Raw genomic sequence first — 115343 nt, forward strand, 5'->3', positions numbered from 1 at the left:
CCCATTCCGAACCCGGAAGCTAAGACCCAGCACGGCAATGGTACTGCACCCGGAAGAGTGTGGGAGAGTAGCACACCGCCGCCACAACACATTGAAAGGCCTCTGATGACACAAGTCACCAGAGGCCTTTACTTTATGTCTGCTCATACTCCCGACAAAACGGTCTCTATCAGCAAACTGTACCTCTACATCTAAGACCTCTACTGCAGCAATATCAGCACGCTTTATGGTGTGGTACAGCCAAGAAACACATGTAGGCCAGTACTACGGATATGGACTCATATTCTCATAACAGATTAGACAACAATAGTGAAACTTATGTCGGGCACTCTAATGACATTCTGACTCATCCGTTACTGTAGAAGCCGTTAACGGAGGCTTACGCCGCTGATCGGGATTAGCTCAGCAGTTGCCACGCTGCACACTAATCATTGATGTATTTATTACAGATGAAGTGCTTGGTGCATTTAATGAAAATTATCAACGAACTGTATTTTTAATATACCCTGATACCGTCTAAGAACCCTTGTGTGTCAATACATAAAACGTTGAAGCAAATAAGTAAAATGTCAGCTATTGTCCACCATATACAGGGAGGTATTAGATGGCTGACAGGATATTCGATATCCATTTGGACAAACATGTGCCGAAAGCTACCATACCGGTAGCCGAACAACGACATCTCTGGTTCCGTGAGTTCATGAAACCGTATCTGATGGTCATCATTCTGTACATTACTATGTACCTTGTTCGTAATAATTTTAAAGCGGCGCAACCTTTGATGAAACAGCAGCTGGGCATTACGACCCAGCAGTTGGGCGTAATTGGTTTTGTTTTCTCTGTTGTCTATGGGATCGGAAAAATCGTTGTGGGTTATCTGGTCACGGGCAAAGACAACAAGAAGATTGCATCTATTATGCTTTTCTGCTCGTCTATTGTGGTCATCTGCATCGGTTTCCTGTTCACCCTGAGTCATGTACCTATGGGGTGGTTGATCGTTCTATGGGCCTTGAATGGGGTCTTTCAGTGCGCCGGAGGCCCTAGTTGCGCCACAGTGATTTCTAACTGGACGACGAAGACGACATATGGCCGATATTTGGGTGTCTGGAACGCTTCTCACAATATAGGCGGTGGCTTGGCTGGAGTATTCGCCATCTGGTGTGCCCAAACTTTCTTTGGCGGAAAGGTAGCCGGGATGTTTATCATCCCGGGTGTAGTGGCGCTTCTGGTGGCAATTATGTGCTTCCTTGTCGGCAAGAACCGTCCCGAGGATCTCGGGTGGGAACCGTCAGAGAAGATCTTCGATGAGCCTGTCAAGCAGGAAGACGAAGAGTCGCATGACGATACCACTTGGCAGATTTTCCGCCGGTACCTGCTTTCCAACCCTTGGGTTTGGGTGCTTTGCGTCAGCAACGTTTTCGTCTATCTGATCCGCATCGGCATCGACAACTGGGCGCCTTTGCGCGTGACTGAGCAGCTGCATTTCAGCAATCAGGTCGGTGCACGGACCATCTTCTATTTCGAGATGGGTGCTTTGATTGGATGCCTTCTCTGGGGCGTGGTGTCTGACTTCCTGGGTGGCAGGCCCGCCCTTGTATCCACGCTTTGCGCCATCTGCCTGCCGCTCGGAATGGCAGGCTACCAGCTGGGCCGCACCCCTGTGGTCATTTATATTTCGCTGTTCTTTTTGGGTATGTTCATTTTCGGACCCCAGATGCTGATCAATATCTCCATGCTCAATCAAATTCCAAAGCGAGCAAATGTGCTGTCCGGCGGCATGGTCGGTGCATTCGCATATCTGTTCGGTGATTCCACCGCCAAGGTCCTGCTGGCTAAAATCGCAGATTCCTCGTCCGATGGGCTGACCGTGCTCGGGCATGTGCTGCATGGTTGGAACGACACTTTTATTGTGCTGTATATCGCCATTGTCTGTGCAGTTGTGCTTTTGGGTCTAGTGGCCTTGATGGAAGAGAAACGTATTAGAGGAGGTCGTCGATGAACATCACCAATTTCCGGGATCTGGGTGGCATGCGGACCATCCACGGCCGCCGGGTCCGCCAGCACAAGTTCATCCGGTCCGGGCAGCTGGTCGGCCTGGACGAGGAGACCAAGAGGGATTTGGTTAACCGTTACCGGGTGACGGAGGTCGTGGACTTCCGTAGGCCCTTCGAGATACAGGAGAGTCCTGACGACTCAATCGAAGGCATCACTTTTACCAACATCGATCTGCTGGGTATGATCGGTGCCCGTAATACCAGCTTGGACGACTTCGCCTCAATAGGTTCGGTCGATCGGGTCAATGACCATATGCTGGGCACCTACCACGATATGGTCCTGAATCCAGGCGCTCAGAAAGGTTTTGGGCGCTTCCTGCGCATCGTCGTGGGCAACACACAGGGGGCTACTCTCTTCCACTGCTTTGCCGGCAAGGACAGGACCGGGTTCGCCGCGGCCCTGGTGCTCTGGCTGCTGGAGGTGGACGACGACCAGATATTCGCGGACTATCTGAAGACCAACCAAGAAAGGGTCGCGGCCAACAATCAGCTGCTGGACCAATTCCGCGCCAAGGGCTTCGACCAGGATTCGTTGGATGCACTGGCGGTCGCGCTTTATGTCAAGAAGGAATATCTGATCTACGCCCGCCAGCTCATGATTGATGCCTATGGTGATGTCTTCGCCTATGCACATCAGGCCCTAGGGTTCGGGCCAGACCAGGTGGAGGCCCTGCGTCGCAACCTGCTTGAGTAACCGGACAAGACCAAATAGGTGCGGACAGGCAATCGGGCTTGAGTGCCAATTGTAAGGAGGGCATCGTGCATACATAAGTCTGGGACGGTGGTGATTTCGGGCCTCCCGTGTGGCTCTGGTCGGTCAATGTTGATCACCAGACGACCGGGAGGCCCGGGCCATTGTGAAGACGGCCATGAATGCGGGCGCGGGTTTCTTTCACACAGACGGATTGCCGCGTAGACTGCGATTATATGGTCAGCAAAACAGTATGGAAGCAGCTGGATCAGTCTTGGCTGACCATATCAACGCTGCAGGTGTCTGGATGATCTAGGAGGATTTTGGACACAACTTAAAAGAGATATCCATGTCCTGGAGCGGCGGCAGTTGTCTCCCTGCCCGGTCTGTTTACGCCCTTTCTTATGTCGCTGGGGTCAGAAGATGCCGTTGCCGTTACGGGACTGTACGTCTTCCAGGTTGTGCTGGATGTAGTCGTTTCGCATGAACATGTCGATATTACTGGTATCTCCCCGGCTGAAGACCTGGTCGTAGAACTCCTACACCAGGGACTTGCTCGCTGCCGTCTCAGTCTCGCTCATCATGAACCTTCGCTTTCTGCCTGTATATAGACATTCGAGATTCTTCATGAGTAGGTGTCTTTGCGCAGGCTCGTAAGCACGTATGCGGTTTCTGATGAGCGGCGGACGGCAGCAGGCGGGAAGGTTAGTCAGGCCTTGAACCGGCGCTCGTCGTTCATGGTGGCGAAGTTCAGGCCGATCAGGATGCCGCCGCCTATGTAGTTGCCCAGCATGGCCACCAGGACTACCAGGATCGCCTTCCAGGCGTTGACCCGCCCGAAGACACCCAGGATGAGGAAGAGGGCCGAATCCGCTATCGAGTGCTCGAACCCGCAGAAGGCGAAGACGAAGACGGCCACGACCATGATGATGCACTTGGTGAAGTCGTTGGAAAGCTTGCCGTTGTAGACCATAAGCATGGCGATGTTGATGCAGAAGTTGCACAGGATGCCGCGCACGAACAGGTCAGCGAAGCCCATGGGACCGCCGGAGACATAGCCGGTCTTGGTCGCCGCGGCCGCCAGCATCTGGTCCAGGGTCGGGCCGCTGACGATGGATGAGAAGCGCAGGATGACGGCCACGATCAGGGCTCCGGCCAGATTGCCCAGAAGGCAGAGGACCAGGATCCGCAGGGAGGCCAGCCAGCCCAGGCGCTTGTGATAGGCGCCTATGGTGACCACCATCATGTTGGAGGTCAGCAGTTCGGAGTTGGTGTAGTAGATCAGGACCAGGGCCCAGCCGAAGGTGGTCGCCGCCAGGACCCGGCCCGCCAGGATCAGCCCGTGGTCTGCGGGGTTCTGGCCGGCCTGGCCCATGATGACGAAGTAGGCCGTGAAGAAGATACCCACAAAGAGGCCGGCCATGGTGGCTCGTTGCATGTACTTGCCGGTCAGTGCGCCGCTCATGGTCTTCTTGCTCTCGACCACGTCCAGGACGGTGCTGATGAAGGCCCGCCCGGGGAAGAGGGGCTGCCGTTTCTGTTGATCTGTCATCTGATTGGATTGCTCATTCACGGGGTTCATTATGGCATTCCCGAGTAAAGAGGGACCGCCCCCAAGGCCCGACTGTGCGGGAATTCACTTCTTTGCCAGTGCCACCCAGTGCCGCTCAGCCTCACTCGGTGCGCAGGGCGGTGGCGGGATCCTGCTTGGCCGCCTTCCGCGAGGGGATCAGGCCGCCGATCAGGGTCAGGACCACGCTCAGAATGACCAGGGCTATCCCGCCCGAGGCGGGCAGGGCGGCGTTGACCTCAGTGGTCCCCATGAAGTGGTGCATGATGCTGTTGGCCGGAATGATCAGCAGCAGGGTGATGCCCACTCCCAGCAGGCCCGCCAGAAGTCCGATGAGGCCGGTCTCGGCGTTGAAGACGTTGGAGACGTTGCGCTTGGAGGCGCCCATGGCGCGCAGGATGCCGATCTCCTTGGTTCGCTCCAGAACCGATATGTAGGTGATGATGCCGATCATGATGGAGGAGACCACCAGCGAGACTCCGACGAAGGCTATCAGCACGTAGGTGATGACGTTGATGATGGTGGTGACCGAATTCATCATCAGGCCCACGTAGTCGGTATAGACGATCCTGTTCTTCTCCGCGGCCTTGTCGTTGTAGTGCTTGATGGAGTCACCCACGGAATTCTTGTTCTCGAAGCTGTCCGTGTAGATGCTGATGCGGGAGGGGGCGTCCCGGGAGATCAGGCCGAAGTCGCTCAGGTTGTCGGCGTAGGTGCCGGTGGAAACGTACTGGTTGTAGATGGCGACCAGAGCGTCCTGCGGAGCGGTGGCGATGTACTGGTCGAAGGCCTGGGCCGTCTGCTGCTCGGCTGAGGCCCCCGTGGGAATGCCGGCAGAACCTTGGGCTCTCGCAGCGGCTCCGGCCCGGCCCTGGGCTTCCTGCCCGGCCATGGCTGCCGAGCCCTTCATGATTTCCTGGGCCATGCTGGCTTTCTGGCTGACGCCCAGGGAGGCGATGTAGGCCTTGGCATCGTTGGCCTTGGCGGCATCGTCGGCAGGGGCGAAGGCCATCCCGTTGAGGACGCTGTGGCCCTGGTCAGCCTCCTGGTCGGTGACGATGGGGCTGGTCTTGGCCTGGTCAATCAGGTAGTCGGTCAGCTGGCGGGTATACCCGACGCCGACCTTGAGGGGCGTGGCCTTGGCCCCCTGGTTGGGGCGGACAATGCCGACGATGTGCAGCTGCAGGCCCTGGTCGGCGGCCTTGGTCATCTGGTCGGTGTTGTCGCCGATGTAGTGGTAGTGGCCGTCGGTCCCCTTGGCATACTGGTCCGCAGCGGGCACCAGGGAGAGTTTCCGGTCCATGGCCTTGGTGTATTCGATGGGCTTGGTGTCGACCTTGACCTCCTGGCCGCTGTTGAGCTTGTTCATCATGTCGGTGTACTGGCTGGAGGGGAGGATGCCCAGCTTGTAGAGGCTGGTGACGGGCATCTGGTTGTTCTTGTCCAGCACCAGGACCACCTGATCCTTGGCCTTGGGCCAGGTGCCGTTCACCACCTGGTAGTTGTCGGTCACCACCTTGCTGATGGTGGTCTTGGCATCGGCCCCCGGCATGATCTCGCCGAAGATCTCCGGGGCCTTGTTCTTCTCGGTCTTGCCGGTCAGGTAGGACATCTGCATGGACTGGATATCGCCCATGTCGCTGTCGGTGTTGGCTGTGGCCATCTGGCTGGCGGTGGAGCTGGCATCGTCCTGCCCGCCCATGGTCACCTTATCCGCAGAGACCAGCTTGCCGTCCGGATCGTGCCCGAAGACCGAGAACTTGGTGGCGTAGGAGTACTGGATGCCCACAGACCCCACGTATTGGTGGATTTCACTCTTGGGATTGTCCAAGTATTTTTTGAAGTCTGTCAGGTTGTTCTGGGTGATGCTGCTGGTCAGGCTGGAGGCCCCCTTGACGCTGGAGTCGTCCGGCTGAATGGCCTTGAGATCCTTGTGGGCCTTGGCCTCTTTCTGGGTTTCCTGGGCAGAGTCCACTATCTTGTTCAGGTCAAAGGACTGCTCCTGAATGGTGATGGGGTAGGAGGTCATGGTCTCCCGCTGTATTCTGTCGATGTAGCGGTTGACCCCGGTGGACACCGACAGGATCAGGGCGATGCCGATGATGCCGATGGACCCAGCGAAGGATGTCAGGGCAGTCCGGGCCTTCTTGGTCCGAAGATTGTTGAAGCTCAGCGACAGGGAGGTCAGTAGCCCCATTGAGGCCTTGCCGAAGGTGCGGTGGCGGGCCCGGCGGATGGGCACCTGGTCGTCGGGCAGGGGGTCGGAGTCGCTGATGACCGAGCCGTCGTGCAGCTCCACGATCCTGGTGGCGTACTGGTGGGCCAGCTCGGGGTTGTGGGTGACCATGACCACCAGCCGGTCCTGGGCCACCTCCTTGAGCAGGTTCATGATCTGGATGGAGGTCTCGGAGTCCAGTGCTCCGGTGGGCTCGTCGGCCAGGAGGATGCGGGGGTTGTTGACCAGGGCCCTGGCGATGGCCACCCGCTGCATCTGCCCGCCCGAGAGCTGGTTGGGTCGCTTGTTCACGTGCTGGCCCAGTCCCACCTGCTCCAGGGCCTGCCTGGCCCGTTCGCGTCGTTCCTGCCGGTGCACGCCCGAGATGGTCAGGGCCAGCTCCACGTTGGACAGGATGCTCTGGTGGGGGATGAGGTTATAGCTCTGGAAGACGAAGCCCACGGTGTGGTTGCGGTAGGAGTCCCAGTCCCGGTCCTTGTATTTCTTGGTGGAGGTGCCGTTGATGATCAGGTCGCCCTGGTCGTAGCGATCCAGCCCGCCGATGATGTTAAGCAGGGTGGTCTTGCCGGAGCCGGAGGGGCCCAGGATGGCCACGAACTCGTTGTCGCGCAGGTTGACGCTGACATCATTCAAGGCCTGCTGGACGAAGTCCCCCGTTTTGTACTGTTTGGAGATGTGTTCGATCTGCAGCACCGTCGTCCTCCGCTTTCTGGATTCTCAATGGCTTTAATGGCATGGACTTATGGACTCTTGGAGTGCCAGCTTACGCCATCAGCATGGGTAAATGCCGATATGGCCTAGTCCACCGACTTGAGGGCCTCCAGCATGTCCACATGCTTGAGCTTGTTGTTGACCATCCAGCCCAGGCCGGCCGTGATGACCGTGATCATGACCAGGGGCACGACGAAGGCCACCCAGCTGATGGTGGGGTCAAAGAGGACATTGTCTGGCGGGACCGTGGTGATGATGTAGTGGTGCAGCCAGGCCCCGAACCCGTACCCTGCCAGGACGCCGATGGCCGACAGAAGGATGGTCTCCCGGTAGATGTACATGGTCACCTCGCGGTCGTAGAAGCCCAGCACCTTGATGGTGCTCAGCTCGCGGATCCGCTCCTCCACATTCAGGTTGGTCAGGTTGTAGAGGATGACCAGGGCCAGCAGGGTGGCCACGATGATCAGCACCTGCATGATCATGTTCAAGGATTTGACCACGGTGTCGATCTGGCTCATCAGGGTCGTGTTCTGCACCACCCCCTGGATCCCGTCGATCCGCATGAAGGAGGCGGCCTGCCTTCTGGTGTTCTCCGCGCTGGAGTCCTTGAAGGTGACCAGATGGGCGTTGGGCGAGAAGTCCTGGTGGAAGACGGTCCTGTAGGCCGATGGGCTCATGAAGACGAAGTGCCCCAGGTACATCTCGCAGATGCCATCCACCCGCATGGTCCTGTCCCTGCCGCCTGAATCCTGCAGGGTGATCCTGTCGCCTGCCTTGGTCCCCGTCAGCTGGGCGATCCGTTCGGAGAGGATCACGCCGTCGCCCTTGAGGCTCAGGGGCTTGTGCCCGGACCGGGTGTCCATGCGGATGAAGTCGTCCAGGTGCTGGGCGCTAGCCGGCGCAATCATGGTGATGGACTGCTTGTCGGCGTTGTGCCCGGCTGTCTTGCTCATCTCCTCGTAGCGCACGTTCAGGGAACGGCTCACATCAGGCTTTTCCAGCCGTTCCCTGATGGATTGGCGCTGGTCGGATGTGGCCTGGCTGTTCTCGGCGGCGATCAGGTCGTAGCGGATCACCTGACCGAACTGGTGCTCGTTGATGGCGGAGATGGACCCCTGCACGCCGAAACCGGCCATCAGCAGAGCCACCGATCCGCAGACCCCGAAGATGGTCATCAGCATCCGTTGCTTGTAGCGGAAGATGTTCCGGGCGGTGACCTTGTGGGTGAAGCTGAGCCGGTTCCAGATCAGGGGGATGCGCTCCAGGAAGATCTTCGAACCGGCGCTGGGCGGCTTGGGCAGGAGGAGGGCCGACGGCTTCTCGCGCAGCTCCCGCCAGGCGCTCAGGAAAGCGGGAACCACGGCGCTCAGGAAGGCCAGCAGGCAGGCCAGGAGGGTGATGGGCAGGTGGAAGCCGTAGTGGATGGGCGGCATGTCGAAGGCGTGGACATAGGCCTGGTAGACGATCCAGGGCAGGAGGGTGTGGCCGGCGATGATGCCCAGAAGCGCACCCAGGGCCGAAGCTGCTCCGCCGTAGACCAGGAACTTGGCCATGACATCCCGGTCCCTGTAGCCCAGGGCCTTGAGCGTTCCGGCGTTGATCCGCTCCTCGTCCACAAAGCGCGTCATGGTGGTGAAGGTGACCAGGGCGGCCACCAGATACATGAAGTAGGGGAAGACCTTGGCCAGCGAGTCCACGATGAAGGAGACGGAGGCGTAGACCTTGTAGCCCTCCGAGCCGGGCGCCTCACGACGAGAGTCCAGGGCATAGACCGGCTTCTCCAGTCGGCTCAGCTGGTCCGCCGCCTTGTTCAGCTTCTTCTGGGAGTCGTCGATCCTCTTCTGGGCGTCTGGGCTCTCCCTCTTGAACTTGTCCAGTTTGGTCCGGTATTCCGCGGTTTTCTGGTCCAGGGCGGCTTGGGCCTGGTCGATCTGCCCCTGGGCAGAGGCACGGCCGCTGGCCAGCTGCTGCCGGGCCTGGGCTAGCTTGGCCCTGCCCTGGGTCAGCTGCGCGGAGGCCTGGTCAAGCTGGGCCTTGCCCTGGGCCAGTTGGCGCTCGCCTTCGTTCACCTTGGCTCTGGCCTGGGTCAGCTCCCGACGCTTTGCATCCAGGGTCTGCTGGTTGGCTGCGACCTGGGCCATGCCGGGGGTGTACTGGTTGGTCATGAAGGCATCGCGGCCCGCCTTGGCCTTGGCCGCCAGGGCATCGATCTGCGGTGATTGCCGGTTGAGTTCGGCCAGTTGCTCCTGAAGCCCGGCCTTCTTGCGGTTGAGCTCCTCCTGCTGCTGAGGGGTCAGCCCGGGTGTGGCCAGTTGGGCGTCGATGGTCTGAATGAGGCCGGTGACCTGTGCGATGCCCTGCCTGCATTGCTTCTGCGCTGCCTGGGCCTGGGCTACAGCTTGGTCGGCCTGGGCCTTGCCGCCCTCCAGCTGCTGGCGGGAACTATCAAGTTTGGCCTGTCCTTGGTCGATGGCCTGCTGTCCCTGGTCGGCCTGCTGCCTGCCCTGGGCCACCTGGCTGGCGGAGGACTGGTACTGCTTCTGCTTTCGAGCCAGTTCGGCCGAACTCAGATCCACCTCCTGCTGCCCCTGGTCGATGGCCGCCTGGGCCTGCACCGTCTTGGCGGCCAGTTGGTTCTTGGCGGACTGGATGCTCTGGGCGCCCTGGTCCAGATCCTTCCTGGCCTGGTCCAGCTGCTGCCGGTTCCCTTCGAGCTCCTGTCTTGACTGATCCACCTGGGCCTGCCCCTGGTCCAGTTTCTGCTTCAGGGGGGCCTTGATGGCGTTCAGCCTCGCTGTAGGGCGTCCGGACAGGATCCTGTTCAGATCGTCCTTGTGGGTCTGCAGGGCCTGGATGTACTGGTCGGAATAATGGTCTTGAATCCGGTCCAGGTCCTTGAAGGTCAGGCGGGCGATCATGTACTCGTCCGAGTCGAAGGCCTTGGGCGTGGTCACTGCGTAGGAGTCCAAGGACCCGGATCCGGCTGTGGAGGGGCCCATGTTGACCTTGCTCAGGATCTCGGTCGACCTGACCATGCCCACCACGCGCAGCTTGTGGTGCCTCAAAACCTTCCTGCCCAGCTGGTCGGCCTTCTCATCCACCTGGATGCTGCTGCCGATGGGGTGGCTTTCACCCAAGGCCGTGTCGACCGCTATCTGGTCAGGTCTGGTGGGCATGGATCCATCGACCAGCTTATAGGTGGAGATCCGGTCGGGGGCGGAGTAGATGCGCAGGCTCTTGTCGGTGCCCTTGAGCACCACGTCTTTCAGATACCCGTATTCGATGCCGGAGCTGCCAGGGGCGGTGTCGATGGCATCCCGATCCTCCTGGTCCAGCCCGTAGCTGCTGATGACCATCAGATCGGCCAGATGGTGGTCGGACAGGTAGGCGTTGCCGGCCTGCCGCATGTCCGGCCCGGTCACGCTCAGCCCGACCAGGGCGAAGGAACCCAGCGCCACCAGGCATACGATGGAGATGAACCGCCCCAGGGACTTGCGCAGGGAGACCCGGATGTCGTGCCAGAGCACCTTCCTGACGGGCTGCATCCTCACCACTCCACGTTTTCGATGTCTTCGGGGCTGTCATTGGTCTGCACGGCCTGGACCCGGGCGTCATGCATGCGGATGACCCTGTCGGCGATGGGGGCAATGGCCGCGTTGTGGGTGACGATGACCACGGTGGCGCCCTTCTTGCGGCACTGGTCCTGGAGGATGCGCAGCACCTGCTTGCCGGTCCGGTAGTCCAGGGCTCCGGTGGGTTCGTCGCAGAGCAGGATCTTGGGGTTCTTGGCCACGGCCCGGGCGATGGCCACCCGCTGCTGCTCGCCGCCGGAAAGTTGGGCGGGGAAGTTGTCGATCCGGTCGCCCAGGCCCACGTCGACCAGGGTCTGGACCGGGTCGGCGGCATCGTCCACGATCTCCGAGGCCAGCTCCACGTTCTCCCTGGCAGTCAGGTTGGCCACCAGGTTGTAGAACTGGAAGACGAAGCCCACGTCATAGCGGCGGTAGGTGGTCAGCTGCCGGGCGTCATAGCCGGCGATGTCCTTCCCGTCCACGATCACCTGGCCCTCGTTGCAGGTGTCCATGCCACCCAGAATGTTCAGCACGGTCGACTTGCCCGCCCCCGAGGCGCCGAGGATGACCACCAGCTCGCCCTTCTCGATGGAGAAGGTGACCTCATTGTTGGCCACGATGGTCGTCTCGCCGGTCACATACCGTTTCGTCTCTCCGATGACGTCGATATAGCCCATCATGCCCTCTCGTAACCCTGGCTGTGCGGCGGGGTCGTCCGACGTAGGGGACGCCCTCCTGATGCTCTTTTCCCCACTACTGTATACGTTCGCGGGGTCCGGAGCACAGGAGAACCGCCTGCCGGGAGGCGTCATGTTCGCCGACCTTGCAAGGGTTCGGAGGTTCAGAGGGCTTGCAGGAGGTTGCCCAGTTTGCGGCTGTCCCTGACCGGTCTGCCCTGGCGGAAGGTGATGAACCGCTGGCAGGTCTGGGCCAGGAACTCCTGATCGTGCGAGATGACGATCACCATGACACCCAGGGAGCGCATGTAGCGAATCATCCCGGTCACCTGATCCATATGGAGCAGGTCCAGGCCGCTGGTGGGCTCGTCCAGAACCACCAGGCGCTTGCCCGACAGTATGGCGGCCGCGATAGCCACCCGCTGCTTCTCCCCGCCGGAGAGGGTGTTGGGGTGCCGGCCCAGGAGCCGCTCCAGGTCCAGCTTTCGTGCCACCTCTTCGAACAGGTCGGTCCGTTTGGCTCCAAGGAGCATCTCGCCCTCCACGGTCTCGCTGAAGAGCTGGTAGTTGACATCCTGAAAGACCATGTAGGAGTCCTCGACGCGCTCCCTGGCGGTCTGCTTGGTCCCGTTCAGGCTGATTTCCGACCTGTCGCCAGGCTTGAGCAGTCCGGTCAGAACCGAGGCGAAGGTGCTCTTGCCTGCTCCGTTGCGGCCGATGATGCCGGTGATGTCCTCGCTGGATAGGGTCAGGTCGTCCACATCCAGGGCAGGAGCCTGGTCGTGGTGGTAGGCATAGGTCAGATTCCTGACCCGGAGCAAGTCGGGGGTCTTCTCGGTGATGACTTTGGTTGGAGCGCTCGCATTCTCGGTCGCGTCCAGATTCAGGGCCCGCAGCCCCATGGCCTGGCGACTTGGGCCATCCAGCCCCCTCATGGCGGCCGGAGTCAGGTGCTCCGTCAGCCTGCCGTCCTTCATGACCAGGAAGTCGTCGGCCAGGCCGTCCAGGTAGTAGAGGCGGTGTTCGATCAGGACCATGGTCAGGCCCCGGTCCTTCAAGCGGCCCAGAATCTGCGCCAGGCTGGCCACCGCTTCCACGTCCAGGTTGCCGGAGGGCTCGTCCAGGACCAGGATCTCCGGGTCCATCATGCAGGAGGAGGCGATGGCGATCATCTGCTTCTCGCCCCCTGACAGGGAGAAGATATCCCGGTCCATAAGCGGGGCGATGCCGAAGAGGTCGGCCACCTGGTCTATGCGCTCCCGGATGGCCTCCGGCTGGACCCCGGTGTTCTCCAGGGGGAAGGCCAGCTCGCTGCGGACATCGGTGGTGAAGAACTGGGTCTTGGGGTTCTGGAAGACCGATCCGACCTGTTCCGAAAGCCGGTAGATGGGCCGGTCCGTGGTGGGTTCGCCCCCGATCAGGCACTCCCCCTCCAGCTTGCCCTCGTAGAGTTCGGGAATCAGGCCGTTGATGACCCTGGACAGGGTGGTCTTGCCGCAACCGCTCGGCCCGGTGACCACGGTCAGCCGTCCCTGGCCCATCCGGCAGGAGACCTCCTGGAGGGAAGGCTGGCTGGCGCCTTCGTAGGTGAAGCTAAGCCTGGAACATTGCAACATAGGCTCCACATCCCATAAGGACCAGACCCAGGGCGCACATGAGCGCATCCAGTCCGGTGAAGGCAATCCGTTGGATGGAGGTCTTGGGCCCGGGGTCGCCGATCCCCCTGGTCAGGGCGGCCGAGGTCAGGTCGGAGGCCACGTTGGTGGCGTTGTTGAGCAGGGGGACGTAGATGTACTCCATGGTTCGCATCGGATGCCGGACCATGTCGCCCGTGGTGACCGCGATCCCCCTGAATTTCATGGCCCGTCTGATCTGGGCATAGTCGTGCCTGACGGTCGGGAAGAAGCGGAAGAGGACGCTGACGGGGATGACCAGCCACTGGGGGGCGTGGATCTTGCGCAGTAGGTAGACCAGCTCCGAGACCTTGGTGGTGCCCATCATGAAGGCCGCCACCAGCACCAGGGGGAGGACCCTGCCCACGCCGACGAAGAGGAAGAGCAGGTAATGTCCCGGCAGGTTCTCGGGGAAGACCATGGCCAGGGAGGCGCCCAGGGCGAAGACCAGACAGACCAGAAGCCAGGCCTGGCCCTTCCTGACCCTGCCCACGATGACCTGGAAGCTGCAGAAGTAGATGTTGATGGCCAGGACCAGCGGGGTGGGCAGGGTGACGAAGATCAGGGCGTTGGCGAAGATGACCAGCAAGAATCTGGTGTAGATGGAGATGGGCCTCATTGCTTGGCGGGTATCCGGTTGAAATGCCGGTCGACGATCCTGGCGCCTATCCATGCACCGAGCAGGGCGCCGACCAGGGTGGCCAGAATGCAGACCAGGAAGGTGGCTCCGGTGATGGGCGCGAAGACCCCGTCGATGTACTCCTGGCTCTTGCCGCGGCGGACCAGGCTGGCCACGTAGGCGTCCTTCATGAACCAGAGGGGCAGGACGGGGCCGGTGCAGCCGAAGGTGAGGATGACGTAGCTCAGGTAGCGGGCCAGGTTGGGACGGCTCTCCCTGAGTGAGGACTGAACCAGATCAGCCAGCAGGCCGCAGAAGGCGTAGGGGATGAAGGAGAGGGCGAAGTGGCCGAAGACCAGCAGGAAGAGGCCCATGATGACGCCGACGATGGTGATGGCCCCGAACCTGGGCACCCGGCGGATCATCAGCATGTAGACCGGGCCGGAGACCAGCCCCACCACAGCGGGGATGAAGAGGGAGGACAGGCCGGGCATGACCAGGCCCGCCAGGAAGACGGTGATGAAGTTGCCCACCGCCATGCTGACGAAGTAGAGGGCTGTAAAAATGCCGACGTTGACCAGGTCTTTTGTCTTCAGTGCTTTCATAAAGGATCGCTCCCATCTGGGTGGCGGTCGCTCGGCCCTAGGCCATATCCGCCGATTGCAGGTTGTGCCGTCAAGTTTAGGAGGGCCGGGAGGGAAAGTAAATGATATTTTTTTATGTCTCTTGCCAGCTCTTGCCAGGGCTTCACAATAAAGGTATTGCCTGGCGCGAGAGGATTTTGTTAGTGTCCACTGAGAGGGGCGTATCAGAAAGGCGGCACGGAGAACAGGCATGATCAGCAAGCGACTACTTCATCTACCGGGAGCCAGGATGGGCGCCAGCCTCCTGCTGGCCCTCCTGCAGACGATCGGCGCGTTGGCGGAGGTCCTCCTCCTGCCGGTAGCCATCGCGGCCGTGGGCCGTTCCCTTGGTCTGGCTGTTCCTCATGCCCTTGCCTGGGTGCCGGGTCGCCCCGGACCCTTGGCGGCCTTGATAGGCGGGCTGATCCTGGTTCGGTTCCTGACCCAGGCGGTCGCCAGGTTCGTCAGCGCCCGGCTGGCTGATGGGATGGGCAAGGCTCTCTCCCAGGCCCTGTATCTATCCGTGTTCGACCCCAACAGGCAGGAGGACGACCTGGGCGTTCCGGCGCAGACCCTGGCCAGGCTTTCGACCGAAGGGGTCAAGTCGGTCGTCTCCTACTTCACGGCTTATATTCCGGCGCTGGTCCAGACCGCCCTGATGCTGGTCGTGACCCTGGCCGTCCTCCTGCCTGTCAGCCCACTGGCTGCGGCAATCGTCGTGATCGGCATGGTGTCTCTGCCCCTGGCATCCAAGCCCACCATGGGCGAGAACATCAAGGTGCAGCTGGGCCAGCTGCGCAAATACGACAAGGTTGGCGTCCACTTTGAGCATGCCCTGAGAGGGCTCAACACCTTGAAGATCTTCGGGGCAGACCAGCGGCAGGCCGACGATCTGGCCGAGGAGTCCGAGGGGTTCCGCCGGATAACCATGGGGGTTCTGGCCGGACAGCTGCGCTCGCTGATCAAGGCCGACGTGGTCATCTACACCAGTCTTATTTTGGCGGTTGCAGCGACGGTCCTGATCGGGCAGGGCGGGCCCGCTCGAGTGCTGTCCTGCCTGGTTGTTGCCCTGGCTGGGGTCCGGCTTTTCGCCCCTGAGCGCCAGCTGGTCTACATGATGCATTCCGGCATGGTCGCCATCAAGCAGGGCAAGGCCATCGACGATATTCTCCAAGCTCGGCAGGGGAGCGACGGGAAGTCGGCGGCTCCAGGGACGACTGCTGAGTCGCGCAAGAGTACGGGTTCGGAGACGGCTCCGGATGCGAGTCTCGAAACTTCTGAGGAAGCAGTTCGGGAGTCTGACTCGGAATCCGCTTCGAAGCAGGCAGATCAGGCGGATATGTCTGGCGATGATTCGCTAGGCATCAGCGCTCGCGATTTGACCTACACCTATCCTGACGGCTTCCAGGCCCTGACCGATCTGAACTTCAACCTGCCAGCCAAGGGACATGTGGGCCTCGTCGGCGCTTCGGGTTCCGGCAAGAGCACCTTGGCGGGTCTGCTGTCCGGGCGCCTTCAGGGGTATGCCGGAGAGTTGACCATTGGCGGGTGCCAGATCTGCGACCTGTCACGCGAGGAACTGGTCGGTCTACAGACCGTAGTTCGAGGAACCGATCACATCTTTACCGGGACCATCAGATCGAATCTCGATCCGGCCGGACTGGGCTACTCGGATTGGGAGCTGCTGGACGCGCTGGATCAGGTCGGTCTGACCGGTCTTGTCCAAAGCAAGGGCGGGCTGGACGCTCACATCGATCCTGAAGGAGGCAACCTCTCCGGTGGGCAGCGCCAGCGCCTATCCATTGCCCGCGGGCTCCTGCGGCGTTCTCCCGTCTATATTTTCGACGAGGCCACCAGCGCCGTGGACCGCGAGCATGACGCTACACTGGCAGCCCTGATGGACGCGCTGGGCAAGGAGTCCCTGGTCCTGACCATCACCCACCGCTTGGCCGGGGTCCGCAATGCCGATTCCATCCTCTTCCTGCAGGAAGGCCGTCTGGCGGAGAGCGGCGGCTTCCGTGAGCTGTTGGATGCCGGGGGCGGATTTGCGGCCCAGTGGAAGGAGCAGGCTCAGTATGAGGACGGGGAGTGAAGACATGCAGCAGACGACCGGCAATCTGACGATGATGCGCCGCATGGCCCGGCTGATGAAGCCTCTGACCGGCACGGAGGGCAAGGCCATCCTCTGCGGCAGTCTGGGCCATCTCTTCGCAGTCTGGAGCATGATGGCAGCCGCAGCGGCCCTGATTGGCCTGGTCACGGACTGGCCGCCGCTGAATGGCCAGTGGGTCGTCTGGGCCCTGGTGGCGGTTCTGACTGCTCTCAGCCGAGGGGTTATGGCCTATGGGGAGCAGTACTACAACCATGAGATGGCCTTCAGTATGCTCCGTGACATCCGCACGACGGTCTTCGATAAGATGCGGTCCCTGGCCCCGGCTGGCCTGCGAGATCAAGCGCGCGGAGACATGGTGACGGTGATCACCAACGACATCGAGCTGCTGGAGATTTTTTACGCCCACACTCTATCGCCCATCGCCATCGCTCTAGTGACCTCCTTGGCCAACCTGGCCCTGCTCACCTGGCTCTCACCCTGGATGGGCCTGGCCGCCGTGATCTCCTACCTGATCGTCGGTCTGCTCATCCCCATCCTGAGCGCAAGACCCACCTTCAAGGTGGCTATGAGGGAGCGGACGGCCCAAGCCAATTTGCATTCCCTTCTTCTGGAGACTCTGCAGGGCCGCACAGAGCTGGCGGGGTTGGGCGCTTTGGGGAACACTCGCCGTCGGGTGGGAGTCGCTACGGACCAGATGCTGGATGCCAGGGGGCGCACCTCTGGGCGGACCGTCGCCAACGATCTGGTCACCAACGTGGTCACTCTGATCTGCACTGGAGTTTTCACGCTGATGGCCTGCCATCTAGGTTCGGCAGGGTTGGTGGATCCTGCTCGGGGAATGATCGGACTGGTCGGCTTCCTCTCTTCCTTCGCTCCCTTGATACCTGTAGCTCGGCTAGGCGCTGGCCTGCAGCCCACTCTGGCTGCTGCCCGACGGGTTTTCTCGCTTTTGGACAAGGAGCCGCCCGTACGTGAGGTGGAATCCGGTCATGGGAATCCCCTGACGGAATTCACTGGAGAAGAGGCCAAGGCAGTTTCTTTCTCCTATGCTGGCAAGACTGACCCGGATAAGGACGACCTGGGTGAACATGGCGGCCGGACTTCGGTTTTGGAGGGTCTGGACCTTTCCATCAAGCCTGGCGAGCTGATCGGGATTCAGGGTGCCAACGGAGTCGGCAAGTCCACCTTGATCGATCTGCTGATGCGGTTCCAGGAGCGCAGCGGCGGGGATCTGACCGTTTCCGACCTGCCGATCGAGACCATCTGCACCGCTGATCTGCGTGCCCAGCAGACTCTGGTGAGCCAGGACACTTATATATTCAGTCTCACATTGGCGGATAACATCGCTCTGGCTCGGCCCGATGCCAGCAGAGAGGATATTGAGCAGGCGGCTCATGATGCCTGCCTGGATGATCTGATCGACCAGCTACCCGACGGCTTGGATCATTTGCTTGCTGACAATGGCTCGGACCTGTCCGAGGGGCAGCGGCAACGAGTGGCCTTGGCTCGAGCCTTTTTGAGTCCAGCGCCTCTCATGCTCCTGGACGAACCCACTAGCAATATGGATGCCCTCTTGGAGGGTCGGGTTCTGACCAGACTGATCGAGCGGAAGGGTGACCGTACCTGCCTGATCGTCTCCCACCGTCCTTCAGTTCTTGCCCGGGTTGACCGGTTGCTGACGCTGCAGGACGGCAGACTTATCCCCTCCTAATCGCTGGCAGACGGAAGACGGCTGCCAGTCATAGGAACTGGCGCATGATCTCCCGCAGCGGTGGCATCTTGGGAATCTGGAACTTCTCTTTGTAGTAGCCGACTCCGAACCGCATGTAGCCCTGGGCCTCGTCGTAGACGGTCACGTGGCTCAGGACCGACCGGTCGAATATGTCTGTCTTGTGGAGGCGGTCGCTCCGGGTGGTGCACAACTCATGGTGTCCAGATTGATGTTGCGGCAATGATTGATCCTGGTGGCCTCCAGGCCTATCTGAATGGCAGGGGTCTAGAGGGTACTTCGTAAGGAAACAGCCCTGGAGGGGATGCGTATCCGTACTGCTACCATCTACCCCGAGGCTATTAGGCCGACCTGTTGAACACCATCACAGATAAACAGACGCTAATGAGATATGCAAGTCAGTATCAGATAACCCCTGAAAGAACGGCCAGAGTGGTATCTTTCGCCATCACCCAGCCTGAAGATACTTATTGGAGAATTCGCCACAGACCTACTTTTCATCCATGGTGAATTCCTGATCGATCTCTTTCGCTCTTTGCTGGAGGTGGACAACCGGATACCGGCCCGGGTCATAGCCTCGCACGCTTCTATACCTTGGTCCTCACTGACCGGGACGGCAGATTCTTGAAGATCGTGACCTTGTAGCCCTGTTTCACAGCGTCAAGGTTGGTTTCTTTGAAGCGCAATGTGATTCGGCGATACCTACTACGTCCGCTTGGTCGACCTTGGCCAGCGCCAGAGCTTCCGCTGGGGTGGAACCGGACGATTTGGCTTTAGAGAACTCCTGCCTGCTCTGGACTCGATCAGTGTTGTCCTCGATGTCTTTGAATCCGGAGCATGTGGCTGAGTACTGTCTTTTTTGAAATGATGGGAGATTCCCTGTTCCCGAATTTTGGCATGCAATTCAGCCTCGGGTGAGCCGACTATACCATGTTTTTGGGCTAGTTGTCTACGAAATTTGGGTGGTGGGACGAAAGTTTTCGGGTTCGATGTACCAGTCCTGGATGGTGGCCATATAGGCTTAATACCCGGCATGCTTGTGGATGTAGTCGGCAATCCTGCCGGCGACCTCGTTGCTTACCTCAATCGCCAGTTCTTTTCCTTCGCAAAAGGTTGGCTGGACATCCACGATTATCAGGGTCTTGGTCGAGGCGATCGTTTTCTCTGCTGGAACAGATGGCACGAATCAAGAATGTCCAACTTTACCTTGCTAGTCACTCCTTTATTATGGCAGTCTAACGCCATGCTTCGGCCGGTCGTATCAGTCTCCAAGTATATGAAGGAATGCAGAGAATGCAGCTGGCGGACAAGGTGGCGTAGTGGGCACTAGATCATCGAGAATGTCCGTCGCGGTTCAGATTCAAAGATATGGTCTTATGGGGCTGTTGAGGCAGTTAGTGATCTTTCTGACGCAACTCTTTTCCTTCAGACAAAGCAGATGTTCAAAATTCCGGTCGCAAATACCCAAGGTCAGCCGCCATAAGGGTCGTCATCTTCTGCCACAAACTCTGTGGAATGGTCTCCACTTGGCTTCCCCGGTCGTTTTAGCGTGGTGGTCACGTTCATGGCATAGCAGTCAGCGATATTCCGTCAGATAATCCCAGCCAAGTGAGCCTTGGCATCGACTAGACTTCACGGCAGCCTTAGTGCTAGGTTGTTATGGACCAGGCCAGCTTGTTGTATACTGTTACGTCATCGAAGAGCTTGAGAGTATCGATCTTTTGAAAGTAACACAGTGTTGAGCAGGTGCAACTGTATTTGACCCAGGACGGCTAGCACGGGCACATGATCCATTTTGTATCGTAGAGTCTGTCGGGCATATGGATGATGACCCTGGAACCACCAGTCGACAGCCAGCTGACCGCTTTCCAGCGTGGGCCGCAGTGGCCAGAGCCGCTACCGTTTCATGCCTGGCTTGGGTGAACTTGACTTTGCTGCTCTGTCAGTAGAGCGCACAGACCATCGTATCTACCGAATCCCCAGCCAGTCCATAAACGTTGTCAATTCCTTAGGTCTCCATGGCCCTGACCATCTTGTCGGCAGCTCGGTATCTATCTTCACGCCCCATGTTCGGTTTTGTGCAGTTGTTCGTTAATGGTATTGCCAGGCTTCTCATGGCCTGTTGACGCTAATCGGTTACGAGCAACTACCATATGGTTTACTTTACAAAATCAAGCATCTTCCCTGTGGCTAGGAAGACAATTAGGGGTCAGGGAAAGAGGTCAGGGAATCGGGGTATGCATCAAAATAAAATGTTCCATTCCGAAATTGATTGTCTCTCCTTCTGCAATATCGGTTGGTTGAGAAGAGACAATCAATTGATATGGACATCTCTATATGCGCCAATCAGCCGGCCAGTCTGTCGGTTGTGGCAGCTCTTCCAATGGCGGTAGCGATTCAACTATATCAAGTGTCTTCATGCTGACAGTCACGACTTTTTCAACGAGTTCCACGATATACCGTGGATTATCGCTGTAGTTGTTGGGATCGTTGGTAATCCCTGATTTGTTGTCAGTGGTTACCTTGTATCGATCAATAAGCCAGCCAATGGCAGATTTGCCGTTTACTACATATTCATAGGCTCGCAATGGTATGCCATGAAGTGTGAGGTGTTCTGCTACTTGGAGCACTGTGCGGTCAGGCACCCTCTTACCGGTCTCTGGATCCTTGATCCTTTGAGGGTACTTCATTTTCTCGGTTCTTCCGGGTTCCTTGGAATTCCCTACTTCCATGAGTGGCCAGTTCTCTACAGTTTCATAATTAAGATGCAGGTCAGCCAATGCGCGCCCGGCATTCATGAAAGCCACAAAGTCATTCGCAAGGGGAATTCGGGGCAGTTCCTTCTTGAGATTATTGCCAAAGCGCTGACGATACTCTGGAGAGTGCAGGATACCGTAAACATAGAAGAATATATCTTCCTTGCTTATGCGGGGGTCTCTGCTAACTTTAAGCGTTGTATTCTTCCTATGTACATGGTGACTTAAGTGGATGCTTTGGTAGGCTTCGCGGAATACACGAAGTGTGGTATCTGTTATTGCACTATGTTGAACCCAACGTGGAGTCTCCCCGCTAATAGGATCTCGATTGATTGCCAGTTGGCCCTGTTGTGCTCCATTAATTTGCTCGTACCAGTAGAGTGGAAAGCACTGTCCATGGTGGTTAAGCTCGAGATCTGGAACGAGGTTCGTGATAAACGGGCCGCGTTCTCCTGTGATAATAGCAAGATTTTCCACATTGGAAGCGGGAAAAATTTGTGGCTGGAGATATACACGATTGTTGAATTGCGGATCCATGTATTGCCACTGTTTGAAGAATGGACGGTACAGAGCGAGGCGCACATGTTTGATGTTGAACTCAGCTTTACGATTCTGGATAATATCGTTGTAGACTTCGTGTGTCCATTTGATTCGGGTCTGATCCCTTGTGAGAAATGACTGAACATTGGCAGATTTATCTGCTTGCTGCCAGCGCAGTAGTTCAGAGTTATAAGTGTCGACTGTCCTTTGCATATTTTCGATAACGATGTCACGTTCGGAGTTATAGCACCACGAATCACGATTGGTCTTTACCCCTGCTGACCAAATAGAGAAGAGGCCTGTCTTCAGTTTTCTGGTTCCAACCTGAATACCAGCCGGTATAAAGGACTTATAGCTATCGTCACGGTGATTAAGCCAATCGCCATGCTTATCCTGTTCCAAGCTGGTCCATTCCGGATCTTTAGTGACCGCTTGGGTGAGAATCCCAAGCTTATCTTCGCGAGATAGATAATCGCCAATGTCACAATAGTGGATTATTCCATGACGATTTGAATTGGGGTTCTTTACTAGAAGAGTGATGGCAATGGTGGCCCGTGAGCCAGAGTCAAATATCTTGCCGCCTTCGCGTCGAGACTCTTCACCTAAAGTACGCTGATTGCCGCGCAGGTTATAAACATAGATATCATTAAATTCCTCAGTGAAGCATCTCCGTACGCCTGCGCCTGCTGCGCTGGTTAGCCACCCACCGTTGGATACGAAGCAGACTATGCCAGAACTACCGATCCGGTCAGATGCCCAACGAAAAGCTCTGATGTAGTGGTCGTATAAAGAGTTGTTGAGTGTCGCATCCGAGTTGGCGACATAAGTCTCTTCGACACGTTTATCAAGTTCGGGGTATCTGGTATTTTGATTTCCTGTATTTTGGCTATCTCCTGCACGGTATGGAGGATTACCAATAATGATTTTGATGGGCAGGTCTTTTTGTTCCTTCACCCTAGCTGTATTTTCGACGAATACACCTAAATCGAGTGGATCGTCCTGTGTGTACATCTGGAATGTGTCTGTTAGCAAGGCACCAGGGAAAGGCTGATAATCGCCACCGACACGTTTGTGGTAAGACTGTTCAATATTAATATCCATAATCGTCTCGGCGAGCGGAACGATTTCATTCGAGTGCAGATCGTGATTGTACTTGTAAGGTAGATCCTCATCACTGATAAGACTTCTGTCTTCGATAAGGCGGCAGATATAGGTCCCAGTGCCGGCGAAGCCGTCCAAAATGTGTACACCTTTATCGCTCAGAGATTGGTTGAATTCTCGTTGCAGTGCACGCTCAACCATGTGCAGTTGTGCATCTACGACTTCTACAGGCGTGTAAACGATTCCCAGTGAGTCAGCTGTATCTTTGAAGGCTTTGGTGAAGAAGTCATTGTAAATCTCCTTAATCAGATTCTGCTTTGCCAAATCTGATTGCAACTGAGCAGCCGACAGCCGCACGCTTGCATACAAATCACGCAAGGTGACACTATCAATGCTGTCTGGTAATCCTGCTGCGTACAAGGCGTTTAATGCCCGGTCCAAGCCCTTTATGATCGGATTATTGGCGAGTACTTCTTTATTCGTAAATAGGGTTTCAAAAATTGGTTTGGTGATTTCGTGCTGGGCTAGTACGGCAATCGCGTCAGCTTCAGAATACCCGGGATTAAGGCTGTCCTGTAATCCCTGAAGAAAAGTAAGGAAAGCGCTGCGAGCAGGTCCTTCCTTTGAAACTAGTTCAGTGATTTTATCGATCCTGCTTCGGGTTATGGATGCAATGTCATCAGTCCACTCACCCCAATAGATTTTTGTGCCGCACTTACGCACTATCTGTGCATTTATTCCTCGAGCCATCTCACTTAGGTCAAAGTCGAGTTCAGGCTGTGAGCTATTTTCCTCTTGAATATTCTCATCCGTAATTTTTCGGTCATCTGATTCTTGAGAGCCTATTTGGTTCGTTCTATTCGCTGGCTGACCATTTCTGCGCTTGTTCTTGCGCAACTTCGACTCATCGAGTACATCGACTTCGATAATACGGCTCAGGGCATCAGTGTCACCAAGACTGGCCGAGTTGATAACGGCATCCAAACGTTCATCATGACTACGTAGTGCAGTAACAACATCCCAAACGGGTTTATAAGCTCCAGAGGAGAGCACGGAATCAGCATCTGCGCCCAGTGGTATCACCACCGGAATTATGATATAGCCGTACTTCTTGCCATGAGAACGCCGCATTACGCGGCCGACGGATTGGATGATATCTATCTTGCTTTTCCGACTGCTTAGATACATCACTGCATCCAGATCAGGCACATCAATGCCTTCGGCCAGGCATCTGGCATTGGATAGAATGTGGCATTCATTGTCGGCCGTCGAAGCTGCCAGCCAGTCCAGTCGCGTTTTGCGGGTCTGTGAATCCATGCCACCATCTACATGCTGAATGTCTACGAGAACTTCTTTATTTGCATCGATAAGGGCTTTGTTTTCGCTGCTGTCTTCGAGATTTGACGTATAATCGTCGATAACGGCCCGGAACCGTTCTGTCAGTGCTTTGGATGCTTTGATTGAAGGGGCAAAGGCAATGGCGTGGTGCAGTATTGTCTGACTACTGTCGTCTTCTATCGCTGTAGGAGAGCTGTCTGCAATGTCGATATCGCTGATACTGTGTGAGCGTTTCCGGTCAAAAAGCGCCTTCCAGCAACCAACGAACTTGGCGGCGTCATCCAGCGGAATTTCGGAATCCTTGGCGCCATACATTTCCTGCATGCGCTTGCCCATCATGGATTCGGCAACTTGCATGACTACGATTTTGTAGTCAGTTAATAGATGTTGATCTACTGCTTTGCCAAAGCTTAAACGATATGCAATCTTCCCAAAAATGTGCGTATCATCCATGCTGGCTATCTGTATTGCACCAGCATCAGCTTTGTTCCGTGCACCTTCTGAAAAGATGCGAGGTGTCGCAGTCATGTATAGGCGTTTGTTTGAACGTATGAAATGGGAGTCGTGAATTTTTCGGAATGCGGCTTCGCCATCGATAACTCCGGTAGTGCGGTGAGCTTCGTCGCAGATTGTTAAGTCAAAATCCGGTAGTCCCTTTTCCTGTGCATCGTGAATGACCTGAATTGACTGGTAAGTAGAGAATACTACGTTCAGCGCTTTCTCGTTCACATGGAAACGTTGAGAGACGGTTACTGGATTTGTGGTCGCAGGAAATGGTATATCTGATAGCTGGCCATAAGATTCTTCAGATAGCTTGCTGGCTTTTCCATCGGAGCATACCACGTATACGTTGATGGGTACACGAACCTGGTTTACCCAGTCACGCATGGTCTGAGAGACCAATGATATTGACGGGGCAAGGAATAGGACCGTGCCGCCCTCGCCCAGCATTTCTTCCGTAAGTCTCAGTGATGTCAGCGTCTTGCCGGTACCGCAAGCCATAACCATTGAGCAACGGTCAGCCTTGGAAAGCTCTTGTTTGACTGCATCAATGGCTTCCCGTTGGTGTGGACGAGGATCATAGGTGGCACGCTGCTTGAACTTTGTGCCGTGCACAAACGCACTCCAATCAAGATTTGCGTCGCGCATGGTTTCCAAGTCCATGCGAACCAAATCCATATCGGGGTGTGTGTTGAAGTATGTTTCCAAATTTGAAGTATAGCCAGGTGCAGTATCGGCAATCATATAGTGCTGGTACTGATCATCTGCGAGAGCGTTCATAAAGAAGGTGGCGACATCGCCGTTTGCCAGCCTCGCCTTTGAGTAACATTTCGCTTGTATTGCCCAATACGTGCCATCAACATCTTTCGCAACCAGGTCAATACCTGTATCCTGTTTACCAGGATTGGTAGGAGCCTCATCCCAAAGCCATACGCCGGTCAGCCGTTCAACCCAAGCAGGGTCATTTTTCAGGAACCATTCGACGGCGCGCTCAAATCGAGTTCCCTGTTCCCGTTTGTCAACTGAATCCGCAAGGATGCTGGTGAATATTTCCCCTAAAGAGTCTGTTGGCTTGCTTTGGGCAATTGTGCCATCCGTATATTCCGTCATCAGTTACCTTATCCTCCGACTGTCGGCTTCAATGTCATTCTAGAAGTGATTATGATTAACTCATAAGCAGACTTTGTGATGTAGGAAATCAACATGACCAGAGTAATAAGGGTGTCCTGTTGCGCTACTTGTTTAATGAAAATTACTGTAAGTGAGATGCGGGATTTTTACAAAGAATCCGAGCCGGTTGAATTCATCGATTAAAAGCAACGTATGATTCAGTGCGATTGTCCTAATTCTTCTAGACTAAAAATGAACAGGATAGAGGCCTGGAATCTGTACTGGATTGGAGGACTTATGAAAGGTCTCCTAGCGGAAACCCGGAAACCCTACCTGTGGAGCTAGCCGGATTCGAACCGGCGACCCTCTGCTTGCAAAGCAGATGCGCTACCAGCTGCGCCATAGCCCCGTGAATGTGAAAAGAACTTCAACCGCGCAAGAATGCGTGGGCCTGGGAGGACTTGAACCTCCGACCTCATCCTTATCAGGGATGCGCTCTAACCAGCTGAGCTACAGGCCCATGCCGTGTGACCGAAGAATCACACAAATGGATAGCTTACCATAGTGTCCTCTCAAGTCAATCTCGGCGGCGTCGCGTCGCGTCTTGGCGGAAGAATGGGGTTTATGAGGAGGAAACGCCGTGCGGAACCAGTCTGGTCGGAGCAGCTGGAGGTCGGCGGTGAGATGGTTCTGGTCATCAGGAAGCGGATCGCCAACGTCTATCTGCGGGTTAAGCCGCCTGACGGCCATCTGGAAGTGACAGCGCCTCTAAAGCTGGGCGATGACCAGATTCGTGCCTTTATCGACGGCAAGCACCGCTGGATCGCAACCACTAGAGAACGTCTGGCCCGTTCACGCGATGTCTACGCCCAACCCGGAGCCGATGGTCAGCTGCAGCCAGGACGATCCGAGGCCGAAGCCAAGAGAATTCTCCAGGAGAGGCTGCCGACTCTGCTTGATCGGTGGGTCCCTGTGGTAGGCCGTCGGCCTGAGCGCATCAGTCTGCGGAAGATGAAAACCCGCTGGGGCTCCTGCACCCCCGCCACTGCCAGCATCCGGCTCAACACCGACCTGGCCTGGCTGGATCCTGACCTGTTGGAGTACGTGCTGGTTCACGAGCTGACCCACCTCTACGAGCATGGCCACGGCCCCGGCTTCCGCGCGCGGATGGATTGCTATATGCCTGACTGGACCGAGCGCCGTCGTCGTCTTAACCGTTATCTGGCTTTGTAACCCGCAAAGCTTAGACGTCTGAAGTTATGACTTCTGAATCCATGACTTCCGGAGCCGTAAAATCCTCATGAGTCCTGAACTTGTGGACGGGGAGCTTGTAAATTACGAACCTGCGGCATCATCCGTGCTGATGATTTCCGAATCCGAACCCTCGCTAGGCCATCTGGTAGGAAGTTGAATCGGTTTTTGATCGTCCTGTCTATCCTGATTTAGACCGACTATACGGTCTGATTCAGCCCGATCTGACTTTGCTCTGTTCTGACTCAACTAATCTGCCTTTGATTCGTTCTGGCTCTACTCAAGCCTGGTTTGATGTGCCACATTGGTCATCGAAGACTGACAGGAGACTGCCGCAGCCCATCTTGGTGCGCTAGCGTTGAGGAAGAGGGATGGCACTGCAGCAGTTAGGCAGGCTCCCTGTGACCCGGAGGCGCGTGTGGAGCTGATCCGGGGCAATTGATCATGAAGGAGCGGATGAAATGACGGAATCCAAGAAGACGATCAAGCGTGCTGTGGTTACCGGCGCCTCCAGCGGCATCGGTCAGGCCAGTGTGCGGGCCTTGGTAGACAAGGGCTGGAAGGTGGTCGGCCTGGCCCGGCGCGAGGACAAGCTCAAGGCTCTGGCTGACCAGCTGGGTGAGAACTTCACCTATGAGGTTTGCGATGTGACCGACGAGGACTCCACCCAGGCGGCCGTCGATGCTATGCTCAAGGGCGGTCCGGTCAAAGCTCTGGTCAACTGTGCTGGCGCGGCCTTTGGCAAGGATCCGGTGGCTACCTCCAGCCTGGACGATTGGCGCGGCATGTATGAGCTGAACGTCATCGGCACCCTGCGGGTCATCCAGAAGCTGCTCCCGGCCCTGAAAGAGTCGGAGGGCACGGTTCTGGTCATCTCCTCGACGGCAGGCATCGAGCCCTACGAGGGCGGCGGTGGATACTGCGCCTCCAAAGCGGCGGAACGGGTCATGGCCCGCATTCTGCGGCTGGAGCTGATCGGTCAGCCGGTGCGCGTGGTCGACATTGCCCCGGGCCTGGTCCACACCGACGAGTTCTCCCTGAAGCGGTTCGGCGGGGATAGCGACCGGGCCGATGCAGTCTACGCCGGGGTGCCCGACCCGCTGACCGCCGACGACATCGCCGGATGCGTCACCTGGGCCCTGGAGCAGCCTGACACTGTGGACATTGACCAGATTGTGATCCGTCCTCGTGCCGAGGGCTCATACACCAAGCTTTACCGTCGCAGCTGAGCCTGGTAAGGGATCGATTCTGGCAAAACTGATTCTGCCAAAAACCCAGTTTGGCAGGTTGATTCTGGCAGGAACCGGGTCTGGCAGAGGTTGAGTCTTGGCTGCTAAGCCTATGTGTGCCTAGCGGAACGCAGTCGACCGGGGGTAGTGCCCACTGCCACGATGAGTACGGACAGGACCGATCCCGCCAGCACGCCCAGCAGTGCTGACTCCAGGTGCGGGGATCCGGCGAAGGCCAGGTTGGCGATCAAGAAAGACATGGTGAAGCCGATTCCACAGAGCTGGCAGAGGCCGATCATGTTCCCGGTCGTAGAGCCGGCAGGCCGCCGCAGCCCTAGATGACCTGCCAGGATCACCATGGTCAGGATTCCCAGGGGTTTGCCCAAGGCCAGTCCCAGCGTGGCGCCCCAAAAGACCCGGTCCGTCAGCAGTCCGGGTCCCAGCTGATCCAGGGAGATGGACAGCGAAAAGAAGGCGAAAAGGGGCAGGACCACCAGGGCGCTCAAAGGGGTCAGGAAGTGGTCCAGCCGTTCAGCCGGTGATAGCGTCGGGTTGCGGTTTGGCTCAATCTCAGTTGGTTCAAACCCAGCTGGTTTGGTATTGGCTTGACTGGTCACTGGTGGATGGGTCTCGGTCGGCTCGTTACCGGATGGTTTTGTATCGGTTGGCCTATGCTCGGTTGGCTCAGTTAAATTCGGCGCGGTACTGGCCGAAGGCTCTTCCGCTTCTGTTGCTTCCGCTTCAGATGCCTTCGACCTGGCAACAGGGGTCAATAGGCCCATCGCCACTCCCGCCAGCACCGGGTGGATTCCAGCCTTGAAGAGGCTGTACCAGGCCAGCAGACCGCCTGCGAGAGCGCCCAACAAGCAGAGAAATACCAAGGGTCGCCAGAGGCGGGCGGAACGGCTCGCCGCTCGGACCAGCAAGGCCCAGACCACTAGGCCGACCAGGCAGACAAGCAGCCAGCTCGGTTGTCCCAAGCTGGAATAACCCAGGGCGATCAGCAGGACGCCGATCAGGTCGTCGAAGATGGCTAGGGTCATCAAAAAGGCCTGCAGGGCGGGCCCGGCCTTGGGCAGGAGCAGTTGCAGAGCCGCCAGGGAGAAGGCTACATCGGTGGCCGTTGGGACGGCCCAGCCACGCAAACTGGCTGGGGAGCCCAGGTTGAACAGGCAGTAGATCAGAATCGGAACAGCCACACCGCCCAAGGCGGCCAGCATGGGCAGCAGGACCTGCCTGTGGTCGCGCAGAGTGCCCGTGGCAGCCTCCTGGCGCAGGTCAAGGCCCATGGTCAGGAAGAATATGGTCAACAGCCCGTCCTGTATCCAATCCTTCAGGGACAGGCTCAGTCCACCGGGCAGGTCCAGAGGAATCCAAGCGGCAAGAGCGTTCAGCCCCGGCCCGGTCTCTGGCAGATTGGCCAGGATCAGCCCGGCCAGGGCGCAGACCATCATGAATAGCCCGGTGATCCGATCGTTTTCTGCCAATGAAGATAAGGTTGCGAAAAAATTTGAAAGATGGAGTCGATTGTGCTGGCCTCTGTCAGATTCGCCCTGCCCATGCTGTGGATTTGATGGTCGGGCATTTGATGGCTTGGAATTCTGCTGCGAATTCGAAAGTCGGGGGTCTGATGGTTCGGGGTCCTGACGACGTGGATTGATTTGAGATGTCGGGAATGTAGGCGTGGGCGGCATGATGCTCCTGGTCGGGCGGATAGGGTTCGGTCTTCCATGGCCGACCAGTCTTCCCGGCATGAGGCGGCGCCCGGCCGTCTCCCAAATGTCAATTCTATCTTGTTCAAAGAGTTATGCCAGCGGCCCCGCACCTTTTACGATGCAGGGCCGCTGGCATATCGCTTATCGGAGCTGTGACGAGCTCTCAGAATTCAGCAACTCAGAACAGGTGGCTGCGCATGAACCACTGGAAGTGCTCCAGCTCCTGCACGTGGTCCTGCAGAATGTTGGAGCTGACGATGTCCAGGTCGTCCAGCTCCTTGATGGCCTCGCGGTCGCGCTTGATGAAGGTGGTGTAGTAGGTGTCCAGGGCCTTCAGGTAGTCCAGGGCATCCTGGCGCCCGGTCATGGTGATGCCATCCCAGTCGCGGTTCTTCATGATGTCGTCGGGCCGGCCGGCGGGGGAGCCGCCCAGGGTGGCGATGCGCTCGGCGGTCTCGTCGGCCATGTTCAGCACCGAATCGACCTCGGGGTCCATCATCTCATGAATGCCGATGAATTCCTTGCCCTTCATGTTCCAATGGGCGTGCTTGAGGATCAGGGCAGTCTCCTGTTCCTGGCTCAGACGGCTCTGCAGGATGGCGATGACCTTTTCGCTGGTCGCTTCGTCGAGTCCCGGTACGGTAAAGTTCAATGCCATAATCGCTCCTTAAATGTGAAATTATGCCTGCGGTCGGGTCGGCCCGACCTTGTATCTCCAGACTAGAGGAAAACGCAAGGAAACGCTTGGATTTTGCGGGAATCAACCAGTGAAATCATTCACGGACCATCGGCTACGCTGATAGTCATTTTTTCTTGACTGGCGTGGGACGGTCCCCGGCTGACTGCCAGCTGGGATTCAGCTAGACGACAGCTGGGCTCTGGTCGTAGCGTCGTCTCGGTCAGATTAGACCCGGTCGGGTTATCCTCGGTCTGCTCCCGCTATGGAATTCGACCTGTCTTCATCTTTCCCGTCTTCGCTGGCTTCGCCATCATCGCTAGCCTGGTCCTCGGCTTGCTGCCGCCGCCTGACCTCGATGGTCTCGATGCGCCGACCGTCCACCTTGGTCACCACCATGTCATACCCGTCGTCGGAGTGGATCACGTCGCCCACCTGCCCCATGCGTCCGGTCTGGGCCAGGAAGTAGCCGGCCAGGGTCTCGTAGGGGCCGTCCTCCAGCTCGATCCCGGTCAGGTCGGCGAAGTCCTCGATGGTCATGCCGCCGTCGACCGTGGCAACCCCGTTGACGAAGGCGGTCGCCTGGGGATGGGCCGGGTTCTGCTCCTCGGGCAGGTCGTACTCGTCACGGATGTCGCCCACCAGCTCCTCGGTCATGTCCTCCAGGGTGACGATGCCGTCGGTGCCCCCGTACTCGTCGATGACCACGGCCAGGTGGATGCCCTTCTTGCGCAGCTTCTCCAGGCTGGGCAGGAGCTTGGAGGTGCCGGGCAGGGCGATGCCGGGCCTGGTCACGTCGGCTACGGTCTTGGCATGGGGATTGCGCACATCCATCAGGTCGCGCACATGGACGAAGCCCAGCACGTCGTCGAAGTCGCGTCCGGTCACCGGGTAGCGCGAGTAGGGCTCGTCGTGCACGAATTCGACCGCCTCCTGCAGCGGCATGTCCCCGGCGATGAAGACCACGTCGGCCCTGGGACGCATGACCTCGGCCACGCTGGTCTCGGAGGCGTCGAAGACGTCGCCCAGGATCATCCGCTCGTCCTTGCTCAGGTTGGTGTTGGAGGAGACCAGCATCCTCAGCTCGTCGTCGCTGACCTCGGTGTCGGTCTGCTGGGGGTCGAAGCCCAGGATGCGCACGATGAGGTTGGTGTTCTTGCCGATCAGCCAGATCAGCGGCCTGCACAGGGTGGTGAACACGTCGATGGCTGGAACGACGGCCCGGGCGATGGCCTCGGTGCGCTGCATGGCGATCCGCTTGGGCACCAGCTCGGAGATGACGATGGAGCAGTAGGAGATGATCAGAGTCAGAATCACCGTGGTCAGGGTGCCGGCCAGACCCTCGTGCACCCCCCACCCGGTCAGGACGGGCACCACGTAGGGGGCGATGGATGACGCGCCGAAGGAGGCCGAGAGGAAGCCGGTCAGCGTCACGCCGATCTGCACGGCGGAAAGAAAGGTGTTGGGGTCACGGGCGATGCGGGCCACCCGGGCGCCGCGCGCGTCCTGCTGCTCCATTTGCTCCAGCTGCGAGCCTCGCAGGGAGACCAGCGCCAGCTCAGTCCCCGAGAAGACGGAACCGAGCAGGAGGAAGAAGAGAATGAGCAGGATGTTCAGCCATAATGCCATGCCTTCAATGCTAGGGTATGGACGCCCCATGTGCCCTATGTCACACCCCAGCGGTGAACCTCCGTCTTCCCCATACAGCGCTTCCTGACTAGCATGAAACACGGAAGCAGGTTCGGCTTCAAGCCGGCATTCCCAACGCTCCCGAAAGGATTTTTCATGTCACAGCTTCAGCACGAATTGACTGAGTTCACCACGCAGGCGTACCAGGACAACAAGACCTTCTCGGTCTCCAAGAAGGATCTGCTGGGCCACTGGTCCCTGCTCTTCTTCTACCCTGCGGACTTCAGCTTCGTCTGCCCCACCGAGCTGGAGGATCTGGCCAGCAAGTACGAGGACTTCAAGAAGATCGGCTGCGAGATCTACTCCGTCTCCTGCGACACCGAGTTCGTCCACAAGGCCTGGCACGAGGCCAACGAGAAGATCGCCAAGGTCCAGTACCCCATGCTGGCCGATCCGACCGCAACCCTGGCCAAGGACCTGCAGACCTACAACGAGGCCGAGGGCAAGGCCGAGCGTGGCGACTTCATTCTGACCCCTGAGGGCAAGGTCGTGGCCTACGAGGTCATCTCCTCCAACGTGGGCCGCAACGCCGACGAGCTGCTGCGCCGCGTCCAGGCCTCCCAGTTCGTCTACGAGCACGGCGATCAGGTCTGCCCTGCCAAGTGGGAGCCCGGCGAGGACACCATCGAGCCCAGCCTGGATCTGGTCGGTCAGCTCTGATCCGCAGCTGCCAACATCGGGAACTCGCCGATCGGAAGCGACCAGGGCGGGTTCCCTTTTCTGTATTCACGACCAGCATCCAACACCAGCACATCCGTGCATTCCTTCGGAAGAGGCATTCATGACGGAAGACAAGAATCTTTATGACGTGGTCGTCATCGGCGGCGGCCCTGCAGGCCTGAGCGCAGGACTCTACCTGGCACGGGCGCGGTACCGCACCCTGATCCTGGAGAAGGACGACTTCGGCGGCCAGATCACCATCACGGCCGACGTGGTCAACTACCCGGGCGTGGCCAGCACCGACGGCCGCAAGCTGACCGAGACCATGCGCCAGCAGGCCCAGAACTTCGGAGCCGAGTTCATGAGCGCCGAGGCCACCGGCATCGAGGCCCAGGGCGACATCAAGGTGGTCCACACCTCCCGGGGCGACCTGCGCACCTTCGGCATCCTGATCGCCACCGGCGCCAGCCCCCGCAAGATCGGCTTCCAGGGGGAGCAGGAGTACGCGGGCCGCGGTGTGGCCTACTGCGCCACCTGCGATGGCGAGTTCTTCACCGGGCGTGAGGTTCTGGTGGTCGGCGGCGGGTTCGCGGCAGCCGAGGAGTCGGTCTTCCTGACCAAGTACGCCACCAAGGTGACCCTGCTGGTGCGCGAGGAGGACTTCACCTGCGACGCCGCCGTGGCTGACGAGGCCCGGAACAACGACAAGATCGAAATCCATTACTCCACCGAGCTCAAGGGGGTCTCCGCTGGCCCCGGCGGGCTGGTCGAGGCCTCCATCCTGGACCGCAAGAGCGGACAGACCACCACTTGGAAGCCCCAGGACGGCGGCACCTTCGGCGTCTTCGTCTTCGCCGGCTATGTGCCCCAGACCGGCATGCTCAAGGGCGTGGTGGATCTGGACGACCACGGCTATGTGCTGACCCACGGCTACCTGGAGACCTCGGTGCCCGGCATCTACGCCGCCGGGGATCTGCGGGTCAAGAACCTGCGCCAGGTCATCACAGCCACCGCCGATGGTGCTGTGGCCGCCGTGGAGCTGGAGCGCTACGCCTCCAATATGTCGGACAAGACCGGCCTGGTGCCGCCGCGGCCCGAGGATTCCCCCTACGCCCGCTCCGAGCGGCAGGCCGAGAACTCCGCCCTGGCCTCGGGCACCTCGCCCGCGCCTGTGGCCCAGGAGCACGACCAGGCCCCGGCCAAGACCTCCGGCTTCTTCGGGCCGGACATCCGCAAGCAGCTGGACATGGTCTTCGGCAAGATGACCGGAAAGCTGGAGCTGGCCCTGGACCTGGACGGCAGCCAGGTCTCCAAGGAGCTGGAGGCCTTCGTGGACGAGCTGGTCGGGCTCTCCGACGGCAAGCTGACCTCCAGGGTCGACTCCCGCACGGACGAGGACGGCAAGGACTATGATCCCGCCGGTGACCTGCCCGATGCCCGCCCCAGCGTGCGCATCTGCCGCGTGGACGACCAGGGTGTCTCCCAGCCGACCGGTCTGGCCTTCCATGGCGTGCCCAGCGGCCACGAGTTCAACTCCTTCGTCCTGGCCCTCTACAATGCGGCGGGCCCCGGGCAGCAGGTGGATCAGCCCACCTCGGACCGGATCGACGCCATCAAGGACCAGGTGGACGTGATGATGCTGGTCTCCCTGACCTGCACCATGTGTCCGACCACGGTCCTGTCCGCACAGCGGGTGGCGGCCCAGAACGGCAAGGTGCGCGCCGAGGCCTACGACCTGGCCCACTTCCCCGAGCTCAAGGACCAGTACCAGGTCATGAGCGTCCCCTGCATCGTGATCCGCAAGGACGGCCAGGAGACCGTGGAGTTCGGCAAGAAGTCCGTTCCCGAAATGCTGGATCTGATCGGGGCCTGACCCTGAGTCCGACCCTGAATAGAGTCTGAAAAGGCGCTGGTGTCACTGCCTTTGTGGCGATGACACCAACGCCTTTTTGATGTGTGCCGCTGGTCTGCATTGATGAAAATCGATGGATATTATCTACGGTTTGCGCCATGCGTTCTATCAGCAGCCGCAGGAGTGACGGATGACCAGATCCGCCTTGATGATCTGCACGTCGGGGACCTGGTCCGGCTCCAAGGCGGCATTGATGGCGCAGGAGGCGATTTTCGCAGTGTCCTGCTGCATGGTGGTCAGCTGAGGCCAGGTGTAGAGGGAGTCGACGGTGCCGTCGAAGGAGACAATGGCCACATCCTCGGGAATGCGCAGCCCGCGCTCATGCAGGGCTCGAAGAGCGCCCATGGCCTCCATGTCGGAACCGGCGAAAATGGCCTGGGGAGGCTTGCCGCTGTCGATCAGGTCCAAGGTGGCGCGATAGCCGCCCTCGCGTGTGAAGAAGGCCTGGCGGATCCTGCCGGCGGGCAGGTTGGCGTTCTGGTGGGCCGCGTACCAGCCCTGGATGCGGGCGTCGCCCCGGTTATCGGGGGAGCCGCCAAAGAGCATGTCAACACTGCAGTGCCGGTGCTCGATCAGGTGCTGGGTGGCGGTCAGGCCAGAGTGGAAGAAATCGGTCGACACGCTCTTGGCGTTGGCCACCCGGTGAGGCTGGTCCATGAAGACGAAGCGGCTCTCTTCAAGATGAGCCATGCTCAGCTGTGTGTAGCTGCGCGAGGATGAGAGGAAAATGGCGTCAACATTGCGCTCCAACAGCTGCCTGATGGACTGCTCCTCCAATTCGGGGTCGCTGCGCACGTTCATGAAGAGGACCGAGTACCCCCGCCGCATGGCCACCGTCTGCAGCTCGTCGTAGATGCCGGCGCTGAAGGGGTTGGACGAATCCGGCACGATGACGCCCAGCATCTTGGAATACCCGGTGCGCAGGGCACGCGCCGTGGGGTTGGGGTGGTAGTTCAGCAGCTTCGCCGCCTCGCGCACCCGCTTGGATGTGTCCGGGGCCACTGCCCTGGGCCCGTTGTTGAAGACGTAGCTGACCACCGCCGTGGAGACGTTGGCCAGCTTGGCCACATCCGTGCGTGTGGCCCTTCTGCGTTGTCGGAGTTTCTTATTGTTTGCAGCCATCAGAGCTCGATCCCATCTGCCTATTCACCAGTCTCAATTCATGCTACCCGGAATATAGAATCTACTCGAATTGATATTGTTTTCAAACTCCGTTCTATACCGCCATTGACCTGTCCGCATATGCCTGGCTATAGCCGGAAAATCAAGGGAAATGGCACCAAATTTTCAACCGTTGCGAAAGCCCTTGTCTTCAAAAGCAGCTGTTCAGGCAATCGGCGTCAGATATTTGACAGATAAATCTACTCGTGTATATTAAGAAACACGAATGAGTTCCTGTTTGCATGGAACGTGTTCGGCAACGAAGCAACCTACGAAGGAGTGGTTGATGAATAGGATCAAGACGGTGGCGGCGGTCGGCATCTGCTGCGCTATGGCAATAACCTCATTGGCTGCCTGCGGCTCTTCCTCCTCCGGGGGCAAGAAGACCGTGGAATTCATGACCATGCAGTCAACGGGAACCCCCCAGCTCAAGGCTCTTCAGGGCCTGGGCAAGAAGTTCGAGGCCAAGAATCCGGACATCACCATCAAGATGGTTCCGGGCACCAACAACAACGAGAACGACATCAAGGTTCGTCTGGCGGGCCACAACCCTCCGGACATCTGGAACACCCACGGCTGGTCGCGCGACCGGTACGGCAACTTCCTGGAGCCGCTGCAGAACAGGCCCTGGGCCAAGCGGCTCAAGCCGATAGGCAACGATGTCTTCAAGACCAAGGACGGCAAGTTCTACGCCCTGCCCGCCGACATCCAGGTGTCGGGCATCATGTACAACCAGACGGTTCTGGATGCGGTCGGCATCGATCCCAAGTCCATCGACACCTGGGACGCCTTTGAGCAGGCCTGCACGAAGCTGAAGGCCGCCGGATACACTCCGCTCATCTCCTCCAACAAGGACGCAGGCCCCAACGGGGATCTTGCCGACTATATGCTTCCGGGCATGTATGACGAAAGCCAGCTCAAGGCTCTCTCCAAGGGCAAGTTCGATACCGCAGTCTACGAGAAGTACACCTCCAGGGTGGCCAAGTGGGCCAAGGACGGCTGGTTCAATGTGGATTACACCTCCGCCTCCCAGGATGACATCTCCAGGCTGATGGCCCAGGACAAGGCCGGCTTCTCCTTCCGCGCCAACGGCAGCTCCCAGCTGATCGAATCCTACAACCCCAACGTCAAGCTGGGCATGATGCCGGTTCCCGCCGAGGTCGGCAAGCCCTACTTCTCCACCGGCGAGGACACCCTGACCTTCGGCGTCTCCAAGACCAGCAAGAACAAGGACGCGGCGCTGAAGTTCATCGACTTCATGGCCGAGCCTGAAAACCTGCAGAAGCTGGTCGACGTGAGCATGAACGATTCGGCCCTGACCGGCGTCAAGTCCGCACTGGGGCAGTTCGAGCCGACCTACAACTACTGGGTGAACGAGAAGAAGACCAAGCTGGTCCCCTTCTTCGACCGCAAGTACCTGCCCAACGGCATGTACAACACCTTGGCCAAGTCGACCGACGGTCTGCTGACCGGTCAGCTGACTGCACAGGCCGCTGCAGATCAGGTCAAGACCTCCTTCAACAGCCTGTATGGCCAGAAGTCTTCCTGATTAGCTGACCAAGAGGAGTTCAGTTATGACAGATAGTCGCTCAGGGGCGATTCTTTCGCAGGACACCCAATCCGGATCACCGTTACATGGGGATGGCAGGGATGCATCCGTTGGCCACGGCAGGGGTCCCTCCCCGCGTCGTCGCCGCTTCAGGGGTGCCTCGATCAATCTTTTCTATCTTCCTGCCGTCATCCTCCTGGTGATCTTCATCATCTATCCGCTCCTGTCGGGGATCGGGCTTTCTCTGACCAACTGGGACGGGTACAACGACGCCAAATCCTTCGTGGGGCTGGCCAACTACAAGCAGATGCTGACTGACACCAACTTCAAGCAGGTGGTCATCAACACCTTCATCTACGGCATCGGCAGCACAGTGCTCCAGCAGATCCTGGGCTTGGCTCTGGCGCTGTTGCTGAACGCCAAGATCAAGGGGCGCACCCTGATCAGGGCCATCATCTACCTGCCTGCTCTGGTGGCCCCGGTCATCATGGGCATCATGTACTACTTCGTCTTCCAGTACCAGCAGGGCGCTCTGAACGCCGTCATGACGGCGCTGGGTCTGCACAAGGTGGCCTGGTTCAACAATGCGGGGTTCTCGGTCTGCATCATCGTGCTGGTGAATTCCATCCAGTTCGTCGGCGTCTCCATGATCATCTACCTGGCCGGTCTGCAGACCATGGACCAGGAGGTGGTCGAGGCCGCCGAGGTCGATGGGGCATCCGGCTGGAAGAAGTTCTGGAACATCACCCTGCCGCTCCTGGCACCCGCCTTCACGACCAGCGTGGTCCTGAACCTGATCGGAGGACTGAAGCTCTACGACATGGTCAAGGTGCTGACAGGCGGTGGTCCCGGGTATTCGACCAACTCCATCTCGACCTATATCGGCACGATCTACTTCGACAACCAGGCGGCCGGGTATGCCTCGGCCATCGGGGTCTTCCTCTTTGTCCTGATTGCCATCGTGACCTGGCTGGTCAACAAGGGGCTGGCCAAGCTGGATTGGGAGGCCTGACATGGCTAGCAAGAACAAGAATGCGATGACCCCTGCTGAGCGGTCATACCAGCGTGGGCGCTGGGCCATCTACCTCTTCCTGGTCATCGTCTGCCTCTGCCAGCTCTTGCCCTTCTACCTGGCGATCACCACCTCGCTCAAACCCTCGGATGATCTGAGCTCGGCTCTGAGCATGCGCACCCATGACATGGCATGGTCCAACTGGTCCGAAGCCGTCAACGAGGGCGGCATCCTCAAATCCGTGCTCAACAGCGTGGTGGTGACCGTGGGGACGACGGCCCTGGTCTGCATCCTGGGAGCGGCAGCGGCCTACCCCCTGGCTCGTCGTCTGACCCGGTTCAACAAGCTGGTCTCGGCCTTCATCCTCTCCATGATGATGATTCCGCCCCTGAGCATTCTGGTCCCCCTCTATTCCTTCCTGGTGAAGATCGGCGGGGTGAACAACTACTGGGGCATCATCGCGGTGCTGACGGCCACCAACCTGCCTCTGTCGGTCTTCCTCTACACGGCCTTCATCAAGGCCATACCTCCGGCGATTGACGAAGCCGGCGAGCTGGACGGAGCCAACCGACTCCAGGTCTTCATGCGCCTGGTCCTGCCCATGCTCAAGCCGGTGACGGCGACCGTGATCATCATGACCGGCTCGACAGTATGGAACGACTACGCCCTGTCCAGCTACATCCTGACCGATCCCTCGGCCCAGACCATCGCCCCTCGCGTGGCCTCTTTCTTCTCGGCCAACACCAACAATCTGGGCGTCGCCGCAGCGGCATCCCTGATTGCGGCAGCCCCCATGGTGGTCGCCTACATGTTCCTGCAAAAGTACTTCATTGCAGGGATGGTGGCCGGAGCAGTCAAGTAGTCTATCAATCAGGAGCCGCCCAACTGCAGTGGGCTGGGCGGCTCACTGGTTCATCAAGCATTGTTGTTTTTGCACATTTGTGCCGTAGTTACTAAAGGATTTTTCATGCTCTTTCCACAGCCGGTCCATTCTGATCAGCCATTCACCTATATGGCCCTGGGGCCCATTACGCCGGGTGCCGATATTCCTGACGTCAGGGGGCTCTATGCGGGTCCTGACCTGAATGGCTTGGAACAGACCCCCGCCTGGACCTCGACCCATTCGCCCCTGCTGCTGGAGCATGCGCAGAACACCTACCTGCATCCGGGCCTGACCGGGCATCGGATCGCCCAGGGCTCCGAGGGCATCCAGGCCGGGCGCTCCTGGTCGCCTCGATTCCTGGTCGAGAGCCAGCCCGAGCAGACCGCTGACTCGCTGACCATCAAGGCCCGTGACGAGGATGCCCAGCTTGGGTTGGAGACCAGGGTGGAGGCCATGGCCGGCGGCTCCCTGCGGATTCGCCACACCTTGCGCAACCTGGGCGCCGACCCCTTCCTGCTGGAGGGTCTGGAGGTCCGCCTGCCCTTGGATGACCAGCAGACCCAGATTCTGGACTTCGCCGGCAGGCACGAGCGTGAGCGCAGCCCCCAGCGCCACGACCTGGCCGACGGGGCCTGGGTGCGCGAGTTCCGCTGGGGCCGCACCGGCTTCGAGGGGCCCGTGGTCATGGTGGGCACCCCCGGCTTCGACTTCCATCACGGCAGGGTGCTCTGTGTTCAGCCGGCCTGGAGCGGGAACACCGTGCTCCGGGTGGACCGGAACAGCGCCACCCCGGCAGGCGTCAGCGCTGGCGAGCTCCTCCTGCCCGGAGAAGTGGTCCTGGACCAGGGCCAGGAGTACAGCACCCCCTGGATCGTGGCCACGGCCTCCGACTATGGCATGGATCCGATCATGAACAGCCTGCACGCCTGGGAGCGCACCCTGCCCGAGCATCCGCGCGAGCAGCCGGTCATCCTGAACGTCTGGGAGGCCATCACCTTCAACCACGACTTCAATACCCTGCGCGACCTGGCCGACCGGGCCGCACGCATCGGGGTGGAGCGGCTCGTTCTGGATGACGGCTGGTTCCACCTGCGCCGGGACGACAAGGCCGGTCTGGGCGACTGGTGGGTGGACCCGGCGGTCTGGCCCCAGGGTCTGGAGCCTTTAGTTGATTATGTCCATAAATTGGGGATGCAGTTCGGCCTCTGGTTCGAGCCGGAGATGATCAACCCGGATTCGGACGCCTTCCGCGACCATCCTGAGTGGGTCATGAGGGCATCCTCCAGAAACCCGGAGCTGCAGCGCAACCAGCTGGTCCTGGACCTGACCAACCCCCAAGCTTTCAACCACGTGCTGGAGGCCATGACCAAGGTCCTGGAGTCCTGCCAAATCGACTACGTCAAGTGGGACCACAACCGCGATCTGCTTGAGGCCGGTTCCCAGGCCCACGGTGGCGCGCCGGCCATCCACGAGCAGACCCTGGCCTACTACCACCTGCTGGACGACCTCCGCGCTCGCTTCCCCAAGGTGGAGTGGGAGTCCTGCGCCTCGGGCGGCGGCCGCATCGACCTGGGTGTGATCGAGAAGATCCGCCGCTTCTGGAACTCCGACATGACCGACGCCCTGAGCAGGCAGCTGATCCAGCGCTGGACCGAGCAGACCGTGGCTCCCGAGTACATCGGCGCCCACATTTCCCAGCCCTCCTCCCAGCAGACCGGCAGAACCTACAGCCTGGATTTCCGGGCGGCCACGGCCGTCTTCGGGTCCATGGGCATCGAGTGGGACATCCGCCAGGCCAGCGAGGAGGACTTGGAGCGGCTCAAGGAATGGATCGCCTGGTACAAGGCCAACCGGGGCTTCCTCCACTCCGGCCGTGCGGTCCGCCTGGACCTGGCCGACCCCTCGGTCCTGGCCCATGGCGTGGTGGCCCCCGACCGCAGCCGTGCCATCCTGGCACACGTCCAGTTGGACGAATCCCTGCATAATCGTGGTGTTTATCTACGTATTCCCGGCCTGGACCCCAAGGCCCGGTATCGGCTGGCCTGGACCGGCCCCGCCAAGCCCAGGGCCTCGCTGGAGCACTTGGATCCGACGGGTCCGCTGGGCACCGCCGAGGTCACCGGCACCTATCTGGAGCGCGTGGGCATCCGCATACCCCGCTGCCAGCCCGAAACCATCCGCCTGATCGACCTGGTCCGGGTCTGACCCGCCGCCATCTGCCACACCACAGGGATGAAGGAGCACTGCATCATGAACCCAACCAGCCTTAGCCTGGGAGAGCCGGACTGGATCACGCTGACCACCGATGCCGACAGGGAGACCGCGCCCGCAGGCAGGCCCTTCAGCACAGCCCCCGATGCGAGGGTCAGCCTCAAGGGCGAATCCGCTCTGACGGTCAGCCTGACCGCCGGCTCCACCCCCATCCGGTCCCTGGCCCTGCGCTGGACCAGGCCCATGCCCGCCGACGACCTCTACCTGGGCGACGCCTGGGAGCGTGGCTACGGCCGCATGGGTTTCCAGACCATGCGCGCCAACCGGTTCATGCCCTGGTACTTCCTGGCGGCAGGTCAGGAGCAGGCCGAGGGGTACGGGGTGGCCACCGGTGCCAACGCCTTCTGCTTCTGGCAGGTCGATACGGCCGGCATCACCCTCTTCCTGGACCTGCGCAACGGCGGCAGTGGGCTGGTACTGGACGGTCGGGAGCTTGAAGCGGCCACCATCATCTGCCTGCAATATCCGCTCCAGGAGCGGGCTGGCGGTCCGGTCTTTGCTGTGGCCAGCGACTTCTGCTCCCGGATCAGCCGCAAGGGCCTCATGCCCCCTGAGCCGGTCTACGGGAGCAACAACTGGTACTACGCCTACGGGGACTCCAGCCGTTCCCGGATTCTTGCCGATGCCGAGTATCTGGCCGACCTGACCCAGGGCAACGCCCACCGCCCCACCATGGTCGTGGACGACGGCTGGCAGGACCACCACCGGCTTGAGGACTACAACGGCGGCCCCTGGCGGCGTGGCAACGAGAAGTTCGGCGACATGGCCGCCCTGGCCGACCAGATCAAGGCCATGGGCATCAAACCTGGCATCTGGTACCGTCCGCTCCTCAACGAGGACGAGGCCATTGCCGACCAGTTCAGGCTCCCGCACAACGGATGCCTGGACCCCTCGAACCCGCAGGCCCTGGACTACATCCGCCAGGACATCGCCCAGCTGGGGGAGTGGGGCTACCAGCTGGTCAAGCATGATTTCAGCACTTTCGACCTGCTGGGCAGGTGGGGCTTCCAGATGAACCCTTGGCCCAGCCCGGACGGCTGGCATTTCTACGACCGGAGCCTGACCAGCGCCCAGGTGGTCAAGCAGCTCTACCGGGCCATCTTCGAGCAGGCCACCAAGACCGGGATGCTGGTTCAGGGGTGCAACGTGGTCGGCCACCTGGGCGTCGGCTTCATGCAGATCAACCGGACCGGCGATGACACCAGCGGCCTGCAGTGGGAGCGGACCAGACAGATCGGGGTCAACACCCTGGCCTTCCGCCTGCCCCAGAACGGGAGCTTCTACGCCACCGACGCCGACTGCGTGGGCATATCCGACGCAATCGACTGGGAGCTCAACCGTCAATGGATGGACCTGCTGACGCGGACCGGCACTCCGCTCTTCTTCTCGGCCCGCCCCGGCAGCCTGACCGCCGACCAGGAGGACCAGCTCAGGCAGGCGCTGGCCCTGGCCTCGACCGGTGGCGCCCATGCCATTCCGTCGGACTGGCTGGTCAACGACTGCCCTGAGATCTGGACTGACGGCGGCGGCACCCGCCGATACTCCTGGTATCAGCCGGCTGGCCTGGAGTTCGCGGACAAGCCCGAGCGTTACGACGGGTATCTTTCTGCCGTTTAAAAGTAGATGGCGACCGTGCTCGGTTGGGATGGGCACAGCCGCCAGTTCGCCGGATTGCAGTGATGGGAACCCGGCCTTACTCGTGCGAAGTACAGTGGGGAATATTCGATAATGCCATTTACAGAGCCTCCCAAGAACTCTGCCGACTGTCTCCCCAACAGACGGTGCATGTCATCCGTTTCTGCGTCTTTGTCCAGTTGATACAACCTTATCATCGCGCAATGACTATGACAGCCTGATCCAGTGTCGGTGGAACTCATGATTGACGGGATGAGTAAACAGCGGCCAGGCAGGTTGGGGGCTGTTAAGCCTCCTGGCCGGCCTGGCCGTGTTTCCTCCTCTCCCAAGCAGAAGCGGGGGCGTGCATGCCTGCCCTCGGCTTCCGCCTGCAGAAGTGTGGTGGGGGCGCGGGAGGGAAGTGTCGGGCTCTCTTGGGGTTGAGCCTTGATTGGCACTTGTCCTCCCTGCTCCCCCTATGTGGGCCGGGGGCGGGGGGATTGATACGCCGCCCGGCCGCTCTTACTCGTGCGAAGCGTGCAATAGTCGGCGTTGTTCCTTTCGGTGGCGGCGGGATGCCAGGACGCCGCCCATGCCGGTCATGCCGGTGGCCAGGGCGAGCAGGATGCCTTCCCCGCCTGCCTTGGGGAGCACGCCTGCTGGCAGGTACGTGTACTTCAAGGATGTGTCCGGCGTTTGGGGTGTGCTGCCCAGCGTGTAGTCCACGCTGACCGTGACCGTGCCCGGCTGGTGTGCGGGCGTGGTCACGCTGACGCTGCTGCCGTCGCCGCGCGTCAGCCCTGATGCGGGGGTCTGGTCGAATCTGACGCCGGTGATCACCAGAGCCAGGTTGAACGACACCGGCACAGGAACAAGACTCCGAGCTTTACCGTTATATTCTCCTGTGGGGATGCTGTCGTTGCCGAGCTGGCCATACTGGTTGCGTCCCCATGCCCAGGCGTTGCCGTCGCTGCCCACGGCCAGCGAGTGATGGTATCCGGCGCTGACCTGCGTGGCTTGCAGTCCTTTGCTCGCGTCCTCGGGGCTGGCGGGGTCACGCACGCGCACAGGAACAGACGAATTCGAATAGTTGCCGCTGCTGTTGTTGCCGAGCTGGCCATAGTAGTTGTATCCCCAGGCGTAGGCGTATCCGTCGCTGCCCACGGCGAGGGAATGAGCGTTTCCGGCGCTGACCTGCAGGTAGGTGAAATCCGCTGGCAGATCCGGGTAGGTCTTCCGGTCGGGCGTCTTCACCCTGACCGGCGTATACCGGTCGCTGCTTGTCCCGTCGCCGAGCTGGCCATAGTAGTTGTATCCCCAGGCGTAAACGTTGCCGTCGCTGCCCAGGGCCAGGGAATGATAGCCTCCTGCGCTGACCTGCAGGTAGGTGAAGTCCGCTGGCAGGTCCGGGTAGGTCTTCCGGTCGGGCGTCTTCACCCTGACCGGCGTAGACTGGCTGTAGCTGGTTGTCCCGTCGCCGAGCCGGCCATAGCCGTTGTATCCCCAGGCGTAAACGTTGCCGTCGTTGCCCAGGGCCAGGGAATGCTGGTATCCGGCGCTGACCTGCAGGTAGGTGAAATCCTCTGGCAGGTCCGGGTAGGTCTTCCGGTCGGGCGTCTTCACCCTGACCGGCGCATGCCGCTCGCTGCTTGTCCCGTCGCCGAGCTGGCCATAGTAGTTCCATCCCCAGGCGTAAACGTTGCCGTCGCTGCCCAGGGCCAGCGAATGACCGTTTCCGGCGCTGACCTGCTGGTAGGTGAAGTCTGCTGGCAGGTCCGGGTAGGTCTTCCGGTCGGGCGTCTTCACCCTGACCGGCGTAGACTGGCCGCTGATTGTCCCGTCGCCGAGCTGGCCATAGAAGTTGGCTCCCCAGGCGTAAACGTTGCCGTCGCTGCCCACGGCGAGGGAATGAGCGTTTCCGGCGCTGACCTGCTGGTAGGTGAAGTCCGCTGGCAGGTCCGGGTACGTGCTGCGGTCGGGCGTCTTCACCCTGACCGGCGCATGCTTGTCGTCTCTCGTCCCGTCGCCGAGCTGGCCCTGGCTGTTGTATCCCCATGCGTAGGCGTTGCCGTCGCTGCCCACCGCCAAGGAAAAACTAGCGTTTGCTGATGCGCTGACCTGGCTGAATCGTATGTCTCGGCTGGCGTTGTCGGGCGGGGTGATGGTGGCGGGTTCCCTGCCCAGCTGGCTGCCCTTATTAGGGCTGATGCTCCACTTGGTGTTCCGGCTTGCCGGCGTCCAGTGGGCGGCCAGGGTCAGGTCCTTGTCGACGGGCCTGCTGAAATCGTAGGCGACCTGACCGGTGAACCAGCCGTCGAACAGGTAGCCTTCCCGCGCAGGGTCGGGTGAGGGGCGCTTCGCCCTCCCGTACGGGGAGGGGACATGCTGGTCTGCTGGTTTGGGGTTTCCGCCTCCCGTGTCGAAGCGGACGGTGAACGCGGATCCTGGTTCCGCAGCTCGTGCCGGCGGCTGGTCGACCGTGTACGCAAGGCTCCTGGCGAAAGGCTGCCCGTCCTGCCTGCCCGTGATGAGGATGGCGGCTTGTCCCGGCTTGCGGGCGGGCATGTCGGCCTGCCAGGCATCGTTGCTCCTGGTGAGCGTCAATGCGTGGCCGTCCAGGCTGGCTGATGCCAGGATGGGCGCAGCAGTGGTGCCTAGCCTGTCGGGTTTGCCGGGCTGGCCCTGCCCGTCCATGCTCCACGCGAGCATGCCGCCCTGCCTGCTGACGGCGGCGATCCTGTTGCCGGCGCTTGCGGCCTGCACGTAGGCTTGGTTCCCGTCGTCCGCGCGTATGGGGGTCTTGCCGGGCTGCCATGCCCAGACATGGCCGTCTGTATCAATGATGGCGGCCTGGTCCTTGTTGGCGGTGATCCGGCTGGCCTGCACGCCGTCCGGCAGGCTGACTGGGGTCATGCTTGTCGTGCTGCCAGCCAGGTACCGGGCCTGCCCGTCCGCGTCCAGGAGGAGGAACCCCTGGTTGAGGGCCTGGGCCTGGACGATACGGGTTTCCGTCTGCTGCTTGACGCGTGCGGGCTTGGCTTTCCCGGTCTTGCTCATCTCCCAGGTCCAGGCTAGCCCGTCAGCGTCCACGATGAGGATCCGGCTGGCGGAGGCGACGGCGGTGACGGCCTGCGCCTTTCCGGGCAGGCTGATGGCGGCCTGCTGTATAAGTTCCGGGTTCTGGCTGTCGGCCTGGCTGGCCTGATAGGCGTGGACCCGGCCCTGCCGGTCCACCGCCAGCAGGAGGTCGTCGTTCATGCTGATGCTGGTGAACCTGGCATTCTGATTGGAGTTGATAATCGTGGGTGTTGCTTGTCCGCTGGTCCAGATGTATATCCGCTGGTCGGATCCCAAGGCGGCCTGCCGGCGGCTGCCGGCTGCAACCTGCAGGTAGCGGAACCCGTCGGGAGCCTGGGCGGGGGCAGGAACCTGCTTGGGCGTGCCGTCCTGCGTCCATGTGTAGATGCGGCCGTTGCCGGTCAGGCCGACTATCTGGTTTCCTGCGGCTTGGATGCTGGCGAACTGAGGCTCCTGCAGGTTGGGCGGGCTGATGGTCAGCCGTGCGCCGGAGGCGGGCCCATGATCAGGGTTCAGCGTCCAGTCCGTGGTCTTCGACCACTGGGCTTTCAGGGTCGTGTCCTGGAGGATGGGCGTCTGCAAGTCGAAGGGCTGGTTGTCAAGCGTCCACCCGTCAAACAGGAAACCATCACGCACAGGATTCTGTTGCGGGGGAGTGGCGAGAGTCCCGGTCTTCACAGTTGATTGTGTTATCTTGCTGCCGTTGGCAGGGTCGAAGCGCACTATACGAGAAGCTTGATTATCTGTCTTTTCGGCTGATTTAGCCGGAGCGGAGTCTGTGCCGTCTGTATTGTTTGTCGTCGATGATGGAGCGCTTGGACTCGGTGTTGCGGGGCTTAACGGTGTGGTGGCTTGTATCGGTGATGGCGACGGTAGTGGAGTTTCTGGAGTGTTGCTGGGGAGAGTGCCGGGGGTTTGCTCAGCTACGCGAGGGGTCTGACGACCCCCCCCCCCCGGTGAGGACAGGAGCATCCGCCTGGGCGGATGCGACGCCCAGGCCCGCAAGCATTCCCAGCAGGATGACAGCCATCGCCATGATGCGACGCAGACGGGAAACCAGATGCATCAAACCAAAACCCCTTCACCAAACACCAAACGGAATCAACACCGCCTGTTATCAAAGTTCTGCCTGCCAGCGCCAACCCTGCATCAAATTGCAGGAGCCAATGGCGAAGCCAGCCGTCTTCTCGACATCCCCCGCTCTTCACCCTACCACCCAGTCAGCAAACAACACACGACCACAGCAAAGGCAATTGAATATGGCGAAGCCCCGCCTCCTGCTATCTGCAAGAGAACGGGGCCTCATCCTTAAACCGTCAAGAAGAGATCAGCCGGTGTTCTGCAGGCCGGCGGCGACTCCTGAAACGGTGCAGAGAATCAGGTAGATGAAGTCGGCCTGTTGGCTCTTGCTGAGCTCCTCCTTGTCGTTGCGACGACGCAGGGCCCGCAGGGCACGCACCTGGGTCACCGACAGGGCGTCCACATAGGGAGAGCGGATCCGGATGGCCTGGCCCAACACGTGGCGGTGCTGCAGGGGCCACTCGTCGCCCACGATCTGCAGAACCCACTTGCGGGTCAGCTCCATCTCCGAGAGGACCTTCTGGCTCAGGTCGTCCCGGTCGCCCAGGGAGAGGTACATCTTGGCGATGCGCTCGTCGGTCTTGGCCAGGCTCATCTCGATGTTGTCGATGAAGGTGCTGAAGAGCGGCCATTCCTCGTAGGCCTGGCGCAGGGTCTCCAGGTCGCCGAACTTCTCGCAGGCGGTGCCCAGGCCGTACCAGGCGGCCAGGTTGATGCGGGCCTGCGCCCAGGAGAAGACCCAGGGTATGGTCCGCAGATCGTCCAGGGACTTGGCGCCCAGACCGCGCTTGGCCGGCCGGGAGCCGATGGGCAGCAGGCCGATCTCGTTCAGGGGCGTCACGATGGAGAACCAGGGGGCGAAGTCCGGCGTGTGCAGCAGGTCCAGGAAGCGCTCGTGGGCGGCCTGGTCCAGCTTGTCGGCCATGTCCGCGTACTTCTCGGTCATGGTGGTGTTGCGCTCCTCCACGCTGGGTGCGGACTGGAGCAGGGTGGCCGCAGCCACGGACTCGATGTGGCGGATGGCCAGAACCGGGTTGCCGTAGCGGGCGAAGATGACCTCGCCCTGTTCGGTCAGCTTGAACCGGCAGTTGACCGAGCCCACAGGCTGGGCCAGCACGGCCCGGTTGGCAGGGCCGCCGCCACGGCCTACGGCGCCGCCGCGTCCGTGGAAGAGGGTCAGGTCGATGCCATGGCTCTCGGCCCACTTGGCGATGCGCTCCTGGGCGGAGTGCAGGGCCAGGGTCGCCGAGACGGGGCCGGCGTCCTTGGAGGAGTCGGAGTAGCCCAGCATGACCTCCATCTTGTTGCCGGTCTCCTTGAGCCGGGCCTGAACCTCGGGGATCTTGATGATCTCCTCCAGCACGTCCACCGAGTTCTGCAGATCCTCCAGCTGTTCGAACAGGGGGATCACGTCGATGACCGGCACATCCTCGGCATGCTCGAAGGCCAGCCGGTTGAGCTCGTAGACGTCCTTGACGTTCTGCGCCGACTTGGTGAAAGAGATGATGTAGCGGCGGGCGGCCTTCTGGCCGTTGCGCTTCTGGATGGCTCCCAGGGCCCGGAAGGTGTCGAGCACCTCGTGGGTCATGGGCTGCAGCTCGCCGCGCTCGCCATGCAGGCCGTGTTCGCGGATGTCTTCCAGGGCGCGGGCGTGGACCAGGGAGTGCTGGCGGAACTCCATCTCCACCATGTGGAAGCCGAAGGTCTGGGCCTGCCAGATCAGATCCTGCAGGGGTCCGTAGGCCTGACGGGCCGCGCCCGCCTTGGCCAGGGAGTCCTGGACCACGCGCAGGTCGGCGATGAAGTCGTCGCAGTCGGCATACATAAGGTCGGCGTCACGCTGGATGGTGGCCTGCAGGCGGTCGGCGATGACCAGGACCACGGCCCGGTGCAGCTCGTTGTGCGAGATGGTGGTGGCCCGGTCGGTCAGGCGCTCGCTCATCTCTTTCTGGTGGCTCCACAGGCTCCTCAGCTCGGGGCTGGGCGGCGTGGTGGTTACCTCCATGGTCATGTTGCGGCCCACGGTGGTGGTGGCCTTGACCAGGGCCTTGAGCATGTGGTCGGAGAACTTGCGGGCCACCTTGCGCGAGACCTTGGCGGTCACGTTGGGGTTGCCGTCGCGGTCGGAGCCGATCCAGCTGCCCGGGTGGAAGAAGGCGGGGCAGACGGGCTTGACCATGCCGGCCTTCTTGCCCAGCATCCAGTCGTCGAAGCGGCGGTAGACCTTGGGAATGGTCTCGAAGAGCGTGGCGTCGAAGATGTCCAGAATGGTGTTGGCCTCTTCGACGGGCGTCGGCTTCTTGGCTGCGATGGGCGAGGTGCGGAAGAGGGCGTCGATCTCGTTGTGCAGCAGACGCTCGTTCTCCTCCAGCTCGGAGCCGCCCAGGCCGCGGCGGACGGCCAGCAGGTTGGCGATGCGCCGGATCTTGCCCTCCACGGCCTTGCGCCGCGCCTCAGTGGGGTGGGCGGTGAAGACGGGGTGGAACTCCAGCTTCTCCAGCAGCTCCGAGGCCTTGGCCGGGCCCATCTCCTGAAGGAGCTGGCTGTAGGCGCTGGTCATCTCGTTGATGGGATCGGTGCCCTTGACTTTGAGGTCCACCTTGCCCTCGCGCTCATGCAGGACCTTCACCCGGTAGTTCTCCTCGCAGAGGTTGGCCAGGTGGAAGTAGGTGGTCAGGGCGCGGGCCAGCAGCTGGGAATCCTTGACTGAGGTGTCGTCAATCAGGGCCACGGCTTTGGACAGGCCGTCCTCGTCGGGCACGGGGTCCGAGGGGTGGCGGTTGAAGTGCTCGGCGCTGGCCGTCATCACGTCCTCGCGCAGGGAGTCGAACCGCTTGAGCAGCTGTTGATCGAATTCCCCCAACACATCCCTGAGCAGCCGCAGGCACAAGGCCATGTCCTCATCCAACGATTGAGGCAGCTTGCGTTCCTCCGGCCCCTTGGTCCCGGTGCCGGATGTGACCAGGGTCGCATCGGCAGCCGTGATTTGCTGATTACTGTCTGTCATCAGTCCTCCTTGTCGAATCGCAGGTTGCCTGGTCTTCGACCATTCCACGGCTCCTCCGCGGTTATTGGTGGTCGGCGTTGCAGGCCCACAGCCTTCGGTTCGATGGTTCGCGGCCCATTCTAGGACGCTTTAGGGTCGAATACGTTTCATGGTCCCGTGCGGCGGTGCAAGGGCACGTGACCCGGGTGGAGTATGAATGTGGGTGTGAAATTCAAGAGCAGGAGTTCCAAGGACGGCTATCGCGGCAGGACCGCAGCCGAGGTCAGACGGGTAAGCAAGTACCACACCCACTCCATTCCGTTGGACATGGAGGACATTGAACGCGATTACGACAAGCCCATCGTCGAGGCCTGCATAGCGGCCAAGACCAGCCTCATTGTGCGGGTGGGCATGCTGGAGCTGGGGGCCGGCACGGGAAGCTTCCGCGTGCGCGAGATGATGCACAGGATTGCCTACCCCATGGGCGTGCATGTGCGGGCCGACGTGAACCTGACCGACATCGAGGCCACCTGCACGGATGGCGTGTCCCGGATCACCGAGGTGGTGGACCTGCCCACCACCGGCGTCAACACCGAGCGGATCTGGCTGCTGGAGCACTTTGCGGACTGGCTCAGCGTCAAGTGCGGGCAGGCGGGGACCTACCACACCATGACGGTGGTCTCCCGGGAGCTGGTGGACAACCTGGACGAGCCGAACGTCTATGCGGCGGCCCGCAAGGCGGTTAAGGAGGTGCTGGCCCAGGACCAGGATGCGGCCAAGGCGCTCAAGGACGCAGTGGCCACCGCCGTGCACAACGAGGACGAGATCAGCCAGAACCGGATCGATGCAGCGGCCATAGACACCAGGACGGCCGCCGGTCTGGGCACCGTAGGCTCCACGCCTCGGCCGGAGGATTCCAACGATTCCAAGGCTGCGTCCGGACAATCTGCGTCAACTCAAGGCGAAGCACATGAGAAGGCCAGGTCTTCCGAGGGGGCCGCGTCCCCCGAACAGTCAGTGTCTCCCGACAGGTCTGCTTCTTTCAAAGAGGCCACAGACTCCAAAGAGTCTGCCTCCTCTGACGAGTCCGCATCCTCGCAGACGCGGGCAACGGGCGGCATCACTGTCCGGCAGGCACATGAACGCCTGGACCTGATCGAGCGGCGCAAGCCCCTCTACTCGCCCCTCTTCTCGGGCTTCGCCTCGGCCGTGGCCTGCGCAGCCTTCGTCTTCCTGCTGGGCGGCGGCCCCTACGACATGGCCGGAGCCTTCGTCGGCGCTGGCATAGGCCAGTGGGTGCGCCGTCAGATGCTGGGCAGGCGGATCAACCAGTTCTTCGCCACCGGGGTGGCGGTCATCATCGCCGCCCTGGCCTGCGTCGGCACGCTGAGGCTGGTGGGCATCTTCGACCCGGTGGCCCTCAAGCACGACACGGCTTACATCGGCGCCATCCTCTTCGTCATTCCCGGCTTCCCCTTGGTCACCGGCGGCCTGGACATCGCCAAGCTGGACTTCCCGTCTGGGGTGCAGCGCATCACCTACGCCTTCTCGATCATCCTGGTGGCCACGCTGGGCGGCTGGGCCGTGGCGCGGATGGTCATGCTCAACCCCCAGGGCTTTGAACCCATGAACCTGAGCTCCTGGCTGATGGCCGGTCTGCGTTTGATTGCGGCCTTCTGCGGGGTCTGGGGCTTCTCGGTCCTCTTCAATTCACCCCAGCGCATGGCCCTGGTGGCTGCCGTCATCGGCGCTCTGACCGACACGATGCGCCTGGAGATGCAGGACATGTTCCATGTCCCCCCGGAGATGGCCGCCTTCCTGGGCGCTTTCCTGGCCGGCATGCTGGCCACGGTCTGGCGCTCCTCGGTCCGCCACGGCCTGCTGCCGCCCGACCTGGGCTATCCGAGAATCAGCTTGACCGTGCCCTCAATCGTCATCATGGTGCCCGGCTTGTATATGTACCGGGCCATGTTCTACCTGGGGCAGTTCAATACGCTCAACGCCCTGGACTGGGCCTTCCGGGCCTTCATGGTCATCATCTGCCTGCCGATCGGGCTGGTCACGGCCCGGGTGCTGACCGACCGCTCCTGGCGGTACGACGTCTAGTAGCGCATGCCCATGGCCGAGCGGACCTGATCGAGGGTCTCCTCGGCTATCTGGTTGGCGCGCTTGTTGCCCTCGACCAGGATGTCGCGCACGGTGTCCATGTCCTTGGCCAGCTCAGCCCGGCGCTCCCGGTGGGGTGCCAGGAATTCGTTGACCGACTTGGTTACGTAGGCCTTGAGGGCGCCCGAGCCGGCATCGCCGATCTCCTCAGCGATGTCCTCGGGCCTTCGGTCGGTCACCAGGCCGGCCGTGGTCAGCAGGGCCGAGACCTGGGGGCGGTTGACAGGGTCGAAGGTGATCCTGCGCTCGGAGTCGGTGGGTGACTTGCGGATCAGCTTGGCCGTCTCCTCGGCGGTGGCGCCCAGCATGATGGAGTTGCCGTAGGACTTGCTCATCTTGCGGCCGTCCAGACCCGGAATCTCAGGGGTGTCGGACAGGATGGCATCAGGTTCGGGGAAGACCGGCGCCTGGCCGGGATAGCGCTCGTCGAAGCGGCGGGCGATGGTCCGGGTCAGCTCCACGTGCGGCAGGTTGTCCTTGCCGATGGGCACGACGTTGGCCTTGCAGAAGAGTATGTCGCAGGCCTGGTGGACCGGGTAGGTCAGCAGCAGGCCGGTCAGGGTGTGGCCGCTGGCCTCCATCTCGGCCTTGACGGTGGGGTTGCGGTGAAGCTCGGCCTCGGTCACCAGGGAGAGGAAGGGCAGCAGCAGCTGGTTCTCTGCGGGGGTGGACGAATGGGTGAAGATCATGGTCTTCTTGGGGTCGATGCCCGCAGCCAGATAGTCCAGCACCAGGTTGAGCACGTTGTCGCGGATGTGCTCGGTGGTGTCCCGGTCGGTGATGACCTGGTAGTCGGCGATGACGATGTTGGTGTGCACGCCGCGATTCTGCATCTGGACGCGCTCGCGGATGGACCCGAAGTAATGGCCCAGGTGGAGCCTGCCGGTGGGACGGTCGCCGGTCAGCATGGTGTAGCGGCTCGGATTCTTGTCCAGTTCGGCCAGCACCTGGTCGGACCGATGCTTGGCGGCTCTGAAGCTGTCGCTGATTTCGTTGCCTGCCGCTGTGACTTCTTCCTGCATGGTCCCACCCTTGCCGTCGTGCCGAATGTCGTTCTGGGAATTGCTTTTATGGTAAAAGTCCGAGCCGACAAGATGCTCAGGTGGTACTCTCATAAATGATGCAAATTCACATTCAAGTTGCCTAAGTGCACGTTACCTGGCGAAGGGGGTCGGATGGGCCGCGGACGTCAGAAGGCTAAGCAGACGAAAATAGCCCGGAAGCTCAAATATCTGACAACGGACACGGATTACGACGAGCTGGCCAAAGAGCTCAGCAGCAAGGAACCCGGAACCAGGGGCAAGGATCCCTTCAAAATGGTTGAAGAGGAATACTCCAAGCCGGATTCGCGCAAATCGGGGGGCCAGGACCCCGAGGATTCCAGGGACGATGATCTGGACGACTACGCCCGGTGGGCCGCTGAGGCTGCTGCCAAGGCCACCTCTGGGGAGATGCCAGCCACGCCCAAGCCCCACAAGCGCATACCCATTCCCGTGCCCAGCGCGCTCAAACACCACAAGGACCAGAAGACCGCGGCCAAGGGGTCGTCGAGCAAGTAGCCCACCTCATACCAGGGGCAACAGCTCGTGCAGATCGTCGCGTTCGCCCACGGCGCTGATATGCCCGGCGGCGGCTTCTTCACCCCAGCTGGTGATGCCGGCAGCCAGCCGCAGCCAGACATCCGGGTCCAGTTCGATGACGTCGGGCGGGGTCAGGTTATGCGGGTCGGATGCCGGCCCATCCAGAATCTTGACGGCCCCCCAAGGCGCCACCCTGACCTCTACGCCAGGGCCGGGGGCCTTGATCTCCAGCATGTGCAGGGAATAGCGGACAGCCATGGCCTTGCGGCGCCTGTCGGTTTGCGGGGCCACTGTCAGCCGGTCGCCCTCAGGGCCCAGATTGTTCGCGGCCTCCTTGGCTGCATCGCGCCAGGCCAGAAAATCCCGGCGGCCTTCTTCCATGTCTGCTTCCCGTATGGCACTCATGGCTCCATTGTGACGCGCCGCCCCAACAGGCGTGTCCCAGCAGGCTGCAGACGGGCCGAATTCAGGCATGAAAAAAGGAACCCGTTGCCCTCACGTCTTTGACGCTGGGTCGGATTCCTTCCCGACCGGAACGGTCAGGCCTGTGCGCCCGCTTGCAGAGGGGTCTCAGGATCCTCGGATCCCTTGTCCTCCTCATCCTTGGCCAGGCCCAGGTCGACTGGCGATGAGCTGTTCTCCCAGGGCTCCTCCCAGGGATCGTAATCCGGGTTCTGCTGCTTGTATACGAACAGAGCGACAACGCCGGCCAGCAGCGTGCCGAAGAGCAGTGCAAAGAACTTCCAGCCGTTTGAAGATGAATTCTCCATGTTTGGCTCCTTTCGACGACTTTCGTCGGTCCTGCCCACTTCGACCGACCTAGTCATCATCCTAGTAGAAAGCGGCGAACTGTGGGACGCATCGGTGCCATTGCGGCACGGAAACCGCACACCCCGGGCCGGATGGTCAGGTAAGGTAAGGTTCATGGTCAATGGCATGGGCACCGGTTTCACAGGCGGAGGGAACGGTCGGGGGCCGCTGGGCTGGATCCGGCGGCACTGGGGTGACCATGCTCCGGTGGTGACCATAGCCATCACCCTGATCTGCATAGTGGCCTGGGTCGTCCAGATGGCCCTGTACCTGCTGGCTCCGCTTCGCTACCAGCGGCTTTTGCTGGGCTATTGGGCTTTCGTGCCGATCGCAGCTATTCATGAGCCTTGGATGTTCGTGACCAATATATTTCTGCACGCCACCAATGTCTCGCACATCCTCTTCAACATGATCACCCTCTGGGTTGTGGGGCCGGTGCTGGAAAACCTGATAGGGCACGGGCGTTTTCTGGCCCTCTATCTGATCAGCGGGCTGGGCGGAGACCTGGGGCTGATGGTCTATGCGGTCCTGGCGCCCAATGGATGGGGCACCTCGGCCATCGGGGCCTCGGGCGCGCTCTTCGGGCTCTTTGCCGCCATCCTGGTGGTCTACCGCCGTCTGGGGATCGACATCGTTTCCATGGTGGTCTGGATGGCCATCAACTTCTGCATGCCCCTGTTTGTGCCCGGCATCGCCTGGCAGGACCATGTGGGCGGATTCATAGTCGGCGGCCTCTTCATGCTGGCCCTGCTGCACATGGGCCGGCCTGACTCGCGGGTGCATGGCCTGCTCTCCTGGCTGCTGCCCACGCTGATCTTCCTGGCGGCCCTGGTCCTGTTGGCTCTGGGCTGCAACATGGCCAACCCCATGCGCTGAAAATCAGCATCTGGCTGCCGTTGGCCGCCCTGCTGCCGGCTGCCGACTATCTCGTCTCCGCTTTGGGTCTCGTTATCGGTAAATGACATGGATGTCATCTATCCACATTTGTTGACAATCGTGTGGATAACCTGGGAATAAGTATCCAGAACTGGTGCATATATACCGGCAAAAAGTGGATAAGTGAAGGCAGAACCCAATCAGCAGTAGGGTTGTGGACGAGTGCATGAGACCGTCCACGAGGAATTCGGGCGATTGTGGATAACTTTGGCTCCAGTCTGGAGACAGTGGATGAAACAGGTGGAGCTGGAGGCTTGAATCCACACATGCCTGACGCTCAGGTGTGGATGGGTATAGGCGGGTACACAAAGAACCCCACAGCCGTGCCTGGACGGTTGCGGGGTCCCTGAAGAACGATACGGCTGGATCAGTGCCACCACATGGTCATGAGGAAGCCGACCAGCAGAATGCCGAAGCCCACGGCCAGGTTCCAGTTGCCGATGCCGGGGATGGGGAAGACATTGCCCCGAGTGGAGGCGATGTAGTAGACCACGATCCAGATCAGGCCCACCACCATCAGCGTGACGAAGAGAGGCACGAACCAACGTGGATTGGCCTTGGTGCTCTTGATGGTGTCCTCCACGCGGCGGGTGTTCTCCTCCTGACGCTGCACGATGCGGCGCATCTGCGGGGTCATGTGCTTTTTGTCAACGTTCTGGTTGAGCACAGCCTCCACCTTGTCCATGGACAGGCCGTACTCCTCGTCCTCGGCGTCCTCGCCAGTGTCAGCGGTCTTGGCCTCGTCCACCGCCTGGTCCTCGTCATCATGGAGTTGATGCTCTGCCATGAGGTTATTCTCCTTCAGTAGATCTACTAAGCCATAGTAGCGGTTAGACTCGAACGTAATACTATCGCAGACGAGGATGAGGGTATGCCTATGACCAGACGGACGGGACGGCACGGTGCGCGCAGGTCCCTGGTCGGCACAGTGTCCGTGGCTGTGGTGCTGGCCTTGGTCGGGTACATGCTGACCACCAACATCCGTGTCAACAGGACGGTCACGGTCACCTCGGACACGGCCGGGCTGGTGGAGGAGCGCCAGAACAAGGCTGCCGAGCTGCGCAAGGACATCAATGACATGAGCTCGCAGATCAATGCGCTGAAGACCCTGACCGACGACAAGGGCAGCTCGGACCAGTCCCGCGAGGACCCTGGCTCAGGCACGGTGCTCAAGGCCGTCCAGGGGCCGGGGCTGACGGTGACCCTCAACGATTCCCCGCTCTGGCAGCAGAAGGTGGGGTCCGACGGGTCGACGGCCAACATCAACGATTACGTCATCCACCAGCAGGATGTGGAGAGCGTGGTCAACGCGCTCTGGGCCGGGGGAGCCGAGTCCATGCGGATCCAGGATCAACGGGTGCTGCCCACCACGGCCGTGCGATGCGTGGGCAATGTGCTGCTGCTGCACGGCCGAAAGTACTCGCCGCCATATAAGATTTCAGCCATAGGACCAGTCGACCGGATGACCAAGTCCCTGAATGCTTCGCCATCCATCCGCATTTACAAGGAGTACGTGAATACGGTAGGTCTGGGATGGAATGTCGAATCTTCGGACAATCTGAAATTCCCTGAGACGACGGCTGTCCTGCAGCCACTCCAGTACGCATCGCTAGATGAGAAGGCACGGTAAATGACGACAGAGGACTCGGAGAACGACAGGACGTCGGTCGATAAACCGGCGGATAAACCGGCGGATAAGCGGCGAACTTGGCTGGTGGGCATTGCGGAAATCGTAGGGGAGCTGCTGATTACCCTGGCCGTCATCTGCGCCCTCTACGTGGTCTGGCAGCTCTGGTGGACCGGCGTGCAGTCCGAGCATCAGCAGTTGCAGGCCCGGGCATCGACCTCCTGGAGCAACCCGGGATCGGGCGACTCCCGCAAGGTGGCCAAGCCTCAGAAGGGGGCGCCGCCGGTACAGCCCAAGCAGGCCGCCGAGGGTGAACTGATGGCCCAGGCCTACATTCCTCGGTTTGGACAGCATTGGGAGCGCAATGTGGTTCAGGGCACGTCGCCCCGGGAGCTGGCCTACGCGGGACTGGGGCACTACCCCAATACGCAGATGCCGGGCGAGATGGGCAACGTGGCCATTGCCGGACACCGCGCCGGCTATGGTGAGCCGCTGGGCCATGTGGACGAGCTGCGAGTGGGCGATGCCATCGTCCTGCGCACCAAGGATTACTGGTACGTCTACCACTACACCCGCTACAAGATCGTCTCGCCCGAAGAGGTGAGCGTCATCGCCCCCAACCCTTATTCGCCCAACGACGCTCCTGATCGGCGCATGATCACACTGACCACCTGCGAGCCCAAGTACACCACGGCCACCCATCGGTGGATCAGCTGGGGCGAATTCGGCTACTGGGCCAAGGTGTCCGACGGCGTGCCCAAGGAACTGCTGGGCGACCGTGGCAGCAATGTGGCCTTTGCAGACGACAAGGGCTCGGTCATGGCCAGGCTGGGTTCTCTGCAGCCGGTCTTCCTGGTTTTGGCAGCAGCCTATCTGATCATCTACCTGGCGGCACTGGCTGCCTGGCGTTACCCCCTGCTGCGGCAGATTCGCAAGGGCGAGAAGCCCCAGCCCATGATCAGCCTCTACGGCTGGCTGTTGCGGCACCAGTCCGGCATAGCCCCGATTCGATGGCTTCTGCTGATTCTGCTTCTGCTGGCTCTGGTCTGTGCCTTGATGGAGTGGGGGTTCCCATGGCTGGCCAGCAACGTGCCCATGCTCAGACAGATGTCCAACTATTCCACCTTCTGATCCAGGCGGTATAGGAAGAGCGGCGGGGCCGCAGGATCCAATGTGATCCTGCGGCCCCGCCGCTTATTGATGTCATACCTTGCCGACTGCCGGAAGTGATTGCCCTAGTTTATCTAAGACACCACGGTGGCCATGGTCTGAAAGGCGCCGCTACTTCACCCGTACTCATGCTGCCTGGCCTTATATGACCCAACATATGGCCCCGGCGGCAGGACTGTGCCCGCCGGGGCCATATCAGGTCAGTTGGCGGAGCTGATGGTGGTCACCGTGATGGGTGTGTTGTCGTCCACCCTGCTTCCCGCCGATGGGTTTACAGCGGTCACCTTGTCCGCGTCCTTGCCGATGGAGGTGATCCTGTCGGCGCTGACACCGCTGTTGGTCAGCTTCTGCCGGTAGCTGCCCAAGGTCTCGCCCTGTGAGAAGGGCGGGATGCGGATGGCTGTGGTCAGGGTGATGGTGTCCTTGGACTTGTCGAAGGAGGCGCCTGCGGCAGGATCCTGGCCGGTGACCTCGGCGTTGTCGTTGTTGGGGCCGTTGACCGTGATCTTGACCCCCTGGCCCAGGGTGCGCTTGGCTTCGCCCAGGGTCATGCCGATGTAGTTGCCCAACTGCATGCCGTTGCTGACGGTGACCGTGATCATGGCTCCCTGCTGGACGGAGGACCCGGCAGCCGGATCGGTGCTGATGACCATATCCTTGGCCACGGTGTTGGAGGCCTGCTCGCGGATGGTGATGTTGAAGTGCAGACTCTGCAGGGTCTTGGTCGCGTCGTCCTTGGTCTTGCCAGACAGATCAGGCACCTTGGTCATGCCCGAGGAGATATAGATCAGGATGCTGGTTCCCTTGGCCACGCTCTGGCCTGCGGCGGGATCCGTGCGGGTCACATGGTCCTTGGGCACGTCCTGGCTGTCCTCCACCGAAGCGGCTGGGGAGACCTTGAATCCGGCCTTCTCCAGGGTTCTGCGGGCCTCCTGCTGGTTCATGCCCTTGACGTCGGGAATGGCTGTGTCCTTAGGCCCGGAGGAGAACCAGACGGTCACTGTGGAGCCCCTGGGAGCCATGCTTCCGCCCTTGGGGCTCTGCTTGGTGAAGGTCCCCTTGGGCTCGGCCGAGTCGTGGTCCTCCTTCTCCTGGTAGTGGAAGCCTGCGGCGGTGACCTTCTCGCGGGCGAGGATCCGTGACATCTGCGCGTTGATGGTGGGCACCTCGGCCATCTGATGATGGTTCCGGTTCACGACCGTCCAGAGACCCAGCCCGGCGGCTACCAGAAGCAGGGCTCCCAGGACGGCGCCGATGATGATCTTCTTGCGCTTTTTGGCCTTCTGCTGGGCCGTCTTGGCGGCTGTGCGCTCAGCTGTGGCTACGCCGGTGGCAGCAGGGTTGAGCGAATCCTGGACGGGGTTGAAGGCCTGGGTGGCGGCCGTCTCCTCTTCGGTCAGCGGCATGGTGGCCGTTTCGGTGCCCTGCTCGGCATCCTTGCGGGCCTTGACGTTGGCCAGGTCGGTCAGCGGGTTGAAGGCGGCAGCCACCGGGGTTCCGCCGTTCATGAAGGCTAGGATGTCGCTCTTGAAGGCGGAGGCCGTGGCATACCGGTTCTGCCGGTCCTTGGCCATGGCCTTGGCGCAGATGGAATCCCACATCTTCGGCAGGCCGGGCACGATGCTGCTGGGCGGGGTGGCCACCTCGGTGACGTGCTGGTAGGCGATGGCCACGGCCGAATCCCCGTTGAAGGGCGGCCGTCCGGTCAGCATCTCGTAGAGGACGCAGCCGGCCGAGTAGAGGTCGGAGCGCATGTCCACGCTCTCGCCGCGGGCCTGCTCAGGGCTCAGGTACTGGGCCGTGCCCACCACGCCCTGGGACTGGGTCATCGTGGCGGCCGAGTCGTCCATGGCCCGGGCGATGCCGAAGTCCATGACCTTGACGATGCCCTGCTCCGAGATCATGATGTTCCCGGGCTTGATGTCCCGGTGGATGACGCCCATATGGTGGGAGTAGTCCAGGGCGCTCAGCATGCCCAGCATGACCTGCTCGCTGTCGCGCTGGCTCAGGGCGCCGTTCTCCTTGAGGATGGACCGCAGGGTCTGGCCCTTGACATACTCCATGACCAGGTAGGGCACCCGCTCATGGTTGCCCTGGTCGTCGGTCAGTATCTCCTCGCCCGAGTCGTAGATGGAGACGATGTTGGGGTTGTTGAGCAGGGCGACCGAGTGGGCTTCCCGCCGGAACCGCGATAGGAAGACCTCGTCGTTGGCCAGATCGGACCGCATGATCTTGACCGCGACAGTCCTTCCCAGACGCGTGTCCACAGCCTTGTGGACCTCGGCCATGCCACCGCGTCCGATCAGCTGTCCCAGACGGTATCGTCCGTCCGCTAGGGACGGCGGCAGTGTGATGCTCATAGGGTATCCCCTCCGTTCGTCGCTTCAAGGCCGCGCTGTGCGCTTCCTTCTCCATAGTGCCCCCAGAAGGGCCTGAAGATGTCTTTTACCGCGTGCGGCCTGCTCATAATGCGTCGAGGCATGGGTGCGCGTGGATTGATGACCTCCGTCTCGCCCACCTGCTGATCCAGCAGTCGCTGCTCGATCCTGGCCAGTGTGTGCGAGACCACCAGTGCATTCGCCGGGCGGTCCCGCGGGTCCTTGGCCAGCATGGACATGACGAAGTTCATGAGTTGGTTGTCCACCGAGTCGGGCAGCGGCGGCACAGGATCGTTGACGTGTGCCGCGGCGATGTCCACCGGGGTGGCGCCGGTGAAGGGCCGGTGCCCGCAGAGCCCCTCGTAGGCCACCACGCCCAGGGAATAAATGTCTGACTGGGGCGTGGCCTGGAGGCCCTGGGCCTGCTCGGGCGAGATGTACTGGGCCGTGCCCACCACCATGCCGTCCTGGGTGATCTGCCCCTGGTTGGTGGAATAGGAGACCCCGAAGTCGGTGATCTTGACCTCGCCGGTGTCGGAGACCATGATGTTGGCCGGCTTGACGTCCCGGTGGATGACACCGTGGGAGTGGGCCACGTAGAGCCCCCGGGCCGTCTGGATCAGGATGGGCAGCAGCTCGATGGGGTCCAGGGCGCCCCGGTCCCGGTAGATGTCTGCCAGGGATTGGCTGGGCACGTATTCCATGATCAGGAATCCGATGCCGTCATGCTCGTAGTACTCGAAGAGGGCGGCGATGTTGGGGTGGGCCAGGTTGGCGGAATTGTGCGCCTCGGCCCGCAGCCGCAGCAGCTTGGACTCCTCGTTGGTCAGGTCCTCGCGCAGGGCCTTGATGGCCACCACACGGCCCAGTTCGATGTCGTAGCCCTTCCAGACCTCGCCCATGCCCCCTTGGGCCAGACGGCGGTCCAGACGGTACCGTCGATGGATGAGCTGTCCCTGTACCAGTTTCACTTGGCAGCCTCCTGCATGACGCGTTTCATGATCGGCCCGGCGATCTCCATGCCATAGGAGGAGATGCCATGCACCACGACGGCAACAGCCACCTTGGGGTTATCGGCCGGGGCGAATCCTACCATCCACCCGTCATTTGCCGTATTGCCCGCGCCGATCTGGGCCGTGCCGGACTTGGCCGCCACCTGCATGCCGGGGATGGCCAGCTCCGGGTAGCTCTTGGTGGTCACCGCATCCATCATGGTGGTCAGGGCCTTGGCGGTGTCCGTGGAGAAGGCCTGCGAGTAGACCGAGGGCGTGGTTTCGCTGATGACGCTCAGATCGCTGGAGCGCACCCGGTCAACCAGGGTCGGCTGCATGAGCTTGCCCCCGTTGGCCACGGCAGCGACCGTCATGGCCGCCTGCATGGGGGTGGACAGGGTGTCCCCCTGGCCGATGGAGGCCAGGGCGAGCCGGTCCTGGGACTGGTCCTCGGGGAACTTGGAGGCCACAGCCTTCATGGGCCGGCCCGTGGAGTTGGTCCCGTCCAAGGTGATGGTGGAGCCGTAGCCGAACTTGCGGGCCTGCTCGGCCAGCGTCTTGCCGCCCAGGCTGACACCCAGCTGGGCGAAGGCGGTGTTGGAGGAGTAGGCCAGGGCGTTCTCCATGCTGATCCTGCCGTTGACCCCGTTGCCCGTGGCTGTGGCGTTGGTCAGGTTGTAGTTGGTGCCGGGCAGGGTGTATGAGGCTCCTGCCGGCAGCTGGCTGTCGGGGTGGTACTGGCCGGACTCCAGGGCGGCGGCGGCCACGACCACCTTGAAGGTGGACCCGGGCGGATACAGCTGCGAGGTGGCGCGATTGAGCATGGGGTTATCTGAGCGGGAGGCCAGCTTCTGATAGGCCTGGGAGGCATCGCCGCTGTCGTGGGCGGTCAGGTCGCCGGGGTTGTAGCTCGGCGTGCTGACCATGGCCAGGATGCGGCCGGTGGAGGGCTCGATGGCCACCACCGATCCGGACAGGTTGCCCAGCATGTTATAGGCCGCCTCTTGCATGCCGGGATTGATGGAGGTCTCGATGGATGCGCCCTTGTTCTGGGTGCCGGTGAAGAGGGACTTGAGCCGGTCCATCCACAGGCTGTCCGACTGGCCGCTCAGCAGGCGGTCGCGCGAGGCTTCTATTCCCCGGTCGGCCGGGCTGGTGATGGAGTAGTAGCCGGTGATGGGCGAGTAGACGGCCCCCTTGTTGTAGTGCCGCTGGTACTGGAAGGAGTCGTTGATGGGGTCGGACTGGGCAATGACGGCGCCGTCCGAGGTCAGGATGGCCCCCCTGGGTGCCGCATATTCGTGGTAGAGGGCGCGCAGATTTCGCGGATCCGAGTTCAGGCTTCCTGCCCGGATCACCATGATGATGGAGCTGGAAAGCCCTAGGATGACGAAGAGGACGATGACGGCGTTGAAGAGTTGACGCAGGGCCTTGTTCACTGTCCACCTCCTCGCACCTGGCGGGCAGGAATGCGTCCGGTGGCTGGCAGGTCGGTCTCCTCGTCCTGGTCCGAATCGTTATGGTCCGAGTCGTCCTGTCCGCTGCGCTTGCTGGTCTCCTGCTGGCGCAGGACGGCCAGGGCCTCGTACTTGAAGGTGTCTGAGCTGACCTCGGGCGCCGGCTTGTTGGCCGCGTTGGAGATGATGATCAGCAGGACGGCCAGGATGCAGTTGGCCACCAGGCTGGAGCCGCCCGCCGCCATGTAGGGCATGGTCAGGCCGGTCAGGGGGATCACCAGGGTGATGCCGCCCACCACGGTGAAGACCTGGAAGGCCATGGTGAAGACCAGGCCGGAGGCCAGGAGCTTGCCGAAGCCGTCCTTGATCTTCATGGCCGTGATCATGCCCGAGGCCACGATGACCAGGTAGAGGGCCAGGACCACCAGCAGGCCGCTCAGCCCCAGCTCCTCGCCGACCGAGGTGTAGATGAAGTCGGAGTTGGCCAGGGGGGTGATCCAGGGGCGTCCCTGGCCCAGGCCGGTGCCGGTCAGCCCGCCGGCGGCCAGGCCGAAGATGCCGCGCACCAGCTGGCCGGACCCGCCGAAGGCCTTGCTGAACTCAGCGTCGCTGAAGGGGTGCAGCCAGGCGTCCACGCGGGCGCCCACATGGGCGAAGATCATGGAGGCGGCCACGGCCCCGATGACGAAGAAGACCGAGCCGATGGCGATCCAGCTGGTGCGGCCGGTGGCCACATAGAGCATGGAGACGAACATGGCGAAGTACATCAGCGAGGTGCCCAGGTCATGCTGGATGACCAGGACGGCCAGCGAAATAAGCCAGACGATGATGATGGGGCCCAGATCCTTGATTCGGGGCATCCGCATGCCCAGGACCTTCTTGCCGCCCACGGCCAGCTGGTCTCGGTGGTCGAACAGGTAGGCGGCGAAGAAGAAGGCCAGGAAGAGCTTGGCGAATTCGCCGGGCTGCAGGGTATGCGACCCTACGCCGATCCAGATGCGGGCGCCGCCGATCTCGCGGCCGATGCCGGGAAGCATGGGCGACAGGAGCAGGACCAGGCCCACCACCATGCTCACATAGGAGAAGCGTCGCAACAGTCTGTAGTCCTGCAGCAGCACGACCAGCAGTCCGCACAGGACCAGGGCCAGACACAGCCAGATCAGCTGGGTGAAGCCCACTCGTGTGGGTTGGCCGATCCGGGCGTTGCGCAGATCTATGCGAGTGATCAGGGTGATGCCCAGTGAGCTCAGAATGACGATGCTGGGTAGGATGGCCTGGCTGCCATAAGGCTGGAAAATCTCCAAGAGGATCCAGAGGGCGATGAAGAGGGCGGCGGTGACTGCCAGCAGGGCGGCGTAGTCTCCAGGGAAGCGGCCCGCGGAACGGGCGAACATCTGGAAGAAGCCGATGAACCCTACCAGCAGGGAGAAAAGCAGAAGGCCTATGCGGCGCAGACGGATGGCGATCATGACGAGTGCCGCCCGTCCTGGCTGGTTTTCGACGGCGAGGGTGAGGCGGAGGGGGAAGCAGCAGTCTTGGCGCGCTCGCGCTTGAGGTCGCCGGCCTCCTTGCGGATCAGGCTGGCGTGCTCCTGGGCGTCATCCATGCTGGAGACGGTGATGCCCTCTTCCAGCTGGTCACGCCAGGACTGGGGCAGCCCCTTGACGGCGATGTCCGTGGTCTGCACCGGGTGGGACAGCGAGAGGGCGAAGGCCTTGGTGGGCACACCCTGGTAGATGACCACACGGCCCTGATCCGTGCCCAGGTAGTACTGTTCCTGGCTCCAGCGATAGGCGGCACCTGTGCCTCCGGCCAGGGCAAGGATTACCAGGGTGATGATGCCGGCCAGGATCAGTCGAATTCTCCGGTGCCGGGAGCGCTGGCGCTTGCGCTGCTCCAGGTGCTCCTTGTGGATGGCGTCAGCCACGTCGGGGTCGTAGGGGTCGGCTGAGGCCGAGCCGTCCTTCTTGCGGACGACGGGGATCTCGCTGGTGTCGGGCACATGCCGTTCGCCGCTCTCCTCGCGGGCCGCCGAGGGCTGGGCAGTGCGGCCATCTTCGTCCTCGTCCTCCTGCTTGGCGGTATCCCGGTCCTGGGTCAGATCGGCGGCCCGTTTGGCAGGGGACTCCCGGGACTGGTCGCGCAGGCGCGGTGCAGCCGCTACGGGCTCATCCAGGATGTCAGCCAGGGCCTCCAGGTTGGAGCTGGCTGCGCCGCCGACCAGAGGGGTCTGATGGGGCAGGTCAAAGGCATCGGCGTCCAAGGCCAGCGTGGCATCGGCGATGACCACGGTCACGTTGTCGGTGCTGCCGGCCTTCAGGGCGAAGGTGACCAGCTGCTGGGCGCACTCCGCCTGGTCCGAGACCGTGGACAGCACCTCGGCGATGGTCGAGTCCTCCAGAACACCGCAGAGGCCGTCCGAGCAGATCATCCAGCGGTCTGCGGGCATGGCCTTGGTGATGGAGATATCCGGACGGGGGTCGATGTCGAAATCCCCCAGGACACGCATGACCACGTTGCGCTGAGGGTGGTTGCGGGCTTCGGCCGGGGAGATGCGGCCGGTGTCGATCAGGTGCTGCACGTAGGAGTGGTCCTGGGTCATCCGGATCAGCTTGCCATCGCGCAGGAGGTAGCCCCGGGAGTCCCCGATATGGGCCAGCACCCAGGAGTCGTCGGCCAGAGCCAGGGCCGTGACCGTGGTGCCCATGCCTGACAGCCGGTGTTCGCGCTTGGCCTTGCCCACGATGGCGTCATGGGCCGCGATGACCGAGGTCTCCATCATCCGGGCCAGGGACTGCACGTCCTGCTCACGGTCGTCGCGTTCGATGTGGGCCAGGGATCGGATGGCTATGGTCGAGGCCGTATCCCCGCCTGCGTGGCCGCCCATGCCGTCGCACATGGCCACCAGGCGCTCGCCGGCGAAGGCAGAATCCTGGTTGTTGCTGCGCACGTACCCCACGTCTGAAACCGCCGTGGAGTAGAGGAACAGCTTTTGGCTCGCATCGTTCCTGGTCATGGGCGGCTACCTCAACTCGAAGGTGGTGGCACCGATGCGTACGGGAACCTCCGCCGGTAGGATTGTCGGCGCCGTGATTTTCTGCCCCGAGACGACGGTGCCGTTGGTGGACCCCAGATCCTCGATGGCCCATCGGCCTGATGCAGGATCCTGGTAGACCCGCGCATGATGGCCTGAGACGAACTCGTCGTCCAGCACCAGGGTGTTCGAGGAGGATCGCCCCAGGGTGATGGGCCGTCCGGACAGCGGTGTGGATGAGCCAGCCAGAGGTCCGTCAATGACTACCAGCAAAGATGGGTCGTCGCTTGCAGGCTCTGTCTTGCTGACCGGGGCGATAGGCACGGATCTGGCGGCCGCAGGAAGCTTGCGCTGGGCTGCGCGTTCGCTGCGTCGGCGGGTATGAGAGGTCTTGGGGCTGAAAGTCTCGATGTCTTTGCGGAGTGAACGGATGGCCAGCCAGACGAATACCCATAACAGAGCCAGGAATCCGTATTTGAGGATGGCGAATGTCAGTTCAGTCAGCATAATGATTCGACCTTACTTCAAGGTCTGGGCGACTTACGAATCCTGTTCCTGTGACGATGCCCAGTAGAGGATGCGGGTACGGCCGATGGTGATGGTATTGCCGTCCAGCAGGGTGGCTGCGGGAACCTGATGTCCCTCTACATAGGTGCCGTTGGTGGATCCCAGATCGCGGGCTACCACGCCCTTGTCAGTGATCTCGATCTGCAGGTGTCGGCGGGAGATGCCTGCGTCGTCGATGACGATGTCGCAGGAGGATCCGCGGCCGATGGTGGTGATGGGGGCGGTCAGCAGGTACTGGCGGCCGTTGATCTCCAGCACCGGGCAGTCCTTGGACTCCTCGGGTGTGGTGACGGGTGCCGCGTTGCCCTGGACCGACTCGGCAGACAGGTGGAAGTCGCCCTTGTTCAGGTTGAGGTCCTCCTCGAAAATGACCACGACCGGGCCGACGAAGGCATAGTGCTGGCTTTCGGCGTACTTGGTCAGGTTGTCTGCCAGCTCGTTGGCCAGTGCCTCCGAACCCCACTGCTCGATGCGGTCGAAGTCTGGGGTGGATAGTCTGAACCGATACTCGTTGGGCGCCACGGTGCGGTCGCGACCGACGGGCATGGCCTGTGAGTCTATCTCACGCTCGAGGGCGCTCGACAGGTCGACGGGCTGTAGGTCCTTGGAGCCGAACTTCGAGAAGACACCGTTAACGGCGCCTTCCACGCTCTTCTCGAAACGATCGAGAACGCTCATAGTCATCCCTTTCCATATAACCCTTTCATAGTACGTGACCCTGCCGGAAGGGGGTAATGGGCGGTCGGATGCTTGCAATTTCTCCAATGAACAGGTTCGAACGACCGCGACTGCCAGGTATAAATAAGGCCCCGTGGCCACAATTGACCAGGGGGCCTTTGAACTTCAATCATCATGGGTCAGGCCGAAGCCTGCAGGCTCACAGAGCCAGCTTGCGACGCAGACCCAGGGTGATGCCGGCGGCCAGGCAGAGGCCAGCGGCAATGGCCAGAGGAGCCACGGCGTCGGCGCCGGTCTGAGCCAGAGTGTTGTTGTTCTTGGCGTCCTTCTTAGCCGGATCCTTGGCGGGAGCCTTGTTGTCCTTGGCAGGCTGCTTGGTGTTGTTGTCAACCGGAGCGGTCTGACCAGGCTTGTTAGGCTCGTTGGGAGTGGTCACCTTGGTGTACCTGGCCCTGAAAATAGTGTCTGCGTTGTAGGTGCCACCGGGGACGTAACGGGACCCGCCATTTTCGTTAAACCAACCGTCGAAGGTGTAACCATCGAAGTTGTGAACCGTGGGTTCCTCAGATAGCTTTCCCTCACTATTGGTTTGCATCACGTCCGCGGTGGATTCTTCGATATCTTCCGGATTCATAGTGATGAAAGTGATGTTGTAAGTGATGGGGTTTATCTGGACGAAGTTAGGATAGAGATCCTCGTCTTGGGTGAAAACATAGGTGTTGAAGTCGATTTTTTGTGAATTTGGGTCATCAGCTGGGCCACCAGATCCATTGATAGACCAGCCATCAGCTTTCGTATTCTGATCGGGCAATGTAGGCTCTGGAATCGTGTTGGGATCCAGCTTGCCGTTGGCGTCGGTGTGCAGAGTGGTTGTCGTCTCCTGCCCCTCATCCCCCCGAGGACCATAGGGGTCGTGGAATATGATTTGGTAGCCATCGGCCTTGGTCTGGACATTCTTGCTTTCCACAGCCTGGGCCACGGTGGGCAGCAATGCCAGGCCGCCTGCCAGGGTGGCGCCGGCAGCGAGTACTGCGCATGCGCGTTTGATACGAACCATGATATTCATTGGTTACCTCTATTTTCTCTATTGTCGGTTGCTCCCCAGATACATTCATGGGGTGTCCTGCCTTGACACTCCTACCCCTGGGAAACAGGCATCATCGACCAGTCTTTGGTGATAACACACCTCGATTCTATCGCAGGGAATGGTCATCGGCTGATCGTAGACCGGAAACAGGCCGTATTCGACAATAAAAATTTCTCAGTAGAACGATTGACGTTTACTGGTGATCGAGGCGGCGCATCGCAGTTGAGCTATTCGAATTCCCCTTTGGCACCTGGGCGCTTATCATCGTGGCAGACGCATGATCATGGGGATCATGTCAGAGATAGTCGAGGAGCGAGCATGGCCGAAGAGGTGGATCGGGCGATGGAGGCATATCCGCGGGCCAAGGCCCGGACCCTGCGGTTTACGTTGGGTGCGCCACGGTCGGCCCTGGCGGTGGGGGATGGCTCACGGGCCGTATTCCTGCGCTCCGACGGACCTGAAGACCTGGTGACCGGGCTCTGGCTGTCTGCCTTTGGCCAGGATGGCCGCCACCATGAGGTGCTCCTGGCCGACCCCAGGGCCCTGCTGGATGATGCGGACCAGGAACGGGTGCCGGCCGCCGAGCTGGCTCGCAGGGAGCGCTCGCGAGAGGGCGGCGAGGGCATTGTCGCTTACAGCGTGGATGATGCCGGGGATCGGGTAGTCTTTGCCTTGGGTGGTCGGCTCTGGCTCTCGCTGATAGCCCCCGATGGTCTCACCGCCTCCACGCGGGTCCTGAGTTTGGAAGACAGCGATTCGGCTGTGCTCAATCCTGCCATCAGCCCGGACGGCACCATGGTGGCCTATACCACTGGCGACCGGCTGATGGTGGTCACTATCGGGCAGGGTGCCGTGCAGGACCGTGAACGGGCTGTCCTGGCCCTGCGCCCAGGCACCGATGATCGAATGCGGCTGGGGCTGGCCGAGTTCGTGGCCGGCGAGGAGATGGACCGCTACCAGGGATTCTGGTGGTCGCCGGATTCCAAGGCGCTGCTGGTCGAGCACACTGATTCCTCTGATGAGCCGATCTGGTACATCAGCGATCCGGCCAATCCCCAGGTCGGGCCGCGCGCTCGGCGGTATCCCCAGGCCCTTACTGCCAATGCCCGAGTCGGGCTGAGCCTGGTCCTCTTGGGTCAGGATGACGCCGACCCCTGGGTGGGCGAGGTGGACTGGGATCATCAGGCCTTCGAGTATCTGGCCGTGGTTCGCTGGCAGGACGGGCATCGGCCCCTGCTGCTGGTTCAGAACCGTCGGCAGACCGAGGACAGGATTCTGGATGTGCAGGTGCCGGATGCCCGTCAGGGCTTGGAGCCGGGGCAGAATATGACCCTGCTCGATCCCGAGGCCGCGCCCAAGGTGGCCACCAGGGTGCTGCAGACGCATGACAATGACCAATGGATCGACCTGGTGCCCGGGTTGCCGGCCTACCGGCCCCAGGGCGGGCTGGTGGATGCCTTCATCGATACAGAAGCCGACACCACGCGGCTGCGCCTGGACGGAAAGATATTCTCTCCTGCTGGCTGCCAGATTCGGCAGGTGCTGTCCGTGGAGGACCGCGATGTGCTGGCGGTGGTCTCTACTGACCCCCGCAGCTTCGACCTGATGCGCCTGGGCTATGACGGCTCCATTCATGTGCTCAACCGTCTGCCCGGAGTGTGGTCCGCCTCGCGAGCCGGCCATGGCATCGTGGTCAGCGGCCGGACCATGGCTTCGGCGCAGGGGCAGGTGCGCCACTGCTACCTGGGGGCTGACGGGGATCTGGACCGCCTGGGTGCTGAAGGGCTGGGTCTGGTGGGTGAAGCCCGCCCCGACAGCAGTGCTAGGCAGACTGGTGAGTCTGTACGGCCGGAGCATCAGGATCGTCCTGATCGGCGGGCTGTGGATGCCGGTCATACCAATAGCCAGGGAGCCATGAGCGCCGTCTTGGCCGACACCAGCAGCGATCCTGGGTTCACTCCCAACGTGGACTTCGTGCGCATGGGGCAGCACGAGCTGTTCGCAGCCATCGTCAGGCCCTCTGAATCCAGCCCCTACGCCAGCGCCGACAGCCTGCCCGTCCTGCTCAAGCCCTACGGCGGGCCGGGCGCCCAGCAGGTGGTCTTCAACCAGTCCTACTACTGGGAGTCCCAGTGGTGGGCGGATCAGGGCTTCCTGGTCCTGACCGCCGACGGTCGGGGTACGCCGGGTCGTGGGCCTGCTTGGGATCGGGCTATCTTCGAGGACATGGCCCAGGTGACTCTGGATGATCAACTTGAGGCTCTGGCGGCTCTGCCGGACTTTGCTCCCGAGGCCGACCTGGGGCATGTGGCCATGATCGGATGGTCCTATGGCGGCTTCCTGTCGGCCCTGTCGGTCCTGCGGGCTCCCGACCGTATCCATGCGGCCTGCGCTGGCGCCCCGCCCACGGACTGGACTCTTTACGACACTCATTACACTGAGCGCTATCTGGGTCTGGACCCGGCCGTCTACCGCCGCAATGGGATCATTGATGACGCCCCCTCGCTGCGCCGCCCGCTGATGCTGATCCACGGGTTCGCGGATGACAACGTCTCCGTGGCCAACACCCTGAGGCTCTCCGGCGCTCTGATGGCGGCTGGCCGTCCCCATACGGTCCTGCCGCTGACCGGCATCACCCACATGACCAACGACGAGACCGTGGCCGAGAACCTGCTTATTCTGCAGCGGGACTTCCTACGGGAGGCTCTCAAGAACAAGACGGACTGACAAAAGGCTGCTTGGGCTAACGCTCTGCTGGCGGTTGCTTCCGCTAGATTGGGGTTGTGCATACCCAACGAAAGCCTGACCAGACACCAGGGCCCGAACGCGGATTCCAGCTTCCCCGCAGCTGGGGTCTGGCGGTCTCGGTGCTCTGCCTGGGCCTGCTGGTCGGACTTTCCTCGGGCCTGCTGGCAAGGTTCTTCGAGCTGACCCAGGTCGGTCTGTTGGGTTTCGCTGAGACTCCAGGGACTCCCACGGCTGAGGCGGTGCCGCCGATCAGGAGGTTGGCCTCGGTGACCATTGCCGGTCTGGTGGCTGGCCTGGTCTGGGCCTGGCTGCGGACGAGGACCAGGCTGGTTCCCTCGGTCGGCCAGGCTGTCAAGGGCGCGCCCATGCCCCCGGGGCGGACCGTGGTTCATGTGCTCACCCAGATCTTCTTTGTGGCTGCTGGCGGCTCCATCGGCAGGGAGGTGGCTCCGCGCGAGGCCGGGGCCCTCCTAGGCGGTCTTTGGACCAGGCTGGGCCGACGGCTGGGGCTGCGTGATCAGGACGGTCCGCTGCTGGTCGCCTCGGCTGCTGGTGCGGGTTTCGCTGGCATTTATATTGCGCCTCTGACCGGCGCCTTCTTCGGCATCGAGGTGCTGCTGCGGCGGGTTGATGCCGAAGTGGTGACGGTCAATCTGGCCATGTCAGCCCTGGCCACCCTGGTTGGCGGCTCCATCAAGGGGTTTGCTCCTTACTATAAGGTCGGCTCCGAGTCCTTCCGGCCCTGGCTCATGGCGGTGGTCCTGCTGATCGGGCCGGTCATGGGACTGCTGGGGGCAGGATTTCGGCGGATGACCTCCTGGGCAGAGGCCCATAGAACCACTGGTCCTGCGGCCATCTGGCAGCTGACGGTGGTAGCTCTGTTGACCGGTCTGGTCGCCCTGGCCGTTCCACAGGTCTTGGGCAACGGCCGGGCTTTGGCCCAGATGGGCATGGATCAGCGGCTGTCTGCGGGGTTCTCCGGACTCCAGCTGGCTCAGCCGCTCGCCTTGCTGGCCCTCTTCGCACTGGCCAAGGCCCTGCTGACCACAGCCACCATCCGTGCCGGGGCCTTCGGCGGCACCCTGACGCCGTCCATAGCCCTGGGGTCCGCCATGGGCGCTGTTCTGGGCCTGCTGCTGGCTTGCCTTGTGCCCGGCCTGCCGGTCTGGCAGTGTGCCGTGATCGGTGCCGCCTCCCTGCTGGCCGCGTCCCAGCAGGCTCCGCTCATGGCCATGGCCATGCTGATGGAGGTCTGTCACCTGCCGGTCATGGCCTTCATGCCCATGGGCCTGGCTGTGGCCCTGTCGATGGCTGTCTCCCGTCTGTTCGTGGCCAAGGCATAAACCGTCGTCGGTAGCCTGTGTCGCCCAAGGGATCCGTCCTTACTCATATACGATGAAACCACCATTGGTCGCATGCCTGCCCTTCCGCCTCCAGCATTGAGCGGGCATCGAGCGGGCATTCACGATCAGCTGACCGGCCTGGGCCAGTAAGGAAGGGTGGCTATACTCGGGCCGGACGTAGGTCCCGGGAGGATGCAGCCGATCCGAGTGGAGCAGGCCAGTGCCGTGATACCCCGGACAGACAAGAAGGAGGTGCCTGGCGGTGAAGACCGTGTTGGCCATCTTCAGGCGAGATCTCTGGCGGATACTGCGCAACCCCGTGGCCCTGGTGGTGACCATCGGCGTGGCCGTGCTGCCCTCCCTCTATGCCTGGTTCAACATCATGGCCCTCTGGGACCCCTACAGCAACGTCAAGAACCTGCCCGTGGCCGTCGTCAGCATGGATCGAGGGGCGCAGTCGGCGGAAACCGGCAGGATCAATGCCGGCAGATCGGTCATCCAGGAGCTGCGCGGCAACAACAGCCTGGGTTGGAAGTTCATGGATGATGACCAGAGAGCCATCGACGAGGTCCACTCAGGCAAGTGCTACGCGGCCATCATCATCCCAGAACGGTTCAGCGCCGATCTGGTCGGCATCGTCGAGGGGACCGGGAGCAGGCCTGCGCTGAACTATTACGTCAATGAGAAGAAGAACGCCATCGCCCCCAAGGTGACCGACACAGGCGCCTCCACCATCGACCAGGAGATCAACACCGTCTTCGTCTCGGCCGTCAGCGATGCCCTGGCCGGGAAGGTCCTGCAGACCGCCGGCGATGCACAGGGCGCGGCCGAGCAGAGCCGCAGTCAGGTGGTGGGCGACCTGGGGGAAATCATCGGCCAGCTGGATCGTACGGATGGCCAGCTTGACCGGATTGGTTCCACCATGGGCCAGGCCAGGCAGACCGTGGCCGGCTCCAGAAGCGACATCAAGGATCTGCAGAGTCAGATATCGGCCACCCAGGCCACCCTGAGCAAGGCCCAGGACCACATGACCAGGACCCGCGATGACAGCCTCCGCTTCTCCTCCGCCCTGAACCAGGCTCTGGCGGACGGGTCGGTGCGGCTGTCCAGCGCGGTCACGGATGTGAATACGGTGGCAGGCGGGATCACCGCCGACCTGAACGCCACCCAGGACAAGGTGGACCGGGTCAATTCCGGCCTGGGCCAGTTGGTGGACGCCAACGGGAAGGCCGTGGACCGGCTCCAGACAGGTCTGGACCAGTCCGGGCTGCATCCCGGGGATCCGGCCTACGAGAGCATCCAGCGGCAGATCGACGATCTGAAAAAGACCAACCAGCAGCAGAAGGCATCTCTGGATGCCTTCAAGAAGAACTCCTCGACGGCCCTGGATTCGGGCAAGCAGGCCGCATCGGACCTGAGCTCGGCCATGACCGACACCGGAGACACAGGTATCAAGGCCCTGACTGCGGCCAGCCAGAGCCTGACGGGGACCACCATGCCCAACCTTCTTACCGGGTTGGACAACCTCAACGCCTCCAACGGCTCGCTCCAGGGCGCCCTGAGCAGCCTGGCCACCACGGCCGCCCAGACCGATGCCCTGCTGGACCAGCTGGATTCCACCATTGGTCAGGCCCAGTCAACCCTGTCCACCACCAGGGCCTCCCTGGCCTCGGTCAGGTCCGACCTGGAGGGGGTCCGCACCGATGTGGCGGCCCTGGGGTCCTCGGCCGCCTGGAACCGGATGTCCCAGACCCTGGGCTTGAGCCCCGAATCCTTCGGAAAGGCCATGGCTTCGCCGGTCAAGCTGGATTCCCACACGGTCTACCCGGTCAGCAACTACGGGTCGTCCGTGGCGCCCTTCTACACCAATCTGGCCCTCTGGGTGGGCGGGTTCATCCTGATCGCCATCTACAAGCTGGAGGTCGACAAGGAGGGCATCCGCAAGTGCACCGCCACCCAGGCCTACCTGGGCCGCTGGCTTCTGCTGGTCTTCGTCGGCTTCTTCCAGGCGCTGATCGCTACAGTGGGCGACCTGATGCTGGGCATCCAGTGCCAGCAGCCGGCCCTGTTCGTCCTGGCCGGGGTCTTTGCCTCCTTCGTCTACATCAACATCATCTATGCCCTGGCCGCCTCCTTCAGGCACATCGGCAAGGCCCTGGCCGTGGTCCTGGTCATTCTGCAGATACCCGGCTCCTCGGGCATGTACCCCATTGAGATGATGCCCGACTTCTTCCGCAATCTGAACCCCTGGCTGCCCTTCACCTACGGGATCAACGCCATGCGCGAGACCATCGGCGGCATGTACGGCAACCACTATTGGCAGGACATGCTCCACATCTTCTGGTACCTGCCGGCGGCACTCCTGATCGGACTGGTGGTGCGGCGGTACCTGCTCAACCTGAATGCCCTCTTCGACCGGCGGCTGGGCGCCACCGACCTGATGCTGACCGAGCAGAACCATTCGGCCGACCGTCGCCTGAGCCTGGGCAGCCTGGCCCGCTCCATCCTGGGCGAGGGCGACTACCGCGCCGTCGTAAGGCGGCGGGCGCATCGCTTCCTGGCCCTCTATCCAACGCTGATCCGGGCTGGTCTGGCCCTGGTCCTGCTGCCGGTGCTCTTCCTTATCCTGCTGTTCAGCACCGAGGCCAAGATCGTCATGCTGATCGCCTGCATCGCCTCCATCGTCCTGATCGACGCCTACCTGATCATCGTCGAGTACATCTGCGACGGCTATGTGCAGCAGCTGGGCCTGACCGAGCGTCCCGGCATGGACTTCCACACCCTGATCCGCCCGCGTCGGCAAGGTCCCTCGGCCATGACCAGGCTGACCACGGCCGTGCGCGAATCAGTTTTGAACCGCGATGAGGAGGGCGCTCCCGAGGATGGTGATCGCCGATGAGGAACATATGGAGGATCCTGCGCAAGGACCTGGCCGACGCCACCAGCAACGTCATCGCCATCATCGTCCTGATGGGCCTGATCATCGTCCCGTCCCTCTACGCCTGGTTCAACATCGCTGCCAGCTGGGATCCCTATAAGAACACCAAGGCCATCAAGGTGGCCGTGGCCAACACTGACAAGGGGTACAAGTCCGACCTGATCCCGGTCAGGATCAACGTGGGGGAGACGGTCACCAGCACCCTGCGGGCCAACGACCAGCTGGACTGGAGGTTCGTCAACCGCGATCAGGCCCTGGAGGGGGTGCGCTCAGGCGAGTACTACGCCGCCATCGTCATTCCCAAGGATTTCAGCGCGGATATGATGACCCTCTTCTCAAAGGATGTGAAGCACGCCAACCTTGAGTACTACCTGAACGAGAAGAAGAACGCCATCGCCCCCCATGTCACCGAGCAGGGGGCCGACACCGTGGCCACGACCATCGACAAGACCTTCGTCAAGACCGTGGGGCAGGTGGGGATCGATCTGGCCAGCCAGGTCTTCACCTACTCCCAGAGCCCCCAGGTCCAGGATTATCTGACCAGGACGACCGGCCACATCGACCAGATGTCACAGCGGCTGACCACTGCATCCAGCCAGGTGAATGCCTATGCGGGCCTACTGGACTCCTCCGGACAGATGATCGACTCCACCGGACGGATTCTGGGTCGGTCCGATTCCGCCATGGCCGATGCCAGGAAGGCCCTGAATCAGGGAACCAAGGGGTCCAAGGATCTGGGCAAGTCCCTCTCCGGGTCAGCCCAGGCGGTCGACGCTGCCCTTGACCAGGCCTCGGGCGCCTATGACACCATCGGGTCCAAGATCGACGATGCCTTCGACAAGGTAGGTCAGCAGAGCGATGCCGTCAGCAGCCAGCTGAACGATCTAAGCGAACGGATCAGAGACTCGGCGGCCGACTACGACCGGATGATCGCCAGTCTGGAGGATCTGCGTGCCACGGTGGAATCCGACTCCAATCTGACAGCAGACCAGCGCCAGGCCCTGCTGACCGCCATCGATCAGGCCCAGGCCGGAATGCGGGCGGCCCAGGCGGCTCAGCGCGACCTGGCCGATCGGATCAGCCAGGCCTCCCGGACAGCCAAGGAGGGCAAGGACAAGCTGGGCGGTCAGCGGCAGGATCTGAAGAACAGGATCGCCCAGGCCCGCGCCTCGGTGGATCAGATCCGCGCCCAGTACCGCGATGATTTGAAGCCCCGCCTGGATGACCTGGCTTCCTCCATGGACACCGTGGTCACTTCGACCGACCGGCTGCTGACGGGTCTGGATGGAACCGTCAAGGGCGCCTCTGGGCTGACGGGCCCTATGACCAAGGACATCAGCCAGGCCAAGGACCAGCTGGGCGAGATCTCCCAGCGCCTGGACCAGGCCTCCAAGCGGCTGACCGACCTGAGGGGACACCTGACCCAGGCTTCGCAGGGCAAGGATGCGCAGGAGGTCAAAACCCTGCTGAGCGGGGATTCCGAAACCCTGGCCGCGCTTCTGTCCTCGCCGGTAGGCATCCATCGGCATGCGGTCTTCCCGGTCATGAACTACGGGTCGGCCATGACCCCCTTCTACACCATCCTTTCCATCTGGGTGGGCGCCACCATTCTGGCAGCCATGATGAAGGTGGCCCTGTCCGACAAGAAGAAGGCCTTCGTCCTGCACCTGGACTCCCTGCAGGATGCCTGGAAGAGGGCCGATGACCTGGATGAGGATTCCGAGGGCAGCCGCTCCTGGGGAGTCTTCCGCCCGGAGTCGCCAGGCAACGCCCGCCGCTTCGGCCTTCAGCTCTACCAGGAGTACTTCGGCAGATTCGCGGTCTTCGCCCTGATGGCCATCCTCCAGGGCTGCCTGATCGCCCTGGGTGACCTCTTCTACCTGAAGGTCCAGTGCGTGCATCCGCTGATGTTCGTGCTGGTGGCGGTCTTCGCCTCCTTCGTCTTCATGAATCTGATCTATACCCTGGTCGTCTCCTTCGGGGACATCGGCAAGGCCATCGCTGTCATCCTCCTGGTCATGCAGGTGGCTGGCTCGGGCGGCACCTTCCCCATGGAGACCCTGCCCGGCTTCTTCCAAGGGGTCTATCCCTTCCTGCCCTTCGTCCACGCCATCGGGGCCATGCAGTCGGCCGTTGCCGGAGCCTATGGCATGGAGTTCTGGCGGGAGATGGCCACCCTGGCCCTCTTCCTGGTGCCCTCGCTGCTGCTGGGGCTGGTCCTGCGCAAGCCCGTCATCCGCTTCAATGATTGGATCGTCAGAAACCTGGAGAGCACCCGGCTCATGTAGGGTCGAGTCCAACAGAAGGTGGTATAGGGTGAGAGCATGAGCGTCCAACTGGTTGAGGAGCGCCGCTACGACCAGATCATGAAGGATCGCGTCCTACCTGATCTGGCCTCCTGTCGCAGTGACGGATGGATGATCTCCCATGACGGCGGCGAGGACGGGGGAACCTTACTGGACAAGGCCCATCTCGGCGGCGTCGACCCCTCCCGGCTTCTGCATTACGTCTGCTATGACAGGACGCTTTTCCGCCAGGGCGCGGTGGAGTCAGGGTCGGCTCGCGTGCGCGGGGCCGTAATCATCTCCTTCGGTTTTTCGGAATTCGCCGACAAGTATCAGGAGATGGCCTGGTACTTCCTGATGCAGGGGTACTCTGTCTGCATTCCCGAGCACTGGGGACACGGTTTCTCCGGCCGAGGAGTAAACGATCCCAGTCTGGTATGGGTGGATCATTGGCAGCGGTATGTGGCGGATTTGGCCGCCTTCTGCTCCCAGGTGGGCCAGCAGTACGCCCAGGACAAGCCTATGGTGCTCTATGCCCATTCCATGGGCGGCGGTGTGGCTGCAAGAATGCTGGAAACTTTTCCTTCACTTATTGATAAGGCGGTCCTGTCATCGCCCATGATTGCGCCGCGGACCGGGTTCATGCCCTCGGTGGCATGGACGGCGACAAACGCCGCCTGCATGATGGGCCGCTCGCGCAGCATGGCTCCGGGGTTCGGCCCCTTCCGTCCCGAGCTGGATATGGGCAAGTACCCCAATGGCAGCCAGGCTCGGGTGTCCTGGACCCATAAGTTGCGGGCCAAGGAGGTGCATTACCAGACCAGCGCCGCCACCTTCGGCTGGGTCAGGGAGAGCCTGGAGATGAGCCGGGCCATACTGCGTCCTGACCGATGCAGCCGGGTGGAGACCCCTCTGCTGCTTTTCCAGGCTCAGCCCGACCGCTTTGTGCTGCCGATGCCCCAGAACCGATTTGTCGACCAGGTCCAGCAGGGCGGCTGCCAGGCCACGCTGGTGCGCATCCCGGGCAGTATGCACGAGCTCTACCAGATGCCCGACAAGGTTCTAGGGCCCTACTTGGAGCGCATCTTCGACTTTTTCGACCAGCCCTGGCAGCTCGCTGACGACCGCTGATCAGACGCCGAACACGAGATCCTACTTGTCGAGCACCTTCTGAGGATCGGCATCGAAGGTATCGACGCAATTCTGCGAGCAGAAGTAGTAGGTCTTGCCCTGGTAGTCGCGCTTGGCTGCGGCCGTGCTGGGGTCGATGGACATCCCGCAGACTGGGTCGGTGACCTTGTCCGTCGCTGCCTGGTCCTGCTGCATGTCGTCGTGATGATGGAAGAGTCCCATCTCATTTCCTTTCTCTTGGTTGTGTTCTTGGTGGGTGGAAATACTGAGGTCCCTGGTCAGGGCATCCATGTCGATTGGCTTGGCCTCCTTGACCGGCCTGGCCTTCAGGGGCGTATGCCGCAGCCGGTTGGCGTTGAGCACCACTGACAGGGAGGAGAAGGCCATGGCTGCTCCGGCGATCATGGGGTTGAGCAGGAGGCCGATGAAGGGGTAGAGCACGCCGGCGGCGATGGGTATGCCCAGGCCGTTGTACCCGAAGGCGAACCAGAGGTTCTGATGGATGTTGCGCATGGTCGCCGCCGAAAGGTCGATGGCCTTGACGGCCGCGTTCAGGTCGCCCGAGACCAGGGTCACGTCGGCGGACTCGATGGCCACGTCCGTTCCGGTGCCGATGGCCATGCCCAGGTCGGCCTGGGCCAGGGCCGGGGCATCGTTGATGCCGTCGCCGATCATGGCCACCTTGTGACCCTGGGCCTGAAGGGCCTTGACGATGCTCGCCTTGTCCTCGGGATGGATCTGCGCCACCACTCGGGTGACTCCCACCTGGCCGCCGACCTGCTCAGCGGTGCCTTGGTTGTCGCCGGTCAGCATGATGGTCTGGATGTTACGCTCGTTCATGTCGTGGATGGCCTGCTTGGAGCCGGCCTTGACCTGGTCGGTCACGGCAAGAACCCCGGCAAGCCTGCCGTCGATGGCTACGAAGATGGTTGTGCGGCCCTGATCCTCCCAGCTGCGGGCGGTGTCGAAAAGGGGTTGCGCGCCTGCCTGGTCCGCCTTTTCGTTCCCTAGATCGATTCCCTTGCCCTCGAGCAGCCTGCGGTTGCCGACAAGGACATGGAGGGTATTCTCTTCATTCCGGCTGTTTTCTGTCATGCTCTTGAAGGAGCCGGAGGGGAAGGTTGCATCGATGCCGGCGCCGGTGACCGAGTCGAAGTCCTTGATCGGGACCAGCTCCAGATTGCGGTCCTTTGCGGTCTGGACGATGGCCTGGGCCAGGGGGTGCTCGGAATTGCTCTCGGCACTCGCGGCTGCCCTGATCAGCAGGTCCTCATCCAGACCCTGCACGCTCAGGGCATCAGCCAGTTCAGGTCGGCCCTGGGTGATGGTGCCAGTCTTGTCAAGGACGATGGTATCGACGTCATGCGCTCCCTGCAGGGCCTCCGCCGACCGGTAGAGCACACCGGCACGGGCGCCGCGTCCAGTGCCGATCGTTACGGACAGGGGGGTGGCCAGGCCCAAGGCGCAGGGGCAGGCGATGACCAGGACGGAGACCGCCGCCACGATTCCGTATACTCCGCGGGGCATGGGGCCGAACGCCCACCAGGCCACGAAGGTCCAGAGCGCTACCAGGATGACCCCGGGGATGAAGATTGACGATATCCGGTCGGCCAGCTTCTGGATGGGTGCCTTGGAGGTCTGAGCCGTCTTGACCAGCCGAATGATCTGCGCCAGAACGGTGTCCTGTCCTACCTGGGTGGCCTTGTAGCGCAGGGAGCCTGTGCCGTTGACGGTGGCTCCGACCAGGGAATCGCCCTCCTGCTTGAGGACAGGCATGGGCTCGCCGGTCACCATGGATTCGTCCACAGAGGATGATCCGGAAATGACCTGGCCGTCCACCGGCAGCTTCTCGCCCGGATGGACCTGGATCACGTCTCCGACGGCTACATCGTCGACGGCGATCTCCTGGGTGGTCTCCCTGCCGTCCTGGCCGGTCCTCACCACGGTGGCGGTCTTGGGTCTCAATCCGACAAGGGCGCGGATGGCATCGCCAGTGCCGCGCCGGGCCCTTGCCTCCAGGATCTGGCCGAGGATCATCAGGGTGATGATGGTGCCCACAGCCTCGTAGTAGGGTTCGCGGCTTCCCTCAGGCAGGAGCTGCGGGGCCACGGTGACCACCAGTGAGTAGAGGAAGGCCGTGGCAGTGCCTAGGGCGACCAGGGAGTTCATCTCCGGGGCCCGGTGCGCCAGGGCCAGCCATCCGGTGCGGTGGATGGGCCAGCCTGAGTAGAACATCACCGGCAGGATCAGGACCAGCTGGACCCAGGGGTTCATCAGCATGTGGGGCATGGGCAGGAACATGCCGAACATGGCCGGGATGAAGACCGGGAGTGTGAAGACCAGGGCTACGATGAACCGCCTGGTCAGGTCACGGATTTCTGCCGTGCGCTCCTGATCCGCCTCGTCCTGGTCGCTGCCGCCATTGGTCTGGGCGGGCTTGGCGGATTCGGTGGGTTCGGCTTGTGGGCGCTCGCCTTGTGACTGGCTGCCCTGTGCTTGTTTGGATTGTGCCTCGGCGCTGCCGGTTGTCGGTCCATCGGTGGCCCGGAGCATCCCGTGGAGCATGTTCATCCCGCAGGCGAAGGGGTAGTCGCCGGCCTTGGGCGGGGTCAGCTGGACGGTCGAGGTCTGGAAGGCGGGCAGGGTCTTGTCGATGTTGAAATCGTTGAAGACCACGTGCGAGGAGCACTCTCCGCTCTCCTGGCGGTCGAAGACCAGCTTGACCGGCCGCCCGGCCTGGACTTGGATCAGCTGGGGGCTGTATCCGCCCTTGACTGTGATGTGGACTGTCTGGACGCCGCCCTCATCCTTGGCCTGGGTGGCCTTTCTGGGCGCGAAGAAGTACCAGATGATGCCCGCCGTTATGGCCAGGGCCGCGATAAGGACCAGGATGCTGCTCATGTGGCTCACTATACCCCCCAGGGGTATACTGATAGTGAATTTCGAGATGGGTTTCATGAATTCGAGTCAGTCTTGGCTGCGTCATGAAGGCCATGGGATGAATGCGAATGGAGTGAATCGTGCCCGGATATGCCAACGATAAAAAGCGGACCATAACCAGACTGCGGCGTGTCGAGGGCCAGGTCAGGGCCATCGAGCAGATGGTTGAGTCGGACACTTACTGCATCGATATCCTCACCCAGATCGCCGCCTCGACCAGCGCCCTGAAGTCGGTGGCCCTGACCCTGCTGGACGACCACATGAACCACTGCGTCCGCGAAGCTGCCGAAAAGGGGGGTGAAGAGGCCGACGAGAAGATGCAGGAGGCCTCCGAGGCCATCGCCCGGCTGGTTCGCTCCTAGCAGCCCTTGTCAGACAGGTCCAATCGGACTGGGGATTCTGGTGGGCATGCCTGGAATATCGAATAGGCTGAACGGCCTCGGCTGCCATCGGACCAATAAAAAATGCCTTCGACCGACATCAGTCAGCCAAAGACATTTCCATTTCTTCGTGCGAACGGAGGGAGTTGAACCCTCACGAGCATCAGCTCACTGCCACCTGAAGACAGCGCGTCTACCATTCCGCCACGTTCGCAGACAACTGGAAAGGTTAGCACGGTTGTCTGCGCGGCGCAATAATGGCGTGTTGGCTCAGCCCTTGGATCCGTGGGCGTAGAACCTGGCCAGCGTCTCCTTCTTGTAGTCGTCGAAGTAGCCGCCATCGATGGACCGGCGGATCTCGTCCAGCAGCCTTACGAAGAAGCGCTCGTTGTGGATGGTGGCCAGCGTGTAGCCGTTGAGCTCGTGGGCGCGGAGCAGATGGTCGATGTAGGCCCGGGAGTAGTGGGTGCAGGTATAGCAGTCGCAGTCCTCTTCGATGGGTCTGAAATCGGTCTTGAACTGGGCACGCTTGATGTTCCAGCGGCCGTCACGGGTGAAGACGGCCCCGTTGCGTCCACAGCGGGCCGGGGATACGCAGTCGAAGGTGTCCCCGCCGTTCTCCACGCCTGCAAAGATGTCGTCCACAGCGGCGATGCCCAGGACGTGCCTGGGCCGGGATTCGGGCATTTCGTCGCAGATCCAGGCGCAGGTCTGCCCCAGCAGCCGTTTCTCTATGGCGCCCCCGATGCCCACGCCGTCGAAGTCCAGGGAGGCGATCTGGCGGGCGGCGCGTCGGCGCAAATCCTCATAATTGGCCCCCTGCACCACGCCGAACAGGGCCTGGTAGGGCTTGCCGGTCCGCGCTTGGGTCAGCCTGTGGTGCTCGTCCACGCAGCGTTTGGCCCAACGGAAGGTGCGCTCCACTGACTGTTCCTGGTAGGTGCGGGTGTTCATTAGGGTGGTCAGCTCGTCGAAGGAGAACATGATGTCGGCTCCGATGCGGTGCTGGATGCCCATGGAGATCTCGGCCGAGAAGCGGTGCCGGTCGCCGTTGAGCGGGGACTTGAAGGTGACCCCGTCCTCATCCACGAAGGCCAGGCGCTCCTTGCCTTCGGCGATCACCTGGTCCGACTTCATGCCGGTCACGTCCATGGCCAGGGTCTTCTTGAATCCCGCCCCCAGCGAGAGCACCTGGAAGCCGCCCGAGTCGGTGTAGGTGGGGCCGTCCCAGTTCATGAACCGGGCCAGGCCGCCTGCTTGATCCAGAATGTCGGGGCCCGGGCGTTCGAACAGGTGGAAGGCGTTGGCCAGAAGGACCTGGGCACCCAGCTGCCGCATTTGCTCGGGCAGGACGGCCTTCATAGCCGCCTGGGTGGCCACGGGGATGAATGCGGGGGTGTGGATGTCTCCGTGAGGAGTGTGGATGATGCCGGTGCGGCCGTAGCGGCGGCCATTGCGTCCCAGGCCTTCGGGGCTATCGGGCAGACGGTTCAGGGTCTCGAATGAGAATGCGGTGCGGTCGCCGGGTCGGCCCGGCGTGGCTCCCAGCGGGTTGGTGATCAGGCTCATGGCTCCACTGTATCCAAGACATCCAACCGTCCCGCAGCTGCCCTGTGTACAGTCGATATGACTTTCATGCAATGTCCAGACAACATTCAGCATTTCGGCCCTAGACTTGGAAGCAATGCATGCGAGGACCCGCTTCGCCTGTCAGCCGGAAACAGCAAAAAGCGCGGGCGACGGGGTAGATTGACAAGCGTGACCGAATAGCAGGCAGCGGCATCGATCCGAAGGAGCAGAAATGGCTGAAGAGCACAAGGCCGACCCTTGGAGGGGCGGCGATGACGGTCAGTCCTGGCAGCCAAGCCACATCGAGCGCGGGGCCGCCGAGCAAGAGCAGGAGACGGGAGCCTCCACAGACCAGACCGACTCTGCTCAAGTCCCAGCGACAGAAGCAGGGGACCAGCAGACTCAGGCCTGGGATCAGAGGCCCACGACCCCTATTGACATGCCTGGTGGCGATGCACGGTCCACGACTGCGGAAACCGGGTCGAATGGCGATAGCAACGCCGGGGCTTCAGCCTCCGCCTCCAACGGCTCGACTACAGGGCAGGATGCGCAGACGCAGCAGCAGTCTTACTATCGGCCTGCGCCCGAGTATGGTGCCTACGCACCTGCAGGCTCGCGTCCGCCCGCCAGCGATCAGGGTCAGCAGCAGCCCAGCCAGGGGTATGGCTCCAGTCCTCAGCAGGGCTTCTTCGGACAATACGGACAGCCAGGCCAGTTCGGGCAGAACGGCCAGCCCCGTCCGAATGCCGGCCAGAGCCCCCAGGGTGGCCAGCCCTCCGGCCAGGGTCCCTTCGTGCCTTTCGGATCCGGCGGCCCCAACAACGGCCGGTCCGGTCCTGGCAATAACGCCGGCAGCAGCATGAGCGGCACGGGCAAGTACGTCTTCACCGCCGTGGTGGCCGCCCTGGTGGCCGCAGCCCTCATGCTGGGCCTGGGCTGGGCGGCACTGTCCAACGGATGGATCACCCTGCCCTCGTCCTCCTCGCTGAACGGGGTCTCCTCCAATTCCTCGGGCCAGGGCACAGCCAAGGTCCAGGGCGGCCAGGCTCCCGACTGGCAGGCCATCAGCAAGCAGGTTTCCGAGTCCGTGGTCTCTATCCAGGTGCAGACCAAGAGCGGGGTGGGGGCCGGATCGGGCGCGGTCTTCGACACCCAGGGCCATGTGGTCACCAACAACCACGTGGTCGATGGTGCCCAGGAGATTCACGTCACCCTCTCCAACGGGCAGATGTACACGGCCAAGGTGGTCGGCACCGACACCACGGCCGATCTGGCCATCCTCAGCCTGGATCAGGCGCCCTCCGACCTGAAGCCTGTGAAGTTCGCCGACTCCGAAAAGCTGGCTGTGGGCGAGAATGTCATGGCCATCGGCAACCCACTGGGTTACGAGAACACGGCCACCACCGGCATCGTCTCGGCTCTGAACCGCCCGGTCTCGGTCATGGACGAGAGCAACAATAACCCCATTGTAACCAACGCGGTCCAGCTGGATGCGGCCATCAACCCCGGCAACTCGGGTGGCCCCACCTTCAACGCGGCCGGCGAGGTCATCGGGATCAACTCCTCCATCGCCTCCATGGCCTCCTCCAAGTCCGAGGCGGGATCCATCGGCATCGGGTTCGCCATCCCCTCCAACCTGGTCAAGCGGATCGCTGATGAGATCATCAAGGACGGCAAGGCCAAGCATGTCTCCCTGGGTGTCACCATCCAGAGCAGTACAGCCCAGGCCGATGGGGTCACCCGAGGGGGGGCCAAGGTCACCAAGGTGGTCTCCGGCTCCCCGGCCGACAAGGCGGGCATCAAGACTGGCGACACCATCGTGGCCTTCAACGGCCATGCGGTCAACAACAACTTCTCCCTGCTGGGCTTTGTCCGGGCCGCCGCCTTCGGTGACTCGGTCAAGATCACCGTGGTCAGGGACGGCAAGACCTCCGAAGTGAACGCCACTCTGGACCGCGAGGAACAGACCGTTCAGGGCAAGCCCAGGACCAACAGGAGGAACTCGGACGGCAGTGGCCAGGACGGCGACTCCGACCAGGGCGGTTCGGGCGACGACGACTCCATAGATCCCTTCCGCTTCTTCTTCGGGCAGTGATCCGGGACTGACCCGTAGGGGCCGCATCCGTCAGATGACGGGCGCGGCCCCTTGCCATATCCGCCGTCCGCCGCTGGGCCTGGCGCGGTATAGGCTTGATATGTCAGGTGCAGAAGAGAGCCGTGATCCGGCTGCGGCTGTCAGGTAGACAAGTCCGGAGCGGGGAAGTGGTCATGTCAAAAATCCTGGGTTTCGCCAAGAAGGTCCCCATGCTTTGGGTGGTTCTGGTCTGCGGACTGGTCATGGGCCTGCTCTGGCACCCCTATCGCCAGGCTGCCCAATGGCTGGTGGCCGTCCTGGTGGCCGTCTCGCTGGTGGACACCCTCAAGGGGATGATCGATGACGTGCGACATGGCCACGTGGGCGTGGATATCCTGGCTGTGGTCGCCATTCTCTCCACCCTGGCTGTCAAGCAGTATTGGGCCAGCTGGGCCGTGGTCCTCATGCTCTACTCCGGCGATGCCATCGAGCAGTATGCAGGGAACAGGGCACAGAACAACCTGACGGTACTGGTTCAGGCCGCTCCTCAGGTGGCCCATGTAGTCCAGGTAGACCTGCCGGAGGGAAAGCATGGCCTTCCCAAGGAGAGCGACTGGAGCACGGTGGCGGTCGATCAGGTCCGCCTGGGAGACCTCCTGGTGGTCAAGCCCGGTGAGACCGTGCCCGTTGACGGCGAGCTGATCAGCCGCACTGCCACCCTGGATATGTCCACCATCAACGGTGAGCCCATGCCCCGCAGGCTCTACCAGGATGCCCAGGTCATGTCCGGGGCGGTCAATGGCTCGGGCACCTTCCTGATGCGGGCCCGGCAGCTGGCCCGTGATTCCCAGTATCAGCGCATCCTCAACCTGGTGCGTTCCGCCCAGAACTCGCGGGCTGCAGTCGTCAGAACAGCTGACCTGATGGCAGTCCCCTTCACCGTGGTGGCCTTCATCATCGCCTGCGTAGCCTGGATCATCTCCGGCGTGCCGACCCGGTTCGCCCAGGTTCTGGTCCTGGCAACCCCCTGCCCTTTGCTGATCGCCGCTCCTGTGGCCTACATGGCCGGGACCGGGAGGCTGGCCAAGGCGGGGCTGCTGATCAAAACCCAGGACGTGATCGAGAATCTGGGCCGGGTCTCGCACATCTTCTTCGATAAAACAGGCACGCTGACCGTCAAACGTCCCCAAGTGGCCAAGATCGACCTGCCCGAGGGCAGGGAGCAGAAGGTCGATACAGACCGGATTCTGGCCATGGCGGGCGCTGTGGAGGCCTACTCGGTCCACATCCTGGCCAACGGGATCGCTGAGGCCGGGGCTGCCGCCCAGGAGCGGTTGCGGGCGCAGAGCAATGACGAGATCCATCTGCATGCGCAGGAGGTTCAGGAGGACTCCGGCAACGGGGTCCAGGGTATGGTCGGCGGCCATCAGGTCAAGGTGGGCAGGGCCCAGTTCGTGGCCGACGGGAATTCAAGTGATTCCTTTGGCCCCCTGGCGCCTGACGAGATGGCCTCCTTCGTCTCTATCGATGGGGTCCTGGCTGCCAGAATCGTCATGAAGGATGTGCCCAGGTCGGATGCCGCCCAGACCATCGCCCAGCTTCGGGAGCTGGGGATCACCCGTCTCTCCATGGTTACCGGTGACAAGGAGGCCTCGGCCCGGATCATCGCCGACCAGGTGGGCATCACCGACGTGCATGCCGGCCTCTTCCCCGAGGACAAGGCCAATCTGATCGCCAAGGCTTCCAGGGAGGAGCCCAACCGACAGCCCTTCTGGGACATCTGGCTGTCCAAATTCCTAGGGGAGTCAGTGACCAAATCCATCACCGTGATGGTGGGGGACGGGGTCAACGATGCCCCGGTCCTGGCTGCCGCCGACGTAGGCATGGCCATCACCGACGGGACCACTACGGCCGCCTCAGAATCCGCCCAGGCTGTGATCATGAACGACGACATCGCCTGCCTGCCCAGATCGATCACCATCGCTCGCAGGACCAAGCGGGTCATGCTCCAGGCGGTCATGCTGGGACTGACCCTGGCCACGGTGGGCATGCTCTGCGCCGCCTTCGACCTGATCCCGGTGGTTGTCGGCGCCTTTACCCAGGAGGCCATCGACGTGGTCTCCATCCTCTGGGCCCTGACTGCGCTGATAGACCGGGATTGAGGCCATTTCACGACGCTTGGTGAAAGTCCCGGGGATGGAGCCCGCCTGGCTCTGTTCCCGACCCCTGCTTTGCGTTAGGCTGACAAGCATGAGCGATAATACTGTCAACGATTCCACCATGCCCGCACCGGCCCGCGGCGAGGAAGCCGGCTCCCCCCTGCGCGTGGCCGTCATAGGTGCGGGGCCTGCAGGGGTCTACGCCTCTGACATCCTGCTGCGGCAGCTTCGGGAGAAGGGAGCAGACCTGGGCCTGGGCGAACGGGCCCGGATCGATTTGTTCGAGAAGCTGCCCGTTCCCTTCGGCCTGGTCCGTTACGGCGTGGCCCCGGACCATCCCAGCATCAAGTACATCGCCGGCGCCTTGGAGAAGACGCTGGACAACCCCGAGATCCATCTCTATGCGGATGTGGAGTTCGGCAAGGACGTCAACCTGGATGACCTGCTTGAGCGCTACGATGTGGTCCTTTTCGCCACCGGCGCTGTGGACGACCGCCCCCTGGAGATTGCCGGGCATGAGCTTGATGGCGTTCACGGGGCCGCCCACTTCGTCGAATGGTATGACGGCTATCCTGACGCTGACCAGGACTGGCCCCTGGATGCCAGGCAGGTGGCCGTCATCGGAGGCGGGAACGTGGCCATGGATGTCTCCAGAATCCTGATGCGGCGGGCCGACGACCTGCTGGGCACCGACATCCCCGATAATGTCTACCAGGGGATTCAGGGCAACCAGGCCCGTGAACTGCACATGTTCATCCGTCGCGGACCAGCCCAGGCCAAGTTCTCGGTCCAGGAGCTGCGTGAGCTGGAGAAGCTGCCCGGAGTGCAAATCGTCATCGACGAGGAAGACTTCGACCTGGATCAGGAGACCATCGACCGGGCCGGTGCCGACAAGCTGACCAGGCAGATGCTGGAGGAGCTCTTCACCATCAGGGAGATGGCCGAGGACATGGCTGAGGACGGCGGTGTCGACTTCGAAGGCAACCCCGCCGACCGCCGTTTCTATATGCACTTCTACCGGATGCCAGCCGCTATCATCGGTCAGGACGGCAAGGTGACCGGCATTCGGGCGGAGAAGACCAAGGTCACGCCCGAGGGCACCATGGAGGAGACCAGCCAGTACGAGGAGTACCCGGTTCAGGCCGTCTACCATGCCATCGGCTACAAGCCGGCTGAGGTTCCCGGCATTCCATACGATTTCGCCGGCTATACCCTCTCCAACGTCCACGGTCGTGTGACTACTGCTCCCGAGGGGCAGGACGGCCGACCCATCGACCGTCTCTACGCCACGGGTTGGGCCAAGAGGGGACCTGTGGGGCTGATCGGATCCACCAAGTCCGATGCCCTGGAGACCATTGGCAACATGCTGGATGACCTGGCCGCCAGCCCGACTCGTGGCCGCTTCGCCAAGGACCGTGACGACGATTCGATTGATCGCTTCCTGGCGGACAAGGGCATCCAGCCCATCGACTTCGCCGGTTGGAAGCGGGTGGATGCCTACGAGCGTGCCGAGGGCGCCAAGGCGGGCCGCGAGCACATCAAGGTCATCGATCCCGACCAGCTCCGCCAGCTCGCCCACGGCGAGTAGGCGATCGCTCTTAGATCGGCAATGGCAGGGCCTGGATGAGGTTCATGAATCCTCACCCAGGCCCTGTTTTCTTGGCATCCACTACTGGGCGCTTACAGCAGACAGATAGGCCTGGTGCCAGCTATCATTGTTATTGGAGCCCCTCACGGAATCGAAGGAGCGTGACATGGCTAACCTGACTCTCTATCCGGCCACCCTCCAGTGGGCCGTTGAGGAGAGCGATGCCGATCCAGCCGCCCTGTCTCAGCGCCGAGGGCTTGGCCAGTTGCCGAATTGGCTGGAATCCAAGGAACCGGTGTCCGTATCCTTCAACAAGGTTGAGCAGCTCAGCAGGGCCCTGCATGTGCCCTTCGGCGCCTTGGTCAGGTCGGTTGTGCCCCAACGCCGCCTTGAGCCTCTGGTCCAGTACCGGACCGTAGGCAACACGTCTGTGCAGCCCAGCAAAAATCTGCAGGACACCATCGACCAGATGCGGTTCAGGCAGGAGTGGGCCAGGGATGAATTGCTTGAGTCCGGCTTGGATGCCAACCCGCTAGTCGGTTCGGTGCGCGATGCCGAGCAGGACGATTCCCTGGCTGATGCGCTTCGCTCCACCCTTGGGTTTGATGGGCGCTCTGCCTGGGAGGGCGGCAATTCCAGCGACCGTTTCCGTCAGCTCAAGGAACGCGCCTCTGATGCGGGCATCATGATCATGCTCAACTCCCAGGTGGGTTCTACCAGATCCCGCAAGCTGGATCTTCAGGAGTTCCGGGGATTCGTGCTGATCGACGACATGGCTCCGCTGGTGTTCATCAACAGAAACGACTCTTTTGACGGCATGATCTTCACCTTGATTCACGAGGTGGGGCACGTACTGCTGGGCACTCAGGAGCTCTTCGACGGCATTGGCGGCCAAGGGGACCGCAAGGCCACGGAGCGCGCGATAAACCGGGCGGTGGTAAAGGCCGTGATTGGCGATGAGTACTTCCGGCGGCTCTGGCAGGAGAAGCTGGACGCGGGCAAGGTGCCGGCGGACGCCGCGGAGTCTATAGCTGACGACTTCCATCTGAGTGCCTTGGCCATGGGGATACAAGCCCGTCAGTTCGGCTTGGCTGACGAGGATACGCTCAAGGAACTGCGGGCACGAATGGAGCGGCAGCTTCAGAACAAGACTGCTCATCGTCAGGAGCAGAAAACCCAAGGCAATGGCAACAGGACCAATGCCTCCAGGGTTGACACCGGTTTCGTCCGCCTGGTCAATGCCGCCATGGACGGGGGCAGACTGGCTCCGACTGAGGGCTTCGATCTGGTGGGAGTGCGTTCTTCGCAGTCTTATCAGGGATTGATTCGGGAAAAGAAGCTGATATGACCGCTACCCTCTACCTGCCTGATTCCAACATCTTCATCGCCTCCTACCGGCTCAACCACCCTTTCGACTACAAGGAGTTTCACCCCTTCTGGCGATGGATGGAAAAGCTGGCTGAGGACAAGGCGATTGCCATGGTGGATGTTGTCTACGAAGAGCTGGTCAACGAGCAGGCCGCTGATCCCGATATGCTGGATCTTTGGGTGCGTGCAGTGTTCAAAGGCCGCCAAATAAGTCATAAGGATGACAGGTATGCGCAGGTTTATGCGCAAATCCAGGATTATCTGGTCACCTGCGGGCAGTATACGGAAGAGTCGCGCCAATACTGGGAGTCAGAGAGCAAGGAGGATCCCTGGCTGATCGCCGTGGCCAAAGTCGAGGGAGCAGTCATCGTGACGGACGAGGCCCGGGTCCCGCTGCAACAGGGGCAGCACATGAAGAAAGAGCCCAAGATTCCTAACATCGCAGATCATTTTGGGGTAAAGACCATGAATCTTCGTCGGTTCTTCGATGAAAACGGGAGGTTGAAGAAAGCCCGGTATGTTCCTAAGCCTCATGACAAGAAGAGCGGAGATCCAATCGTATTGTTCTGAAATGGAGAGGGGACATCGCCAGCCTCATCTTTTCAGCGGTCGTTCAGCAAAAATTCAGCGGCATTGTCTACCATGGAATCCATGAATGGCAAGCTGAAGGTTCACGGACATTTCAACGGCCTGAAAACGACGCTTTTGTTCGCCCTCATGTGGGCCGTTATTATGCTCATCTGGTGGCTGACCGGCGGTCGCCAGGAGACGCTGGGCATCTATATCCTCATAGGCCTGGCCACCACTTTCGGATCCTACTGGTTCTCCGACAAGGTGGCGATCGCCTCCATGCATGCCCGGCCGGTCAGTGAGCAGGAGGCTCCCGACCTTTATCGGATTGTCCGAGAGCTGTCGGGGAGGGCAGGCAAGCCTATGCCCCGCATCTACATTGCCCCCACCGACTCTCCCAACGCTTTCGCTACAGGCCGCAACGAGCGCCATGCTGCCGTCTGCTGCACCCAGGGGATTTTGCGTATCCTCAACGAGCGTGAGATTCGCGGGGTGCTGGGCCACGAACTCATGCACGTCTACAACCACGACATCCTGACTTCAGCTGTGGCTTCGGCCATGGCCACGGTCATCACCTACCTGGGATACTCCCTCATGTATTTCGGCGGCGACAGCCGGGACAGGGATGACGATTCCGGCGTCTTTGGCCTTCTGGGCGTGCTGATCAGTTCGATTCTGGCCCCCTTGGGCGCCTCCCTGATCCAGATGGCCATTTCGCGCACCCGCGAGTATGACGCCGACGAGGACGGCAGTCGGCTGACTGGGGACCCGGCGGCTCTGGCATCGGCGCTGAACAAAATATCCTACGGGTCTCAGGCCGCGCCCATGCCGCAGACCGCCGGCACCCAGAGCGCCGCCGCCATGATGATCGAGAATCCCTTCTCTGTCCGGGGATTCAGCAGGCTCTTCTCCACCCATCCGCCCACCGATGAGCGCATAGCCCGCCTGATGCAGATGAGCCAGGAGATGGGACAGCAGACCCAGGTGAATTCCGGGCGTGGAGCCCAGGTGGGGTACTGAGAGATCAACGGACTCATGCGCCTGCTGATAGCGGTGGTCCCTCCCCGCTGCCTTAGTGCCCTCAGTTGCGAAGAATCCTGCTCGTCATAGAGGCAACGAGGAACCCGAGGCTTTCAGGTTATCCGTGCTTTAGATCTGAATTCTGCGCCCGTTGCAGACCACGGTTTTGACGGACCAGTCGGCCGGGTTCAGGAGGAGGAGGTCGGCCGCATAGCCGGGTGCCAGCAGACCCAGCGGAGAGCCGGTAATCGGATTGGGACGGTCAAGTCCCAGGGCCCGGGCAGGCGTCAGCGTGGCGGCTTCCACGGCCTGGGGGGCTGGGAGGCCGATGGCCTGGACGGCTCGGTCGACTGCCACATCCAGGGTCAGGGTTGAACCAGCGATGGCTCCGTTGGAGGTCAGGCGGGCGTGGCCGCCCTTCACTGTTACATCCAGGGAACCCAGCTTGTAGGCGCCGTCCTCGCAGCCGGTGGCCTCCATGGCGTCGGTGACCAGGGCTATCCGATGGGGGAAGAGCCTGAAGGCCAGATCGACGCAGGGGTCCTGCACATGGAAACCGTCGTTGATCAGCTCGGCCGTGACCCGAGGGTCCTCCATGGCGGCCGGAATGGGTCCTGGCTGACGGTGGCGGATGCCGTTCATGGCGTTGAAGACATGAGTGAGTATGCGGGCGCCGGCATCAAAGGCGCGGCGGGTCTGGTCATAGTCGGCATCGCAATGGCCGACCGCGGGCACCACGCCAGATCCGGCCAGGCGTGATATGGCCTCGTAGCCATGGTCGCGCTCGGGGGCCAGCGTCACCTGGCGTATGCAACCGTCGGCGGCCTCCAGGAGACTGTCGAGAACAGCAGGTTCAGGGTCGCGCAGGCACTTGGAATCGTGCGCCCCTTTACGGGAGAGGGCAATAAAGGGCCCTTCCAAGTGGGCGCCCAGCACGTCGGGTCTGGAGTCCATGACCCGCCTGACCGAGCGCAGATTGGTGCACATCGCGTCGACCGGGTTGGTGATCAGGCTGAGCACCTGCCGGGTGGTTCCATGGACCATATGGCAGGCCCTGGCTGTGCGAATGGCCTCGTCACCGTCATCGAAGGAGTGAACCCAGCCGCCGTGGGAGTGGATGTCGATGTACCCGGGGGTGAGGATGAAGCCGGCTGCGTCGATGAACTCCACACCGCTCGCATTCACGTCATGGTTATCGGATCCAGGCTGGAAGGAGGGTGGCAGGCTGGGCAGGCCAGCGGCCCTGAGGGCGGATTCCAGGCTCTCCCTGCCTTGTCCGACCTGCTCGATCCTGCCATCCAGGGCCAGAATCCAGCTGTCTTCCCTGATGCCCCGGGCGTCTATCAGCCTTGCGCCGGTCAGGACAAGGGGATGGGCCGGTCCATTCAGGGATGACTCGACCGCGAGCCCCGCCGACTCGTATGCTTCCTTGGACATGTTTGGTCTGCCTTCTAGATGGACTGCCAGTCAGGCTTGTTGGCATAGGCCCACTTGTAGTAGTCGCGGTTGCGCAGGCGGGAGGCGGCGGCCTCGTCCACGATCACGGTGGCGTGGGGATGCATCTGGAGGGCGGAGGCCGGGCAGAAGGACGATATGCCGCCCTCTACGCTCTCGGCCACGGCTTCCGCCTTGCCGGCGCCGAAGGCCAGGAGGACCAGCTGGCGGGCCTTGAGGATGGTCCCGATTCCCTGGGTGATGCAGTGGGTGGGCACCTGGTCCATGTCATTGTCGAAGAATCGGGCGTTGTCGATGCGTGTCTGCTCGGTCAGGGTCTTGATGCGGGTGCCCGAGGTCAGGGAGGATCCGGGCTCGTTGAAGCCGATGTGTCCGTCAGTGCCGATGCCCAGGATCTGCAGGTCGACGCCGCCGGCATCCTCGATGGCCTGGTCGTACACGCGGCCAGCGTCCTTGATGGTTTCCAGGTTTCCATTGGGCACCCTCACCTTGGCAGGGTCCAGGCCCAGAGGCTTGACCACGGTCCGGTCGATGGTGGACCGGTAGGACTGGGGGTGGGCCGGATCCAGCCCCGCATACTCGTCCAGGGCGAAGCCGCGCACCTGGGATACGTCGATCCCCTCCTTGTGGACCAGATCAGCCAGCGCCTGGTATGCCGCCAGGGGGCTGGACCCCGTGGCCAGACCCAGCACGCAGTCAGGCTTGCGCCGGATCAGGTCGGCCGTGCAGCGGGCATAGATTCGGCCGGCTTCCTCCTGGGACTTGACGATGATGATTTCGGTCATGATGCGATTTCCTTTCCGATAAAGTCAAATGGGCGACTGTCGGCGGCCATGCGTCCTGCCAGGGCGGCGCCGATGGCTCCGATGGGCAGGTCGGCCGTGGCCAGGCGCAACCGGTCGGGCAGATTCAGCGAAGCGATGAAGTGGCTGCAGGCTGCGCTCCTATGCAGATGCTCGGTGACCAGATCCAGCAGGGGCTGGCCGGTTTTGCTCATGCCGCCGCCCAGGATGATGATTGCGGGATCGATGGTCAGGGCCACGATCTGCACGGCCAGGGCAATGCCATGGCCGATGATGTCCTCCACTCTCTGGGCGCGCTGATTCCCTTGACTTGCCCGGGCGATCAGGTCGGGCAGGGGATGGGCGAATCCCGGCCAGAGGGCTTCCACGGCCGAGCCTGAGGCCACGGTCTCCAGACAGCCGCGCTGGCCGCACTTGCAGGGGAACTGGTGGGCATCCACTGAGATGTGGCCGATTTCGCCGATTGCCCCGCTGGCTCCGTGTTCGATTCGGCCTCCGCGTATGATGCCTGCTGCCAAACCGGTGCCTAGGTTGATGAAGGCCACTACGTGGTTGTCCTGGTCAGGCAGGGCCCTGGGTCCGTCACGCCCCGGCTCTGATGCGGGGCGTCGGGCCTGGTTCCGGGCAGATGCGGAGTGTGGTGTGGTTCCAGGTGCTGTCAGGGTGTTGCCAGCCTGCGAGGCAGCTCCCAGAGCAGCGACGTTGACATCGTTCTCGACGCGGACGGGCAGACCGGTCGTCTTGGCAACGGCAGGGCCCAGAGCCATGTGGCGGATGCCTAGGTTGACCGCGTCATCCACCATCCCCCGATTGGCATCCACTCGCCCCGGGATGCCTAATCCTACGGTGATCGGACCCTGGTTTGGGCCCACCTGATCCAGCAGGTGGCGGATAAGTGTCACTGTGTCGTCATGAACCGCTTGGTTGCCCTGGCGCGTTGGGGTTCGACGGCAGGCCAGCAGGTGTTCGTCACCATCTATGGCCACGCCCTCGATCTTGGTGCCGCCGATGTCAATTCCCAGGCTAATCGGGCCGGCCTGGACGCTATCTTTGTCCGCCCTGGGATGCGGGGTCGATGTTGCCATGGGGTTTTCAGCGGGCCTGGCCCTGGTCCGCCCGTCCCTGTCCGCAGGCCTGCTTAATGGCCGTAGCGATGGAGACCGCCGGGTCGTTGTAGGGGATCAGGGTGGACTGGAAGGCGTGATAGAGGTCGGACTTGCCGGGCCAGACCGTGCCGATCACGTGGTTGTCGGCATCCAGCTGATGCCACCAGGATCCGCCCTGGTGGTCGATCAGATAGTGGTCTACGTAGCTGCAGAAGGTGGCGTACCAGTCGGCGTAGGTGGCCTTGCCGGTGGCTGCGTAGAGGGTGGATGAGGTGTTGAGGGCCTCGGCCAGGGTCCAGTGCATGCGGTCGTGGACCACCGGGCGGCCCTGCCAGTCCGTGGTGTAGACCAGGCCCTCGGCTCCGTCGGCGGCCCAGCCATCCTCAACAGCCCTGGCGAACAGGTGCTCGGCAGCTTCGATGTAGCGGCGGCGGTCGGTCTCCTGATCGAACCTGCTTAATGCGTACTGGGTGATCAGCCTGGCCCATTCGATTCCGTGGCCCGGCGTGGCACCGTAAGGCTTGAACTGGTCGGCCTTGTTGTCCTGGTTGTAGTCCAGGTCGGCCTGCCAGTCGCTGTTGAAATGCTCGGGAATGCGCCACTGGTTGTTCTCGGCCCAGCTGATGACCTGGTCGATGATGCGGCCGGCGCGCTCGCGGTAGTCCTCCTTGCCGGTGGCATCGGCCACGGCCAGGAAGGCCTCGGTGCTGTGCATGTTGGCGTTGAGCCCCCGGTAGGGGTCCAGCCGGGTGAAGCCGCTGTCCCAGGTATCGACGGCCAGGCCCTTCTTGTCATCCCAGAAGTAGCGGTTGAAGATCTCCAGCGCCTGATCCAGCAGCTCCTGTCCATCGGGATCGCCGGCCAGCATGGCCGAGGAGGCAGCCAGGACCACGAAGGCGTGGGTGTAGCAGGACTTGCCGCTCTCGGGCTGGCCCTGCCAGGAGACTGAGGGGTACCAGCCGCCGTGTTCATCGTCGTGCAGGTTGCCTTGAAGGGCCTGGACGCCGCGGTGGACCAGCTCCGACGCTCCCGGGTAGCCCAGGAGGCTGCCGATGGCGTAGACGTGGGTCATCCGGCAGGTGATCCAGGTCTGAATGCCCTGGTCGGGGTCGATGCTGCCGTCGTCATTGAGCCAGCCGGCGCCGCCCTGCTCGGTGGGGAACCCGCGCCCGAAGTCCAGGAAACCGTAGGTCTGCGAGGCCATGAAGATGCGGTTGGCCTCGTTGCCCAGCAGGTATCGGGGATTGGTAGCGGACGGTGAGGCTCCCGAATGGTTCGGTGTCGTGGTCATGGCGATCGCTCCTTTGCTCAGTGAGGGGATGCAGCTGTTTCTGGTATCTGTTCACAGCCTAACACGCAATTGTTAGGAAACTGAACTTTTTACTGGCAGCCCCCGTGGTCTTGTCTACGATGCTATTGCGCGGTCTTGAAAACGAACCGTTTTGATACTGCTGTGGCGAGGTCTGGGTCTGCCAAGGCAAGGAAGTTTACAATATAAGGAGCAAGCATGGATGGGCATGGTCACGGGGTTCAAGGCCCAATCCCCATGGCGGGTCCCCGTTCCCGCATTATCTATCGTCAGGCGAATCATGATCAGCAATACCGGCAACCTGTCCAAGGCCCTGCCCAAGTCGGTGCGGCATCACAACCGAGCCATCCTGCTCAGGCTGCTTTACCCCGATGTCAGTATGACCAGGGCTGATCTGGCCCGCGCTTCAGGGCTGACCAGGGTCGCCATATCGGACATCGTGGCCGAGCTGCTGGGCGAGCATCTGCTTGTGGAGGTGGGCTATAGCAAATCTACCGGGCCGGGCAAGCGGGGACGGCTGCTGCGCATCAATCCTGACGGGCGTAGCATCCTGGCCCTGGACCTTTCCACTCCCTACGTCTTCAGGGGAGCGGTGCTCAACCTGACCGGGCAGGTGGTGGCGCGTGAGGAGATCCCGCTGACTGCTGACGGCAAGGTTCCCCTGGACTTGGTGGGAGAGCTGACCGATTCGCTGATGCAACGTGCAACTCACCCCATCATGGGCATCGGCGTATCCAGTCCCGGCATCGTCAGTGCTGAAGGAGTGGTCGATGATGCCACCAACCTGGGTTGGGTCCAGACCGATCTGCGCGGCTATCTGCATGAGAAGACAGGCCTTGAGGTGACGGTCAACAACGATGCCAACAACGAGGTTCTGGCCGAGCAGCAGTTCGGCTCAGGCCAATCCGACCTGCTGCTGGTCCATCTGGGCGACGGAGTTGGGGCAGGGTTGCTGGTTTCCGGCGAGCTGGTGACCGGTTGCAACCGCGCGGCCGGCGAAATCGGCCATGTGGTGGTCGACCCCACCGGTCCTCAGTGCCGCTGCGGCAAACGTGGCTGCTTGGAATCGCTGATCAGCGTTCCCAAGCTGACTGCTGCAATGGACAGGGATCCTGACAATCTGGCTAGCATTTTGCGCCGGGCTGGCGAACTGATGGGCCGTGTTTTGACCATGTCTGCCGGTCTTATGGACATTCCTCGCGTGGCTGTCCTGGGCGACTCCAGAGTGGTCAACCGCATCTTTCTGAGCGCTATGGAGAAGACCATGAACGATGCCCTGGCTACTGATTTCCGGCGGCCCCTGGTGGTCGACCGCTCGGCCCTGGGTGAGGATGCCGCCTTGCTTGGGGCCTGCTCCACGGTGGTGGCTGACCTGATCGAGCCTGACGGCACCGTCTGAAAGTGGATTGAAGACCTGTCTCGCAACCGTGCCCGGAGCTGGTGATTCGCGCACATCGTCGAGACCTGCTACCATGGTGACTCGCATGCGGTTGGCCGAGGTCTGACCCCGGTAGCCAATTTGCGGGCGTAGTTCATTGGTAGAATGGAAGCTTCCCAAGCTTCAGAGGCGGGTCCGATTCCCGTCGCCCGCTCCAGTCGGATTTACAGGTGTGTCAATAAAGATTAGAATTTTAAACCTGTCATATTCGCACTTAGTTTGAGCTTTTATTGATGTAATTTTTCGAGATCGCGTCTTATTTCACAGATCTAACATATGGAATAGAGGTGTCTACGTGGTCATTTGTTGACCATAGTCTTGTCGAGTCTGTATATCTCTACGAAGCGCCTTATTCCTAAACTGCTTTCGTTTGTTCTTGGTAAGGATGCTCTTGAAAATTATTTCTCAGAAACAAACGCGGAAGAACAAATGCCGAAGTCAAGCTTTTGATTATCATTCACGTACTGTCTGCCTAATGCATCTTTCCACTCAACGCGGAGTATCTGGCGAGAATGGTTTGATTCCACTAGGATTTGAACCGCGGCAAAGTGTTGTGCCTCGATAATTATGGTTTCTTCGTCTGGTTTCAGTTTTGGAAGATTTCGAGCCAGATATTCTATGCCTGGGCAGTTTTTTAGCCTTATTCCTGGCGAAAGCGAAAATTTAATATCGATGGCAATGGAACCGCCTACGTTGGTGAGAAATACCGTATTGCTGCCATTCACGTTTACAACCCGAACTATGATGAGCGGCTCGGTTGCGCTGATACGGGCGCTGTACTCTTTATAAGCGATAATGGCTGCGATAAGGGCGACGAGGAAGGTGCCAAAAGCCCACCAAGCTTGCCAGTCAGAGTTGTTGCCAGTAAGCCATTGGTAGAGGTATGGAATAACGCAAAAGAGGACTGAGCCGACTATCAGAGCAGGTATGGTCCATTTCTTTTGTCTCATAGAATCAGTGTAAGAGATATATTATTTCGTATTTCTTCTTCAGGTAGCTTTTGTCGTTTAGAACTGGAATTCATCTGTTTCCTTGGTTTATGAGATTATCCTTTAATTCCAGTCCGTTCTCAAGATCGTTGACTCCTACGGAATCAAAGATGCCGATGTCATCGAAAAATCCGTCGTGAAAAATCCCAATGATATCGAGGATGTGATTATAGAAAAAGCGTTAGGGCTTGGTGATGTTCACTGTTATGTCAATCAATGTTATGAACTCACTTGCATGTGCGGAGTCGGATGGTTCTTTGTAAGCGGTTGTTAGTGTTAATTTGATACGGTGATCCGCGCTTTTCTTGTAACCAGGTTCTGACGTATGAGAAGTTCGGACTGTTCTGCATGAGCAGGATTATTCGACAATAGCCTATTTGTATTTATTAGAAGTAGTTCGTGACAGGTCTTATTCGTACTTCGACGTTGCCGGACTCATGCGTGTGCTTTTTGGTATTTGCAGGATCATGTCGAGTTGCTGCCGGACTCCGCTCTAATCACAGAGCCACTTCGTATTTGAGATAGGAGTTGCAACACAGGGCCGGGTCTTTGATGAACAATATTCCTGAAATTTCCGGAGTGTCGGAGCACGGTGGCTCAGGTCGGGCAGTGGAAGATGAGGGGGTACAGGGAAGTACGGAAAGGACGGCCATCATGGCTGATTATCACGTGCAATACGACGAGGATCGCGATCTCTGGACAGTCAAGCGGGCCGGGGCCTCACGCGTGTCCCGCACCTTCGCTACCAAGGCGGAGGCCACCAAGCAGGCCAAGGTCTTTGCAGACCGGTCCGGCGGCGGCGAGGTCAACATCCACAACAAGGGCGGCAACAAAATCCGCGACAAGCGCACCATAGGCAAGAAGGATCCCCGAGACATCAAGGGCTGAACTCCTCCAGTTGACTCCTGGGATCTTTCGTCGTCATCGGACATGTACTGGTGCCGAACGTCGCGGTGATAAGCACCTATGTCCATAGAACTATGCCCAGCCATCAGCCCAGCGGGATGTTGGGATGGTGAAGCATTGGCTGCCCTCGCCTGTCTGCATGCGTCCGCCCCCATAGACTGAAACCAACCGTGAAAGGTGGCGAGGTCGATGGCCGATGGATTCAACCAGCTGGATCAGCGGCTGGCGGACAGCGGGTATGACGAGGGTCTGCCGGCCTCCTATCCTCCTCGCCCTGATATTGATGAGCGCCCTATTCAGATAGCCCATGCCAACATCTGGAGTCGGTTTGCGGCGGTTACGGGGCTGGTCTCGGCCCTGGCGGGCGCGGCCTTGCTGGCCCACGCCATAGCCCCCTCCAGGTTGGGGGTCATAGGTCAGGTGGGCATCTCAGCCTGGGTGGGTGTCTCTGTGGCCTTCGCCCTCTTGACCGTAATCCTGGTCGTCATAGCCCGTCACTCCGGAACAGTCCCGAACCGGCCATCGGTGGGCTCGGCGGGCATTATTCTTCTGATCTGCGGAATGCTCTTGACCGTGGCAGGCCTGCTCATCGCCAACTCTTTTCCCAAGGGCATCATCAAGGTTCCTGCGCGTGACGAAGCGCCCATCAGCTCGGCCCAGGCTATGACCGACGGTATCGACAAGGCTGTCGGTCAGTGCGCTTCGGGTTGGCATGACATCGGCCTGGACGGGTACGTGGGCATCTCCCAAGCCCGGTATTGCACCGATACGACCATGGCCTACGTGGTTTTCGACAACGATTCAGCAGCCTCCTTGGCCAAGGGGCCTATCCGCGCCCGCGTGCCTGACCTGCTCTCCCGTTACGGAGGCGGGTTGCAGCCCCAGGATCTATGGCTGCTGACCGGCAAGCGCTGGATGGTCGTGGGCAGCAAGACCCAGGTGACCGGACTGCAGGGCCAGTGGGGTGGTCGGGCCGAGCCGCTCATGAGCCAGCAGTGAATGACCGGACCAGTCGACTATCGTGGCAGGTATGGATCAAGCACAAAAGGATGACGGCGGATTGGTGGGTCGGCCCTCCACGGTGGTGCCCGGACGTTTTGGGCAGGAGCTCAAGGTCGAGCAGGTCCAGTGGTCACGCAAGCAGGGCACGGGCAACCCCTCGCGGCCTATTTTTGTACTCATGCACGGCTGGGGCTCCAACGAGGAGGACATGGCTGACCTGATGCGCTACGTGGCCCCCTACAACGACTACGCCTCCCTGCGGGCGCCCATGGTGGTGCCAGGCAGCGAGCGCGGCATGTTCGGCCCGGGCTACACCTGGTTTCACGATATGCGCCCTGAGCAGGAGGATCTGGATCGGGATGGCTATGCAGCAGCTCGGGCTATAGACAATTGGGTAGCCGCCAACATCCCCGAGGAGAGACCTGTGGTGGCCATGGGCTTCTCCCAGGGAGCCATGCTGGCTGTTCATCTGCTTCGGATCAACCCTGAGCGCTACCGGGCCTCCATATGCCTGTCCGGTTTCCTGGCCCCAGGCCTGGTGTCCGGCACTGCTCCGGCGGATGAGCGTCTGGCTGGCTTGAACAAGCCGGTCTTTCTGGGCTTCGGTTCGGATGACACCACGGTGCCCAAGTACGAATTCCGGGCCTTGGCCGCCTGGCTGGACGAGCACGTCTGGCTGCACACCACCGAGTACGATCACTTGGATCATGCCGTCGACATGCGCGAGATGAATGACCTTCGCCAGTGGCTGGGCGAGATCGACGTGACCTCGGGCCTCATGTAGACCGGCTCACAGGGCCGAGTCGGCATCGACCTGCATGACGTAGACGTTACGGCGCATCTTCCTGGCTGTCGTGCGCGAGATTTCCCCGGATTCAACCATGTCCTGGATCTGGCTCAGCTCAATGGCGTAGCCCTCGCGCTTGGCCTCCTCCACCTGATCCCTGATAGCGGGCATGCCCGCGTATTCGGTCTTGCCCTCCGCCGAGGATTCGATCATCTGATGGTTGATGATGGTGTTGAGCAGGTCCTCGGTCTTGAATCGGCCCTTGCCCAGTTCGGAGTAGAGCTTTTCGATCAGGAAGTGGTTCATCTCCGCCTGCAGGTGGCGTCCGGCCACGAAGACACGGTCCTTGTCGATCGGCTGGGTCAGGTGCTTCAGGCGGTGGAATTGGCTGTGCAGCAGGCCCCTGATACGCCGACGAGCCGTGTAGGCCCTCCAGCGGATCTCTCCGCCCCTGTCCAAGTGGAAAAGGGACCCGGATATGGTGGACAGGATCCTGCGGGCGGCCTGTTCCTGGCTGCGCAGATTCAGCAGCTCCTCCTGGTCATCGCCACGTTCGCTGCGTCGGTTGATCAGCTGGGCGTCGGCATCCCTGTCGGCTACGGTCTCGGCCTCGGTGCTGGGCTCGGCCTCAGTCTCGGCCTCAGGCTGGGCTGATACAGGTGCCTGCTCAATGCTTGCGTTTTCGTTCTTGAGCTTTTCCTCCAGCTGATCCTGGGCCTCTTCGATCCGGCTCAGCCGCTCCTCCATGTAGTCCTGTTCCCACTCCATGGTCTGCACTTGCAGGTCCTGGAAGTCCTTGGGGGAATACTGCCCGATTCGCGACTTGAGTTTGGCGATGCGGTGGTTGTACTGCTTGATCACCTGCTGGATGGCCAGCCGGTTCTCGTCAGTGATCCTGCTGGAGAGTTCCCGGACCGTACCCCTGAGCACCTTGATGGATTTTTCGACCTGCTGGGCCGGCACCTCGCTGCTCTGTGAGGGAGCCAGCAGCGGCAGGGCGAAGTTGGCCAGCACCAGGGTGACGATAATGACCCCGGCGGCCACGAAGATCAGCTCGCTGCGCATGGGGAAGGCCGACCCGTCGTCGGTCATATAAGGGATGGTCAGGGCCAAGGAGAGGGTGATGGTCCCCTTGGGGCCGCCGAAGGTCATGACGGCCGCCGACCTCAGGAGCTTGGATGTTATCCGTCGTCTGCTGCCGGTTCCATGATCCTTGGTGAAGATCAGGACGCTGGCGGTCCAAATGAAGCGCAGCACGATCACGGTCAGGCAGACCAGGGTGATGGTGGCCACCAGCATCCAGTTGCTGACCCGCCGGTCTCGCCAGCTGGTGCCCATGGCCGCCGGCAGCAGCATGCCCAGAAGGACGAAGACCGCGCCGTTGAGGCTGAAGGAGAGCACCTTCCAGACGCTGGATGAGACGATGTTGGCCTTGGATGTGTTGGGGCCTACTCCAGTGTGGTCGAAACGGACCAGCAGCCCGGTGGAGACCACGGCCAGGACCCCGGACACATGCAGGATGTTCTGCCCGACCATGTAAATCAGGAAAGGCAGGAAGAGCTCCAGCAGGATCCTGGTGGTGGTGGTCTCCCAGCCCAGGCGGCGAGCGGACTCAAAAAGCCAGTTGACCACGAAGCCCATGATCAGGCCGAAGCCGATGCCGCCCACGAACTCGAGGAAGAACTCGCCCAGGGCCCGGGGCAGGGAGAAGGATCCGGTCACGGTGGCCAGGATGGCGAACTGGAAGCCGATGACGCCGGTGGCGTCGTTGAAGAGCGATTCGCCGGCAAGAATGGAATGTTCGTCCGGTGTGAGGTCGGCGCTCTCACCTAGGGAGGAAACGGCCACGGCATCGGTGGGCCCCAGGGCGGCGCCTAGGGCCATGGCTGCAGCCAGGGGGAACATGGGCCAGGCGGCATGCAGGATGACGCCCACCATGATCATCGTCAGGGTAGCCAGGCCAATGGCCAGGGAAAGGGATGATCGCAAGCCCTTGAGCAACTCCACCTTGTTGATGGTGTGGGCCTCGTAGTAGAGCAGGGGCGCGATGAAGAGAACCATGAACAGCTCAGGATCCAGCCGCATCCGCGGGAAAATGGGCAGCAGGGCCATGACCGCGCCCAGGGCGATCTGAACCAGTGGAGTGGAGATCCGGGGAATGAATCTGGAAATGAAGGAAGAGACGAGGACGGCAGCAAGTATGCACAGAATGAGGATGAATGTTTCCACGGGCTTCCTTTCCGCCACGCAATCCCGGGCGGGCTGCCGCAGGCCCGACAAGTAGGGTTCGTTCAACCAATGAAGGAATCTTCGAGTGCAGGGTCGGATGAGGATCGACGTCGCATAGTCCATTATACGGAATGGCGATATCCAGGAACTGTATTGATGGACAATGTGCGCTAAGTTGACACCTCAAGTCAAAATGGTGGACAAACTGCGCTCGCGATAGGCGAACATTTGTGAAAATCCGGCCCGGGGACCCCCGTAAGCGCATGAAAGGCCGGCTCAATCGGTATACTCGTGAAGACCGGGAAGGCTCCGAACCTCCCAGCGGGCACTGCTTGCGGCGGCTGACCATGGAGCCCCATCTCTTGACCCCGGGGACTTGCATGCACGCTATTGTTTCCCCGATGCTTTTGGACATCCCCCGGTCCAAAAGGAAGATTGCAAGAACGACTGCAGAGGGTCGCATGCGGGGACAAATGACCGATCCGGTTTGGAAAGGCCAGGTTGACCGATGACATCATCCATGACATCTACAAACATTACGAATCAGAACGCAGCGGCGGCAGGGGCTGACATGCGTTTCGACGACACCGACTGGCACAGCCTGGAGACCTCGGCTGTGCTGGAGACCCTGCACACCGGGGACCAAGGTTTGGATACGCAGGAGAGCGCACGCCGACTGGAGCTCTTCGGGCCCAACAGCCTGGCTGAGGCCCAGGCCAAACCTCGTTGGAAGCTCTTCCTGGAGCAGTTCGCCGGCCCCCTGATCGCCGTTCTGATGGTCTGCGGCATCATCACCATTTTTCTGCAGCACTATGTGGACGCTGCGGCCATCTTCCTGGTTCTTTTTCTCAATGCCATCATCGGCTATGTGCAGGAGTCCAAGGCTGACAAGGCCGTGGAGGCTCTGACGACCCTGTCCACCCCCACCACACGGGTGGTGCGCCAGGGCCGGATGGAGCAGATTGACGCCGACCAGCTGGTCCCGGGCGATCTGGTCCTGCTGGAGAGCGGCGACCGCATCCCCGCCGACCTGAGGCTGATCGAGGCCCTTCACCTGCGCATCGACGAGGCCATGCTGACGGGCGAAAGCGACGACGCCAAGAAGAATACAGACCCCGTGGACCGTGATGCAGCACTGGGCGACAGGCACTGCATGGCCTTCTCAGGCACCATGGTCACCAGCGGCCGTGGACGCGGGCTGGTGGTGGCCACTGGCTCCGACACCGAGCTGGGCGAGATCAACGATCTGGTCCATGTGGCCAAGGGCCGCACCCCTTTGCAGCGGATCATCCACCGTACCGAGTTGGGCATCGCCGTCGCCGTCATCCTGGTGGCCATCTTCGTCTTCATCGGCGGAGCCATCCTCAATGGCGATGCCACGGGAGCCTTCCTGTCTGCAGTTTCCCTGGTGGTGGCCTCCATGCCCGAGGCCCTGCCCATCGTGCTGACCGTGGCCATGGCCTTGGGCGTTTCGAGGATGGCTGAATACCATGCCATCGTCCGTTCGCTGCCGGCGGTGGAGACTCTGGGCTCCATCACCGTCATCGGCTCGGACAAGACCGGCACGCTGACCCAGAACCGCATGACTGTGGAACAGTTCACCCTGGGCGGCGGCCAGCCGGTCCCCGTAGAGGGCCTGGACCTGGGCGCAGCGGCCGTATCCGACGACGACCGTATGCGCGGTCTGGCCGCCCTGGCTCGGGCCGGGGCTCTGACCAATGAGGCCCACCGGCAGCCGAATGAACAGGGCGAGATCGAATACAGCGGCGATGCGGTCGACATGGCCATGGCCCGCCTGGCCGACCAGACCGGGGCCGTGACGACTGAAGACCTGGATGCTCCTATCGTCATGGAGACCCCCTACGAGCCGGAGCTGCTGCACTCCATGACCATCCGTCGCGCCCCGGACGGCACCCTGACCCAATACGTCAAGGGCGCCCCGGACGCCGTCATGGCCATGAGCCGAACCATGCTGGACCCGGATGGCCAGGTCGTTCCCCTGGACACCCAGGCCGTCCACAAGTCCTACGAAGCCATGGGCTCCCAGGGGCTGCGCGTCATAGGCGTGGCCAGCAGGGTCCTGTCCTCTGACCAGGATCCCGCCTCCCGCCGTCGACCCGACGACCTGACCTTCCTGGGGCTTGAGGGCATGCTCGACCCGCCCCGACCCGGCGTGCGCGAGGCCATTGCCGACTGCGCAGGGGCCGGCATCCGCGTGGTCATGATCACCGGCGACCACCCGGTGACCGCAGCCGCCATAGGCCGCCGCCTGGGTCTGGAACACACCGATCAGGCGCTGACCGGCAGCGAAATGCTGGAGATGAGCGACGAGGTCCTCCGGGCCCGTCTGCGCGAGACCTCCATAGCCGCCCGCGTCTCCCCCCAGGACAAGCTGCGCATTGTGGAAGCCCTGCAGGATGAGGGCCATGTGGTGGCTGTGACCGGCGACGGCGTCAATGACGCCCCGGCACTGAAGGCAGCTTCAGTGGGTATCGCCATGGGTCGTTCCGGCACCGACGTGGCCCGGGAGGCCAGCGATGTGGTCCTGACCGACGACAACTTCGTCACCATCACCCAGGCCGTGCGCCAGGGGAGGGTCATCTTCAAGGCCATCCGCGGATCCGCCTACTTCCTCCTGTCCACGGCCGCAGCCGCCATGATCGCCGTCGGGGTCAATGTGATCTCCGAGGAGCCCCTGCTCTTCCTGCCCCTGCAGATGCTCTGGATCAACTTCGTGACCAACGGTGTCCAGGACATCGCCCTGGGATTCGAGCCTGGCAACGGGGATGAGCTGGAGTCGCCCCCACGTTCGTCTGGAGAGGGCCTGCTCTCGCGGGTGCTCTGGGCGCGACTGGCCGTCTGCGGGCTCTGGATGGCCACCTGCATCCTGGTCCTCTACCGCCTCAACATCAACGCGGGGATGGATCTGGCCCAAGCCCGGACCATGGCCCTGACCCTGCTGGTCCTCTTCAACTTCTTCGTCGCCATGTCGGCCAGGTCCGAGAACAGGTTGATCTTCCAACTCAATCCCTTGGACAACACCTTCCTTCTGGTGGCCTCGTTCGTGGCCCTGGGCATCCATGCGGGGGCCATGTATCTGGCTCCGGTTGCGGGCGTTCTGGGCATGGCTCCCTTGAGCGCAAGCCAGTGGCTTATCTGCCTGGGGATTGGGCTGACGGTCCTGATCTTCAGCGAGGGCGACAAGATGGTTCGTGCCTTCCTGGCCAAGCGGGGCATCGACACGTCCGGGCGGCCCAAGGGCCACCTGCACCATGTGCGCCGCCGCATCGCCGGCATGATCAACTGAACCGACCTGTCGGGCTGAACTGCCAGACTGAATCCGTGCAAGAACGGTGGAAGGCGCCCATGGCGGAGGCCCTGCGGCTGGCCGGCATGGCCGGAGACCGGGGGGACGTGCCCGTGGGCGCCCTGGTCTTGGATGCCTCGGACCGGATCATCAGCCGGGGCTTCAACCAGCGGCAGGCCCTGGGCCGTCCCCTGGCTCATGCCGAGATGGAGGCCATCGGGGAATCCGACGCGGGCTGGGATCTGGCAGGGTGCACCATGGTCGTCACCCTGGAGCCCTGCCCCATGTGTGCCGGAGCCCTGATGGCCTGCCACTTCAGCAGGGTGGTCTTCGGCGCCTGGGACCCCAAGATGGGAGCCTGCGGGTCGGTCTGGGATCTGCCTCGTGATCCGCACACCGGGACAAGGGTCGAGGTGCTGGGCGGTGTGTGCGAACAGGCATGCGCCGGGATTCTTGCCGATTTCTTCGCCCGGCACCGCCAGGACTGAGTCCCGTTGTTCAGCGGTGGCTGTGATTGGCCCTGTACCGCTGGAAAGCCGGGGTGACCTGGAGGGCCGCCCAGATGCAGCGCAGGACAATCAGGCAGAGGTAGGCGGCAAACAGATTGGCGCCCACTCGCGCGCTGACCCCTGAAGCCGCCCAGGTACCCACCGGCGTGGTCAGTGCGGCCACGATGCCCAGAAGCAGTCCCTGACCGGCGTGAACCAAGTGGTGGCGCAGGTTGGTGAACGTCCCTGACAGTGAACTGGGCAGAATGGCCAGCAGGGAGGTTCCCCTGGCGATCAGGTCGCTGGCGCCCAGCAGGGCCAGGGCCGGTACTGCGATGGCTCCGCCGCCAACGCCTAGCAAGCCGGACAGGGTTCCGATCAGGATGCCGACCAGCAGAATGATCAGGGCCACTGCCGGGCTCAGCTGGATGCTGCTCTCCCTGGAGGGCGTGGACAGCAGCTGCTGGGCAATGACGGCCATCAGGAAGCCCACATAGAGCCACCTGAGTATCACCTCTGGAAGCCGGTCCAGCAGCCAGGTGCCGATCTGCGCCCCAATGACCGTGCCCACGGCCAGCAGCAGGGCGGCCAGCCAGTCCACATGCCCGCCCAGGGCGTAGGAGGCCACACCGGCCAGCGACATGGGGATCATGGAGGCCAGCGAGGTAGCCGAGGCCTGCCGTTGCTGCAGTCCGGTCCATACCAGGGCAGGCACGATGATCGATCCGCCGCCGATGCCGAACATCCCCGACAGGAATCCGCTGATCACGCCCACCAGGACAAGGATGGCCAGGGTCCGCCGGTCCATCCCTCCGGCTCCTCTCTGCTCTTTCTGCATGGGTTCCAGCCTAGGTCGACGTTTTCGTTGTGATGGCAGGATGTCCGCGTGTGCGGCCATGTCTTCCAGCCAGCTCTTATGTCCACCATGCGACCGTCGCCTTGGTTCCCTTCTGTCGCCTCGGCATACTGCTTGGTATCCCCCGGGCCGGTCCCCGGAGGTGCGTTGTCTAGTCAAGAGAACAAAGAGGGTGTGTTTCGATGCGTTATACGGTCATCGGTGCCGGAGCCATGGGCTATCGTCTGGGCGTGCTGCTGCAGGAGCAGGCCGGCCTGCAGGTGGATTTTGTGGATACCTGGATGCCCAATATTGACAAGGTTCATGACCAGGGAGGCGTCTATGTTTCCCGCGATCATGAGAATCGGCATTTGGTGCCCGTCAACATTTACACCCCCGAGGACTACAAGGGCGACCCCGATGTCTGGATCGTCATGCTCAAGCAGATGCAGCTTGAGGGGGTCCTGGAGCGTTGCGCACCGCTCTTCCGCGACCATCAGGTGGTCTTCTCGGCCATGAATGGCTGGGGCCACTTCGACAAGCTGCTCAAGTATTTCCCCAAGGAGCGCATCTACGGCGGCACGGCCATGATCGGCACAGTCCTCAACGGGCCGGGCGACGTGGACTTCATCGGCAGGTCCGGGGCAGGCTCCATGCACCTGTGCGCCATGACCGAGGAGACCACCGACGTGGAGCGCCGGATGGCCGAGGACTTCAAGGCCGCCAACCTCAACCCCATCCTGACCGAGAACTTCGAGGGCACCTGCCTGGCCAAGATCATCTTCAACTCGGTGGTCAACACCATTTGCACCATGTATCAGATCACCATGGGCCAGTTCATCTCCTACCCGGGTGCCAAGGACATGTCCCGCCAGCTGATCGACGAGGCCTATGACGCCTGCGAACGGGCCGGCAAGCAGCTGATCCAGACCCGTCAGGAGACCCTGGACGAGGTGGATTACGTCAGCCGCGTGGGCAATCCCCTCCACTACCCCTCCATGTACCAGGACATGTCCAAGGGCCGCCCGACCGAGGTGGACTACATCAACGGCTATCTGGCACGTCTGGGACGCGAGCATGACTACGTCTGCCGAACCCAGGAGTTCCTGACTCACGGCGTCCATCTGGCCGAGCTGGCCTTCCGCGTTCACCACGAGGAGCAGGCCGACCAGGGGTGAATGGGTGATTTATAGTGGGGGTGGCACAAGGACGTCCGATCCCGTCCGGCCAGGAGGATCATGACCCAGGAAGAACGCATGCAGCTGCCCGACCGGGTACGGACCAACGGAGCCACCCCCAATCCCTGGTGGGCCAATGCGGTGGTCTACCAGATCTATCCACGGTCCTTCCAGGACACCAACGGCGACGGCTATGGCGACCTGCCGGGCATCACCCAACGGCTGGACTACCTGGCCGACCTGGGCGTGGACGTGATCTGGCTGAGCCCGGTCTACAAGTCCCCCCAGGATGACAACGGCTATGACATCGCCGATTACCAGGACATCGACCCCATCTTCGGCACCATGGACGATATGGACGAGCTTCTGGACCAGGCCCACCGTCGGGGCATCAAGGTGGTCATGGACCTGGTGGTCAATCACACCTCGGACGAGCATGCCTGGTTCCAGGCCTCCCGCAACAAGGATGACCCTCACGCCGACTGGTACTGGTGGCGTCCCGCCAAGGCCGGCCACGAACCCGGCACCCCTGGTGCCGAGCCCAACCAATGGGGTTCCTACTTTGGGGGCTCTGCCTGGCAGTACGATCCGCAGCGCGGCGAATATTACCTGCACCTGTTTTCCAAGAAGCAGCCCGACCTCAACTGGGAGAACCCCCAGGTCCGGCAGGCCGTCTTCGACATGATGAACTGGTGGATGGATCGGGGCATCGACGGGTTCCGCATGGATGTGATCGTCATGATCTCCAAGACCGTCGACTCCGAGGGCCACTTGCCCGGTGAGGATGGATCGGCCATCGCTGACGGTCCTGTAGGTCCCGAGGGGTACTCGTCCTCGGTGCCCTTCTGCGTGGACGGCCCCAGGCTGGACGAGTTCCTCCAGCAGATGCGCAGCCAGGTCTTCCAGGGTCGGCAGGGCTACCTGACCGTGGGGGAGGCTCCCAGCCTGGCACCTGCCCGCAGCGGGCAGATCACCGACCCCGCCAACCATGAGCTGGACATGCTTTTCCTCTTCACTCAGACCGAGGTTGACACCGGGGACAGCAAGTGGGACATCCGTCCCTTCCGGGTCTCCCGGCTCAAGGCGGCCATGGACGAACAGCAGCAGGCCGTGGCCAAGGCTGGGTGGGCCAGCCTCTACTTCGATAACCACGACCAGCCCAGGATCGTCTCCCGTTGGGGCGACACCTCCAGCGAGGAGCTGCGCTCGCGTTCAGCCAAGGCTCTGGGGCTTCTCCTGCACATGCACAGGGGCACTCCTTACATCTATCAGGGTGAAGAGCTGGGCATGACCAACGCCGGCTTCACCAGCCTTGACCAGTACCAGGATCTGGAATCCATCAACCTCTACCATCAGCGGGTCGACCAGGCGCACGAGCAGGATCCGGAGTCCATGATGGCCGCCCTGGCTTACATGAGCCGCGACAATGCCCGCACCCCCATGCAGTGGGATTCCACCAAGTTTGCCGGTTTCACCGCTCCATATGCTCCCAAGGAGCCCTGGCTGGCCGTCAATCCCAATAGGGACAAAGTCAACGCCAAGACTGAGCAGCGCGATCCGGATTCGGTCTTGGCCTTCTATCGCGAGCTGATCCGCCTGCGGCACACCAATCCGGTCGTGGCGGCCGGTGACTTCACCCTTCTGGATCCGGATGCGGACCAAATCTACTCATTCACCCGCTGCCTGGACCAGGCGCCGGAACCCAAGTCGGGACCCGAGGCTGCCAGCGTTCTGGATGCCCTGCCCTGCCAGCGCCTGCTGGTTGTGGTCAATCTGAGCAGCCGCCCGGCCTCACTGCCGCCTGAAACGGCAGCGCTTCTGGGCTTGGACCAGACCGGATTCACCTCTATGGCTCTTGGGGCTGTGGATCCCGACCGGATCCTCATATCCACCTACCGGCCCGAGCAAACTGCCAGCTCACTGCTGACCGGTCGCCTCTCCCCATGGGAGGGGTTCGTCTACCGACTCTGAGGAAACCCCGTCGCCGGCACAACTTCCAGGCTAGAGTGGAAGTCAGCGATGCCCCGATGGGCCTGTGGGACCGGATGGGTCCCACAGGCCCAGGGGCGATGGGTTCGCGCCGTGGTCAATCCCGACGATTCCGGCACGGACAGGAAAAGAAAGCGGGTTGCATGTCTCGTCTGATCATTGTCTCCAATCGTTTGCCCATGTCGTTGCAGGCACAGGAAGACGGCTCCTACACCTTGCACCAGAACGTGGGGGGACTGGCCACGGCTATCGGCCCCTACCACCGTTCCCATAAGGACAGCCTCTGGATCGGCTGGAGCGGCATCGATCCGCAGAAGTATTCGGAAAAGGAGCTGGCCGGCATTCGACAGGCCTACCGGGAGAGTCGGTGCATTCCTATCTTTCTCAGCAAGGAGGAGCTGAACGGATACTACGCTGGCTTCTCCAACAACACCCTCTGGCCGCTCTTCCACGACTTCTCGCACGAGGCCGTCTTCCGCCAGGAGGACTGGGAGATGTACCGCAAGGTCAATATGCGCTTCGCACAGGTGGTGGAGCCGCTCATCCGCAAGGGCGACACCATCTGGATTCAGGACTACCACCTGATGCTCCTGCCCAAGATGCTGCGCGAACGTTACCCTGATGCCTCCATCGGCTGGTTCCTGCACGTGCCCTTCCCCAGCGCTGAGATCTTCCGCTCCCTGCCCTGGAGCCGCGAGATCCTGGAGGGCGTCTTGGGCGCCAACCTGATCGGCTTCCATACAGTGGACTTCTCCGCCAGCTTCCTGGCCTCGTTGCACAGGCTGCTGCCCGAGCTGCCAGTCAACCAGGACGGCGTGGTCGAGATGCCTGACGGCCACCGCGCAGCCATCGATGCCTTCCCCATTGGCATCGATTACAACCTCTACCGGCGTACCGCCCACTCCAGCCTGGCCCGGGCCATGCGTCGAGGAATCGACGAGGTCTGCGGCAAGTCCCCCCGTCATCGCTACCGCACATCAGTGACGGCTGAAGGGGTGGCGGCCAACGAAGCCACCGCTTCGGACGCCAACTGGTGGAGCCACTACATGAAGGAGGACATCCCTGAGTCCACGCTGGCCAAGCAGGCGGCCTCCTCGGTGGGCAGTCGCTCCAACAAGGTCATCGTTTCGGTGGACCGGCTGGACTACACCAAGGGTCTGCCCGAGCGGCTTCAGGCCTTCGGCCGCATGCTGGACAAGTACCCCGAGTGGGTAGGCCATGTCACTTATTACCTGCTGGCTACCCCGTCGCGGGAGGTCGTCGAGTCCTATCAGCGGCTCAAGGCCCAGGTGGACCAGCTGGTGGGCGAGATCAATGGTCGATATTCCCTGCTGGCTTGGACCCCTATCCACTACATCACCCGCTCCCTGTCCATCAAGCCGGTCTGCGGCATCTACACGGCCGGCGACGTGGCCCTGGTCACCCCCCTGCGCGATGGGATGAACCTCGTGGCCAAGGAGTACCTGGCCTGCCATGACGGACGCGACGGCACCCTGGTCCTGTCGGATATGTGCGGGGCGGCCGACGAGCTGACCGATGCCTTCATCGTCAATCCCTACGACATCGACATGGTCTGCGAAGCCCTGCACAACGCCCTGGAGATCACCCCCGAGGAGTCCAAGCGGCGCAACATCCGTATGCAGGCCCGCCTCAAGGTGCGCACTGCAGCCAACTGGTGCACCTCATTCCTTGACTCCCTGCGGCAGGTGTCCGCTCCGGGCATGACAGATAGGAGGCTGCGTATGGATCACCACAACGCCATCGTTCGTCAATGGGACGGGGCACATCGTCGTCTGGTCCTGTGTGACTATGACGGGACGCTGACCCCGTTGGTTCGTCGTCCTGAGCGGGCCAAGCCCACCCAGGCCCTCCGCCGTCTGCTGACCCAGGTGGGGAGCAATCCCGATGTGGACTTCCTGCTGGTCTCCGGCCGCAGCCATCAGATCATGCAGGATTGGTTCGGCGACCTGTCGGTGGGGCTGATCGCTGAGCACGGCGCCTGGAACCGCAACCTGCCTGGCAGCAACTCGGACGAGTGGCAGCGGGCGCAAGGCCTGCCCGACTCCGACACCTGGCAGAAGGTGATCCGGCCCATCATGGATGAGTCGGCCACCAGGGTCCCCAACTCCTTTGTGGAGAGCAAGTCCGATGCGGTGGCCTGGCACTACCGGATGAGCGATGCCCAGGTGGCGGAACAGGAGCGTCAGGATCTGCTCCATCGTCTGCGCGGAGTAGTGGTCGGCCTGGGGTTGATGATCATGGAGAACTCCAAGGTCGTCGAGGTCACCCCTGTGGCCACCAGCAAGGGCCAGGCCATCCTGCCCTTCGTCAACAGCGGTGACTACGACTTCATGATGGCCTTGGGCGACGATGAAACGGACGAGACCATGTTCGCCGTCATGCCCGATAAGGGCTGGACCATCAAGGTCGGGCCCGGCCAGACCAAGGCTCGGCTGCGGGTCAACGATCCGACCGCAGTCACTCTGCTGCTGGCCGACCTGGGTGCCGGTGTGGCCCGTGACTCCAATGAGCCCGTGGCCTCCCACG

General features: G+C 61.6%; 74 protein-coding genes, 4 tRNA genes and 2 pseudogenes (1 of these 80 running past the window's edge). 40 read left to right on the forward strand and 40 right to left on the reverse strand.

What is annotated here, in order from left to right; translation table 11 throughout:
* The first annotated feature begins 604 nt into the window (after positions 1–604).
* Both uhpT and FPK30_RS06585 read left to right on the forward strand, forming a co-directional pair.
* Entirely contained in the window at positions 605–1999 is a 1395-nt protein-coding gene (gene uhpT, locus FPK30_RS06580; RefSeq protein WP_101431743.1) for a hexose-6-phosphate:phosphate antiporter, read from the forward strand.
* Positions 1996–2748: a tyrosine-protein phosphatase gene (locus FPK30_RS06585; RefSeq protein WP_144085829.1), complete on the forward strand. Its 753-nt coding sequence runs from the start codon at positions 1996–1998 to the stop codon at positions 2746–2748. Before uhpT ends, FPK30_RS06585 begins: the two co-directional genes overlap by 4 nt.
* A 706-nt stretch (positions 2749–3454) precedes the next feature.
* On the opposite strand, the gene FPK30_RS06595 is transcribed toward FPK30_RS06585, so the two are convergent.
* The 7 genes from FPK30_RS06595 to FPK30_RS06625 form a co-directional block, all read right to left on the reverse strand.
* The gene (locus tag FPK30_RS06595; protein ID WP_232342036.1) at positions 3455–4297 is read right to left on the reverse strand and encodes a formate/nitrite transporter family protein; all 843 of its coding nucleotides are present in this window, start codon (positions 4295–4297) and stop codon (positions 3455–3457) included.
* 121 nt (positions 4298–4418) lie between these two features.
* Positions 4419–7244 (reverse strand): ABC transporter ATP-binding protein/permease, encoded by a 2826-nt coding sequence (locus FPK30_RS06600; RefSeq protein WP_144085830.1) that lies wholly within the window; start codon positions 7242–7244, stop codon positions 4419–4421.
* A 104-nt stretch (positions 7245–7348) separates the two neighbouring features.
* The gene (locus FPK30_RS06605) at positions 7349–10807 is read right to left on the reverse strand and encodes an FtsX-like permease family protein (protein ID WP_144085831.1); all 3459 of its coding nucleotides are present in this window, start codon (positions 10805–10807) and stop codon (positions 7349–7351) included.
* A 2-nt stretch (positions 10808–10809) separates the two neighbouring features.
* Positions 10810–11511 carry an ABC transporter ATP-binding protein gene (locus tag FPK30_RS06610; protein WP_045923831.1) on the reverse strand — a complete coding sequence of 234 codons (702 nt, stop codon included), beginning with the start codon at positions 11509–11511 and terminating at the stop codon, positions 10810–10812.
* 164 nt (positions 11512–11675) lie between these two features.
* Positions 11676–13127 carry an ABC transporter ATP-binding protein gene (locus FPK30_RS06615; protein ID WP_186279431.1) on the reverse strand — a complete coding sequence of 484 codons (1452 nt, stop codon included), beginning with the start codon at positions 13125–13127 and terminating at the stop codon, positions 11676–11678.
* Positions 13105–13803: an energy-coupling factor transporter transmembrane component T gene (locus FPK30_RS06620; protein WP_044097939.1), complete on the reverse strand. Its 699-nt coding sequence runs from the start codon at positions 13801–13803 to the stop codon at positions 13105–13107. Before FPK30_RS06620 ends, FPK30_RS06615 begins: the two co-directional genes overlap by 23 nt.
* Positions 13800–14408: an MptD family putative ECF transporter S component gene (locus FPK30_RS06625; RefSeq protein ID WP_015021078.1), complete on the reverse strand. Its 609-nt coding sequence runs from the start codon at positions 14406–14408 to the stop codon at positions 13800–13802. The genes FPK30_RS06620 and FPK30_RS06625 overlap by 4 nt, the downstream gene beginning before the upstream one ends.
* 229 nt (positions 14409–14637) lie before the next feature.
* Here FPK30_RS06625 and FPK30_RS06630 point away from each other — a divergent pair, with 229 nt between their 5' ends.
* Together FPK30_RS06630 and FPK30_RS06635 are read left to right on the forward strand one after the other, a co-directional pair.
* Positions 14638–16518: an ABC transporter ATP-binding protein/permease gene (locus tag FPK30_RS06630; protein WP_144085835.1), complete on the forward strand. Its 1881-nt coding sequence runs from the start codon at positions 14638–14640 to the stop codon at positions 16516–16518.
* A gap of 4 nt (positions 16519–16522) precedes the next feature.
* On the forward strand, positions 16523–18250 hold the full coding sequence (locus FPK30_RS06635; RefSeq protein ID WP_222102868.1) for an amino acid ABC transporter ATP-binding/permease protein: 1728 nt from the start codon (positions 16523–16525) through the stop codon (positions 18248–18250).
* Positions 18251–18278: 28 nt separating this feature from the next.
* Here the strand turns inward: FPK30_RS06635 and FPK30_RS06640 are convergent, their stop codons facing one another.
* From FPK30_RS06640 to FPK30_RS06665, 5 genes and pseudogenes are all read right to left on the reverse strand, one after another.
* On the reverse strand, positions 18279–18491 hold the full coding sequence (locus FPK30_RS06640) for a hypothetical protein (RefSeq protein WP_186279433.1): 213 nt from the start codon (positions 18489–18491) through the stop codon (positions 18279–18281).
* Between the two features lie 317 nt (positions 18492–18808).
* Positions 18809–19424: pseudogene (locus FPK30_RS08290) on the reverse strand (isochorismatase family protein); the annotation flags it as partial.
* A gap of 1177 nt (positions 19425–20601) precedes the next feature.
* On the reverse strand, positions 20602–25614 hold the full coding sequence (locus tag FPK30_RS06655; RefSeq protein WP_144085838.1) for a type ISP restriction/modification enzyme: 5013 nt from the start codon (positions 25612–25614) through the stop codon (positions 20602–20604).
* Between the two features lie 336 nt (positions 25615–25950).
* Positions 25951–26023: transfer RNA gene (locus FPK30_RS06660), tRNA-Ala, on the reverse strand.
* Between the two features lie 37 nt (positions 26024–26060).
* Positions 26061–26134, reverse strand: a tRNA-Ile gene (locus FPK30_RS06665).
* Positions 26135–26238: 104 nt separating this feature from the next.
* On the opposite strand from FPK30_RS06665, the gene FPK30_RS06670 reads away from it, so the two are divergent.
* A complete protein-coding gene (locus FPK30_RS06670) occupies positions 26239–26847 on the forward strand; it encodes a M48 family metallopeptidase (protein WP_186279434.1) in 609 nt (202 codons plus the stop codon).
* 479 nt (positions 26848–27326) lie between these two features.
* A complete protein-coding gene (locus tag FPK30_RS06675) occupies positions 27327–28094 on the forward strand; it encodes an SDR family oxidoreductase (RefSeq protein ID WP_144085840.1) in 768 nt (255 codons plus the stop codon).
* Positions 28095–28204: 110 nt separating this feature from the next.
* Here FPK30_RS06675 and nhaA read toward each other — a convergent pair whose 3' ends face one another.
* The 3 genes from nhaA to FPK30_RS06690 form a co-directional block, all read right to left on the reverse strand.
* The gene (gene nhaA, locus FPK30_RS06680; protein WP_186279435.1) at positions 28205–29581 is read right to left on the reverse strand and encodes a Na+/H+ antiporter NhaA; all 1377 of its coding nucleotides are present in this window, start codon (positions 29579–29581) and stop codon (positions 28205–28207) included.
* 406 nt (positions 29582–29987) lie between these two features.
* On the reverse strand, positions 29988–30467 hold the full coding sequence (locus FPK30_RS06685) for a Dps family protein (RefSeq protein WP_015021094.1): 480 nt from the start codon (positions 30465–30467) through the stop codon (positions 29988–29990).
* A 261-nt stretch (positions 30468–30728) separates the two neighbouring features.
* A complete protein-coding gene (locus FPK30_RS06690) occupies positions 30729–32114 on the reverse strand; it encodes a hemolysin family protein (protein ID WP_144085842.1) in 1386 nt (461 codons plus the stop codon).
* 156 nt (positions 32115–32270) lie between these two features.
* Here FPK30_RS06690 and FPK30_RS06695 point away from each other — a divergent pair, with 156 nt between their 5' ends.
* Complete coding sequence (locus FPK30_RS06695) at positions 32271–32834, forward strand: redoxin domain-containing protein (RefSeq protein WP_024627523.1); 564 nt, start codon at positions 32271–32273, stop codon at positions 32832–32834.
* A gap of 121 nt (positions 32835–32955) precedes the next feature.
* On the forward strand, positions 32956–34707 hold the full coding sequence (locus FPK30_RS06700) for an FAD-dependent oxidoreductase (protein ID WP_144085843.1): 1752 nt from the start codon (positions 32956–32958) through the stop codon (positions 34705–34707).
* Positions 34708–34854: 147 nt separating this feature from the next.
* On the opposite strand, the gene FPK30_RS06705 is transcribed toward FPK30_RS06700, so the two are convergent.
* Complete coding sequence (locus tag FPK30_RS06705) at positions 34855–35868, reverse strand: LacI family DNA-binding transcriptional regulator (RefSeq protein ID WP_144085844.1); 1014 nt, start codon at positions 35866–35868, stop codon at positions 34855–34857.
* Between the two features lie 325 nt (positions 35869–36193).
* Between FPK30_RS06705 and FPK30_RS06710 the strand changes: the two genes are divergently transcribed.
* The 5 genes from FPK30_RS06710 (at position 36194) to FPK30_RS06730 (ending at position 43239) form a co-directional block, all read left to right on the forward strand.
* Positions 36194–37456 (forward strand): ABC transporter substrate-binding protein, encoded by a 1263-nt coding sequence (locus FPK30_RS06710; protein ID WP_144085845.1) that lies wholly within the window; start codon positions 36194–36196, stop codon positions 37454–37456.
* A gap of 25 nt (positions 37457–37481) precedes the next feature.
* Positions 37482–38468 (forward strand): carbohydrate ABC transporter permease, encoded by a 987-nt coding sequence (locus FPK30_RS06715; protein ID WP_144085846.1) that lies wholly within the window; start codon positions 37482–37484, stop codon positions 38466–38468.
* 1 nt (position 38469) lies between these two features.
* Complete coding sequence (locus tag FPK30_RS06720; RefSeq protein ID WP_144085847.1) at positions 38470–39330, forward strand: carbohydrate ABC transporter permease; 861 nt, start codon at positions 38470–38472, stop codon at positions 39328–39330.
* A gap of 105 nt (positions 39331–39435) precedes the next feature.
* On the forward strand, positions 39436–41556 hold the full coding sequence (locus tag FPK30_RS06725; protein WP_144085848.1) for an alpha-galactosidase: 2121 nt from the start codon (positions 39436–39438) through the stop codon (positions 41554–41556).
* Between the two features lie 45 nt (positions 41557–41601).
* Complete coding sequence (locus tag FPK30_RS06730) at positions 41602–43239, forward strand: glycoside hydrolase family 36 protein (protein ID WP_186279436.1); 1638 nt, start codon at positions 41602–41604, stop codon at positions 43237–43239.
* Between the two features lie 519 nt (positions 43240–43758).
* Here FPK30_RS06730 and FPK30_RS06735 read toward each other — a convergent pair.
* A pseudogene (locus FPK30_RS06735) lies at positions 43759–47380 on the reverse strand (RCC1 domain-containing protein).
* A gap of 261 nt (positions 47381–47641) precedes the next feature.
* Positions 47642–50401, reverse strand: a complete 2760-nt coding sequence (locus FPK30_RS06740; RefSeq protein ID WP_045923784.1) for a phosphoenolpyruvate carboxylase — start codon at positions 50399–50401, stop codon at positions 47642–47644.
* Positions 50402–50707: 306 nt separating this feature from the next.
* On the opposite strand from FPK30_RS06740, the gene FPK30_RS06745 reads away from it, so the two are divergent.
* Positions 50708–52486 (forward strand): threonine/serine exporter family protein, encoded by a 1779-nt coding sequence (locus tag FPK30_RS06745; protein WP_232345890.1) that lies wholly within the window; start codon positions 50708–50710, stop codon positions 52484–52486.
* Here FPK30_RS06745 and trpS read toward each other — a convergent pair.
* The gene (gene trpS, locus FPK30_RS06750) at positions 52483–53568 is read right to left on the reverse strand and encodes a tryptophan--tRNA ligase (protein ID WP_144085851.1); all 1086 of its coding nucleotides are present in this window, start codon (positions 53566–53568) and stop codon (positions 52483–52485) included. The two genes, FPK30_RS06745 and trpS, sit on opposite strands and share 4 nt — an antisense overlap.
* A gap of 153 nt (positions 53569–53721) precedes the next feature.
* On the opposite strand from trpS, the gene FPK30_RS06755 reads away from it, so the two are divergent.
* On the forward strand, positions 53722–54105 hold the full coding sequence (locus FPK30_RS06755; RefSeq protein WP_101431769.1) for a DUF3073 domain-containing protein: 384 nt from the start codon (positions 53722–53724) through the stop codon (positions 54103–54105).
* Between the two features lie 6 nt (positions 54106–54111).
* Here the strand turns inward: FPK30_RS06755 and FPK30_RS06760 are convergent, their stop codons facing one another.
* Entirely contained in the window at positions 54112–54531 is a 420-nt protein-coding gene (locus FPK30_RS06760) for a sterol carrier family protein (protein WP_144085852.1), read from the reverse strand.
* Positions 54532–54665: 134 nt separating this feature from the next.
* Positions 54666–54896 (reverse strand): hypothetical protein, encoded by a 231-nt coding sequence (locus FPK30_RS06765; protein ID WP_015021110.1) that lies wholly within the window; start codon positions 54894–54896, stop codon positions 54666–54668.
* Positions 54897–55050: 154 nt separating this feature from the next.
* On the opposite strand from FPK30_RS06765, the gene FPK30_RS06770 reads away from it, so the two are divergent.
* Positions 55051–55812 (forward strand): rhomboid family intramembrane serine protease, encoded by a 762-nt coding sequence (locus FPK30_RS06770; protein ID WP_232345836.1) that lies wholly within the window; start codon positions 55051–55053, stop codon positions 55810–55812.
* A gap of 427 nt (positions 55813–56239) precedes the next feature.
* Here the strand turns inward: FPK30_RS06770 and crgA are convergent, their stop codons facing one another.
* On the reverse strand, positions 56240–56659 hold the full coding sequence (gene crgA, locus FPK30_RS06775) for a cell division protein CrgA (protein WP_024627538.1): 420 nt from the start codon (positions 56657–56659) through the stop codon (positions 56240–56242).
* A gap of 90 nt (positions 56660–56749) precedes the next feature.
* Between crgA and FPK30_RS06780 the strand changes: the two genes are divergently transcribed.
* Positions 56750–57502: a DUF881 domain-containing protein gene (locus FPK30_RS06780; protein ID WP_045923788.1), complete on the forward strand. Its 753-nt coding sequence runs from the start codon at positions 56750–56752 to the stop codon at positions 57500–57502.
* Complete coding sequence (locus tag FPK30_RS06785; RefSeq protein WP_144085853.1) at positions 57503–58630, forward strand: class E sortase; 1128 nt, start codon at positions 57503–57505, stop codon at positions 58628–58630.
* Between the two features lie 239 nt (positions 58631–58869).
* Here FPK30_RS06785 and pknB read toward each other — a convergent pair whose 3' ends face one another.
* The 8 genes from pknB to FPK30_RS06825 all read right to left on the reverse strand — a co-directional run bounded on the left by pknB (position 58870) and on the right by FPK30_RS06825 (position 68832).
* Complete coding sequence (pknB, locus tag FPK30_RS06790) at positions 58870–61029, reverse strand: Stk1 family PASTA domain-containing Ser/Thr kinase (RefSeq protein WP_144085854.1); 2160 nt, start codon at positions 61027–61029, stop codon at positions 58870–58872.
* On the reverse strand, positions 61026–62018 hold the full coding sequence (locus FPK30_RS06795; protein ID WP_024627542.1) for a serine/threonine-protein kinase: 993 nt from the start codon (positions 62016–62018) through the stop codon (positions 61026–61028). The genes pknB and FPK30_RS06795 overlap by 4 nt, the downstream gene beginning before the upstream one ends.
* Positions 62015–63478 (reverse strand): peptidoglycan D,D-transpeptidase FtsI family protein, encoded by a 1464-nt coding sequence (locus FPK30_RS06800; RefSeq protein WP_144085855.1) that lies wholly within the window; start codon positions 63476–63478, stop codon positions 62015–62017. Before FPK30_RS06800 ends, FPK30_RS06795 begins: the two co-directional genes overlap by 4 nt.
* The gene (locus FPK30_RS06805) at positions 63475–64965 is read right to left on the reverse strand and encodes an FtsW/RodA/SpoVE family cell cycle protein (protein ID WP_144085856.1); all 1491 of its coding nucleotides are present in this window, start codon (positions 64963–64965) and stop codon (positions 63475–63477) included. The genes FPK30_RS06800 and FPK30_RS06805 overlap by 4 nt, the downstream gene beginning before the upstream one ends.
* The gene (locus FPK30_RS06810; protein ID WP_144085857.1) at positions 64962–66512 is read right to left on the reverse strand and encodes a PP2C family protein-serine/threonine phosphatase; all 1551 of its coding nucleotides are present in this window, start codon (positions 66510–66512) and stop codon (positions 64962–64964) included. The genes FPK30_RS06805 and FPK30_RS06810 overlap by 4 nt, the downstream gene beginning before the upstream one ends.
* Before the next feature lie 6 nt (positions 66513–66518).
* Positions 66519–67034, reverse strand: coding sequence for an FHA domain-containing protein FhaB/FipA (locus FPK30_RS06815; RefSeq protein ID WP_372338672.1), 516 nt, complete (start codon positions 67032–67034; stop codon positions 66519–66521).
* Between the two features lie 36 nt (positions 67035–67070).
* Positions 67071–67775: an FhaA domain-containing protein gene (locus FPK30_RS06820; RefSeq protein ID WP_015021121.1), complete on the reverse strand. Its 705-nt coding sequence runs from the start codon at positions 67773–67775 to the stop codon at positions 67071–67073.
* A gap of 199 nt (positions 67776–67974) precedes the next feature.
* Positions 67975–68832: an LPXTG cell wall anchor domain-containing protein gene (locus FPK30_RS06825; RefSeq protein WP_186279437.1), complete on the reverse strand. Its 858-nt coding sequence runs from the start codon at positions 68830–68832 to the stop codon at positions 67975–67977.
* A gap of 348 nt (positions 68833–69180) precedes the next feature.
* Between FPK30_RS06825 and FPK30_RS06830 the strand changes: the two genes are divergently transcribed.
* The 5 genes from FPK30_RS06830 to FPK30_RS06850 all read left to right on the forward strand — a co-directional run bounded on the left by FPK30_RS06830 (position 69181) and on the right by FPK30_RS06850 (position 79307).
* Entirely contained in the window at positions 69181–71589 is a 2409-nt protein-coding gene (locus tag FPK30_RS06830) for a S9 family peptidase (RefSeq protein ID WP_144085859.1), read from the forward strand.
* A 56-nt stretch (positions 71590–71645) separates the two neighbouring features.
* On the forward strand, positions 71646–72953 hold the full coding sequence (locus FPK30_RS06835; protein ID WP_186279438.1) for a chloride channel protein: 1308 nt from the start codon (positions 71646–71648) through the stop codon (positions 72951–72953).
* Between the two features lie 262 nt (positions 72954–73215).
* A complete protein-coding gene (locus FPK30_RS06840) occupies positions 73216–75852 on the forward strand; it encodes a YhgE/Pip domain-containing protein (protein ID WP_144085861.1) in 2637 nt (878 codons plus the stop codon).
* Positions 75849–78179: a YhgE/Pip family protein gene (locus FPK30_RS06845; protein WP_144085862.1), complete on the forward strand. Its 2331-nt coding sequence runs from the start codon at positions 75849–75851 to the stop codon at positions 78177–78179. The genes FPK30_RS06840 and FPK30_RS06845 overlap by 4 nt, the downstream gene beginning before the upstream one ends.
* A 36-nt stretch (positions 78180–78215) precedes the next feature.
* Entirely contained in the window at positions 78216–79307 is a 1092-nt protein-coding gene (locus tag FPK30_RS06850; protein WP_144085863.1) for an alpha/beta fold hydrolase, read from the forward strand.
* Positions 79308–79328: 21 nt separating this feature from the next.
* Here FPK30_RS06850 and FPK30_RS06855 read toward each other — a convergent pair whose 3' ends face one another.
* Positions 79329–82208, reverse strand: coding sequence for a heavy metal translocating P-type ATPase (locus FPK30_RS06855; RefSeq protein WP_144085864.1), 2880 nt, complete (start codon positions 82206–82208; stop codon positions 79329–79331).
* Between the two features lie 119 nt (positions 82209–82327).
* Between FPK30_RS06855 and FPK30_RS06860 the strand changes: the two genes are divergently transcribed.
* A complete protein-coding gene (locus tag FPK30_RS06860; RefSeq protein WP_024627554.1) occupies positions 82328–82609 on the forward strand; it encodes a metal-sensitive transcriptional regulator in 282 nt (93 codons plus the stop codon).
* A gap of 149 nt (positions 82610–82758) precedes the next feature.
* Here FPK30_RS06860 and FPK30_RS06865 read toward each other — a convergent pair.
* Both FPK30_RS06865 and tgt read right to left on the reverse strand, forming a co-directional pair.
* Positions 82759–82841: transfer RNA gene (locus FPK30_RS06865), tRNA-Leu, on the reverse strand.
* 56 nt (positions 82842–82897) lie between these two features.
* Positions 82898–84196 carry a tRNA guanosine(34) transglycosylase Tgt gene (gene tgt / locus FPK30_RS06870; RefSeq protein WP_045923801.1) on the reverse strand — a complete coding sequence of 433 codons (1299 nt, stop codon included), beginning with the start codon at positions 84194–84196 and terminating at the stop codon, positions 82898–82900.
* A 232-nt stretch (positions 84197–84428) separates the two neighbouring features.
* Here tgt and FPK30_RS06875 point away from each other — a divergent pair, with 232 nt between their 5' ends.
* From FPK30_RS06875 to htpX, 6 genes are all read left to right on the forward strand, one after another.
* A complete protein-coding gene (locus FPK30_RS06875; protein WP_144085865.1) occupies positions 84429–86291 on the forward strand; it encodes a trypsin-like peptidase domain-containing protein in 1863 nt (620 codons plus the stop codon).
* Positions 86292–86464: 173 nt separating this feature from the next.
* Complete coding sequence (locus tag FPK30_RS06880) at positions 86465–88432, forward strand: heavy metal translocating P-type ATPase (protein ID WP_144085866.1); 1968 nt, start codon at positions 86465–86467, stop codon at positions 88430–88432.
* Positions 88433–88550: 118 nt separating this feature from the next.
* On the forward strand, positions 88551–90017 hold the full coding sequence (locus FPK30_RS06885) for an FAD-dependent oxidoreductase (RefSeq protein WP_144085898.1): 1467 nt from the start codon (positions 88551–88553) through the stop codon (positions 90015–90017).
* A gap of 166 nt (positions 90018–90183) precedes the next feature.
* Entirely contained in the window at positions 90184–91365 is a 1182-nt protein-coding gene (locus FPK30_RS06890; protein ID WP_144085867.1) for an ImmA/IrrE family metallo-endopeptidase, read from the forward strand.
* Positions 91362–91955: a DUF4411 family protein gene (locus FPK30_RS06895; RefSeq protein ID WP_144085868.1), complete on the forward strand. Its 594-nt coding sequence runs from the start codon at positions 91362–91364 to the stop codon at positions 91953–91955. The genes FPK30_RS06890 and FPK30_RS06895 overlap by 4 nt, the downstream gene beginning before the upstream one ends.
* A gap of 81 nt (positions 91956–92036) precedes the next feature.
* Positions 92037–92975 carry a zinc metalloprotease HtpX gene (gene htpX, locus FPK30_RS06900; RefSeq protein ID WP_144085869.1) on the forward strand — a complete coding sequence of 313 codons (939 nt, stop codon included), beginning with the start codon at positions 92037–92039 and terminating at the stop codon, positions 92973–92975.
* Positions 92976–93104: 129 nt separating this feature from the next.
* On the opposite strand, the gene nagA is transcribed toward htpX, so the two are convergent.
* The 4 genes from nagA to FPK30_RS06920 are packed head-to-tail and all read right to left on the reverse strand — an operon-like array spanning position 93105 to position 97630.
* Positions 93105–94412, reverse strand: coding sequence for an N-acetylglucosamine-6-phosphate deacetylase (nagA, locus tag FPK30_RS06905; protein WP_144085870.1), 1308 nt, complete (start codon positions 94410–94412; stop codon positions 93105–93107).
* Positions 94413–94426: 14 nt separating this feature from the next.
* On the reverse strand, positions 94427–95215 hold the full coding sequence (gene nagB / locus FPK30_RS06910) for a glucosamine-6-phosphate deaminase (RefSeq protein WP_144085871.1): 789 nt from the start codon (positions 95213–95215) through the stop codon (positions 94427–94429).
* Entirely contained in the window at positions 95212–96318 is a 1107-nt protein-coding gene (locus FPK30_RS06915; RefSeq protein ID WP_144085872.1) for an ROK family protein, read from the reverse strand. The genes nagB and FPK30_RS06915 overlap by 4 nt, the downstream gene beginning before the upstream one ends.
* Positions 96319–96325: 7 nt before the next feature.
* On the reverse strand, positions 96326–97630 hold the full coding sequence (locus FPK30_RS06920; protein WP_144085873.1) for an AGE family epimerase/isomerase: 1305 nt from the start codon (positions 97628–97630) through the stop codon (positions 96326–96328).
* A gap of 298 nt (positions 97631–97928) precedes the next feature.
* Between FPK30_RS06920 and FPK30_RS06925 the strand changes: the two genes are divergently transcribed.
* Both FPK30_RS06925 and FPK30_RS06930 read left to right on the forward strand, forming a co-directional pair.
* Entirely contained in the window at positions 97929–99047 is a 1119-nt protein-coding gene (locus FPK30_RS06925; RefSeq protein ID WP_186279439.1) for an ROK family transcriptional regulator, read from the forward strand.
* Between the two features lie 122 nt (positions 99048–99169).
* Positions 99170–99243, forward strand: a tRNA-Gly gene (locus FPK30_RS06930).
* 241 nt (positions 99244–99484) lie between these two features.
* Here the strand turns inward: FPK30_RS06930 and FPK30_RS06935 are convergent.
* Complete coding sequence (locus FPK30_RS06935) at positions 99485–100036, reverse strand: hypothetical protein (RefSeq protein WP_144085875.1); 552 nt, start codon at positions 100034–100036, stop codon at positions 99485–99487.
* A gap of 693 nt (positions 100037–100729) precedes the next feature.
* On the opposite strand from FPK30_RS06935, the gene FPK30_RS06940 reads away from it, so the two are divergent.
* From FPK30_RS06940 to FPK30_RS06950, 3 genes are all read left to right on the forward strand, one after another.
* Positions 100730–100963 carry a DUF2188 domain-containing protein gene (locus FPK30_RS06940; RefSeq protein ID WP_144085876.1) on the forward strand — a complete coding sequence of 78 codons (234 nt, stop codon included), beginning with the start codon at positions 100730–100732 and terminating at the stop codon, positions 100961–100963.
* Positions 100964–101170: 207 nt separating this feature from the next.
* Entirely contained in the window at positions 101171–101980 is an 810-nt protein-coding gene (locus tag FPK30_RS06945; protein WP_144085877.1) for a hypothetical protein, read from the forward strand.
* 31 nt (positions 101981–102011) lie between these two features.
* Entirely contained in the window at positions 102012–102767 is a 756-nt protein-coding gene (locus FPK30_RS06950; protein WP_180335332.1) for an alpha/beta hydrolase, read from the forward strand.
* 6 nt (positions 102768–102773) lie between these two features.
* On the opposite strand, the gene FPK30_RS06955 is transcribed toward FPK30_RS06950, so the two are convergent.
* Entirely contained in the window at positions 102774–104999 is a 2226-nt protein-coding gene (locus tag FPK30_RS06955) for a cation:proton antiporter (RefSeq protein WP_144085878.1), read from the reverse strand.
* A 571-nt stretch (positions 105000–105570) separates the two neighbouring features.
* Here FPK30_RS06955 and FPK30_RS06960 point away from each other — a divergent pair.
* A complete protein-coding gene (locus tag FPK30_RS06960) occupies positions 105571–108306 on the forward strand; it encodes a cation-translocating P-type ATPase (RefSeq protein WP_232345835.1) in 2736 nt (911 codons plus the stop codon).
* 59 nt (positions 108307–108365) lie between these two features.
* Entirely contained in the window at positions 108366–108794 is a 429-nt protein-coding gene (locus FPK30_RS06965; RefSeq protein WP_144085899.1) for a nucleoside deaminase, read from the forward strand.
* A 10-nt stretch (positions 108795–108804) separates the two neighbouring features.
* On the opposite strand, the gene FPK30_RS06970 is transcribed toward FPK30_RS06965, so the two are convergent.
* Positions 108805–109632: a sulfite exporter TauE/SafE family protein gene (locus tag FPK30_RS06970; protein ID WP_144085880.1), complete on the reverse strand. Its 828-nt coding sequence runs from the start codon at positions 109630–109632 to the stop codon at positions 108805–108807.
* Positions 109633–109832: 200 nt separating this feature from the next.
* Between FPK30_RS06970 and FPK30_RS06975 the strand changes: the two genes are divergently transcribed.
* The 3 genes from FPK30_RS06975 to otsB all read left to right on the forward strand — a co-directional run.
* Positions 109833–110807, forward strand: a complete 975-nt coding sequence (locus FPK30_RS06975; protein WP_144085881.1) for a ketopantoate reductase family protein — start codon at positions 109833–109835, stop codon at positions 110805–110807.
* Between the two features lie 60 nt (positions 110808–110867).
* Positions 110868–112778, forward strand: coding sequence for a glycoside hydrolase family 13 protein (locus FPK30_RS06980; protein ID WP_144085882.1), 1911 nt, complete (start codon positions 110868–110870; stop codon positions 112776–112778).
* Between the two features lie 161 nt (positions 112779–112939).
* Positions 112940–115343, forward strand: the 5' portion of a protein-coding gene (gene otsB, locus FPK30_RS06985) for a trehalose-phosphatase (protein WP_186279440.1). 62 nt of this gene lie beyond the right edge of the window; the window shows 2404 of its 2466 coding nt (coding positions 1–2404); the start codon lies at positions 112940–112942; its stop codon lies beyond the right edge, outside the window.

Origin of the sequence: Bifidobacterium apousia, from assembly GCF_007559275.1 — a bacterium.
In the GTDB taxonomy this organism is placed as follows: Bacteria; Actinomycetota; Actinomycetes; order Actinomycetales; family Bifidobacteriaceae; genus Bombiscardovia; species Bombiscardovia apousia.

Bases quoted from the DNA above. Each gene is read 5' to 3' on its own strand.
- FPK30_RS06710 (WP_144085845.1), top strand. From the start codon at position 36,194: ATGAATAGGATCAAGACGGTGGCGGCGGTCGGCATCTGCTGCGCTATG.
- tgt (WP_045923801.1), bottom strand. From the start codon at position 84,196: ATGAGCCTGATCACCAACCCGCTGGGAGCCACGCCGGGCCGACCCGGC.
- FPK30_RS06595 (WP_232342036.1), bottom strand. From the start codon at position 4,297: ATGACAGATCAACAGAAACGGCAGCCCCTCTTCCCCGGGCGGGCCTTC.
- FPK30_RS06740 (WP_045923784.1), bottom strand. From the start codon at position 50,401: ATGACAGACAGTAATCAGCAAATCACGGCTGCCGATGCGACCCTGGTC.
- FPK30_RS06820 (WP_015021121.1), bottom strand. From the start codon at position 67,775: ATGAGCGTTCTCGATCGTTTCGAGAAGAGCGTGGAAGGCGCCGTTAAC.
- FPK30_RS06730 (WP_186279436.1), top strand. From the start codon at position 41,602: ATGAACCCAACCAGCCTTAGCCTGGGAGAGCCGGACTGGATCACGCTG.
- FPK30_RS06830 (WP_144085859.1), top strand. From the start codon at position 69,181: ATGGCCGAAGAGGTGGATCGGGCGATGGAGGCATATCCGCGGGCCAAG.
- FPK30_RS06875 (WP_144085865.1), top strand. From the start codon at position 84,429: ATGGCTGAAGAGCACAAGGCCGACCCTTGGAGGGGCGGCGATGACGGT.
- FPK30_RS06605 (WP_144085831.1), bottom strand. From the start codon at position 10,807: ATGCAGCCCGTCAGGAAGGTGCTCTGGCACGACATCCGGGTCTCCCTG.
- FPK30_RS06855 (WP_144085864.1), bottom strand. From the start codon at position 82,208: ATGAGCAGCATCCTGGTCCTTATCGCGGCCCTGGCCATAACGGCGGGC.
- FPK30_RS06725 (WP_144085848.1), top strand. From the start codon at position 39,436: ATGCTCTTTCCACAGCCGGTCCATTCTGATCAGCCATTCACCTATATG.
- FPK30_RS06630 (WP_144085835.1), top strand. From the start codon at position 14,638: ATGATCAGCAAGCGACTACTTCATCTACCGGGAGCCAGGATGGGCGCC.
- FPK30_RS06635 (WP_222102868.1), top strand. From the start codon at position 16,523: ATGCAGCAGACGACCGGCAATCTGACGATGATGCGCCGCATGGCCCGG.
- FPK30_RS06690 (WP_144085842.1), bottom strand. From the start codon at position 32,114: ATGGCATTATGGCTGAACATCCTGCTCATTCTCTTCTTCCTCCTGCTC.
- FPK30_RS06615 (WP_186279431.1), bottom strand. From the start codon at position 13,127: ATGTTGCAATGTTCCAGGCTTAGCTTCACCTACGAAGGCGCCAGCCAG.
- uhpT (WP_101431743.1), top strand. From the start codon at position 605: ATGGCTGACAGGATATTCGATATCCATTTGGACAAACATGTGCCGAAA.
- FPK30_RS06950 (WP_180335332.1), top strand. From the start codon at position 102,012: ATGGATCAAGCACAAAAGGATGACGGCGGATTGGTGGGTCGGCCCTCC.
- FPK30_RS06895 (WP_144085868.1), top strand. From the start codon at position 91,362: ATGACCGCTACCCTCTACCTGCCTGATTCCAACATCTTCATCGCCTCC.
- FPK30_RS06585 (WP_144085829.1), top strand. From the start codon at position 1,996: ATGAACATCACCAATTTCCGGGATCTGGGTGGCATGCGGACCATCCAC.
- nagB (WP_144085871.1), bottom strand. From the start codon at position 95,215: ATGACCGAAATCATCATCGTCAAGTCCCAGGAGGAAGCCGGCCGAATC.
- FPK30_RS06670 (WP_186279434.1), top strand. From the start codon at position 26,239: ATGAGGAGGAAACGCCGTGCGGAACCAGTCTGGTCGGAGCAGCTGGAG.
- FPK30_RS06810 (WP_144085857.1), bottom strand. From the start codon at position 66,512: ATGACCAGGAACGATGCGAGCCAAAAGCTGTTCCTCTACTCCACGGCG.
- FPK30_RS06880 (WP_144085866.1), top strand. From the start codon at position 86,465: ATGTCAAAAATCCTGGGTTTCGCCAAGAAGGTCCCCATGCTTTGGGTG.
- FPK30_RS06925 (WP_186279439.1), top strand. From the start codon at position 97,929: ATGATCAGCAATACCGGCAACCTGTCCAAGGCCCTGCCCAAGTCGGTG.
- FPK30_RS06970 (WP_144085880.1), bottom strand. From the start codon at position 109,632: ATGCAGAAAGAGCAGAGAGGAGCCGGAGGGATGGACCGGCGGACCCTG.
- nagA (WP_144085870.1), bottom strand. From the start codon at position 94,412: ATGTCCAAGGAAGCATACGAGTCGGCGGGGCTCGCGGTCGAGTCATCC.
- FPK30_RS06700 (WP_144085843.1), top strand. From the start codon at position 32,956: ATGACGGAAGACAAGAATCTTTATGACGTGGTCGTCATCGGCGGCGGC.
- FPK30_RS06675 (WP_144085840.1), top strand. From the start codon at position 27,327: ATGACGGAATCCAAGAAGACGATCAAGCGTGCTGTGGTTACCGGCGCC.
- FPK30_RS06685 (WP_015021094.1), bottom strand. From the start codon at position 30,467: ATGGCATTGAACTTTACCGTACCGGGACTCGACGAAGCGACCAGCGAA.
- FPK30_RS06945 (WP_144085877.1), top strand. From the start codon at position 101,171: ATGGCCGATGGATTCAACCAGCTGGATCAGCGGCTGGCGGACAGCGGG.
- FPK30_RS06755 (WP_101431769.1), top strand. From the start codon at position 53,722: ATGGGCCGCGGACGTCAGAAGGCTAAGCAGACGAAAATAGCCCGGAAG.
- FPK30_RS06890 (WP_144085867.1), top strand. From the start codon at position 90,184: ATGGCTAACCTGACTCTCTATCCGGCCACCCTCCAGTGGGCCGTTGAG.
- FPK30_RS06715 (WP_144085846.1), top strand. From the start codon at position 37,482: ATGACAGATAGTCGCTCAGGGGCGATTCTTTCGCAGGACACCCAATCC.
- crgA (WP_024627538.1), bottom strand. From the start codon at position 56,659: ATGGCAGAGCATCAACTCCATGATGACGAGGACCAGGCGGTGGACGAG.
- FPK30_RS06620 (WP_044097939.1), bottom strand. From the start codon at position 13,803: ATGAGGCCCATCTCCATCTACACCAGATTCTTGCTGGTCATCTTCGCC.
- FPK30_RS06980 (WP_144085882.1), top strand. From the start codon at position 110,868: ATGACCCAGGAAGAACGCATGCAGCTGCCCGACCGGGTACGGACCAAC.
- FPK30_RS06940 (WP_144085876.1), top strand. From the start codon at position 100,730: ATGGCTGATTATCACGTGCAATACGACGAGGATCGCGATCTCTGGACA.
- FPK30_RS06960 (WP_232345835.1), top strand. From the start codon at position 105,571: ATGCGTTTCGACGACACCGACTGGCACAGCCTGGAGACCTCGGCTGTG.
- FPK30_RS06765 (WP_015021110.1), bottom strand. From the start codon at position 54,896: ATGGAGAATTCATCTTCAAACGGCTGGAAGTTCTTTGCACTGCTCTTC.
- FPK30_RS06975 (WP_144085881.1), top strand. From the start codon at position 109,833: ATGCGTTATACGGTCATCGGTGCCGGAGCCATGGGCTATCGTCTGGGC.
- FPK30_RS06850 (WP_144085863.1), top strand. From the start codon at position 78,216: ATGAGCGTCCAACTGGTTGAGGAGCGCCGCTACGACCAGATCATGAAG.
- FPK30_RS06920 (WP_144085873.1), bottom strand. From the start codon at position 97,630: ATGACCACGACACCGAACCATTCGGGAGCCTCACCGTCCGCTACCAAT.
- FPK30_RS06825 (WP_186279437.1), bottom strand. From the start codon at position 68,832: ATGGTTCGTATCAAACGCGCATGCGCAGTACTCGCTGCCGGCGCCACC.
- FPK30_RS06610 (WP_045923831.1), bottom strand. From the start codon at position 11,511: ATGGGCTATATCGACGTCATCGGAGAGACGAAACGGTATGTGACCGGC.
- FPK30_RS06965 (WP_144085899.1), top strand. From the start codon at position 108,366: ATGGCGGAGGCCCTGCGGCTGGCCGGCATGGCCGGAGACCGGGGGGAC.
- FPK30_RS06785 (WP_144085853.1), top strand. From the start codon at position 57,503: ATGACGACAGAGGACTCGGAGAACGACAGGACGTCGGTCGATAAACCG.
- FPK30_RS06780 (WP_045923788.1), top strand. From the start codon at position 56,750: ATGACCAGACGGACGGGACGGCACGGTGCGCGCAGGTCCCTGGTCGGC.
- pknB (WP_144085854.1), bottom strand. From the start codon at position 61,029: ATGAGCATCACACTGCCGCCGTCCCTAGCGGACGGACGATACCGTCTG.
- FPK30_RS06760 (WP_144085852.1), bottom strand. From the start codon at position 54,531: ATGAGTGCCATACGGGAAGCAGACATGGAAGAAGGCCGCCGGGATTTT.
- FPK30_RS06705 (WP_144085844.1), bottom strand. From the start codon at position 35,868: ATGGCTGCAAACAATAAGAAACTCCGACAACGCAGAAGGGCCACACGC.
- FPK30_RS06655 (WP_144085838.1), bottom strand. From the start codon at position 25,614: ATGACGGAATATACGGATGGCACAATTGCCCAAAGCAAGCCAACAGAC.
- FPK30_RS06720 (WP_144085847.1), top strand. From the start codon at position 38,470: ATGGCTAGCAAGAACAAGAATGCGATGACCCCTGCTGAGCGGTCATAC.
- htpX (WP_144085869.1), top strand. From the start codon at position 92,037: ATGAATGGCAAGCTGAAGGTTCACGGACATTTCAACGGCCTGAAAACG.
- FPK30_RS06770 (WP_232345836.1), top strand. From the start codon at position 55,051: ATGGTCAATGGCATGGGCACCGGTTTCACAGGCGGAGGGAACGGTCGG.
- FPK30_RS06935 (WP_144085875.1), bottom strand. From the start codon at position 100,036: ATGAGACAAAAGAAATGGACCATACCTGCTCTGATAGTCGGCTCAGTC.
- FPK30_RS06915 (WP_144085872.1), bottom strand. From the start codon at position 96,318: ATGGCAACATCGACCCCGCATCCCAGGGCGGACAAAGATAGCGTCCAG.
- FPK30_RS06625 (WP_015021078.1), bottom strand. From the start codon at position 14,408: ATGAAAGCACTGAAGACAAAAGACCTGGTCAACGTCGGCATTTTTACA.
- FPK30_RS06845 (WP_144085862.1), top strand. From the start codon at position 75,849: ATGAGGAACATATGGAGGATCCTGCGCAAGGACCTGGCCGACGCCACC.
- FPK30_RS06695 (WP_024627523.1), top strand. From the start codon at position 32,271: ATGTCACAGCTTCAGCACGAATTGACTGAGTTCACCACGCAGGCGTAC.
- FPK30_RS06805 (WP_144085856.1), bottom strand. From the start codon at position 64,965: ATGATCGCCATCCGTCTGCGCCGCATAGGCCTTCTGCTTTTCTCCCTG.
- FPK30_RS06885 (WP_144085898.1), top strand. From the start codon at position 88,551: ATGCCCGCACCGGCCCGCGGCGAGGAAGCCGGCTCCCCCCTGCGCGTG.
- FPK30_RS06745 (WP_232345890.1), top strand. From the start codon at position 50,708: ATGGAGGACATTGAACGCGATTACGACAAGCCCATCGTCGAGGCCTGC.
- trpS (WP_144085851.1), bottom strand. From the start codon at position 53,568: ATGCAGGAAGAAGTCACAGCGGCAGGCAACGAAATCAGCGACAGCTTC.